Raw genomic sequence first — 112291 nt, 5'->3', positions numbered from 1 at the left:
GGTGAAGAAGGGATTGCCCGTGCCACCGGCAAAGATGACGACCTTGCCCTGATTCATGTAGGCGGTCGCCTGCCGCTGCGAAAAGCTCTCGCAAAGCTCAGGCATCGCGATCGCCGAGAGTACCACGGCGTCGACGCCGATCTTGTTCAACGAGGTGCGCAACGCCAGCGAATTGATGACAGTGGCGAGCATGCCCATGTGGTCGCCGGTCACCCGGTCACCCCCCTTGGAGGCAACCGCCACGCCGCGAAAAATGTTGCCGCCGCCGATGACGACGCCGACCTCGATGCCCAGGGCACGGGCCTCGGCGATATCGGACGCGATGCGATCGACAACCGACACGTCGATCCCGAAATGCTGCTCACCCATCAACGCTTCGCCCGACGCTTTCAGCAAGACACGTCGGTAGAGGGGCTTCACCGTCATCTGGTCCTCATCGTTTTGCGTGACGCATCCGGGCCGGCATTTGCGCGAGCGCCACCCAAAACACAGGGTTCCGATACACGAAGGGCGCCGCGATGTCACGCGGCGCCCACGCGGGAAATTCTCTCGCCTTTTGTTAACTCACGCCGGCAAAAGCGCCTGCCATGAGCAAGTCCGGGAAGTAGCCCGCAGGCTTGTCGCCGACAGCCTGGCCTCCGGTGAGGCCGCCCTGGATCTCTGGGCCGAAGAACGAATAGGGGAACGGCGTGACCGGCCGGCTGACCGCATCGAGCCTTGCCAGAAGCTCCTGCGGTATCTCGAAATCCAGCGCGCCGAGATTGTCCTTGAGCTGGTCCAGCCTGGTCGCACCGATGATCACCGACGCGACACCGGGCCTTGTCGCCGCCCAGTTCAAGGCGACCTGCGCCATGCCGTGACCGAGCTCGCCGGCAACTTTCTCCAGTTCGGCTACGATTGCCCAGTTGCGGTCGGTGAATTTCTGGAAGCCCGGATTGGCAGAGCCGCGCATCGTCTCCAGCCGACCGCCGGCCTTGTTGATCGTATCGGAGCGGTATTTCCCGCTGAGCAGCCCGCTGGCCAGAGGACTCCAGACCATGATGCCGGCGCCGTAGCGCGTGCCGAACGGCACGAATTCATGCTCGATGTTGCGCTCCGCCAGCGAATACTCGAGCTGCAGCGCCGAAACCGGTTCATAGCCGCGCTGTTCAGCCGTGGATTGCGCCCTGCTCGCATACCAGGCCGGGACGTCGGAGAGGCCGACATGCCGGATCTTTCCCGCGCGCACCAGATCATCCAGCGTACGCATCACCTCTTCCGGCGAAGTCAGCCTGTCCCAGCAGTGCAGGATATAGAGATCGATATAGTCGGTGCCGAGACGCTTCAGCGAGCTCTCGACGGCGCGGATGATGTTCTTGCGGCCGTTGCCACCGGCATTTGGATTGCCCTGCTCCAGATTCATGCTGAACTTGGTGCTGATCACAGCCTTGTCGCGCAGACCGCGTTCGGCGATGAACTCGCCAAGCCAGGTCTCGGAGGTTCCGCCGGTGTAGGCGTCGGCTGTATCGAAGAAATTGCCGCCTGCCTCGACATAAGTGTCGACCATGGCGCGCGCCGTCTCCTTGTCTGCGCCCCAGCCCCATTCGGTGCCGAAGGTCATGGTGCCGAGCGCCAGACGGGTGACGCGCAGCCCGCTGTTGCCGAGGGTGTAATGGGACATGGTCATGGATCGCTTCCTTGCTGCTTCGCCGAATGGCTCTGGTGCAGCGTCTAGATGCTCCCGCTCACTTTGCTTGATAAGATTGCATTATTTGAATGAGCTATGCGATATCATGCATGAATGGACCGCGACCTGCTTGGCCATCTCCCTGTTATCGTCGCCGTGGCACGGCGCGGCGGCTTTGCGATGGCCGCGGCGGAACTTGGCATGAGCCCTTCGGCCGTCTCCCATGCCGTGCGCCTTGTGGAAGAGCGGATCGGCCAACCGCTGTTTGCCCGCACCACGCGCAGCGTCGCGCTTACTGAAGCCGGCGAAGCGCTGGTGGCCGCGGCGGAACCGGCACTGGAAGACATCACTGACAGGATCGAGCGTATTCGCTCCGTGAAAGGCAGAGCGAGCGGGCTGCTCAAGCTCAACGTGCCGCGCCTTGCACTGCCTCTGGCGCTCATGCCCATCCTGGCGGCGATGGCGCAGCGCTATCCCGATGTGACCGTCGAGATCGCGACCGACGAGCGCTTGAGCGATATCGTCGGCGAAGGCTTCGACGCCGGCATAAGGCTGGGCGAGATGATCGCCGAGGACATGGTGACGGTGCGGCTCACCCAATCATTCCGGACGATCATTGTCGCCTCCCCGGCCTATATCGACCGCCACGGCAAGCCGCGAACCTTGGCTGAGCTGTCCAGCCACAACTGCATAGGTTATCGGCTGCTGCGATCGCGCGCGCTCTACCGCTGGGACCTTTCCGATCAGGGCAAGGAGGTCAGCGTCGAGGCGCGTGGCAGCGTCGTCGTCACCGATCCGCTCTCGGCGCATGAGATGGCGCTGGCCGGCATCGGGCTAGCCTATCTGTTCGAGCCGCTGGTGCGGGCTGATATCGAAGCCGGGCGGCTGGTCGAAGTGCTGCGTGACGCTTCGATCGATGAACCGGGATTGTTTCTCTACTTTCCGCGCCGGGCGGCCATGGCCCCCAAGCTCAGGGCTTTCATCGACACCGCAAACGAAATCGGCCAGGCATCCTTGCGGACGCCCGGCCGTGTTGCCTGAACTGGCTAACCCCTTTGCAGGGCTATTTCTTGACCGCAGCCGCGACTTCCGCCGCGAAATCGGTCTCTTCCTTCTCGATGCCCTCGCCCAGCGCGAAGCGTAGATAGGCGGTGATCTTGGCCGGAGCGCCGATTTCCTTCTCGGCATCCTTCAGCGCCTGCTCGACAGTGATGTCGGGATTGAGCACGAAGGCCTGCTTCAAGAGCACGACTTCCTCGTAGAACTTGCGCAAGCGGCCCTCGACCATCTTCTCGATGATCGCTTCCGGCTTGCCGGTCTGACGTGCCTGATCGGCGAAGATCGCCTTCTCGCGCTCGACCGCTGCCGGATCGATCTGCTCCGCGGTCAGCGCCAGCGGGTTGGTGGCGGCGACATGCATGGCGACCTGGCGAGCGAAGGCGTTTGCAGCCTGCGCATTGCCGGTAGTTTCGATGGCCACCAGCACACCGAGCTTGCCGAGACCATCAGCAACCGCGTTGTGGACATAGGTAGCGACCGCGCCGTGAGGAACGGTCAGCTTGGCCGAGCGGCGGAAGCCCATGTTCTCACCAATGGTCCCGACAGCGTCCTTGATGGTGTCGGTAACCGACTTGTCCGAACCCGGGTACTTTGCGGCAGCGACAGCCTCGGTCGTGCCATAGGCGAGCGCGACCTTGGCAACGTTGGCGACGATTTCCTGGAAAGCCGCGTTGCGGGCAACGAAGTCGGTCTCAGAGTTGACCTCGACCACAGCGGCCTCACGCACGCCATTGTCGACGCCGATCAGGCCTTCGGCAGCCGTGCGGCCGGCCTTCTTGTCGGCTTTGGAAATGCCTTTCTTGCGCAGCCAGTCGACGGCCTCTTCCATGTTGCCGTTGGTCTCGGTCAACGCCGCCTTGCAGTCCATCATGCCCGCGCCGGTCAAGTCGCGGAGTTCTTTGACCTGTGCAGCCGAAATGCTCATTGTCGCCTCTTTGTTTTAAATGCACCGACGCACCATCGAATCTCGATGATGCGTCCGTTTAGCGTGCCAAAATATTAGAAAGATGAAGGCCGGGACCGGCCCTCGCCGTTTAAGCCTGCGGGGTCTCGGTCGACGGAGCCGGATCAAGCGCCGGTTCCACCGGAGCTTCGACCGAAGCGCCGATATCGACGCCGAGCGCACCCTGCTGACGGGCGATGCCGTCAATCGCAGCCTTGGCGATCAGATCGCAGTACAGCTGAATGGCGCGAGCCGCGTCGTCATTGCCGGGGATCGGGAAGTCGATCTTGTCGGGATCGCAGTTCGAATCGATGATGGCGACGACCGGAATGCCGAGACGCTTGGCCTCGAGGATCGCGATCGCTTCCTTGTTGGTGTCGATGACAAACATCAGGTCCGGCGTCGAGCCCATGTCCTTGATGCCGCCCAGCGCCTTGTCGAGCTTCTCGCGCTCGCGGTCGAGGTTCAGGCGTTCCTTCTTGGTCAACCCTTGCGCCTCACCGGCCAGCATCTCGTCGAGCTTGCGCAGACGCTGGATCGAATTCGAGATCGTCTTCCAGTTGGTCAGCATGCCGCCGAGCCAACGCGAGTTGACATAATACTGGGCCGAGCGCTGAGCAGCGTCGGCAACGATGTCCGAAGCCTGGCGCTTGGTGCCGACGAACAGCACGCGGCCGCCCTTGGCGACGGTATCGGAAACCTGCTTCAGCGCCTGGTGCAGCAAAGGCACCGTCTGCGAGAGGTCGATAATGTGGATGTTGTTGCGAGCGCCGTAGATGTAAGGCGCCATCTTCGGGTTCCAGCGGTGAGTCTGGTGGCCGAAGTGAATGCCAGCTTCCAAAAGCTGGCGCATACTGAAATCAGGCAGAGCCATTCTTAGTTCCTTTCCGGTTAGCCTCCACGGACACAGGCATTTTTGGACGAAGTCCTCGAACGCCACCGGAGGTCTCAGCCGGATTTCTCCCGGGCAGACACCAAAGTCCGTGTGTGGAATGAGCGCGCATATAGAGGGGAAGTCCGACAAACGCAAGCGGGGCGGCGCTTTAACGCCTAGCGTGCGGCAATCAGCGCTCCGGTGCCGATCATGGCGCTGCCGGCGAACCTGTTCATCAGCCGCATGCGCCTCGGCGTCTTGAACCAGTTGGAAGCCCGACCCGCAAGCGCGGCGTAAAGGCTCATGGTCAAGATATTGACGCTGATCACCACGGCGACCACCAGCAGCCCGTCGGCGAAGGTCAGGGTGTTGAGGTTCAGGATCAGCGGCATGATCGAGGCGTGAAACAGGATCGCCTTCGGGTTGCCCAGCGCAATGGATGCGCCGAGGAAAAACGATCGCGACAATTTCGCCTGCGGTGTCTGCGATTCGGCCGATTGACTGGCGGCGGCGCGCCACATCCTGACGCCGAGAAAAACCAGATAGGCCGCGCCCGCATATTTCAACAGGTGAAAAACCCACTCGAAAGTCTGGGCCAGCGCCACCAGTCCAAGCAGCGCCAGGGTGACCAGCACCGCATCGCCGGCGGCGACGCCAATTCCGGCCATGAACGCCCTGACGAACCCGCGCGAAACGCCATTGGTAATGACCGCGAACATTGCCGGGCCAGGTGTGGCCGCGGCAACGGTGATCGCTGCGCAGTAGGCCAGAAATGCGGTCAGCGTCATGGCCGGTTCCCCTTCCCGTTGGGCACCCTCACCCGCCTGAAGATCTCGACGATCTCCTCGCGGCTGCATTCGATCGCGCCAAGCCTCACAGCGCGATCACGTTCGAAGCCGGTTATGTCATAGTGTGGCGCCGATGTCTTCGGCGGCCCTTGATATGACGAGCGCTTGACGCCGAGCTCTCCGGCAAAGCGGTGCAACTCGTCGGTCTCGTCGGCCATCAGGTGACACCAGCGATGACCGGCCCATTTCCAGATCGCCGCGTCGACATAGACAGCCATGAAGCTTGCCGCACTCCCCGTCTCGCCAGATGAAACCGTGGCCAGTCGTATGAACTAACGATGATAGAAGGGATTCGGATAGGAAATGAAGCCTCCGGCAGCCTCAAGCTCGGTCACGATGCCTGTTACGGCTTCCTGCATCCGTCGGCGCAACTCAACAAGAGCATCATCGATCGAGCCATCATAAGCATGCAATCCCAAGGGCTCGGGGACCCGGATATGGGCACAGCGCGGCCCAGCCGGCTGCGGCGCGAAATGGTTGAGCGTGTCGCGAAGCGTGCCCTTGCAATAGTCGTTGCGGATACGTTTCAGATGCTCCGCCACCTCCTCTTGCGTGGTCAGCGGCTTGGCCCATGCCCACGGCCCGACGCGCTGGAGCCGCTGGATCGTTTCCATCAGCTTGCGAACCCGCTTCTGACCGTCATCAGCGTTTTCCTTCAGCCAGCGCCGCGACCGACGCAGCAATTCAGAGAAGTCGACGGAGTTGGCATCGACGGATATCTCCTGCCCAAGGCGGCGGCCCAATTCGAGCACGAGGTCGTGCTGGCGTTCCGCATAGGAGGCATGCTGATCAGACGGGACGCCGTACGCGGACGCGTCGCGCGAAAGCAGGGTTGTATAGATATGATGGATACGCTCCGGCAGCGTATCGGCGGCAATGCGTTCGATTTTCAGGCTTCGCTCGACATGGCTGCATTCTCGCGCCAACGCAGACCCAACGTCTTTTGTGAAGGTCAGCTTCCAGACGACGGGAGCAATCCAGGCCTTGAAATGCTGATCGCTTTCACGGCCGCGCTTCAGGGCGTCCAGCCCCATCTCTACCGCTCCCGGCAGCAATGGCGCGACAAAATTGCCATGCCAGCCGACGCCGCCTTCGGGGTGCAGCAGCACGCCATGGCCTTTCATCGCCCAGTCGACGGAGTACTCCTTGGCCGCCCCGCTGTTACCGGGTATCTGCGCGATCAGATTGTTGGCCAACCAGAATTTCTGCATCATCCGGCCAAGGCCGTTGACGACGCCATTCGTTGCCCAGGACGCGGTGAGCGGGCTGACCCGCGACACAACCTCCTTGTCGATCATCCAGTCCGTGAAGAACTCGGGATGATTGGGCGTGATGAACGTCGCCTTACCTTCTCCGCAGGCGGCCTTCAGTCGCCGCTGTTCCCCAATGGGAAAATCGAAATGACGGACATTGGCAATGCCACGCAAGCCGGCCAGGCGATTGAATGGCAACAGGTCGCGAAACCCGGGAACGCCGCGCAGCATGACGATCCGGTTGACCACTGTCATGATCTTGATCAGCGCCGAATTGGGTCGCGGCGCCACGAACACATCGATCCTGCCCAACCTGCTCCCCCCTCTGAGATCGCGCACAACGTGCGATACGGAGGGAAAGGTGAGAGCCAATTGCGGCGTGTTCAAGTCACGGAGCACGGCAAGCCCGCGCCGTGGTTAATCAGACGATGATTGGATATGGAGAAGCTATTTCACCGGGCAAGGCTTCGTCTGATCGAACAGCGATAGATTCACCAGCTTGCCGGTCATCGAGAAATCGCCGTAGTCCATGACGAGATCGCGCGTGATGCCGTTTTCATGCAGCTTGAAGCTGATCCGGTATTCCGGCACCTCTTCGCCAGTCTTGGCGGTATCATCGAAATAGGCGATGTCCACCGGCCAGTATTTGTCGGTGGAAAGCTTCGCCAAAGCCGGCGCCTCCGGGTCGGTCTTGTCGGCTTCGGTCTTCTTGCCGACGATGACCGTGGTGGTCATCACCTTGTTGGCATCCTCCGAACCGTCGAACAAATTGGTTTCGTAAAAATTCTCGCCCTTCTCGGCCTTGCCGATCAGTTCGACCAGATGCTGGGTCGGAAACTGGGTGGCGGCCAGTTCCATGCTGCTCTTTTCGGGCTTGTCGATGTCGACTTTCAGCCCTTTCGCATCCTTCGTCGCGGTGCCTCTGACCTCCTTGTCGAGGTTCTGGTCGACAAAGGACTTTGTCACGAATGAGAAGGTCTTGCCTTCGGCATCCTCGAAAGTGGTCGTCTGCTGATCGGTCAACCTTGTGTTTTCGTTGGTGACGATCTGGGTCACGAAGCGAAATTTCACCGTATAGCCTTCACAGGCCGAACCATTGAACTCATAGACCATGCGCCCGGTGATGCCAGTGATGCCGGAGCGGTCGGACGCCTTGTTCAGTGAAAGGTCATAGACGGCACGATGCGCTTGCAGCGCCGGTGCGGCGAAAGCGGGCCCCATCGACAAAGCCGCCGACAGCAGGATGGCGGGGAATACGAGGCGGCGCGTTGCGCGCATGAGGTGCTCCGATCATCGTGGCTGATGGCAGCCCGCGGGGAAAGATGGTCCAGCTTAAAAAAAGTCGTGGCGGAAGCGAGGCAAAAATAGCAATTTCGGCCCCGGCCAAAGCCGCGAGATCAAGCAATAGGGAAATACCATGAGCGAAACAATCGAAAAGCGGCTAAGCGATCTGGGCGTGACGCTTCCCGTCGCGGCGGCACCTGCCGCTAACTACGTGCCCTATTGCCAGACCGGCAATCTGCTGTTCACCGCCGGGCAGTTGCCGCTCAAGGACGGCAAGCTCCAGGCCACCGGCCTGCTCGGCCGCGACGTCGACACAGCAACCGGCAAGGAAGCGGCAAAATACTGCGCGATCAACATATTGGCACAGGCCAAGGCCGCGCTTGGCGACCTCGAGAAGATTCGTCGGCTGGTCAAGATCACCGTTTTCGTCGCTTCGACCGCTGATTTTGTCGAGCAGCATCTGGTTGCGAACGGTGCCTCCGATTTTCTCGTGGCCGCACTCGGTGAGTGTGGCAAACATGCACGCTCCGCAGTCGGCACGGCCTCCCTGCCGCTTAATGCCGCAGTGGAAATCGAAGCGATCTTCGAAATCGAATGAGCCTGGGAACGACCATGACAGATCTATCCTGGCTGATTGCCCGGCCCGTCGCTCATCGCGGTTTTCACGATATGAACAAGACGCGCTGGGAGAACACGCTTTCAGCCTTCGCCGCGGCAGCCGAGCGTGGCTATGCCATCGAATGCGACGTGCATCTCTCGTCGGATGGCGTTCCCGTCATCATTCACGACGACGACTTGCGAAGGCTGACCGGCGTTGATGGCTTTGTCTGGCAACGGACCGCGGCGGAGCTTACCGCGCTCAAGGTCGGCGGCACATCGGATCACGTGCCGACGCTGCAGGAAGCTCTAGATCTGGTCGATGGCCGCGTACCGATGGTCATCGAGTTGAAGGGAATTCCTGGCCGCGACGACGGCCTCGTGGCGCGCGTCGGCAAGATGCTGAAGCGCTACAAGGGCAAGGCGGCGATCATGTCGTTTGATCACTGGCTGCTTCGCGATTTCCCCAAACACGCGCCTGGCATTCCCGCGGGGTTGACCGCCTACGGCAAAGACAACCATTTGATCGAGGGGCATTTCGCCATGCTGGCGCACGACATTGCCTTTACGTCCTACGCGGCCGGCGACCTGCCGAACGCCTTCGTCAGTTTCGTTCGCGAAAAGCTCAAGATGCCGGTGATCACCTGGACGGTGCATGATCAGCCGGCGATCGACCTGACGTTCAAATATGCCGACCAGATGACGTTCGAAGGATTCGAGCCCGACGTTGCCAAAGTGGTATGACGTGAGCTTGCCTGAAACGTGACTTGTAGCGGCTCGGATGGAGCTTAAATAAGCCTCATGGATCAAGGCGACGACGGCGACAGGCAAACGGCGAACGCGGAGTATGCGATCCGCGTCGCCGCGGGTATCGGCGCATTCACCCTTGACGAATGGAACAGTTTCGGCGGCACCACGCGCGATGATGCGGACAATTCCTATAACCCGCTCGTTTCATTTGCTTTCTTGAGTGCGCTCGAGGACTCTGGTTGTGCCGTCCGGCGCACTGGCTGGCAGGGCCATCACCTGAGGCTCGAAACCGCCGAGGGCAAGCTGCTGGGGGCCATTCCCAGCTACCTGAAATCGCACAGCCAGGGCGAATATGTGTTCGATCATGGCTGGTCGGATGCGTTTGAGCGGGCCGGCGGCCGTTACTATCCAAAACTGCAATGCGCGGTGCCGTTTACGCCGGTGACCGGCCCTCGCCTGCTGGTGAGCAAGGGCGAGGACAGCAACACCGTCAAGGCCGGCCTGGCCGCTGGGCTGAAGGCGGTGACGGAAAAGCTCGGCGTGTCCTCGGCACACGTCACTTTCGCGCAGGAAGCCGACGTCGCCACGCTGGAGGCCGCGGGGTTCCTGCACCGCACCGACCAGCAGTTTCATTTCTTCAACGAAGGGTTTTCGACCTACGACGACTTCCTCGCCACGCTAGCATCACGCAAGCGCAAGGCCATGAAGAAGGAGCGGCGCGAGGCACTCGCCCCCGGCATCTCGATCGACTGGCTGACTGGCAAGGATCTCACCGAAAAGGCCTGGGACGACTTCTTCGCCTTCTACACGGACACCGGCAGCCGCAAATGGGGGCGCCCTTACCTCAATCGCGAGTTCTTCTCGCTGATCGGCGAGCGCATGGCCGACGACATCCTGCTGGTGATGGCCAGGCGCAACGGCCGGTATATTGCAGGCGCCATCAATTTCATCGGTTCCGACGCACTCTATGGGCGGAATTGGGGCTGCATCGAAGATCACCCCTTCCTGCATTTCGAGGTCTGCTACCATCAGGCCATCGATTTCGCCATCGACCGCAAACTGAAGGTGGTCGAAGCGGGCGCGCAAGGTGAACACAAGCTCGCCCGCGGCTACCGGCCGGTGACCATGCACTCGGCGCACTACATCGCCCATCCCGGCTTACGCAACGCCGTGGCCGATTATCTGAGGCGTGAGCGGCGTGAAGTGGAACGCATGGGCGAATATCTTGAAGAGCACACCCCGTTCCGCAAATCGGACCCGACAGGCGAGGAGTGAACTCCTCTAAGGGGTTGTTTCAATGGACGGAGTGCCGTCCCAACTCTCCACTTCGCGCCTCACACCTCTCGGGCTGGCCAGCTAGCCTCGTGTTGCCCTCGTCGAAGCAGGCGCGGTTGATCTCGCCTGATCGTCTTGCCGCCCATAAGAGGCTTCGCTACATCGGATACTGAGCCACAATCCGGAGCACGTCATGGCCGAGACCCCTTACGACCCACAGAACATCTTCGCCAAGATCCTGCGCGGTGAAATCCCGTCGCACCGCGTCTACGAGGATGAGTCCGTGGTGGCGTTCATGGACGTCATGCCACAGGGACCAGGCCACACACTGGTCGTCCCCAAGGCGCCGTCACGCAACCTTCTGGATGCCGACCCGGCAACGCTGGGGCCCCTCTTCACGGTTGTTCAGAAAGTGGCGCTGGCGGTCAAGAAGGCATTTGGCGCCGATGGCGCCACCGTCTTGCAGTTCAACGAGCCGGCCTCGGGGCAGACCGTCTATCATCTCCATGTCCACGTCATCCCGCGCTTTGAAGGCATCGCGCTGAGGCCGCATACCGGCAATATGGAAAAGCCTGAGGTGCTCGCCGAGAACGCGGACAAGATACGCAGGGCGCTGGTTGGTTGATGGCTAATCAACGCAATCAAGGGTGTCTCAGGCGACGGTTGCTTCCGGACATGCATTCACAGCCTTGCCTGACGCAAGCTTGAGCGTGACGCGTTCCTGCGCCTCGAAGACCAGAACCCCCAGCCTCCAAGAGGCGATAGTAATCAAGATTCCGCCAAGGACGTCCATCAGATTGTGCCCGCCATGGATGAGTATCGCCGGCAGCAGCGCGACATTGATGAGAACCAGTGCCAGGCGCATGGGCCAATATGGCCAAACTGCGATCAGCGAGATCAATGCCATAGCCGTATGGAACGAAGGAAATCCCACAAGTCCCGCCGTTTTCAGGCCGGAGATATCCTTTACACCTTCAACGAGCAGACGATTCAATTCAGCGCCATAAGCGGAATTGACTATCGGTCGAACGACGCGATCAACCTCCGGCGCCAGGGTCCAGTAAGCGGAGGCTCCGCTGGATGGAAACAGCGCCCAGCAAAAAATGGTGGCCAGCGACGCAAACACTGTCCCAAGTGCTGCCGCATGCAGTCGCCGTCGATCATTTGCTATGCCAAGAAAGAAAAAAGCAAACAGGATTTGGGCCAGCGTCAAGGTGTAGATCTGCCTAAGGATATCCGAGAGGTGCGGGTATTGTGCAATCCACGCACAGGCGCTCGGCCAGGAATAGCCAAGCCAGGAATCCATCCAAACCAGAGTGGCGTCGATAGGCGCCGAGGGCCGTGGCAACAGCAATAGATTGAGAAGTGAAGCAGGTATCGAATAGGCAACGAACAACGCCAGAATATGGGTGGTGATCGCAATCCGTTCGGCCTTGCGGACATGCCGATAGAATTGGCCAATAGCGATCATGACAACGGCGAAGCCGACGGAGAAACTGTACCCGCCAAGCGCCACAACGACGCCTTTCTCCCAAACCAGGAACAGGCAAACGCCAGTCAGCGCCAAAGCGACCGTCAAAATCGTTCGTTCTGCAGGTAAGAAGACCATCGCCGAAAAATGCCCAAGGGAGGTTAATTCGGCGTGAAAGCAGGGCATCGACAAAGAGAAGGCCGTCCTGGCCAAAACAACCCCACCTATTCGAAAAGTGGATTGGAGCGTTGCTCGAATACGGTCGGGCGCGATATCCGACTGAAGCCGCTGGCGGATTGCGTTTGCGCGCGCTTTAGAAGCGACGTGCCGACCTCCAGGTCATGGAGGCCGGGCTGATGTGCTGCCTCCCCATTGTCGCAATGAAAAAAGCCCCGTCTCCGGGGCTTTTTTTGCCTGTTGGTACAATCAGTTCTTTCTGGGCAGTTGCGGCACGAGGCTGCGCTTGCCGCCATCCTTGCCCTTGGGCTCCGGCTTCTGCGCTACCACCTTTTTGGCGGCGGGCTTTTTCGCCACGGCCTTCTTCGGCTTCGGTCCGTCCTCCGGTTCTTCCTTCTTCGGCTTCACCGGAGCCTCGTCAGCCAGCGACTCGAGCTTCAGACCGGTCTCGCCGGTTTCCTTCTTCTCGACGGTGACACGCACCGTGCCGCCCTTCTTGAGCTTGCCGAACAGAACCTCGTCGGCCAGCGGCTTCTTGATGTGCTCCTGGATGACGCGACCGAGCGGCCGCGCACCCATGCGCTCGTCATAGCCCTTGTCGGCCAGCCAAGCGATTGCATCCGGCGACAGGTCGAAGGTGACGCCACGTTCCGAGAGCTGAGCCTCGAGCTGCATGACGAACTTCTGCACCACCTGGTGGATGACCGGCACCGGCAACGAGCCGAACGGAATGATCGCATCGAGACGGTTGCGGAACTCCGGCGTGAACAGCCGGTTGATCGCCTCGACATCGTCGCCTTCGCGCTTCGTCGAGCCGAAACCGATCGCCGCGCGCTGCGCATCGGAAGCGCCCGCATTGGTGGTCATGATCAGGATGACATTGCGGAAGTCGATCTGCTTGCCGTTATGGTCGGTCAGCTTGCCGTGGTCCATCACCTGCAACAGGATGTTGAACAGATCCGGATGCGCTTTCTCGACTTCGTCCAGCAGCAGCACGCAGTGCGGATGCTGGTCGACGCCGTCCGTCAAAAGACCGCCCTGGTCGAAGCCGACATAGCCGGGAGGCGCGCCGATCAGCCGCGAGACGGTGTGACGCTCCATGTATTCGGACATGTCGAAGCGGATCAGCTCGACGCCAAGCGACGCCGCGAGCTGCTTTGCCACTTCCGTCTTGCCGACGCCGGTTGGCCCGGAGAACAGGTAGGAGCCGATCGGCTTCTCCGGTTCGCGCAGGCCGGCACGCGCCAGCTTGATGGCCGAGGTCAGCGCGGTGATCGCGGTATCCTGGCCATAGACGACACGCTTCAGCTCGACTTCGAGACCTTGCAGAACCTGCTCGTCATCGGCGGAAACCGTCTTCGGCGGGATACGCGCCATGGTGGCGATCGTCGCTTCGATCTCCCTGATGCCGATAACCTTCTTGCGCTTGCCCTCCGGCACCAGCATCTGCGAGGCACCGGTCTCGTCGATGACGTCGATCGCCTTGTCCGGCAGCTTGCGGTCGTTGATGTAGCGCGCCGACAGTTCCACCGAGGCCTTGATCGCCTCATTGGTGAACTTCACCTTGTGGAATTCCTCATAATAGGGCTTCAGACCCTTCATGATCTCGATGGCGTCCTCGATGGTCGGCTCGTTGACGTCGATTTTCTGGAAGCGCCGCACCAGAGCGCGGTCCTTCTCGAAGAACTGGCGGAATTCCTTGTAGGTGGTCGAGCCGATGCAGCGGATCGCACCGGAAGACAGAGCCGGCTTCAGCAGGTTCGATGCATCCATGGCGCCGCCTGAGGTAGCCCCTGCCCCGATCACCGTGTGGATCTCGTCGATGAACAGCACGGCACCCGGATAATCCTCGAGTTCTTTCACGACCTGCTTCAGCCGTTCCTCGAAATCGCCGCGATAACGCGTGCCGGCCAGCAGCGTGCCCATGTCGAGCGCGAAGATGGTGGCGTTGTGCAGCACTTCGGGAACATCGCCCTCGACGATGCGCTTGGCGAGGCCCTCGGCGATCGCCGTCTTGCCCACGCCGGGATCACCGACATAGAGCGGGTTGTTCTTGGAGCGGCGGCACAGCACCTGGATGGTGCGGTTGATCTCGGACTCGCGGCCGATCAGCGGGTCGATCTTGCCGGCCTTGGCCTTGTTGTTGAGGTTGACGCAATAAGCCGTCAGCGCGTCCTGCTGCTGCTTCTTCTTGCCGCCTTCCTCTTGCGGCTCGGCGCCGTTCTGGCCGCCCTGCTCGTCATCGGCACCACGCGGCGAGCGTGTCTCCGACGCGCCGGGGCGCTTGGCGATGCCATGCGAGATGTAGTTGACCGCGTCGTAGCGGGTCATCTGCTGTTCCTGCAGGAAATAGGCGGCATGGCTCTCGCGCTCGGCGAAGATCGCTACGAGCACGTTGGCGCCGGACACTTCCTCGCGGCCGGATGACTGCACGTGGATCACCGCGCGCTGGATGACGCGCTGGAAACCGGCGGTCGGCTTGGAATCCTCGTCGTAACCGGTGACCAGGTTGTCCAGTTCGGTATCGATATAGGTCAGAACAGTGTGCTTGAGTTCATCGAGATCGACGTTGCAGGCACGCATGACGGCGGCCGCCTCGGTGTCGTCGATGAGCGCGAGCAGCAGATGCTCCAGGGTTGCGTATTCATGGTGCCGCTCATTGGCGAGCGTCAGCGCTTGGTGAAGCGCCTTTTCCAGGCCTTGGGAGAAAGCCGGCATGTTACCTCACTTCTTCTCCATCACGCATTGCAGCGGATGCTGATTCTGTCGGGCGAAATCCATGACCTGGGACACTTTGGTCTCGGCCACCTCGAATGTATAGACCCCGCACTCGCCCACTCCATGATTGTGGACATGAAGCATGATGCGTGTGGCGGCTTCGCGGTCCTTCTGGAAAAAACGCTCCAGCACGTGAACCACGAATTCCATGGGCGTGTAGTCGTCGTTGAGGATGAGGACCCGATAAAGGCTAGGCTTCTTGGTCTTGGTTTTGGTGCGCGTGATGACGGCGGTGCCACGCCCGGCTTCATTGCCGTCGCCGCTGCCGTTCTGCATACGCGCCACATGTCTCGTGGCAGTCAAACCAATCGTCACGTATTCCTGCCTCTTTCGAATCCCCATGCGAGATCGACATGTAGGTGTTCGATGAACGATTTTAAGCCCTTCTGTTTAGCTGACAATATGGCTAGGTGGCCAAACTTGGCCGATTTTCGCAATCGTGAAGGGGAGATGAGCCCCCGGCGTGAAATTGACATGAAAAAACCCGGCCGCGCGATGGCGACCGGGTTCGTATTCAGGCCGGAATAGGCCGATGTCACATTGCTGAAGGAATTTACTTCGCCTTGGCGACGATCGATTCGAAGGGCTTGTAGGCTTCCTTGGCGAGTTCGGCGTAGAGGTCGCCGATCTTGGTGGCCTCGGCGACGAACGCCTCGTAGGACTGCTTGGCGTAGTCGGACTGGATTTCGATCGCCTTGTCCAGCGACTTGGCGGAAAGAATCTTCTCGACAACTGCGCTGCCGGCTTCGAAGCTCTTCTTGGTGTATTCGCCGGCCTCGGTGGCGATGGCCTGCGCACCCTTGGAAAGCGAAGCGAAGCTCTTCAGTCCGGTGTCGGCGAACTCTTTGCCGTATTTGCTGAAATCTTCGTAGGTCTGGGTCATTTCCTGATTCCCTTGACGGTTGCCTGAGATGCGCCCTGATCGGGCTGCTTTGTGCAATGCACTTAATATATTGTGCATCGCACAAAAAGTCAACATTCCAACGGAGCAGAGCCTCTGGTCCGCCCGGCAATGCCTAAGATTCGAATAAAGAGAGGTTCAAGCCCGAAGAAAATGGTGAACGCGGCGGTTACCATAAACGGATTGGTAACGCTGCCCGCGTAGTTTGACCTGAAGCGAGGCAGGACCCTTTGCCGCCTCCAATGCAACGAAAAATTCAAGGGAACTACCAGTGCGTCAGGCGTTGTCGGGCATCTTCTCCAAATCCGCGTCCTCCTTCAAAACGATCATGGTCGTCGCCCTGGCGATATCATTCGTTGTTGCGGATGCCACGTCGTCCCTGGCGGCTAGGTCAGCGGCCATCGTTGTCGACGCCAAGACCGGCAAGGTGCTGTATTCGGCGGACGCCGACGGGCGGCGTTATCCCGCCTCGCTCACCAAGATGATGACGCTTTACCTGACGTTTGAAGCCCTGGCGAAGGGCAAGGTCGGCAAGAACTCGCCAGTCGTTTTTTCGGCCAAGGCGTCCGGCGAAGCGCCGACGAAACTCGGTGTGAAGCCCGGCGGTTCGGTCACGGTCGAAACCGCGATCCTCTCGATGGTCACCAAGTCGGCCAACGACTCGGCGACCGCGCTGGGCGAAATGCTCGGCGGCAACGAAACCACTTTCGCCCGCATGATGACCGCCAAGGCCCGGCAGCTTGGCATGAACGGCACGGTCTTCCGCAATGCCAACGGCTTGCCCGATCCGGGTCAGTTCACCACCGCGCGCGACATGGCCACGCTCGGCATCGCGCTCAGGGAGCATTTCCCCCAATATTACAGCTATTTCTCGCAGCGATCCTTTCTCTACGGACGCCAGCGCATCAACGGCCATAACCGCCTGCTGGGACGCATCAAGGGCGTCGACGGCATCAAGACCGGCTATACACGGGCATCCGGCTTCAATCTTGTCTCCTCTGTTGCCGATGGCGATCGCCGCATCGTGGCCGTGGTCATGGGGGGAACATCGGGCGGTAGCCGCGACAACGAGATGGCGCATCTGATCACCACCTACCTGCCGAGAGCATCGACGCGCGGCGACGGCATGCTGGTCGCCAAGGCCACCGGCGACAATCCGATCAAGGCCTTGGCAAAGGTGCTCCTGCCCAAGCACGATGCGCCAACGCCCGACGACAAGCCTATGGCAGTGGCTAGCGCCGATGCGGCCGACGCCGTAGCCGACGACGCGACAGTTGCTCAGAATGATGACAACGCCGACGATAATGCCGCGGTCGAAGAAACCAAACAGGTTGTTCCCACCAAGAAAGTGAAGACAGTCATCGTCTCGGCGCCAAAGGTCGCGACGGCGCAGGTTGTGGCTGCCTATGCTTCTGAACCCACTCCCGCTGTCGATCCGGTCAACACCGCGTCGGTGCCGTCGGGCTGGGCCATCCAGGTCGCTTCCTCGCCGAAGCAGTCCGAGGCACAGGCCTTCCTCGACAAGACAACCAAGCAGGCGCCTTCGGTGCTCGCCAACGCTTCGGGTTTCACCGCTGCCTTCGAGAAGGACGGCACGACCTATTACCGCGCACGGTTCGGCGGCTTCGGGTCGAAGGATGCCGCGTGGAAAGCCTGCACCGCTTTGAAGAAGAAGAAAATCGAGTGCTACGCCGTCCAGCAATAGGGCGGCGTGGAAGTCATCTCCCGGAAAAAGTTCTGCGTTGAAGGAGACTAGTTGTGATTGGAGAGCAAGACGTCCTTGGCTTCGTTAATCCGCGCCGCCAGGAAAGACGTGCCGCCGATATCGGGGTGCAGGCGCTGCATCAGGCGGCGGTGCGCCTTGCGGACATCCGCCGCGGCGGCCCCCGCTTCAAGACCAAGGACCTTGTAGGCCTCCTCCTTAGTCATGGCGCCAGAACTTGGCGCAACACCCAGCCCTTCGCGACCGTTCGTGTCAGCGTTTTTGCGCCAGACGGGAAATCTGCCGTCAAGATACGTCTCTAGCAATTGCCGGCTCTCCGGATCGCCGGAGAGTTCAAGATAGAGCTGCTGCAATTCCGCAAGGGCCATCGCGCCAAGCATCTTGCCTTCATGGTGGCCGGCCAGCACGAGGCCCTCCAGGCCGCCAGTGTCGTGATCGAGTTCCATTTCAAGCGCGGCGGTACGCACCGTCGAACGCTTGCCCGGCGCCAATCTCGCCGCGGGCCTGCCCATGCGCATGGAGCCGTACCAAGCGGCTGCCGCCAGCAGCATCGCGCCGCCAATGCCTTCGCGCCCCACCAGAAGCACCGCGCCGCCGAAGACAGCCAGCAGTGCCGGCCCTAGCGTTTTCAACCCACCCGCGAGTGCGGCCGGGTCAGCGCGCAGGAAAACTGTGGCGAAGCCGAAAAGCACCAGCAGCAATGCAACGATTGCAATGATTGCGCCCATTATGTCCCGCCGCCCCGCAGATGCTCGATCATCAGCCGGTCTTCCGGCCTGTCCCTGGCCTCCAGCGCCTCCAATCCGCCAGTCGCAAACACGGCAACCGCTGAAAGCAGCCCGGCCAGGGTCGCGGCGGACCGTCGATCGAATCGAAACCATGCCCCTTTGGACAACCGCGCAATGTCCTTGAATACCTTCTCTGCGCCAGAATCATGGCCTTCCTGAAAGACGAACACAGGAACGCCGAGCAGACCGAGCTTGCCAGCCTTCTCGGCAATGTCGCCGGCATCCTCCTCCATTGCATCGCCGATATAAACCAGCGCATTGACCTTGGCCGATGCCGCCTGTTTCAGCGTATGGGTGAGAATCTTGCCGATCTGGGTGTGGCCGCTGCGGCAATCGATCCGCGTCATCAACTGCTTGAGCGTATCCGTGTTGGAGACGAAGGCGGACGAGCGGCATTCGCCAAGGCCACGGAAATAGACCAGCTGGACGCTGAGCGCTCCAGCCTTGCCGGCGGCATCGAACATCTCGCCCTGCAATGCGCAGGCGAGATCCCATGTTGGCTGCCGGCTCATCGTCGCGTCGAGTGAGAGAATCAGCCTGCCGGTACCATTGCCGGCCGTGGCCAAGGCTCTCGCCTGACGCACGAACGCTTCGATCTCGCCCGCGTCGGAACGCGGTTTGGTCGGCGCGGCGTTAACCCTCTTGGATATCGGCTGGCTCTTGTCACTCATGAAATTCAAGATGTGGCGTTGTCGCGTCGCTTGCAAGTCCAGCATGACGCAACATGAGGGCCAGACCGGTTGCGGGCAAACTCCTGCTGGCCGCATTGCGAGCTAGAGCAGGCCGAGATCGGCAAGCTCGCGGCGCAGTTTCGGCGGCATCTCGGCCAGCCCGGCGTTGCCCTGGCCGAGATCGAGCGGCGCATCGGACGGCTTCAGGTAGCGCCATCCCTGGAAAGCGCGGCGCGGCTGCCAGTCAGTGCGCACAACCTGCGGATCGAAAATGAGGTGGCAGCGGCCTATGCCCTCGTCATCGGTAAAGGGGCGGATATCGGTGATCAGCTGGCGGCACTGGACGTTGCCCTTGATCACCCAGTAGAGCGATCCGCCATCGATGATTTCCGCAGCGCGCGTCGGCACCATGCGCGTGGTGTGGTACTGCTCCACCGGCTCGCCGGCACGCCGCCGTTCATCGAGGCGGAAGGCGATCCACTCCTCAAGATCCTCGACACTGTCGCAACCGACGCAGAGTTTTATGAGGTTGAGAGACATCGCCCAAGCTTTAGTCTCGCGAGCGAAGCCGTCAACGGCCTGACGGGGTTCTCCACAGTGCCAGTCACAGGACTTGCATTGGCGCTCAGCACTCCACGACGTTGACGGCGAGCCCGCCAAGGCTGGTTTCCTTGTATTTCTCGTTCATGTCGAGGCCGGTCTGGCGCATCGTCTCGATCGCCGCGTCGAGCGGCACGAAATGAATGCCGTCGCCCTTGATGGCGAGCGAAGCGGCGGTCACCGCCTTGACCGCGCCGAGCGCATTGCGCTCGATGCAGGGCACCTGCACCAGCCCGCCGACCGGATCGCAGGTCATGCCGAGATGATGTTCCAAGGCGATCTCGGCGGCATTCTCGACCTGCTCCGGCGTGCCGCCCATGACGGCACACAAACCGGCCGCCGCCATCGCCGATGCGGAACCCACCTCGCCCTGGCAGCCGACTTCGGCACCGGAGATCGAGGCATTGGTCTTGATGATGCCGCCAACGGCGGCAGCTGTCAGCAGGAAATCGCGGATGCTGGGCTGGTCGGCCTCGGGATGGAAATGCAGCCAGTAGCGCAGCACAGACGGCAGCGTACCTGCTGCACCATTCGTCGGCGCGGTGACGACACGTCCTCCGGCGGCGTTCTCCTCATTGACCGCCATAGCGTAGATCGACAGCCAGTCATTGGCGAGCAACGGGTTGGGTTTGTTCTGCTGCCACTGCTCCTGCAGCTTGTCATGCAGCATGCGCGCCCGGCGGCGCACCTTCAGGCCACCCGGCATGATACCGTCCTGCGACAGGCCGCGGTCAATGCAGCCCTTCATGGCGCTCCAGATTCCGTCGAGGCCGGCGTCGAGTTCCTCGCGCGACATCTGCGTTTCCTCGTTGACGCGCTTCATGTCGGCGATGGAAAGCCCGCTCTTGCCCGCCATCGCCAGCATCTCGACCGCGTTCTTGAACGGGTACGGAACCTTCTTGCCTTCGGTCGTCACCGACCCCTTGGCCTTCATCCGCTGCAATTCTTCCTCGGAAACCACGAAGCCGCCGCCGATCGAATAATAGATGCGCTTGAGCAGCAACCGGTCGCCAGCATCATAGGCATAAAACGCCATGCCATTGGCGTGGCCGGTGAGCGGCGTCTTGCGGTCAAGGACAAGATCCGTGGCCGGATCAAAGCGATAGGACGGATGGCCGGGCGGCGAAATCCGCTTGTCGGCGGCAATGCGTGCCGCAATGCCGTCGGCCTGGTCGGGATCGACCGTCTGCGGTGTTAGGCCGGCGAGGCCAAGCGCAACGGCGCGGTCGCTACCGTGGCCAATGCCTGTATAGGCGAGCGAGCCATGCAGGCTGGCGCCGACGCGATCCACCTTGACGCCAGCGGGGCGCGGCCAGTCACCATTGAGGATTTCGTCCAGGAAACGGGCGGCAGCCGTCATCGGCCCCATAGTGTGGGAACTCGACGGGCCGATGCCGATCTTGAACAGGTCGAAAACCGAAAGGAACACGCGCGGCTGTCTCCGGGAGTCATATCAAGGACTACATATAGGAATTCCCGCAATGTTTCCGCTGTTTTGAAAATCGCGGCGCAGCGCCCGCCGACCTTGTTTGGTCCTGCAGCGACATTGTTCGCAGGACCACAAGCGGCCATTGACGATGCCGACACGCCGCTTCACAAAAGCCGTGAGAGAACAGGTATTACCCATTGGCGCGTATTGCCGATGTCGCGGAGGAGGAAGCCATGCTGACGATAACTGCCAGGCCGGAATCGCTCAGTCTCACGCCCGCCCGGACAGCCATCGTGGTTGTGGATATGCAAAATGCCTTTGCCTCGAAGGGCGGCATGTTCGATCTGGCCGGAATAGACATATCCGGAGCGGCTACCGCTATCGACGCCAACAAGCGCCTCCTCACGGCGGCCCGTCGCGCCGGCGTCGCCGTGGTCTACCTGCAAATGTCCTACAAGCCCGACCTCAGCGACGGCGGAGACCCTTCATCTCCGAACTATCACAAGGAACTGGGGAGGGTCATGATGCGCGAGCGGCCGGAGCTTCACGGCCGGCTTCTGATAGACAACAGCTGGGACTGGCAGATCGTCGATGAGTTGAAGCCTGAACCGGACGACCTGGTCATTCGAAAATCCCGCTACAGCGGATTTTGCAACACCGATCTCGAAGCGTCCCTGCGGGCTCGCGACATCAGTCACCTGCTCTTCACAGGGGTCGCGACGAACATCTGCGTCGACGCGACCGCGCGCGATGCTTACTCGCGGGAATTCTGGCCGATCCTGATCGAGGACGCGATGAACCATTCCGGGCCGGACTTCAATCGCCAGTCAACGCTGTGGAATTTCGAACACGCTTTGGGGTGGGTTACCAAGACTGAGTTTGTCCTCGACGCCCTGCGCGCGGAAGCAGTCGTGCCGCTGCCCACCTGATCGCAGCCGCCGCACCGACGGGGCTTGTCAACCAATGTCACCTGGGCCCGGAAAGGGCTCGTCGATACGACCCGACAGCCAATAGGCGAAAAGGCCGATCCATTCGCGGATCGCCATGGTCGTGGCCTGCAGCGAATCGGCGGCATTGTCCCGGAACAAGCCGACGCCTTCCCGACCGGAGGTGCGGTAGTCGACCGGCCACGGAACCGTCGCAAAGCCGGCTTTGTCGAACAAGGCTTTGGCACGAGGCATATGGAAGGCGGAGGTCACCAGCAGCCAGGTCTCTCCTGGTTTCGGTGCCACCATCTGACGGGTGAAGACGGCATTCTCGTAGGTGTTGCGGGATCTGCTCTCGAGGATCAGCCGATCGGCTGATACCCCCAGGGCGCCGAGCAGGCGGGGCGCCGTGGTCGCATCGCCCTCGCCGTCCAGGATCAGTTCGCCACTGCCGCCGGACACGACAATCTTCGCCTCGGGGAAGCGCCGCGCCAGCACAGCCGTCTCGACCATGCGGTCGCCGCCGGCGTTCAACTCGTAGCCGCCCCGCACCAGGTTGATGGCGCCCTCGAAGCCGCCGCCGAGCACGACGATTCCATCGACCTTTTCGGGCAATGATGCGCGCGGAAAGCGCTGCTCCAGCGGGTTCAGCATCAGCGCGCCAAGCGACGTCCAGGCCGACAGCGCTAGGACCAGAAAGGCCAGCACACTGCCGGTGACTGCCAATCGCCGTCGGCCAAACGTGACCGCGACCATCCCCGCCAGGAGCAGAAAGATCGACAGGTTCAGTGGCTGGATGAAGAACCAGAAGATCTTGGAAAGGTGGAAGAACATCCCCTCGCCTCGTCAGCTTCGGGAGCCTACCACCACTTCTCCGGCTGGAACGTCCCCGCCGCCTGCTCGATGACCTGAGCGGTTTGGAACAGCGTTTCCTCATCGAAAGGCCGGCCGATGATCTGAAGCCCAAGCGGCAAGCCCTTGGGATCGAGCCCGGCGGGCACGGAGATGCCGGGCAGGCCTGCCATGTTCACGGTCACCGTGAAAATATCGTTGAGATACATTTTCACCGGATCCGATGCCATGTCCTCGTCAGCGACGCCAAATGCCGCCGACGGCGTCGCCGGGGTCAGGATGACATCGACACCGGCGGCGAACACATTCTCGAAATCACGCTTGATCAGGTTCCGCACCTTCTGTGCCTGCAGATAGTAGGCGTCGTAATAGCCGGCCGACAGCACATAGGTGCCGATCATGATACGGCGCTTGACCTCGCGGCCGAAACCGGCGGCGCGGGTCTTCTCGTACATGTCGACGATGTCCTTGCCGGGCACGCGCAATCCATAGCGGACGCCGTCGTAGCGGGCGAGGTTTGACGAGGCTTCCGCAGGCGCCACGATGTAGTAGGCCGGCAGTGCGTATTTCGTATGTGGAAGCGAAATATCGACGATCTCGGCGCCGGCGTCCTTCAGCCAGGCAATGCCCTTCTGCCACAGCGCCTCGATCTCTTCGGGCATGCCGTCGACACGGTATTCCTTGGGAATGCCGACCTTCATGCCCCTGATCGGCTTGCCGATCGCAGCCTCATAGTCCGGCACCGGCCGGTCGACCGAAGTGGTGTCCTTCGAATCGACTGAAGCCATCGACTTGAGCATGATCGCCGCGTCGCGCACGTCGCGTGCGATCGGCCCGGCCTGGTCGAGCGACGAGGCGAAGGCGACGATGCCCCAGCGCGAGCAGCGGCCATAGGTCGGCTTGATGCCAACCGTGCCGGTAAAGGCGGCGGGCTGGCGGATCGAACCGCCGGTGTCGGTGGCGGTGGCGCCGGCGCACAGGAAGGCGGAGACCGCCGAAGCCGAGCCGCCGGACGAACCACCGGGAACCAGTTGCGCATTGTCCAGCGTGCGCGTGGTCTTTGTGCCGCCCGCCGAGACGAAGCCGCCATCGCCCTGATGCGTGACCGGCATCACCACCGTGTCCGTGCGCGAACGCCGCCACGGATTGATGACAGGGCCATAGTAGGATGTCTCGTTGGACGAGCCCATGGCGAACTCGTCCATGTTGAGCTTGCCCAGCATGACCGCACCGTCGGCCCAGAGATTGGCGGTGACGGTCGATTCATAACGCGGCTTGAAACCGTCGAGAACGTGGCTACAGGCCTGGGTGTGGACACCTTCGGTGCCGAACAGATCCTTGATCCCGAGCGGAATGCCCTCCAGGGCGCCGCCCTCGCCCTTGGCGAGCTTCGCGTCGGATGCCCTGGCCATGTCGCGGGCCTTGTCACCGGTCACCGCGACATAGGCATTGAGCGCAGGGTTGGCGCGATCGATCGCCGCCAGATACGCCTCGGTGATCTCGGTCGCGGTGATTTCCTTGGCACGCAGCTTGGCGCGGGCCTGCGAAATCGTCAGATGGGTCAGGTCGCTCATCAGGCAAGACTCTTTTCGTAAAACACCGACCACTCGGAATCGGGATAATCCAGCACCGGTCCGCAGCGCGAAAAGCCGGCGCGTTCGTAGACGGTCCACGCAGCAGGGTGGCGATCGCCGGTTTCCAGCACCAGGCGCTTCAGACCTTCGTCACGCGCCAGCGCCTCGACGCGCTCCACGATCCGCGCGCCTATCTTCTGGCCGCGATGCGAAGGCCGCGTGTACATGCGCTTCACCTCGCCCACGACGTCATCATGCCGCTTCAACGCGCCACAGCCAATGGCAAGTCCATTGTCGCGAGCGATGAAAACGGTCGTGTCTTTGTCAGCCATCTGCTCGACGGTCATGTGACAGCAGTGCTCCGGCGGCGTCAGTTCGAGCAGCGTGGCGTTGAGTTCGTTCACCAACCCGCGCACATCATCCTGCAGCGGCGTTTCGATGGCGATCTCGATTGCCACCGCGGCCTACTCCACCACCTTGGGAACCAGGAAGAAATTCTCTTCCGTCGCCGGCGCGTTGGCAACGATGTCGGCAGCCTTGCCGCCGTCGGTGACAACGTCCTGGCGCTTCTTCATCTCCATCGGCGTGACCGATGTCATCGGTTCGACACCGGAGACGTCGACCTCGTTCAATTGCTCGACGAAGCCCAGAATGGCGTTCAATTCGCCGGTCATGCGCTCCGCGTCCTCCTCGCTCACCGCGATGCGGGCGAGACGCGCGACGCGCTTCACTGTCTGAAGATCAACGGACATGTTTCTGCCTCTGGAAAACCAAGTGGCGCTATAGCGGCGCGGCGCGTGCCGCGCAACTGCATCGTGCGACAGCCTACGCCGAAGTGCTAGCCCGGCTTTTAGGCTGGCGCAGCGGAACGGGCAATTCGAACAGCCGCTCGCTGCCCGGACACATGCCGCATGCCGCCTCGTCCTCCAGCGCGGCAAAGGTTCGCAATTCGGCGTCGGAGCAGCCGGGCTCCAGCGGCCGATAACCCAGATAGGCGTTCCATTTTTCGGAGAGGCGGTATCTGGCCTTCTGCATCGGCAGATAGGCCAGCGGAGCGCATTTCCAGATGCGCCCGTCATACAGCTGCTTGCAGTGGCGGGCTGGGCAGATCTCCCAACTGGCCCGTGGGTCACCATCCTCGAATGGCAGCATGCCGTCGCCAAAACCGGTGTAGCGCCGCGTCCATTGCTTGTGCGACGGTCGAATCCTGGCGACAAAACCGTGGTCTCGCCGCCATCTCTCCAGCAAGTCGAAGACCGGTTTCAGCCGTTCGCGATATTCATCGGAATCGTGATGGATGGAAACGAACAGGCAGGCATCGGGATCCGCGGCCAGGACAGCGGGCAGTGTCGGATGGCGGTGCAGGAAGAAGCCGTTGCTGACGATCTCGATTTGGGTTTTCGGCCAATGCCGCCGCACCAGCCCGACGAATTCAGGCAATTGCGGATGGATGGTGGGTTCACCGCCCAGCAGGGAGAAGCACGTGACGGAGACGCGCTGGCTCCACAGTGCCATCCAGCGGTCGGCGTCTTCGAGAGAAACGATACCGGCGTGCGCGTGGTTGGAGTAATGCGAGCAGCTTTCGCACGACAGGTTGCAGCCATGCGCAACATGCAGTTCGAGCCGTTGGAATACGGGCCGCTGTCTACGGAAGAACGACGCTACTCGTTTGATAGTCCCCATGAAAACGAAGCTAGCACGCCGATTTGATCAGCGCATCGTCTTCGCCATGGCAATTTCAAACCCATGGCGACACACACGGAGTGTCCCTCGAATCCATGGTTTTCTTCTACTTTGTCCGTCTCAGATGATGATCGTCTCGCCGATCTTCGGCAAAGCCACCTTGGCGCCCGATCCGTCCATGCCGGCCACGAACTTTTCGGCGGTGGGATCGATCATCGGAAACGTGCCGAAATGGCAGGGAATGACCGTGTCGAACTTCAAGAAGCGCCGGCAGGCGAGCGCTGCCACCGCGCCGCCCATGGTAAACCGGTCCCCGATCGGCACGATGCCGATCTTGGGTTCGTGCAGTTCGTTGATGAGCGCCATGTCGGAAAAGATGTCCGTGTCGCCCATGTGGTAGAGCGTCTCGTCCTCCGGAAAATGCAGGACAAGCCCACCCGGGTTGCCGAGATAGACATTCTTGCCACCCTCTTCGCCAAACGAGGATGAGTGCAGCGCCTGGACGAAAGTCGTGGTGAAAGCGCCGCAGTCAACTGTGCCGCCAATATTGCCGGGATTGATCTTCTGGCCGTTGACGCCCTTGCCGACCAGGTACATGCAGATCTCGAAATTGGCGACGAGCTGGGCGCCACTCTTGTTGAGCACTTCCACCGCGCCGCTGATGTGATCGCTGTGGCCGTGGGTCAGCAGGACATGCGTGATCCCTTCCGCCGGTTCTTCCCAGCCGCCCGTCCACGATGGATTGCCGATCAGATAGGGATCGATGAGGATTTTCGCCCCAGCGGTTTCGATGCGGAATGCGGAATGGCCATACCAGGTGAGCTTCATGAAGACGTCCTCGATTTTTGCTGGGCTAGAGGATAGAACGCCAGCGACGCAAATCAATGACATCCATTATCTTTGCCCGTTCGAATGCGGGCGCGGCGTCGCAGTCGAGGGAAAGCCGTTGAGCATCATCACGATCGAGGAATTGCCGGCACGGCTCGGCGGTGGCAAGACCTTGGCCGGTCTTGATCTGGGCGACAAGACGATCGGCGTTGCGATTTCAGACCGGGGCTTCTCCTTTGCCCATCCACGCCCGGTGATCATGCGCAAGAAGTTCTCCTTGGATGCCGCGGTGTTGCTCGATGTGCTTCACAAGGAGAATGCCGGCGCCATCGTGCTTGGCCTGCCCATCAACATGGACGGATCGGAAGGCCCCCGCGCCCAGAAATCCCGCGCCTTTGTGCGCAACATGGCTGGCATGACCGACCTGCCATTCGTTCTGTGGGATGAGCGGCTGTCGACGGTCGCGGCCGAAAGGACGCTGATCGAGATGGATTTTTCACGCAGGAAACGCGCCGGCAAGATCGATTCGGCGGCGGCTGCCTTTATCCTGCAGGGTGTTCTCGACCGCCTTCAGTCGCTTGATGCAGCCGCTCGGACGGAACTGGGCCCGCCCACTGCCTCTTGACCCAACCGGCAATGTTGCGCCGGCGGCGGAACGCCCACAGCGCCATCAGCAACAACCCGTCGAAAATGCACGCCCTGGCGACCATGCCGGGGATGATTGCGGGGTCGATACCCAGCATCTGCCCATAGAGCTGGAACACCAGATCATGCAGTTGCCGGCTCAACATGACATAGCCGAAATTGATGTCGTTGAGCGACAGGAAGAACCACCCCCAGAACAAAATGAGGGGGGCCGCCCACAGCGCGAACAAATAGCGCATCAGCGACCATCCTTCCGGTTCGTGTCCGGTCGACCGGAAATTCGGGAGAGCAAGGAGGCATGCGCCGCGCCCTTCGCCATCACATGCGCCGCGCGGGTTTCGCCCTTGCCTGGAACAGTGGCCGGAGATGCCGCACGCCGCTCGGCGAGCATGGCGACATAGGACGCCAGAAGCGCCGCCATCTGGATGGCGATGACCATGAACAGCCCATTGATGCCTTGCGCGGCGCCGCCCACCAGAATCACCGACAGCAAGCCGAAGGCCGAGATGAATGCGATCCTCATGACGCTGTCAGCGGCATCGAGACTTATCGTGCTGATCAATGTTTCGAGAAATGCCCAGCAAAACAACACGGCAACCACCATCAGAGCGGTCGCGAGCGGCGCCACGACGACCGCGTTCTCGAGATCGGCCAGGCCGGGGCTCAGTGTGGTGACACCCAGCATGCCGAGCGCGGCCGAGACGCCACGGCTCCCATCGATGCAGATGAACGCCAGCAAGGCGAAAACAAGCGCCCAGTGCAAAGCCAAAAGAGAGGTCAATACGTGACGCATGCCGTTCCTGCCTCGGTATCCTGAGACAGTGGGCTTTGCGGCTCGCCACTGCAATCTAAACCATTTGTTAAGGTTAACGGCAATTCACAGGGAGGGCTGCAGCACCAATCGTGGGGCTTTCGCGGCCAGTATCGCTACGCTTCTGATTGGGCTTAGTTCGTTGGCGGATAGAGCGTGTCGATGATCATGCGCGCATCGTGACGCGAATCGAGCATGCCATAGGTGTTGCGCCACTGCCCGGCCAACCGCGTCTCGACGAAAGCGTCGGCGATCCGCCCTGCCCCCAGCCTGCGCAGTTCCGCCGCCGCCGCCGACAGCGCCAGCTGCTCGGTGAGCAACCGGGCCGAGCCCTCATCGGTTCCAGCGACCTGCATCGCGGCCTTGAGCACGCCGATGGTGCCACGGCCGCCGGCGCCGAGGTCACGATCAATGCCTGCCAGCACGTCCTCGAACAGTCCCGGCGCACGGTTGAGCACGCGCAGCACGTCGAGCGCCATGACGTTGCCGGATCCTTCCCAGATCGCGTTGACCGGAGCCTCGCGATAATAGCGGGCAAGCGGCGCCTCTTCGACATAGCCGTTGCCCCCCAGGCACTCCATCGCCTCATAAAGCAGCGGCGGCGCGATCTTGCAGACCCAGTATTTGACGACCGGCGTCATGGCGCGGGCAAACGCCGCCTCGCCGCGATCGCTGGCCGCCTCGTCGAATGAGCGCGCCAGCCGGAACGACAAGGCGGTTGCCGCGGCGACGTCGAGTGCCATGTCGGCAAGCACCCGCTGCATCAGCGGCTGCTCGATCAGATTGGTGCCAAACACCTGCCTGTGACGGGTGTGATGCACAGCCTCGGCCAGCCCGGCGCGCATGAGCGCCGATGACGCCACGGCGCAGTCGAGACGGGTCAGCGTCACCATGTCCATGATCGTCTTCACGCCTGCGCCCGGTTCGCCGACCATCTCGCCTATGGTGTTGACGAATTCGACTTCCGAAGAGGCGTTGGAGCGGTTGCCAAGCTTGTCCTTCAGCCGCTGGAAGCGGAAGCCGTTGCCCGATCCGTCGCCAAGAACACGGGGAACAAGGAAGCACGAGAGTCCTTCCGGCGCTTGTCCGAGCACCAGGAACGCATCCGACATCGGTGCCGACATGAACCATTTGTGGCCGGTCAGGCGATAGAAGCCACCGCCGGCGCGCTCGGCCTTGGTGACGTTGGCGCGCACATCGGTGCCGCCCTGCTTTTCCGTCATGCCCATGCCCAGCGTCAGGCCGGTCTTTTCGACCGGCGGCTTCTGGCTCTGGTCGTATTTGCGCGTCGTGACACGGGGCGCCCATTCGCGAAACAGTTTCGGGCTGGCCATCAGCGCCGCCAGCGACGCGCTGGTCATGGTGATCGGGCACAGATGCCCGGTCTCCAACTCGGCGGTGAGGTAGAAGCGGGCCGCGCGCACCTGATGGCGGCGGCCGATCTCGGCATCGCCATTTTCCCAGATCGATGAATGCAGCCCGTTCGCGACGGAACGGCGCATCAGCGCATGGTAGGCGGGATGGAACTCGACCAGGTCGATGCGCCGGCCCTGCCTGTCATGGGTTCGGAGTTTTGGCGTCTCGGCATTGGCGAGCCGGGCCAATTCCTGCGCCTCCTGGGTCAGCACGAAGCGGCCGAGGCCATCGAGGTCCTTGCGCACCGAATCGGAAAAGCGCTCGGCAAGCTGGATCAGCAACGGATCGCCCCGCCAGGCATTCCCGCCCGTCAACGGCGGCGGCTGGTTCGTCACGTCGTCGGTCACGCCTTATCCCTATCGTCACAGGCCACGAATCCGAAGCCATCGGCGGTTTATAGCCCAAGCCACGTTGCGCGCGCGATGAAAATACCGGGGAGAAAGGCCGCAATCCAAAGCTGGTGCTTGCAGCCGCCGAAACCTCACCCTATAGCAGCGCCTTGAGATGACTGACGCTTCGTCCCTGCCGCTTTATCCCCACCGCCATCTTCTGGGCATCCGCGATCTTTCCCCCGCCGATATAGAGCTTTTGCTCGATCGCGCGGACCGGGCGGTCGCCATCTCCCGACAGTCGGAAAAGAAGACCTCGACGCTGCGCGGCCGGACGCAGATCAACCTCTTCTACGAAGCCTCCACCCGCACCCAGTCGTCCTTCGAGCTTGCCGGCAAGCGGCTTGGCGCCGACGTCATGAACATGTCGGTGGCCAGCTCTTCGGTGAAGAAGGGCGAAACGCTGATCGACACGGCGATGACGCTGAACGCCATGCGACCGGACATATTGATCATCCGCCACCAATCGGCGGGTGCGGCGGCACTGCTGGCGCAAAAGGTCGGCTGTTCGGTGGTCAATGCCGGCGACGGCGCCCATGAGCACCCGACACAGGCACTGCTTGACGCTCTGACCATCCGCCGCGCCAAAGGCCCGCTTTCGAAACTGATCGTGGCGATCTGCGGCGACATCCTGAATTCGCGCGTGGCACGCTCGAACATCATGCTGCTCAACGCGCTCGGCGCGCAGGTGCGTGTCGTCGCCCCTTCGACGCTTCTGCCCACCGGCATCGAAAAGATGGGCGTCATCGTCACCCGCTCGATGGCGGAAGGCCTCAAGGGCGCCGACGTCGTGATGATGCTGCGCCTGCAGCGCGAACGCATGGAAGGCGCCCTCGTGCCTTCGGTGCGCGAATATTACCGCTATTTCGGGCTCGACGCTGAAAAGCTGAAGGCGGCAAAGGACGACGCGATGGTGATGCATCCCGGCCCGATGAACCGCGGCGTCGAGATCGCCTCTGAAATCGCTGATGGTCCGCAAAGCGTCATCCAGGAACAGGTTGAGATGGGCGTCGCCGTGCGCATGGCGGTGATGGAGGCACTGCTCGACCCTCGCCGCAACCAAGAGGGCAGCGGCGCATGAGCACGACAGTCTTTGAGCGCGCTCGTATCGTCGACCCTTCGCGCGGTCTCGACGAAGTTGGCACCGTCATCGTCGATGGGCGCAAGATCGCCGCTGCAGGCAAGGCAGCGTTGAACCAGGGCGCTCCGGAAGGTGCGACCATCATCGATTGCTCCGGCAAGGCGATCATCCCTGGTCTTGTCGACGGGCGCGTTTTCATCGGCGAACCGGGTGGGGAGCATCGCGAAACCATCGCTTCCGCCAGCGTTGCCGCGGCCGCCGGCGGCGTAACGTCTATCGTCATGATGCCCGACACCGATCCGGTGATCGACAATGTCGCGCTGGTCGAATTCGTGCTGCGCACCGCCAAGGACACCGCAAGCGTCAACATCTTCCCCGCCGCGGCGATCACCAAGGGTCTCGACGGGCGCGATATGACCGAGTTCGGCCTGCTGCGGGAGGCCGGCGCCGTCGCCTTCACCGACGGGCGACACACCATCGCCAGTGCATTGGTGATGCGCCGGGCGCTCACCTATGCGCGCGATTTCGGCGCCATGATCGTGCATGAAACGCAGGATGCCGCCCTCGCCTCGGCCGGCGTGATGAATGAAGGCCTTTATGCGAGCTGGCTCGGCCTTGCCGGCATTCCGCGTGAAGCCGAATCCATCCCGCTGGAGCGCGACCTTGCGCTCGCTCGGTTGACGCGCGGCTCATATCACGCGGCCAAGATCTCTACGGCGATGGCCGCTGCCTCGATGGCGCGCGCGAAAGCCGACGGCGCCAGTGTCACATCGGGCGTGTCGATCCACAATCTGTCGCTCAACGAGAACGATGTCGGTGAATACCGCACTTTCTTCCGCCTGACGCCGCCGCTGCGCGCCGAAGAGGATAGGCTGGCGATGATCGAGGCAGTCAGGGACGGCACGATTGACATCATTGTCTCCTCGCATGACCCGCAGGATGTCGACACCAAGCGCCTGCCTTTCGCCGACGCCGCGGCCGGCGCCATCGGGCTCGAAACGCTGCTGGGCGCGGCACTGCGACTCTACCACAATGATGACGTCACCTTGCTCAGGCTGGTCGAGACGCTGTCCACCGCGCCAGCAAAGCTGTTTGGCCTACCCGGCGGGACGCTCAAGCCGGGAGCATCGGCTGATCTTGCTGTTGTCGACCTGAACGAGCCGTGGATTGTTAGCGAACGCGGCATTCGCTCGCGCTCGAAAAACACCTGCTTCGAGGGCGCGCGGCTGCAAGGCAGGGTCTTGCAAACGATGGTTGCGGGCCGCACAATATTTTCGGCCTAGACCGAAGAACACGGAGCACCTCGCACTCCAATCCGGTCGGCCAGGGGAGATCCAGGGGGAACAATGACCTACGGTCCCGTCGTGGCACTTGTGTTCGGCTATCTGCTTGGCTCGATCCCGTTCGGACTTTTGATTACCCGGGCAGCTGGCCTTGGCGATGTGCGCGAGATTGGCTCGGGCAATATAGGCGCAACCAATGTATTGCGCACCGGCAACAAGGGCCTTGCCGCCGCCACACTGGTGCTCGACGCCCTGAAGGGCACCGTCGCGGTCCTGATCGCCAGTCATTATGCACCGGAGCTAGGCCTGTGGGCTGGCCTCGGCGCATTCCTTGGCCATCTCTTTCCGGTCTGGCTGGGCTTCAAGGGCGGCAAGGGCGTGGCCACATATCTTGGCGTGCTGATCGGCCTCGCCTGGCAGGTGGCACTGATCTTCGCCGTCGTCTGGTTGGCTGTCGCCTTCCTCTTTCGCTTCTCCTCACTGGCGGCGCTCATGGCGGCGGTTGTCGTGCCGATCGCGCTCTATTTTCTCAGCACGCCGCAGATTGCCGGACTGTTCGTGGTCATGAGCATCATCGTCTTCATCAAGCACCGTGCCAACATTTCGCGGCTGCTCGCCGGCACGGAAGGCAAGATCGGAGCCAAGGGGTGAGCAACCGGCTTGTCGGGCCGCGCCTCAGCGACCGGCAGCGGCTGGCCTGGCTACGCCTGATCCGCACCCAGAATGTCGGTCCCGCCTCCTTTCGTGACCTGATCAACCGATTCGGCTCCGCCGAGGCCGCGCTGGAAATACTGCCCGAGCTGATGATTTCCGGCGGTGCCAACCGTATTGCCCGCATTCCATCAGTGGCTGAAGCCGAAGCCGAGCTGGAAGCCGCACGACGCGCCGGCGCCCGCTTCGTCGGCATTGGCGAACCCGACTATCCGCCGCTGCTGAAGAACATGGACCACCCGCCGCCGCTGCTCGCGGTGAAGGGCGAAGGCGCGGTGTTCCGCTTGCCGGCCATTGCCATCGTTGGCGCCCGCAACGCCTCGCTGGCCGGCATCAAGATGGCGCGCACGCTTGCAACGGATCTTGGCCGACACGGCTACAGCATCGTCTCAGGCCTGGCGCGCGGCATCGACACGGCGGCCCATCAGGGCAGTATTTCCACAGGTACGATCGGTGTGCTGGCGGGCGGCCTCGACATGCCCTATCCGCCGGAAAACGTCGGCCTCTGCGACGAGATCGCCGGGCACGGCGGCGCCATCGTTTCCGAGATGCCGTTCGGCTGGCAACCGCGCGCCCAGGATTTTCCACGACGCAACAGGCTCGTCGCCGGCATGTCGCTGGGACTGGTCGTGGTCGAGGCGGCGCAACGCTCCGGTTCGCTGATCAGCGCCAGGCTAGCCACCGAGATGGGCCGGCTTGTCTTCGCCGTTCCAGGTTCGCCGCTCGACCCGCGCGCCGCCGGCACCAACGGCCTGCTCAAGGACGGCGCCACCCTTGTCACCGAGGCCGCGGACATTTCCGACGCGATCGCGCCACTAACCGGCCTTCATGCGCCCAAAACCACGCCGCTTGAAGATCCCATCGATTTCTCGGCCCCGCCGCCCGGCGAGAACGAGCGCGCCAGCGTTGTCGAGGCCCTCGGTCCGACCCCGGTATCGGTCGACGAAATCATCCGCCACACCGGTCTTCATCCCGCGCAGGTTTTCATGGTGCTGCTGGAACTGGACCTCGCCGGGCGACTTGAGCGCCATGCCGGCGGAAATGTCTCGCTGGTCTTCGGGGATGTTTGAAATTCTGGTGAGCGCGATGGGATTCGAACCCATGACCTACTGATTAAAAGTCAGTTGCTCTACCGGCTGAGCTACGCGCTCCCGTGGGCGCGAAAGGCTGCCCTCGAAATTGCGCGGAACATAGGGAGAGTGGTTCGGCCGGTCAACCGGAAAAGATCGCTTGCACGCCGAGAATTTCCACGGCCTCATTGCGCCTTGCGAAGCGGTTCATCCAAGATGCAATGGCCTCGCCAATAATTCGGGGAAATAGCTTCCAAATAGAGATTCGAGCACGAGAAACATTACAGATCAGCAACTTGGTCATTTTTCTGGAACAATAGCACCCTCTATCCGTTTTCCAGCCGCAAGGGACGTAAACCACCCTTTCAAGGAGAAGATGATGAATAAGGTCATGTCGGGCTTGCTGGCCGCAACTCTGTCAATTTCATTCGCGGCCACTGCCGCCATACCTGCCGAAGCCGCACCGATATTCGGGCCGCAGGCTCCTATCGTCGCTCCATCCGACGTCCAGGCTGTCGATTTTAATCCGCAGTTGAAGAACCGCCATTTCCGCAATAACCGCAACTTCGGTCAGAGGAACCACGGCGACAACCGACATTTCGGCGGAAATCGCGCCTACGACCGCCAGAACGGTGGAGGCTACTGGAACGGACACCGTGGCTATAGCTACTACCGCCCTGGTTACCGCCGCCACGGCGACTTCTGGTTCCCGCTTGCCGCCTTCGCCGCGGGCGCGGTCATCAGCGGCGCGATCGTCAACAATGAGCAGAATCGCGTCTATCAAGGCAATTCACATGTGCAGTGGTGCTACAATCGCTACAGATCGTATCGCGCCTCGGACAATACCTTCCAGCCGAACAATGGTCCACGTCAGCAGTGCCGCTCGCCCTATTGATCGAACTTGGCTGATCTGACCGACTTGGAACCCCGCGCCGGAAACGGCGCGGGTCTTCATTGTGTGCTCAAGGTCCTGCGTATCGCATCTCGCCAACCGGCAAGTTTGGCTGCACGGACTGACGTGTCCATCTCCGGCTTGAACCGCCGCTCAAGCACCCATTTTTTCGCGAACGTTCCGGCCGCCGGCCACACACCGGCTTGCGAACCAGCCAGCCACGCTGCGCCCAACGCGGTTGTTTCCAGGATGGTAGGGCGGTCGACCGGCGCATCAAGAATGTCGGCCAGGCGTTGCATCGTCCAGTCCGACGCGACCATGCCGCCATCGACACGAAGCACGGTCTTTGCCGAAGCCTCCTTCCAGTCCTTGCGCATCGCGTCGAGCAGATCACACGTCTGAAAAGCGACGGACTCCAGCGCCGCGCGGGCAAATTCCGCCGGGCCGGAATTGCGGGTCAGCCCAAAGATAGCGCCCCGCGCATCGGCGTCCCAATGCGGCGCGCCAAGCCCGACAAAGGCAGGCACAAGGTAGACGTTCTGGGTCGGATCGGCGGTCGCAGCCAATTTGCCGCTCTGCTCGGCCTTGCCGATGACCTTCAGCCCGTCACGCAGCCATTGCACGGCCGCACCGGCGATAAAGATAGAGCCTTCAAGCGCATAGGTGGTCTTGCCGTTCAGCCTGTAGGCGATCGTCGTCAACAGCCGGTTTTTTGAGCGCACCAGATCGCCGCCCGTGTTGAGCAGCGCGAAACACCCCGTCCCGTAGGTCGATTTCATCATCCCCGGTTCGAAACAGGCCTGGCCGATCGTCGCGGCGTGCTGGTCGCCGGCCACGCCGAGAATTCTTATCTCGGCCCCGAACAGGCTTTTCTCAGTGCTTCCAAAATCATCAGCGCAATCCTTCACCTGCGGCAGCATTCTCGCCGGTATCCTGAGGATGGCCAGAAGTTCGTCGTCCCAGGCATTTTCCCGGATGTTGTAGACCAATGTGCGCGACGCATTGGTGGCATCGGTAGCGTGAACCTTGCCGCCGGTCAGCCGCCAGATCAAAAAGCTATCGATGGTGCCGGCCAGCAGCTCACCCATTTCGGCGCGCTTCCTGGCTCCCTTCACCTTGTCCAGGATCCAGGCGATCTTGGTGCCGGAAAAATACGGGTCAAGCAGCAGCCCGGTCTTCCTGGTGAATGTCTTCTCCAGCCCCTGCTTCTTGAGTTTCTGACACAGCGGCGCGGTGCGCCGGTCCTGCCAGACGATGGCATTGTGGATGGGCTTGCCGGTTGCCCTGTCCCAGACGACGATCGTCTCGCGTTGATTGGTGATGCCGAGCGCGGCAACTTCAGAAGCCTTGCGTCCGGCCTTCCTCAGGGCTGCCTTCACCGTCGTCACGACGCTCGCCCAGATCTCCTCGGGATCATGCTCGACCCAGCCCGAAGCTGGATAGTGCTGGGCGAATTCCTTCTGCCCACTACCTGCAATCGTCATCTCGCCGTCGAACAGGATCGCCCGCGTCGATGTCGTCCCCTGGTCGATTGCCAGGACAAAGCCACTCATCCCCACTCCCCCGGTGCATGATCCAAAGCAGAATCGATTCTTGCGGCGGTTCCGACATCCATGCAACCGGCAGAGAGAAAGATCATGCCTTCCCGGGGTTTGCCGATTCGGTGTCGGTATCCGCTATTCGGCGGCCGCGATGTGCTGGCGGCTCATACCCCGCATGAACTCGTCGAGTGCCGCCGCTTGCTCGCGGCTGAGATGCAGACCACGCTTGGTCCTGCGCCACAACACATCGTCGGCGGTGACGGCCCATTCATTTTCGGCGAGATAGCGCACCTCGGCCTCGTAGAGGTCCTCGCCAAAGCTGCGGCCAAGGTCGGCATTCGATCTGGCGGACCCAAGCAGCAACCGCGCCCGCGTTCCGTAAAGCCGGGTCAACCGGCGGGCAAGGCGCGCATCGAGGAACGGATAGGCGGCCTTCAGTTTCGTGACCTCGGCATCGAACCCGGTGGCCGGGAAATCGCCTCCTGGCAGCGGTGCATTTGCCGTCCACGGTTTGCCGCGCTTGCCAAGAAGGCCCTCGATCTTTTCGAGCACCGATTCCGATAACCGCCGGTAGGTGGTGATCTTGCCGCCAAAGGCGTTGACGATCGGCGCAACGCCCTCACCGCCGTCGGCTTTCAGAACATAATCCCGCGTCGCCTCCTGCGCCTTCGAGGCGCCGTCATCATAGAGCGGGCGCACCGCCGAATAGGTCCAGACGATATCAGAACGCCTGACCGGCTCGGCGAAGTATTCGCTTGCCGCCGCGCACAGATAGTCGATTTCGGCATCGCTGATCTTCGCGTCATGCGGATCGCCTGGATAATCCCGGTCGGTGGTGCCGATCAGCGTGAATTCTTCCTCATAGGGGATGGCGAAGATGATGCGCCCATCCTTGTTCTGGAAGAAATAGGCGCGCGGATCATCGAACTTCTTGCCGATGACGATGTGGCTGCCCTGCACCAGGCGGACATTGTGCACATCCTTCATGCCAACCGTGTCCGACAGCACGTGATCGACCCAGGGACCAGCCGCATTGACCAGCAGGCGTGCCTGAACCTCCTCGGTCTCGCCGGTCGTGACGTTCTCAAGGCTTACCGTCCAGAGATCGCCCTTGCGGCGGGCACTGACCACCTTGGTGCGGGTCCGGATGGTCGCGCCACGGTCGGCGGCGTCGCGCGCATTCAACGCCACCAGCCTTGCGTCGTTGACCCAGCCGTCGGAATACTCAAATGCCTTGCTGAACAGCGGCTTCAGCGGCCGGCCGGCAGGGTCGTTGGCCATGTCCAGCGTCCGCGTCGCCGGCAGCAGCTTGCGTCCACCAATGTGATCATAAAGGAAGAGCCCAAGCCTGATCAGCCACGCAGGCCTCAGCCCTTTGGCATAGGGCAGGACAAAGCGCATCGGCCAGATGATGTGTGGCGCGTTCCGCCAAAGAACCTCGCGCTCCATCAGCGCTTCGCGCACGAGGCGGAATTCGTAGAATTCAAGGTATCGCAGGCCGCCATGGATCAGCTTGGTCGAGCCGGAGGACGTTCCGCTGGCCAGATCGTTCATCTCCGCGAGAAAGACCGAAAAGCCTCGACCAACAGCATCACGGGCTATGCCGCAGCCATTGATGCCGCCGCCGATGACGAAGATGTCATGGATGGTGTCCACACGATTCTCCAGCGATTTCGCATTGCAACATTCTTGCCTTATAACGAAACCGTGGCGGAATTATTTCGAAATGATAACGAATGTCAAACGAATACGAATGCCCAGCACCCGCAGCCGAGAGCTTTCAACCGACCGATGTTTCGACCAGCTGAACCTCGGCCTCCTGGCAAATCCTGCGCACCGACGGGATGTCGCAGCGATCGGTGATGAATGTATTGACCTGCGACAGATGGCCAATGCGCACCGGCGCCGTGCGTTCGAACTTCGTCTGGTCGGCAACGAGGATGACATGCCGGGCATTGGCGATGATCGCCTGCGCCACCTTGACCTCACGAAAATCGAAGTCGAGCAGCGCTCCGTCATGATCGATCGCCGATGCACCGATCACAGCATAGTCGACCTTGAACTGCCTGATGAAGTCGACCGCGGCCTCGCCCACGATGCCGCCATCGGCGCCGCGTACGACACCGCCGGCGATTACCACCTCCATCGAAGGATATATACGCATCCTGTTGGCAACATTGATATTATTGGTAATGACCATCAACCCGGAGTGATCGAGCAGCGCCGTGCTGACCGCCTCGGTCGTGGTGCCTATGTTGATGAACAGTGAGGCGTTGTCCGGGATCAGCCTCGCCGCCGCGCGACCGATCGCATCTTTCTCCTCGGCGGCAATCTTGCGCCGCGCCTCGTACTCCATGTTCTCGATGCCGGACGGAAAGAGCGCACCGCCATGGATGCGCGACAGCAGCCGTTGGTCGCACAGATCGTTGAGATCCTTGCGGATCGTCTGTGGCGTCACGTTGAAATGCGTTGCCAGTTCGTCGACCAGCACCCTGCCATTGTCCTTGGCCATCTGGATGATCTCGGCGTGGCGCGGCGACAAGTACATTGGGTAGGCTCCCGTTTTCGTTTTCCTTGTCCATAAACGAAAACGAAAGTTATGAAAAGACAAGAGCCAGTGAATAGAAACGCATGATTGCAAAAGCAAACCGCGTCGCAGGTTCGGAACAATCGATTCAGGCCAAGGCGCGCGCGACTTCGGCAATAGTATCGAAAGCCGTATCGACATCGCCGGCGGTCGCCTCGAACTGGCCGACCTGAAAACGAATCGCGACCCGACCATCCACACGCGTCTGCGTCAGGTAGATGCGGCCGTCATCGTTGATGGCATTGACCAGCCGCAGATTATGCTCATCCGGATCGGAGCCTGATGGGGCTTGATGCCTGAACGAAAACAGCGACAGCATCGGCTCGGTAACGAGTTCGAAGTCCGGCTCCCTTGCCAGCCGCGTGGCAAGACCTTCACTCCAGGCGATATGGTTGCGGATCATCGTGCGCAGGTTGTCCAGCCCGTGTGCCCGCAGGAGGAACCAGAGTTTCAGCGCGCGAAAGCGACGCCCGAGCGGCACCGACCATTCGGAATAATTGACGATGCCGTCATGGCCGTGCGTCTTCAGATAATCCGGCTTGATGGCAAGCGTCCTCACATGGCTTTCCGGATCTCGCAGGAACTGGATCGAGCAGTCGAACTGCGCGCCCAGCCATTTGTGCGGATTGAAGACGATGGAATCCGCTCGCTCGATACCGGCCCAGAAGTGCCGATATTCCTCGCAGATCATCGCCGATCCCGCCCACGCCGCATCGACATGCAGATACAATCCATGCCGTTTTGCCACCGCCGCGACATCAGCGATATCATCGGTTCCGCCAGTGCTGGTGCCGCCGACGCAAGCGATGATGCCGGCTGGCAGCAGTCCGGCTTGTTTGTCGGCGACGATTGCAGCCTCAAGGGCCACGGTGTCCATGGCGCGAAAACGGCCGGCGGCTGGGATGCGGACCAGATTATCCTCGCCAATGCCCGCAACCCAGATCGCGCGGTCGATGGAGGTATGGACCTGGTCGGAGGAATAGATGCGCACCCTCGCCTGCCCGCTCAGGCCTTTCTTGTTTCCTTGCCAGTCGAGCGCGCGTTCACGCATCGTCAGCACGGCGGCAAGCGTGGCCGAGGACGCCGAATCCTGGATGACCCCGGAAAACCCTTCTGGCAGGCCGAGCGCCTGCCGCATCCAGTCGACGACCCGCGTCTCCAGCTCGGTCGCCGCCGGCGAGGTTTGCCAGAGCATGCATTGCGCGGCCATCGCCGAAACCAGGTACTCGGCCACGACCGAAACGGGTGCTGCATTGGCCGGGAAATAGGCGAAGAAACGCGGATGCTGCCAATGCGTCATGCCCGGCAGTATCTTGTCCTCGAAATCGGCGAAGATCGCGTCCATCGGCTCCGCCGTTTCCGGCGGCGCTGCCTCGATGCTCTTGAAGATGTCGCCCGGCTTCACAAGCGGCCGTACAGGCCTGTCGCGAAGGCTGTTTCGATAGTCCGCGCCCCATTCGGCCGCGCGCGCCGACCATTGCCGGAAATCGTCGTTGTTCATTCGCACCCTCCAGCATTGTCCAGGCGTCGCTGATTGCAGCCGTCACATTCAATCAGCAGTCTAGTTAACATGTGAAATATCGGCTCGCAATGGCCTGCGAAGGGGCGGCGGCTATCCTGGAAAATCAGGCAGGCTCGCAAAGGCGGTTTTTAACGCGTTAGACCAACCATCGGAGATCGTGCGGTAATACTGATCATCCTGGCCGATCCGCTTCTTCAGTCCGACCTTGAAAGTGTCCTTCTCATAGAACAACAGGTCCAGCGGCAGGCCGACCGAAAGGTTTGACTTAAGCGTCGAGTCGAACGACACCAGCAGCAGTTTCACCGTCTCGGCGAGGCTCATCGTTTTTTCATAGGCGCGGATGATGATCGGCTTGCCGTATTTGGTCTCGCCGATCTGGAAGAACGGCGTGTCGTCAGTCGACTCAATGAAATTGCCTTCGGGGTAGATCATGAACAGGCGCGGCTCGCTGCCGTTGATCTGCCCCCCGAGGATGAAAGAGGCGTTGAAATAGGAATCCGCCTTTTCGCCGGCCGGCGACGAATGGGCAATTACTTCCTTGACGGTGTCGCCCACGAGCCGCACCGTCTGATACATGGAAGGCGTTTCCAACAGCGTGGCATGACGGTCGGCAACCGCCTTTGTGCGCTCTTCCAGCAGGCTGACCACCGCCTGCGTCGTCGCCAGGTTGCCGGCCGACATCAGCACGATGACGCGCTCGCCCGGCTGTTCCCAGACATGCATCTTCTTGAAGGTCGAGATCGAATCCATGCCGGCATTGGTGCGCGTGTCCGACATGAACACGAGCCCGCGATCGATCTTCAGGCCGACGCAATAGGTCATGGAATCTCTTCTGGCAGCAATCTTGCTGGGATTACTGCTCTACCGTGACGGTGACCGCAAGTTGTTCTTCCGCCTGTCCCAGCCGAATTCCCGACACCGGCGTGGCGTCGCGGTAGTCGCGGCCGGTTGCAACCCTCACATAGCGCTCGTCCGGCGAAATGCCGTTGGCGGCGTCGAAGGCAACCCAGCCAAGGCCTTGAACATGCGCCTCGACCCAGGCATGGCTTGCCGCCTGCTCGACCGCCGTGTCCATCATCAGATAGCCGCTGACGTAGCGAGCCGGGAAACCCAGCGCGCGGGCAGTGGCTGCAAATATATGGCTGTGATCCTGGCAGACGCCGGTTTTCAACGCCAACGCCTCCTCGGCGGGCGTCGCCGCATTGGTGGTGCCCGGCGTATAGGCCACCCGCTCGCCGATGACCGCCATCAGCCGGTGCAACCTTTCGATATCGGTGCCCTTGCCGATCGACGCCGCGAGTTCGCGAATACCGCTGCCGATCGTTGTCAGCGGCGTTTCATGGCCAAACAGCCAGAGCGGCGCAAAACCCTGGTGCGGCCCGGACACGCCGGCTGTGTCCCTTGTCACCACTTCGCCGGCCGCCTCGACCGTGATGAAATCGCGTTCGCCCTCGACGCTCAAAAGTCGCGTGTCGTTGCCGAAATGGTCGACAAAACGAACTTCCTCGCGGGCGCCTTCGATGTTCAGCGCCCAGGACAACACCGTCTGCGTCGACCCACTGGCAGGAAGCAGCCGCAACCGCTGCAACAGATATTGCACGGGCGCATCGTAGCGGTATTCGGTCCGGTGGGTGATCTTCAGCCGCATATCAGTTGAACCGATAATCTTGCGCGATCTCGTCGCCGAGCTTGGTGTTGTCGAGAATGAAATTGGCCAGGAATTCATGCAGGCCGGTGTCGAATATGTCCTTGATCGAACCGGTTCTCAACATGGCCTGCGTCTTCTCTGCCGTCGCGTGGCAGGCATGCCGCTCGCCGTAATCGTCGCCCAGGAATTTCAGATGCTCGGTCAGGAAGCGGTAGCAGAAGGTCAGGGAACGCGGCATGCGGACATTGAGGATCAGATAATCCGCGATGTTGGTCGGTTTGTAGTCGGCGTCATAGACCCAACGATAGGAGCGATGCGCCGACACCGAGCGCAGGATCGATTCCCACTGGTAATTGTCGAGTGTCGAACCGACCCAGGAGATGGATGGCAGCAGCACGTAGTATTTCACATCGAGAATGCGCGCCGTGTTGTCGGCCCGCTCGACATAGGTGCCGAGCTGCGAGAAGTCGAATATCTCGTTGCGCAACATGGTGCCGTAGAATGAGCCGCGGATCAGCGCCGTCTCGCGCTTGATCGCGTCGAGCACGCTGGGCAGGTCTCGTTCGTCGATCGGCTTGGCCAGCATTCGTTTCAGCGACATCCAGGCTTCATTGATGCTTTCCCAGGTTTCGCGTGTCAGCGCGGTGCGCACCATGCGGGCATTGTTGCGGGCCGTCTCGATCGAGGCCATCGTGCTCGAAGGGTTCGACGTGTCGCGCAGCAGGAAGTCGGCGACGTTGGCGGCTGTGTAATCCGAATATCTCTGCGTGAAGGCCACGTCTGACCCGGCACTGAGCAACACCGAATTCCATTCCTCCGAGGCGCTCTGGGTGCGGGTCAGAGCCATGCGCAACCCGGCATCGACCAGCCGCGCCATGTTTTCCGCCCGCTCGATGTAGCGGTTCATCCAGTAGAGCCCGTTGGCGGTGCGGCCGAGAAGCATGAAATGGCCCTTCGGGCTAGTGAGTGGGGAATAGTGAATAGGGAGCAGTAAGCGACTGAATCTCAATAGAATATGGCATTTCCTGTCCCCTCTACTGCCTACTGCCTACGGCCTATTTCTCTACTCACTCATCTCAGTCATCCAGCACCCACGTATCCTTGGTGCCGCCGCCCTGTGAGGAGTTGACGACCAGCGAACCTTCCTTCAGCGCGACGCGCGTCAACCCGCCGGGCACGATCTGGATGCGGTCGGAAACCAGCACGTAGGGGCGGAGATCGACGTGACGGGGCGCAAGGCCCTTGTCCGTCAGGATCGGGCACGTCGACAGCGCCAGCGTCGGCTGGGCAATGTAGTTGGATGGCTTCGCCGCGAGCTTCTTGGAGAAATCCTCGCACTCCTTCTTGGTCGCCGCCGGCCCAACCAGCATGCCGTAGCCGCCGGAACCATGCACCTCCTTGATCACAAGCTCGTCTATGTGTTCGAGCACGTATTTCAGGCTGTCCGGTTCCGAGCAGCGCCATGTCGGTATGTTGCCGAGGATCGCCTTGCGGCCGGTGTAGAATTCGACGATCTCGGGCATGTAGGAATAGATCGCCTTGTCGTCGGCGATGCCGGTTCCCGGCGCATTGGCGATGGTGATGTTGCCGGCGCGATAGACATCCATGATGCCTGGTATGCCAAGCGCCGAATCCGGACGGAAGGTCAGCGGATCGAGGAAGGAATCATCGACGCGGCGATAGAGCACATCGATCTGCTTGTAGCCTTCGGTGGTGCGCATGGCGACGTGGCCGTCGACGACCCGTAGATCCTGGCCTTCGACAAGCTGCACGCCCATCTGGTCGGCCAGGAAGGCATGCTCGAAATAGGCGGAGTTGTAGCTGCCTGGCGTCAGCACGGCGATGGTCGGCGCACCCTTCGTGCTCTGCGGTCGCACCGCCGCCAGCGACTGGCGCAGGAGCTGCGGATAGTTTTCGACCGGTCGCACCTTGATCTGCTGGAACAGCTCAGGAAAGAGCTGCATCATCGTCTCGCGGTTCTCCAGCATGTAGGAGACGCCGGACGGCGTGCGCGCATTGTCCTCCAGCACGTAGAATTCATTCTCGCTGATGCGGACGATGTCGACGCCGATGATGTGGGTGTAGACGCCAGCCGGCGGCCGCACGCCGATCATCTCTGGCAAGAATGCTTCGTTCTTGGCGATCAGTTCCTTTGGAACGCGCCCGGCGCGCAGGATTTCCTGGCGGTGGTAGATGTCGTCGAGAAAGGCGTTCAGCGCCTGCACCCGCTGCTCGATGCCTTGCGTCAGCCGCCGCCATTCATGGCCGGAAATGATGCGGGGAACGATGTCGAACGGGATCAGTCGTTCGGAGGCGTCCTGTTCGCCATAGACGGCGAAGGTGATGCCGGTCTTGCGGAAGACGCGCTCGGCATCCTGCATCTTCTCCGTAAGCCTGGCCGGATCCTGCTCCTTCAGCCAGCGATCGTAAGCCGAATACGGTTTTCTCAATCCGGAGACTTCCGGAAGCATTTCATCGAACGCTGCCAATCGCGTACTCCCCTGTGACGCCATTTCACTGGCGTCTCTGGAGAAAATCAAGCGCAATCGGTGATTTGAGAGGCCCGGACGATCAGTATATTGCAACTGCCTAAAATTAAGGCAGGGCCAATATGGCTGGGATCAGGCTTTGCCTCGCGGTCAAGCAGATCATGGACGCGATCAGAACGCTCGGAAGGTAACGACTGTGAACGTGTCCTTGATGCCGGGAAGAATCTGCACTTTCTCATTGACGAAGTGGCCAATGTCCTCCTCGTCGTCGACATAGAATTTGGCGAGCAGATCGTAGTTTCCCGCGGTCGAGTAGATCTCCGAGGCGATCTCGGCATCCGCGAGCGCGCTGGCCACTTGATAGGCCTTGCCCAGGTCGCATTTGATCTGCACGAAAAACGCTCTCATTGCTCCGTCCCGCCCAAGCTCGTACCGACAGCGCCGCGCGTCTCTGGGGCGCGCGAAGGATGTCGCAGCACGTTGATTTGCGCATGATCCTTGCCGAAAATCGAATCCGATTTTCGGCAAGGATCATGCGCTGGAAGCGGCCCTTGTCGCAGACTGCCGCCCGGCTTTCAAGCTTCAGGACTGTCTCAGGCTGCCCTTGCTCAGGCTGCCCGTGCCTTGGCAACAGCGACCTTGAGGTCCGCCACGGACAAGCCGTGCCGGTACAAGGTCCCGCCGATCACCAGCGCCGGCGTGCCGCGCAGCCCGAAGGCATTTGCCTGGGCCCCGTTGCGAGAAAGAACGGCATCGATCTTCGGCTGACGGGCAGCGAGACCGGCACGCACCTTGGTCACATCGACGCCGGCAGAAGCGAGAATCTCGTTCGTACGATGTTCGGAAAGTCCTTGCCCGCTGGCCATCAGGGCATTCACCGCCCTGGCATAGTGTGGGCCGGCGGAGAGCGCCATGCGGGCCGCATCGCGCGAAGCATCACCGAAGATCGGCCAGTCCTTCATCACCAACCGGATGCCATGATCCTCGGCGAGAAGCTTTTTCAATTGCACGTAGGTGAGCTTGCAGATGGGGCACTGATAATCGACGAATTCAGCGATTGTCACATTACCTCGGGGATTGCCGAGTGCGGGAATCGCCGGGTCGAAAGGCACTTGGGCAGCACCTGCCCATGCGGGCAGAGGAGCCAGAACCGCAAAGCTTGCGGCAACTTTCAGAAAGGCACGTCGATGAATCTGTTCAGACATTGTTCGTCCCGTGGGTTCTGATTTGAAATCCCCCTCGCCCCGAGGATGAGCGCAGCCCCTTAAAGTATGCTTAAACCCGCGGGTTTGGCCATTGTTTGGCCATTCTGAGGCGAATGTTTGCTGCTGCTGAAACCCTGAAGCGCCAAGATACGTAAGGTATTGCGTATGTTATGATGTACCCTCGGACAGCAATTTTTTGGGGATAACTTTTCGAGGGACAACGGAGGCAGATCATGCGTCGCGCATTTCTCGCACTCGCACTCGTTCCACTCCTCTTTGAGTCGTCGGCGCTGGCCGGGGATGCTGAAGTCAAGGCAGCCCAGACGGTCATCGACGGTCAGCTGAAAGCCTTTATCGCCAATGATGGCGCACGCGCCTACAGCTTTGCCGCACCGAACGTGAAGCAGACCTTCCCGACCGTCGACTTGTTCATGAACATGGTCACCAACGGTTATCCGCCAGTGCGCAAGCCGCAGACCTACTCCTTCGGCAAGGTGCAGGAGACGGGTCCGACATCGATTGTCCAGCAGGTGCTGATCGTGGGACCCGACGGCAAGGACTATGAAGCAGTGTACACGCTCCAGCAGCAGCCCGACGGCACATTCCAGATCACCGGCTGCAGTCTGCGCGCGGCGAACTCATTGAGCACCTGAGGGTCAAATGGCTGGGATATCGCCCCGCGCCCAGCCTTCGGAAATCTCCGCGCCCCGCGGCTCGAAAGCACCGCCCTCTATCGCGGCACGAATGTCCTGCATCAGTTTCTGATAATAGGAAAGATTGTTCCAGGTCAGAAGCATCGCGCCCAACGCCTCCTGCGAACGCACGAGATGGTGCAGATAGGCGCGCGAATAGTCGCGCGCCGCCGGGCAATCGCTTTCCTCGTCGAGAGGGCGGGGATCGTCGGCATGGCGGGCGTTGCGCAGATTGACCTTGCCACGCCGCGTGTACGCAAGGCCGTGGCGGCCGGCCCGCGTCGGCATCACGCAGTCGAACATGTCGATACCGCGCGCCACCGATTTCAAAATGTCGTCCGGCGTGCCGACGCCCATCAGATAGCGTGGTTTGTCCGCCGGCAGTTCCGGGCAGGTGATGTCGAGCATCTCGAGCATCACGGCTTGCGGCTCGCCCACGGCCAGGCCGCCTACGGCATAGCCCTTCAACTCCATCGCGCTCAGCGCCTGTGCCGAGCGCACACGCAAGTCGGCATTGTCGCCGCCTTGCACGATGCCGAACATCGCCTTGCCAGGCTGGTCGCCAAACGCAGTCTTGCAGCGCTCGGCCCAACGCAGCGACAGCTCCATGGCGCGCTCGATTTCCTTCGTCTCGGCCGGCAGCGCAGTGCATTCGTCGAGCTGCATCTGGATGTCGGAATCGAGCAGCCCCTGGATCTCGATCGAGCGTTCCGGCGACATCTCGTAAGCGGCGCCGTCGATATGCGAGCGGAAGGTGACGCCCTTTTCGGTCAGTTTCCGCAGCTTCGACAGCGACATCACCTGGAAGCCGCCACTGTCGGTCAGGATCGGATGTGGCCAGCGGGCGAACTCATGCAGGCCGCCGAGCCGCGCCACGCGCTCGGCGCCGGGCCTGAGCATCAGATGGTAGGTGTTGCCCAGGATGATGTCGGCGCCGACGCCGCGCACCTGGTCCATATACATGGTTTTGACGGTGCCGCCGGTGCCGACCGGCATGAAGGCGGGTGTGCGGATTTCCCCGCGCGGCATGGTGATCGCGCCGCGCCGCGCCTTGCCGTCAGTCGCCAGAACCTTGAAGGTGAACGCCTCAGTCATTGAATTCCCTATCGTGCACCGGCGCATCCGCGGTCATCCCGAACGCTGAGATCATTGCCCATCGTTCACCTCCCTGAAGAGAAGACTGGCATCTCCGTAAGAGTAGAACCTGTAGCGGTTGTCGATGGCATGCGAATAGGCCGCGCGCATCGTGTCGAGGCCGCTGAAGGCCGAAACCAGCATGAACAGGGTCGAGCGCGGCAGGTGAAAATTGGTCATCAGCATGTCGGCGGTGCGAAAGCGGTAGCCCGGCGTGATGAAGATGTCCGTGGGGCCTGACCATGCTGGCAGTGTGCCGTCCGGGCGTGCGGCGCTCTCCAGCAAGCGTAGCGACGTCGTGCCGACTGCAATGATGCGCCCACCCCTCGCCTTTGCCGCGTTTAGCGCATCGGCGGTGTCCTGGCTGACCGAACCGGTCTCGGCATGCATCTTGTGGTCGGCTGTATCATCGGCCTTCACGGGAAGGAACGTACCGGCGCCGACATGCAGCGTCACGAAACGGCGCTCCACGCCCTTTGCATCGAGCGCCGCGAAAAGCTCCGGCGTGAAATGCAGGCCTGCCGTGGGTGCAGCCACGGCACCCTCCTCCCGGGCATAGATGGTCTGGTAGTCGCTGCGGTCGCGCTCGTCGTCGTCGCGCTTCGAGGCGATGTAAGGCGGCAGTGGAATGTGGCCGACGGCATGCAGCGCCTCGTCCAGGAACACACCGGAAAGGTCAAAGCCGAGCAGCACCTCGCCGCCGTCGCCCTTTTCGATCACCGTGGCATCCAACTGGCCGAGAAAGCATGAATTGCCGTCATGGCCGAAATGGATGCGATCGCCGGCGGCGATGCGCTTGCCCGGCCGCATGAAGGCCAGCCAGCGATCGCCAGCCATGCGCATATGCAGCGTGGCCTCCACCTGTGCGACAGCCTCTCCGCGACGTCGGATACCCTTCAACTGGGCAGGAATGACCTTGGTGTCGTTGAAGACCAGCACATCGCCGGCCCTCAGCAATGATGGCAGGTCGCGAACGATCCGGTCCTCCAGCCCGTCGCCCGGCCTGACGACAAGCATCCTGGCACTGTCACGCGGTTCTGCCGGTCGCAGCGCGATGCGCTCCTCCGGCAGTTCAAAGTCAAAGAGATCGACGCGCATAAATCAAAAGAGCCGAACGAGCAGCGCTCCGGCCAGCAGCAGCACCGCGCCCGCGATGCGGCCGAGCGAAATCTCGCGCACGGCGACGCCGAGGAAACCAACGCGGTCAATGAGCATGCCTGCCAGCAGCTGGCCGGCCACCAGGAACGCCATCAGCGCGGCCGCACCGATGCGCGGCGTGAGAATCGTCGACAGCGTGACATAGAAGCCGCCGAGCATGCCGCCGGCCACGAACAGCCAGGGCGCCGACGCTTTCCAGTCGAGCGATATGCCCTGCAGTTTCACCGCCGCGACGGAGATGATGCCGAGCACGACCGCACCCGACAGGAACGAAAACGCAGCGGCGGCGACCGGGAGCCCCAGGCCGCGCGCCAATTGCGAATTGATCGGTGCCTGAATGGCAATGAAGGCGCCGGACAGGATGCCGAGAAGCGACCAGACGACGCCCATCATTGTAATTCGCCTTACTTGACGTCGGCCGCGACCTTCAGCGACACGATCTTGTCGGGATCGACAACCGGCTCGCCGCGCTTGATCTTGTCGACATTGTCCATGCCTTCGATGACCTGGCCCCAGACCGTGTACTGGCGGTTGAGGAAGGCGGCATCGTCGAAGCAGATGAAGAACTGCGAGTTGGCCGAGTTCGGGTTCTGCGAACGCGCCATCGAGCAGGTGCCGCGGCCATGGTTGGCGTTGGAGAATTCAGCCTTCAAGTCAGGCTTCTCCGAGCCACCCATGCCAGCCCGGGACGGGGCAAATGTGGATTTGCTCGAATTGCCGAACTTCACATCGCCGGTCTGCGCCATGAACCCCTCGATGACGCGATGGAACACCACGCCGTCATAGGCGCCTTCACGCGCCAGCTCCTTGATGCGGGCGACATGGCCAGGTGCCAGGTCGGGAAAAAGTTCGATGACGACGTTGCCCTTGGTCGTCTCCATGATGAGCGCGTTCTCGCGGTCCTTGATCTCAGCCATGTCAGATATCCTTTTGAAAATGAACAGATTTACTTGCCGTCGGCGGCGATACGCACCTTGATCATGCGATCGGGATCCGAGACGCTCCCGTTGTTGGCCTCGTCGCCTTTCTTGATCTTGTCAACCAGGTCCATGCCGCTGACGACATTGCCGACGATGGTGTACTGGCCATCGAGGTTGGGCGCCGGCGCGAACATGATGAAGAACTGCGAATTGGCGGAGTTCGGATTCTGCGAGCGGGCCATGCCGACCGCGCCGCGCGTGAAGTGCTCCGTCTTGGAGAATTCTGCCGGCAGGTCGGGAAGGTCGGAACCACCGGTTCCGACTGCATCGGCACTGAAGCCCTTCTTCATGTTGCCGAACTTGACGTCGCCGGTCTGCGCCATGAAGCCGTCGATGACACGGTGGAAGGCGACGTTGTCGTAAGCGCCCTGGCGCACCAGCTTCTTGATCTGCGCGACATGTTTCGGCGCAAGATCGGGCCTGAGCGCAATGGTCACGTCGCCGTCCTTCAGCGTGATGATCATGGTGTTTTCCGGCTCAGCGGCGAAGGCCGAAACGGACGCGGTCACAAGACCGGCGAGCACGACAAGGAATGAGGCGAGCCTTTTGAGCTGCATTTGTATCTCCGGGATCTTATTTCGCGAATTTTGCGGTGAGCGCGCCGGCAACCGCCGCCGGCACGAAGGGGCGTATGTCGCCGCCCATCGAGGCTATCTGGCGGACAAGTGTGGCGGTAATGGTTCGCACCGAGGGACTGGCGGGCAGAAAGACCGTCTGCAATTCCGGTGCCATGGTCTCGTTCATGCCAGCCATCTGCATCTCGTAGTCGAGGTCGGTGCCGTCACGCAGGCCGCGGATCATGATCGAAGCGCCCTCTTTCCTGGCGGCATCGATGACCAGCCCGTCGAAGGCAACAACCTTGATGCGCGCGCCGTCGGCACCGAATTCCGCTTTTGTAGCCGTCTCGATCAGTTTCACCCGTTCCTCGAAGGAAAACAGCGGCTTCTTGCCGGGGTGGATGCCGATCGCCGCATAGACGATATCAGCGACGGCCAGCGACGCTTTCAAGACGTCGAGATGGCCGTTGGTCAGCGGGTCGAAAGAGCCAGCGTAAAGAGCAATGCGTTCAATCATGGCTGGTGCTTCTAGCGAGCCTCTCTTGCAAAGGCAAATCCGATCGGCGAACCGCGCGTGAACCTTTCCAGCCGCATGAACGACAGATGAACGGGCCGATCACGAATGCTTCACGCAGCGTTCACTAGATTGCAGCTTCATAGGATGAAACCAAAGCCCCATCTAAGCGTTACAGGCTGCAGGAGAACACGCAAATGCTGATCTACATGCTCGCCACCGCAATGACCGTCGCCATGCTGATTGCCACTGCATTCGGGCTTCATCAGGAAGCACAACGCGTCCGCGCCAGGGCAAATACCAAGCGGTTCGAAGGTTTCGGCGTCCGCAAGCCGTATCGCCACTTCTGAACCAATAGAGTTTTGTTGCCGCAGTGCCGCGCCGGCCCAAGGGCCGGCGTTGCTGTGTCGAAACCTATTCCGCGCTCTCTGGACCGGCATCTGCCGCGGCACCTTCGGGATTGCCGGTATCTTCGGCTTCTTCCTCGGACTGCGGCTCTGAAATCCGCTCCACCGACACGACCTTTTCACCTTCGGCCGTATTGAAGATGGTCACGCCCTTGGTGGCGCGGCTGGCGAAACGGATGCCGTTGACCGGCACGCGGATGACGGTTCCACCGTCAGAAACCAGCATGATCTGGTCATCATTGCCGACCGGGAAGGTCGCCACCAGCCTCCCGATCTCAGCGGTTTTCGACACGTCGGTGGCACGGATACCCTTGCCGCCGCGTCCCGTCAGCCGGAAATCGTAGGACGATGACCGCTTGCCATAACCATATTCCGTCACAGTCAGCACGAACTGTTCGTGCAGCTTCAGGAACTCGTAACGCTCGTCGGAAAGCTCCGCCTCTTCGCCGACCTCTTCATTGGTCAGCGCGATCTCTTCTTCCTCGCCTGCCGCGATGCCGGCGGCAAGCCGCCGTTCGGCAACAACCCGCTTGAGGTAGGCGGCGCGCTCGGCCGGGGGCGCATCGACATGCTCGATCACCGCCATGGAGATGACTCTGTCGGTGTCGGCCATGGCGATGCCACGCACACCGACGGAATTGCGGCTCTGGAAGACACGCACGTCGCCGACTGGGAACCGGATGCACTGGCCGGAGCTTGCGGTCAGCAGCACATCGTCATTGTCGGTGCAGGTCTCGACGCCGAGGATCTCGTCGCCTTCTTCTTCCAGCTTCATGGCGATCTTGCCATTGCGATTGACCTGGACGAAGTCGGAAAGCTTGTTGCGACGCACCGTGCCGCGCGTCGTGGCGAACATGACATCGAGCTCGCCCCAGCTCGTCTCGTCCTCCGGCAGCGGCATGATCGTGGTGATGCGCTCGCCCTGCTCCAGCGGCAGCATGTTGATCAACGCCTTGCCGCGCGATTGCGGGTTGCCGATCGGCAGCCGCCAGACTTTTTCCTTGTAGACGATGCCGCGTGAGGAGAAGAACAGCACCGGCGTGTGCGTGTTGGCCACGAACAGCCGGGTAACGAAATCCTCGTCCTTGGTCGACATGCCGGAGCGGCCTTTGCCGCCACGGCGCTGGGCCCGGTAGAGCGACAGCGGCACGCGCTTGATGTAGCCGGAATGGCTCACCGTCACGACCATGTCCTCGCGCTGGATCAGGTCCTCGTCTTCCATGTCCGACCCACCGTCGGTGAGTTCGGTGCGGCGCGGCGTACCGAACTCGTCGCGCACGGCGGCGAGTTCGTCCTTGACGATCTGCTGTACGCGGGCGCGGGACGACAGGATGTCGAGATAGTCGATGATCTCGGCGCCGATCGTGTTCAACTCGTCGGCGATCTCGTCGCGGCCAAGCGCGGTCAGGCGCTGCAGGCGCAGTTCGAGGATGGCACGGGCCTGCTCCTCGGAGAGATTGTAGGTTCCGTCCTCATTGATGCGATGACGCGGATCGTCGATCAGCAGGATCAGCGATTCGACGTCGCCGGACGGCCAGCGCCGTTCCATCAACTGCTCGCGCGCCGTTTGCGGGTCCGGCGCGGTGCGGATCAGTTTTATGACCTCGTCGATATTGGCAACCGCAATCGCAAGGCCGACCAGAACATGGGCGCGGTCGCGGGCCTTGCGCAGCAGGAATTTGGTGCGCCGGGTGATGACCTCTTCGCGGAAGGACACAAACGCCTTCAGCATGTCGGTCAGCGTCATCAGTTCCGGCTTGCCACCGTTCAGCGCCACCATATTGGCGCCAAAGGAGGTCTGCAGCGGTGTGAACCGGTAGAGCTGGTTCAAGATGACGTCGGCGACGGCGTCGCGCTTCAACTCGATGACGACGCGATAACCCTGACGATCGCTCTCGTCGCGAATGTCGGAAATGCCCTCGATGCGCTTGTCACGCACCAGTTCGGCCATCTTCTCGATCATCGACGACTTGTTCACCTGGTAGGGAACTTCGGTGATGATGATCGACTCGCGGTCATTGCCGCGCTGTTCGATATTGACCTTGCCGCGCATGACGACGGACCCACGGCCGGTCGAATAGGCGCTGTAGATGCCGGAGCGGCCAAGCACGATGCCGCCGGTCGGGAAATCCGGTCCCGGAATGATCTCCATCAGCGCCGGCAGATCGATCGCCGGATTGTCGATGAGGGCAATCGCGCCGTTGCAGATCTCGCTGAGATTGTGCGGCGGGATGTTGGTGGCCATGCCGACGGCAATGCCGCCCGAGCCGTTGACCAGAAGGTTGGGGAACCGCGCCGGCAACACCTTCGGTTCGGTGTCGGAAGCATCATAGGTGTCCTGGAAATCGACGGTATCCTTGTCGATATCCTCGAGCAGTTCATGCGCGACCTTGGTCAGCCGCGATTCCGTATAGCGCATCGCCGCCGGCGGATCGCCGTCGATGGAGCCGAAATTGCCCTGCCCGTCGATCAGCGGCACGCGCAGCGACCAGTCCTGCGCCATACGCACCAAGGCGTCATAGATCGAGGCGTCGCCATGCGGATGGTACTTACCCATCACGTCGGCGACGGGGCGCGCCGACTTCACATATTTGCGATTCCAGTGGTAGCCGCTCTCATGGGCGGCGTAGAGAATGCGGCGATGCACCGGCTTCAGGCCATCGCGCACGTCCGGCAGCGCGCGGCTGACGATCACGCTCATCGCGTAATCGAGGTACGAACGCTGCATCTCCTCGATGATGGATATCGGCTCGATGCCTGTGGGGCCGCCGTCTGCGCCGCGCGGTGTCTTCTGGTCGGTCAAATCGGATCACAATCTAATCAGGAATCACTTTCCGCTTATATAGGAAGCGGCGCCGAAACTCCAATATTCCCAGCACTTTTCCAGTGTCCATTTTGGTGGTAAATTCAAAAGGATACAGCTCATTGCGACGATATGGCCAAGGCGTTTTTCATGGCCATCGAAGCAAAGCATGGAATGAGTGTGCTTCTCGAGTGAAAGCCACAAGCGCGATGAATCTGTCCCCGTGGCTGCCGTTCCGATCGTTGAGCGGCTGGACCCCGAAGGATATCAATGGCGACCTCGTCGCGGGGATCACACTGGCCGCCATCGCCATTCCCGAACAGATGGCGACAGCCCGTCTTGGCGGCTTTGCGCCAGAGATCGGCTTCTTCGCCTTCGTCGCCGGTTCGGTCGCCTTTGCCGTGTTCGGAGCCAACCGCCACCTCTCGACGGGGGCTGACTCAACCATCACGCCGCTCTTTGCCGGCAGCTTGGCCCTGCTCGCCACGACCGGCTCCCCGCATTATCTGGCACTGGCGGGCGTGCTGGCCCTGATGGTCGGACTGATCGTGGCACTCAGCGGCGTCCTTCGTCTCGGCTGGATTTCCGACCTCCTGTCGGTGCCCGTCACCACCGGCTTCCTGGCCGGCATCGCCATCCACATCATCGTTTCGCAGCTGCCGGGCCTCCTCGGCCTGCCGGCCGAAAGCGGCGAGACCTTGCGGCGCGTGGTCGAAATCGCTTCCAGTCTCCATCTGACCAATCCCTACAGCCTCGCGCTTGGATTTGGGGTGTTCGCGATCGTGTTCGTCGCCGAGCGCATAAGCGCCCGCATTCCCGGTGCATTGATCGGAGTGGTGCTGGCGACAGGGGCCGTCATCGCCTTCGGTCTTGCCGATCGCGGCGTCGCGGTGCTTGGCGCCTTGCCAAACAGCCTGCCGCGGGCCGGCTTGCCGCTTGTCAGCCTTGACGATGCCCAGGCATTGGTCCCGCTGGCATTGCTGATCGCCATCGTCGTCATGGTGCAGACAGCGGCCACGTCACGCTCCTTCGTCCAGCAACAGGGCGATGCCCCTGACGTCAACCGGGATTTCGTTGGCGTCGGCGCCGGCAGTGCCGCCGCAGGCCTGCTTGGCGCCTTTCCGGTCAATGCCAGCCCGCCGCGCACTGCCATCGTCGCCCAGACAGGCGGCCATTCACAATTGGCGAGCATTGTCGCCGCCGCCATCGTGCTCGTGCTCGGCGCCTTTGGCGGCAGCCTGCTTGCCAATGTTCCGCAGGCGGCACTTGCTGGAGTGCTGCTTTTCGTGGCCCAGCGGATCCTGCGCTGGCAGGTGTTTGCCAATGTCTATCGCCAGGCGCCGATCGAGTTCATCCTGATCCTGGCCACCATGGTTGCCATCGTCGCACTGCCCATCCAGACCGGCGTGGCGATCGGCATCGGCCTTTCGCTGCTGCATGGAATCTGGAGCGCGACGCGCACGCTACCCATTGAGTTGGAGAAGGTGCCGGGAACGTCGATCTGGTGGCCGCCGGCCACGCCAAATGTTGGCGACCAACTGCCTGGCGTGCTGGTCGCCGCATTTCAGGCGCCATTGTCCTTCGTCAATGCCGATCGCTTCAAGCAGGGTGTGCGCGGCATGATCGACGCAAGGCGCGGAAGCACCAAACTGGTCGTCCTGGAAGCCAGCAACGTCGTCGAAATCGACTATACTGCCGCGCAGGCATTGATCGAAACGATCACTTATTGCCGCAACCAGGGCGCGACCTTTGCCATCGCCCGGATGGAATCGCTGCGTGCCCAGGCGGCGCTGGCGCGGTTCGGCATTATCGACCTGATCGGTCCGCAACGTGTCTTCCACAGCGTCGATGACGCCGTCCGGACATTGCATTCCGGCCAATCGCCGGAAAAACAGGAGAGCCCGACATGACGACCCCCTCCAGCATGGCAGTCCAAAGAGAACCTTTGCTGAATCCCGTTCCGGTGAAAGAACTGCGACCGACGCAGATCACCGTGGGCATGCGGGAGGTGGCCTTGAAGCGGCAGATGATCCGGGCGCAGAGCGTCAAGAAGACCGGCACGTTCCTTGGCACGCATATGGTGCCGGCGGTGCTCGGGCCGAAGGGACGCCATTATGTCACCGACCACCACCATCTGGCCCGGGCACTCATCGAGGAAGGTGTCAAGGATGTGCTTGTGACGGTGATCAGCGACCTGTCGGCGCTCGACAAGGACTCCTTTCTTTTCGTGCTCGACAATCGCGGTTGGATGCACCCATTCGACGAAAACGGACAGCGCCGCGACTACGCCGCCATCCCCAAAACCATCGCCGAGCTTGTCGATGATCCCTATCGAAGCATGGCCGGCGAACTGCGCCGGCTTGGCGGCTACGCCAAGGACACGACGCCGTTCGCCGAGTTCATCTGGGCGGATTTCCTGCGCCGGCGCATCGACAAGGATGACGTGGCCAAGAACTTCGACAAGGCCATGAAGGAAGCTTTGACCCTGGCCAAGGGCAAGGACGCGGACTATCTGCCCGGCTGGTGCGGCCCTACATCGGATTGACCGACACATCGGATTGAGATTCGTCCGAAACGACGACGGCACCGTGTTCAACGCCCTGCCCGGCGGCGGCCGCGATAATCCCCTGGCGTCTCCCCCATGACCTTCCGGAACCGGCGATTGAAGGTCGACAGGTCGTTGAAGCCGGCCTCCAGGGCGATCGACAAGATCGCGTCATCCGAGGTGTGCAATCGAACAGCTGCCTTGTTCAGCCTTGTCCGCAGCAGGAATTGATAGGGCGTCATTCCGGCGACCTGCCGGAATGTGCGCAGGAAATGGTAGGGGCTGGTTGCGGTCTCACCAGCGAGTTCGGCAAGCGAAATCGGTCTGTCGCTATCGAGTTCGATCCGCCGCACCGCCTCGGCCACCCGTTTCTGGTCGCGTCTGCTCGGCGCGCGCCTGACAAGCGCCGCACCGGAGGCGGCAGCAACTGCACAACCGGCAATGCGTAGGGAAAATTCCTCAAGCGCGCCGATGTCGCCCGTTTCGCGAGCAGCTTCGGCTCCGGCCAGCAGCGGCGCCAACGCCGGCAATGGCGGCAGGCACGGCGTCCCGAAGGTCAGTCGCCTCGCACCGGGAACAGCAGCAACGATCTGTTCGAGACAGGCGGGGGCGAAATGCAAGGAGAGGCAGCGGTCGCCGCTGCCATGATCGTGCCCGCATTCATAGCATGTGCCAGCATTGCCGAGCAGGATGGCGCCCGGCGCCAGCATCGCCGTGCCTTGTTGCGCACGATAGAGGAACGTGCCGCTAGTGACCGCCGCGACGCAGAAATCCTGATGTGCTTCCTCGAACGGCCGGTCGGCAGCGCCGGCAGTGCAGATTACATCCGCCACCTGCCAGCCTGGACCAGATGTGAGTGTGCGCGCAGTCGCTGCCATCGCCGAAATATAGCAATTTTCCCCAAGCCCAGAACCCCGCCCTGGCCTATTGCCTGATCTCTCCTGACAAGAAGAGGCCGAAGCCATGCCTGAAGCCCAACCTGACCAATCCTCCTTCACTGAGGCCTTGCACAGCGCTGGACCGGCGGAAAACCTTGCCGACAAACTGCGGCTCTACGGCCGCTTCGTCGGTGCCTGGAGCTTTGACGCCTCACGCCATCTCGAGGACGGCACGGTGCTGACCGGGCGTGGGGAGGTGCATTTTGGCTGGGTGCTCGAAGGACGAGCGATCCAGGACGTCTGGATCCTGCCTGCACGGAACAAGGGCTCCCAGCCGTCGCCTGGTGCCTGGACCTTCTACGGCACGACACTGCGCATTTACGATCCCGGTCTCGATGCCTGGCATATCTTCTGGAGCGACCCGCGCAACCAATACTACAGCCGTCAGCTCGGTCGCGCCGACGGCGACAGCATTGTCCAGCAGGGCGCTGACGGGACCGGCGCCTCGGTGCGCTGGAGCTTTTCGCGGATCACCCCAAACAGCTTCCGTTGGCTGGGCGAACGCTCGCACGACAATGGCGCGACCTGGCGGACCGAGGTCGAGTTTCTGGCGCACAAATCATCGAGAGCCTGACACCCCAACACTTTGAAACAATGGAGAAAAGCATGTTTGATCACGTCTCGATCGGAGTCCGCGATACAGAGACCTCGAAGCGGTTCTACGACCAGGCCCTGAAGCCGCTCGGCTACACCTGCCTCAGCCAGTCGCCCGGCTCACTCGGCTATGGCGCGAAAACGGTGGCCCTATGGGTGAACGAAGCAGCGAGCCCAGTGCCGGCCGACGAAAGGTCAGGCCTGCATTTCTGCTTCACCGCACCGACACGGGGCAGCGTCGATGCGTTCCATGCCGGCGCTTTGCGGGCTGGCGGCAGTGACAATGGCGCGCCGGGCCGGCGCGCCGACTACGGTGAAAACTATTATGCCGCCTTTGTTGTCGACCCGGACGGCTATCGCCTCGAGGCTTACTGCGGCGCCAATAGCTAAGCCGGCCAGCCCCCCTTCGACGCCTCTGAATTCCTGCAACTCTCATAGTTTCCCCTGAGCCAGCTTTGCTCTACCAATAGGCTGGTTCGGGGAATGCCGAGGTTCGGGCGCGGCCCGGTGGGGAGATCAGATGCCGAGCTTCGACAGCCTGTTCAATGCCTTCGTCACCATTCTCGTGACCATCGACCCACCCGGCCTCGCACCGCTGTTCCTTGCCGTGACACGCGGCATGAACCGCGAGGAACGCCAGCAGGTTTCGGTCCGGGCCTCGATCATCGGCTTCCTGGTGATGGCGCTGTTTGCGGTCGCAGGCGCCTCGATCCTGTCGGTATTCGGCATCACGCTGCCGGCCTTCCGCGTCGCTGGCGGCTTCCTGTTGTTCTTCATCGCCTTCGAAATGGTGTTCGAGCGCAGGCAGGACCGCAAGGAGAAGATCGGCGACGTCGCCATCACCAAGGACATGATCCACAACATCGCCGCCTTCCCGCTGGCGATCCCGTTGATCGCCGGCCCCGGCGCGATTTCTGCGACCGTGCTGCTCTCCGGCTCATTCCAGGGCTTTGCCGCCCAGGCGGCGCTCGTCGGCATCATCCTGGTCTGCCTGGTGATCACCTATCTGGTGTTCGTGCTGTCGGAACGCATCGACCGCATCCTCGGCCAGACCGGCCGCTCGATCCTGACACGCCTGCTCGGCGTCATCCTGGCAGCGCTCGCCGTGCAATTCGTCGCCGACGGCATCAAGGCGCTTATGGCGGGGTAGTCCGCCGTCTTTGTGAACAAACCGGGCTGCGTCGAGCTACTTGGCCGTCGTGTCGACGACTTCGAAATCGTGGGTGATGGTGGCGGTCTTGGCCATCATCGCGGAGGCCGAGCAGTATTTTTCGATCGACAGATCGATTGCCCGCTTCACCTTGTCGTGCGAAAGCGCCCTGCCCTTGACGACGAAATGCATGTGGATGCGGGTGAACACCCGAGGCTCGGTTTCGGCCCGGTCGGCGTCGAGTTCGACGACACAGTCCTCGATCGCTTCGCGGCCCTTTTCGAGGATATGGACGACGTCATAGGCTGAACAGCCGCCGGTACCGATCAGCAGCAGTTCCATCGGGCTGGGCCCCGGGGTCTTGCCGTCTGGTCCGAGCGCCGTGCCAAGCACCAGTTTGTGGCCGCTGCCGGACTCGCCGACAAAGGTGCGCTCCTCCACCCATTTTACCCGTGCCTTCACCGAACTCGTCCTTCCTCAATTTCCTTGATCGCTCAGTCGGCGGTCATCCGACAATGCAAAACCCCGAGAGTCCATAGGACTCTCGGGGCATCATGCCTACCAAAGTTGCGTTCGCCGCGATCGTATTGCGATCAAAATGGAATTTCGTCGTCCAACTCGCGCGAAGAACCGCCACCGCCGCCGCCCCTGGGAGCGCCGCCGCCACGGTTGAAGCTTTCGTTGGGGCTGGACTGGCCAAAATCGGAACCACGGCTGCTGCCGCCGCCGCCGGAATAGCCGCCGACCTGGCCGCCCTCGCCCTGTCCGCGCGCGTCGAGCATCTGCAACTCGCCGCGGAATTTCTGCAGCACGACTTCCGTCGTGTACTTGTCGGCACCGGTCTGGTCCTGCCATTTGCGCGTCTGCAACTGGCCCTCGACATAGACCTTCATCCCCTTCTTCAAATACTGCTCCGCCACCTTGGCGAGCTGGTCATTGAAGATGACGACGTTGTGCCACTCGGTCTTTTCCTTGCGTTCGCCGGAATTCTTGTCGCGCCAGCTTTCGGACGTGGCAATGCGGATGTTGACCACCGGCTCGCCCGAGTTCAGGCGCCGGATTTCAGGGTCCGCGCCGAGATTGCCCACCAGAATGACCTTGTTGACGCTACCCGCCATGATACTTCTCCGCGCTCATCCGAAACAAATTTTTGTTGGCGCACCTTACAGGCTACGGACAATCCTCGCCTGCTGTGGCTGCCTTTTCCCACAAGGTTTTTGTTCTCTTTTCGTTCCTATATGCATAGCCGCTTATTGTCAAGGAATGGCAGCAATGCTCGGAAACTTCATATGGGTTTGAAAAGACCGCTTGCCAAATCAATAAGTATGCACTTATGCTTTTGCCATGATCGAAGCTGAGATTTTCCGAGCCCTGGCCGATCCGACGCGCCGTGCCGTCTTTGAGCGTCTCGCCACAAGCGAGATGAGCGTGTCGGAACTGCGCAACGGGCTGACGGTATCGCAGCCGGCCGTGTCGCAACATCTGGCGGTGCTGCGTAGCGCCGGCTTGGTCGTCGAGCGGCGAGCTGGCCGCAATGCCTATTACCGCGCCGACCCGCAGGGGCTGGCCCCCCTGCTCTCCTGGATCGAACGCTACCGCACCTTCTGGCCGGAGCGCATCGAAAGGCTGAAGACGGTTTTGAAGGACATGGATCAATGAAGGATGCGAGATCAATGATCGCAGAAGGCCAAGACAAGGTCGCCTCTGATGCGATCGAATTCGAGTACGACCTTCCCGAGCCGCCGGAAAAGGTGTGGCGAGCTCTGACTGTGCCCGAGTTGCTCGCCGCCTGGATGATGCCGAACGACATCAGGCCGGAGGCCGGCAGCCATTTTGCCTTCGCCGGACCGGAGGCACCCATCGAATGCGAAATCCTCGACGCCGAACCCGAACGGCTGTTGCGTTATTCCTGGCGGGAGCAGCCACGGCCCAGCGATGCGGCGCGACAAGCCCCGCTCGACAGCACCGTCACGTTCACGCTTGCCCGCACGGTTTCCGGCGGCACGCATCTGCGCATTGTCCATGACGGCTTTGCCCGCAAGGCGATGCCGGCTGTTGCCATGGCTGGCATTGGCTGCCGGCTTTCGCTGGGGTCGCGCGGCTCCAGACAACCTGCCGCCGCAAACACCCACCTGCCCATGCTGTGCGCGGCCTGAACAAGGACAATGTAGATGAGAACCATGAGCGGTGTTGCCAGTCTGGTGCCGATGGTGATCGAGCAGTCGAGTCGCGGCGAACGCGCTTTCGACATTTTCTCGCGGCTGCTGCGCGAGCGCATCATCTTCATCAACGGAGAGGTCAACGACGACATGTCGGCGCTTGTCTGCGCTCAACTGCTGTCGCTGGAATCAGACAATCCCGACAAGGAGATCTCGCTTTATATCAACTCGCCGGGCGGCGTGGTGACCAGCGGCTTCGCCATCTACGACACGATGCAATACATCAGTTGCCCGGTGTCGACAGTGTGCATGGGTTTTGCCGCGTCGATGGGTTCATTCCTGCTCATGGCCGGCACACCAGGGCGCCGCATCTCACTGCCCAACGCGACCATCCTGCTGCACCAGCCGTTGGGCGGCTTTCAGGGCCAGGCATCCGATATCCAGCGTCATGCGCAGCGTATCGGCCAGACCAAACGCCATATGACCGAACTCTACGCCCAGCATTGCGGCCGCACCTATGAAGAGGTCGAACGCACGCTGGATCGAGACCATTTCATGACCGCACGGGAAGCCAGGGAATGGGGTATCGTCGACCATGTCTTCGATACGCGCAAACAGGCGGCATGAGGGACCAAAAGTGCGCAGCCGTTTTGGGATAACGACATGTGCAAAAACAAGACTTAAAGCGTGTCGCATTGATCCGTTCAAACGCGACGCGCTTTAAACGGCCCGCGGCGAGGGTCGGCTTGAAACGTCGCCGGTCTGGCCTCGGCATGATCGCGGCGATATAGTTCGTCCATGATCGACAGCAATTCATCCACACTTTTGCGCAGGTTCTTTGGCGCCATCGCCGGCTTGACCGTGCTGACCGGCGCGGCATCCGCCGGCGACACGTCCTCCGACAAGGGCGCCCTGCCCGGCGTGACCAGCGACTACCGCATCGCCAAGCCTGCTCCACAGCCGGAGCCAGACGACGCTGCACCCAGCAATGGGATCAAGCAGTTCAAGATCGGCGATACCGATGTGCGGATTTCCGGCAGTATTACAATCGACGCCGGCGCTGGCGCGATCGGATCCTCGCGCCACTGACGCCGCTGATATCGTCGAGCTTTTGGCCGAGCAATTCGGATCGGAGTCAGAGCACCCAAGCGGCGCTCAATGAGTGCTGCAGCGAAAAGGCAGAAAGCATTGGGCCGACAAGAAAACAGCCCCGCCGTTGCTTCCGCAAACGGTCGGGGCTTCTTGGATGTCAAATCCAACCTACCGGTAGGAATCCTACCAGCTTTGATTTCGGACGCTTCGCGGCGTTCAGCCGACGATCCGACTAATAGTCTCTGATTTTTGTGGGGATAGGCAGGTCACGGTTTGTCGGGCGGCGCAAACGCTCAAGCCCTGGCACTTATGCCTGCCGCGGTTCCAGTGATACCTGGAACCCTTGGGCACTATCCGGTGGCGTCATGGCTCCGCTCCTGTGTCCGTTTCTTTGGTGTCGTCCGAAGCGCAAATCGCAGATGCCCGCGGCGTCTCGCAGGCCGCCCCCTGGGCGGCGAGGCCATCGAAAGACGGTCGGCTCGGTTGACCCTTGGAGTCTGCTCCCGTGACGCCGGGACGTCAACCTTTCAATAGCCGGTTATGAAAAATGTGATCGCCGAGACGCTTCGTGAGGTCGAATCCACCGCCATTGCCATCAACAGCTTTTGTCAGGAGCCTGTTCGGCCTTTGTTCTTTTCGCTTGCCGGGTCGCGCGAAAGGCGGTTAAACGATTTGACGCAGAGTTCTCTCGACGTTGCGGCGAAATTACCTACATAGGGGATGGCCGGAAAACCGCGCCAATCCCACGAATTCCAAATCTGAGGCGGCGACCGGCGATGGCCGACCATAAATATCTCTCCATTCGCGGGGCGCGCGAACACAATCTCAAAAATATCGATCTCGACCTGCCGCGTGACAGCCTGATCGTCATGACCGGCCTGTCGGGATCCGGCAAATCATCGCTGGCCTTCGACACCATCTATGCCGAAGGCCAGCGTCGCTATGTCGAAAGCCTTTCGGCCTATGCGCGGCAATTCCTCGAAATGATGCAGAAGCCGGACGTCGACCAGATCGACGGCCTGTCGCCCGCCATCTCGATCGAGCAGAAGACCACCTCAAAGAACCCGCGTTCAACGGTCGGCACCGTCACCGAGATCTACGACTATATGCGGCTTCTGTTCGCGCGTGTCGGCGTGCCCTATTCGCCGGCAACCGGCTTGCCGATCGAAAGCCAGACAGTCAGCCAGATGGTCGACCGCGTGATGGCCGTGGAGGAAGGCACACGCCTGTTCATCCTGGCGCCGATGGTGCGCGGCCGCAAAGGCGAATATCGCAAGGAGTTGCTGGAACTTCAGAAGAAGGGGTTTCAGCGCGTCAAGGTCGACGGCGTCTTCTACGAGATCGCCGACGTGCCGGCGCTGGACAAGAAATACAAGCATGACCTCGACGTCGTCGTCGATCGCATCGTCGTGCGCGGCGATCTCGCCACGCGACTTGCCGACTCCATCGAAACCGCCCTGAAGCTGGCCGAAGGGCTAGCGGTGGCGGAATTCGCCGACAAGCCGCTCGACGCAAGCCAGACCGGCGAGGACTCGGTCAACAAGTCCAAGAACGAGACGCATGAGCGCATCCTGTTCTCGGAAAAATTCGCGTGCCCGGTGTCCGGCTTCACCATTCCGGAGATCGAGCCGCGGCTGTTCTCCTTCAACAATCCGTTCGGCGCCTGCCCGACCTGCGACGGCCTCGGCAGCCAGCGTGCCATCGACGCCAGCCTGATCGTTCCGGACGAAAATGTCTCGCTGCGCGATGGCGCCGTCAGCCCGTGGGCGAAGTCGACTTCGCCCTATTATTCGCAAACGCTGGAAGCGCTGGGCAAGGCCTATGGTTTCAAGCTCGGTGACAAGTTCAAGGACCTGACCGCGGAAGCCCAGGAAGCCATCCTGCGTGGCACCGGCGAGCGCGAAGTCACCTTCCAGTACGATGACGGCCTGCGCTCCTACAAGACGACCAAGACCTTCGAAGGTGTCATCCCCAATCTGGAACGGCGCTGGAAAGAGACCGAATCCGCCTGGATGCGCGAGGAGATCGAGCGCTTCATGTCGGCCACGCCTTGCCCTGTCTGCAAAGGCTACCGTTTGAAGCCCGAGTCGCTCGCCGTGAAGATCGCCGGCAAGCACATCGGCGAGGTCACCGAACTTTCGATCCGCAAGGCCGACCAGTGGTTCACCGACCTGCCGGCGTCGCTCAACGACAAGCAGAACGAGATCGCGGTGCGCGTGCTCAAGGAAATCCGCGAGCGGCTGCGCTTCCTCAACGATGTCGGGCTCGACTATCTGACCCTGTCGCGCAATTCCGGCACACTCTCAGGCGGCGAGAGCCAGCGCATTCGCCTGGCGTCGCAGATCGGCTCGGGCCTCACCGGCGTGCTCTATGTGCTCGACGAGCCGTCGATCGGCTTGCACCAGCGCGACAATGCACGACTGCTCGACACGCTGAAGCACCTGCGCGATATCGGCAATACGGTCATCGTCGTCGAGCATGACGAGGATGCCATCCTGCATGCCGACTACGTCGTCGATATGGGGCCGGCCGCCGGCATCCACGGCGGCGAGATCATTGCGCAGGGCACGCCGCAACAGGTCATGGCCAATCCGAATTCGATCACCGGCAAGTATCTGTCGGGCGCGCTCGAAGTGGCGACGCCTGGCGTGCGGCGCGAGGCCAAGAAGAACCGGCGCCTGAAGATCGTCGGCGCGCGTGGCAACAATCTGAAGAACGTCACTGCCGAAATACCCCTGGGCACGTTTACCGCGGTCACCGGCGTGTCCGGCGGCGGCAAGTCGACCTTCCTGATCGAGACCTTGTTCAAGGCGGCCTCACGCCGCATCATGGGCTCGCGCGAGCACCCGGCCGAACACGACCGTATCGAGGGTCTGGAATTCCTCGACAAGGTCATCGATATCGACCAATCGCCAATCGGCCGCACGCCGCGTTCGAACCCTGCCACCTATACCGGCGCTTTCACGCCGATCCGCGACTGGTTCGCCGGTCTGCCGGAAGCCAAGGCGCGCGGCTATCAGCCTGGCCGCTTCTCCTTCAACGTCAAGGGCGGTCGCTGCGAAGCTTGCCAGGGCGATGGCGTCATCAAGATCGAGATGCACTTCCTGCCAGACGTCTACGTCACCTGCGATGTCTGCCATGGCAAGCGCTACAACCGCGAGACACTCGACGTCCTGTTCAAGGGCAAGTCGATCGCCGACGTGCTCGACATGACCGTCGAGGAAGGCGTCGATTTCTTCGCCGCCGTTCCCGCCGTGCGCGACAAGCTGGAAACACTGAAGCAGGTCGGCCTCGGCTACATCCATGTCGGCCAGCAGGCGACGACGCTTTCCGGCGGCGAGGCACAGCGCATCAAGCTGGCCAAGGAACTGTCGCGCAAAGCTACCGGCAAGACGCTCTACATCCTAGACGAGCCGACCACCGGCCTGCATTTCCACGATGTCGCCAAGCTGCTCGAAGTGCTGCACGAACTGGTCAACCAGGGCAACACGGTGGTGGTCATCGAGCACAATCTCGAAGTCATCAAGACCGCCGACTGGGTGCTCGATCTCGGCCCCGAGGGCGGCGATGGCGGCGGCGAGTTGGTCGCCTCAGGCACACCGGAAGCCATCGTGCGCGAGAAGCGCAGCTACACCGGCCAGTTCCTCAAAGAACTGCTGGAGCGGCGTCCTGGGAGCAAACGCGAAGCGGCGGAATGATGGCTGACAATGGTCTCATCACGATCCAGAGTCGTTTCGGGGTGACCGAAACCATCGATCGCCTGGTCGAGACCGTTCAACGAGCCGGCTTGCTCGTCTTCGCACGTATCGATCACGCCGCCGGCGCGCGCGATGTCGGCGCGTCGCTACGCCCTACGGAGCTGCTGATTTTCGGCAATCCCAAGGGCGGTACGCCGCTGATGCAGGACAGGCAACTCGCCGGCATCGACCTGCCGTTGAAGGCGCTTGGCTGGGAGGACGAGCAGGGCAAGGTCTGGCTTTCCTGCAATGATCCGCATTGGATAGCCGAGCGACACGGCCTGGGCGATGCAAGTCGCGATGCCGTCAATGCGATGGCCGGCGGGATGGGCAAGGTCATTGCTTCTGCTGCCGGCACGAGCCAGCCATGAACATCAGACCTGCCTCGCAGGGAACTGCTCGATCGGCGGGAATCGCGCGGAATAAAGATTCTTTAGCACATATGATCAGAAGACTCTCCCCGTAATAGAGATTGAGTTTACGTGTGCGATCGGATGTGGCATTGGAGTCTTGGATGAAGTTTGTCGGTCTTTTTGCTTTATACCCTGCCTTAAAATTTCAATCAGATTTTCATATTGCGACCTATACCAAAAGTTTGGAATATTTCCGCAAGCCACGAGAGATTCGCTTGCGCGGGATTGATATCCATTCAGGAGAGCGAATAATAGTTCGCGTAAAAAAAGCCTCAAAATCCATAAAGAAAAAGTATTTTAACGAACTTATTTTTTACAAAGAAGGTAATTGGCTTTTAGAGTTTGAATTCGAATCAGAATTTCCCGGCAGAGAGAAATTTAAGATCACTCGATCCGACGGACATGATGAGAGTTACACAGACAAAGAACTTGTTGAGTTTTGGGCGTCAGTAATTCCATCCTTCCTAGATCTTGATATCCAAACTTATTTTTTTGCCTTGAACTTTTCATTTCCAGGTGCTCTTCATCCGGTAAAAAGTGTGTGGCTCGTCGATGAAAAATTGCACCATCATTCGTCCTCATTTCATTCCATGCTTGAGGAAAGCATCGATTACCTAGTTAAGAACGGATTCATCCCAGATCTTAATTTAGAACCGGAATCAATGATAAGTTGGGTCTTCGCCCAAAATGGCATGCTTTCAGGCTATAGCGATACACCTGCCTCTAAGGCTTTAAATTATTGCACAAGGTTGTTCGTTCGCAGCATTCGCAACGACGAAATCTCAGATTTGGTTTGGGCCTTGGCAGGAATCGAGGCATTGCTTGTTGACGGAGGGCGCTCATCGATCGGTCAGTTGAAGAACAAGCTTGAGGCACTTTTTAGGGCTCATTCGAACGTTAAATGGCTCCTAGAATCCATCGATAGAATGTACGCATTCCGGTCGAAAATGGTGCACGGAAACAGGCAGATCAGATCCGTTTTTCGCGACGATGAAGAAGACAGCTCGGCACGTTCAGACGAGGAATATGACGCCAAGCGCCTAGCGGTCGGACTTCTAATAATCCTGATCCAGCGTCTCGTCAGGTCTGGCCAAACCAAGTTTGATTTTGAATTGTCATGTTTAAATGCATAGTGCGGCGCTCCCACATTCGAAGAAGCCTGCATTGGCATGAGTGGTTGGATTTTTTGCGCCGTGAGAAAATTCACTCTATTTGGACAATTTCCTACGACGGAGCAACCGCATCGCGCCGGCCGCAGAGTGCCAACCTTCGCCAAATGGGGATGCAAGGCGATCATTACGCCCGCTGCCGGCACGAGCCAGCCATGAATATCAGATCCGCTCTTGCCGATGATCTCGCCACTGTCGTCTGGCTGACCGAGGCTGCCTATGGGCACTACATTGCCTTGCTTGGCGGTCCGCCAATCCCGATTACCGAGAATTACGCGCCGCGCATTGCGCGCGGCGAGGTCACGCTCGTCGAAGAAGACGGATTGGTGGCGGGCCTGCTGGTTCTTGAGCGGCATTCGGATCACAGCCTGATCTTCAGCGTTGCGGTTGCGCCCGGCTTTCAGGGCAGAGGCTTTGGCATCTCGCTGCTCAAGCTAGCGGACGAGCAGACCCGTCTGTGGGGACTGCCGGAGGTGCGGCTCTACACCAATGCCAGGATGGAACGGAACATCGCGCTCTATCTGGCCTATGGCTATCGCGAGACCGATCGCGGTCCCAACCCGTACCGGGCAGGATGGACTCTCGTCCACATGGCAAAGCCCGTCGATCAAATCACGACGGCCTGATCTTTCGGAATTTGGGAGGACGACAATGAGCAAATCTGGAACAATCCGCTCCGGCATGGGTGGCTGGACCTTCGAGCCGTGGGATACGTCCTTCTATCCCGAAAAGCTCTCCAAGGCGAAACAGCTGCAATACGCCACTCGGCAGGTGCCAAGCATCGAGGTCAATGGCACCTATTACTCCAGCTTCAAGGAACCGACCTTCGTCAAATGGGCAAGCGAGGCGCCGGACGGTTTTGTCTATTCGCTGAAGGGCAACCGCTTCGTCACCAACCGGCGGGTGCTCGGCGAAGCCGGCGAATCGATGATGCGCTTCCTTGGCTCTGGCGTCGCCGCGCTCGGCGAAAAGCTAGGGCCGATTCTCTGGCAGTTCGCACCAACCAAGAAGTTCGATCCCGATGATTTCGAAGCCTTCCTGAAGTTGCTGCCGGAAAAGCAGGACGGCGTTGCCCTGCGCCATGCGCTCGAAGTGCGCAACGACAGCTTCATCGTGCCGGAATTCGCTGCCCTGGCACGCAAATACAAGACTGCAATCGTCTATGCGGACCACGCCAAATATCCTGATATCGCTGATGTCACCGGTGATTTCGTCTACGCTCGCCTGCAGACCGGCAGTGACGACAATCCTGATTGCTACACGCCAAAGGGCCTCGACGAATGGGCGGCACGGGCAAGGATTTGGGCGGAAGGCAAAGTGCCGGCCGATCTGCGACGCGCCGATCCTTCGACCGAGGCGTCGATCCACCCACGCGACGTGTTCGTTTACTTCATCACCGAGGGCAAGGTGCGCGCGCCATTCGGCGCGATGGCGCTGATGAAGCGAGTGGCCGACTGACGGGTATCGCTATCAGACTTTCCCACACGCGATTACAGCGTCTTCTATGCATTTTGAGCGTAGCAAGGCGGCTATTCGCGGCATCTTCCGCGTCATCGTAACCTTATCGACACTTCCTTGCTGCATGAATTCAGCCACGCCAAGTTGCAGAGCTGGAGCCGCCGCCGGCGGGGAACGAGAGGCATGTCGCTCGACTACACTTCACTTCTGCTGGCTGTTGGTTTTTCCGCCGCCTGCCTGGGGCTGACATTGTTTGGCATGTGGCTGACCGCGCGTTCGGAGCGGTTCCTGCTGACATGGGCGATCAGCCTGTTGTTGGTGGTCGGCGACATCTTCGTCTATGACGCCTATATCGACATGCCCGGGCGCCTGCTTGGCATCGCGACCATCGCCCTTCTCCTGCTTGGCTTTTCGACCATGCTGGGCGCGGCCTATCAGTTCAGGACCGGGGGCTCGCCGGTGCGGCGAACGGTGCTTGGCAGCCTTTCGCTGGTCGTGGCGCTGCCTCCGATGGCTCTGGGCTATGACGGGCTCGGCTTCATGTTCGAAAACACTTTTGCAGCCTTGCTTCTGTTCGCCACGGCGCGCGAATACTGGAAAGGCCGCGACGAAGCCCCTGCCCTGACGATTGGCATCACCGCGCTGTATTCGGCCACGGCCACATCCTTCGCACTCTGCGCCATGGTTCTTGCCTGGGATGGAAAGCTGATCCTCGGACATGCGCCAAGCAATTGGGCCGAGGAGCTAAGCCTCATCATCGTCATCGCCAGCATGACCGGGATCGGCGCGCTGTCGCTGGCGCTCAACCAGGGACGCCTTGCCAGGCATCATCGCCGCAATGCGCTGACCGACCCATTGACCGGCCTGCTCAACCGCCGCGCGCTGTTCGACCTGCATGGGAATGGCCCCATCGGCGCCTTCACGGCGGTGGTTGTGTTCGATCTCGACAGCTTCAAGGCGATCAACGATGAATTCGGCCATGCCACCGGCGATGACGTGCTGAGGGTGTTCGCCAGGGAGCTCACCAGCAATCTGCGCCCGGCCGACTCCGCCGCGCGCATGGGGGGAGAAGAATTCGCGCTGGTGCTGAAGCGGACCTTGCCGGAGACGGTTGAAGCCACTGCGGAGCGCATACGCACCGCTTTCGCGGCCTGCAGGATCGAAACCGAGGATGGTCCCCTGACATGCACGGTCAGCGCCGGGTTTGCCTTCGGCACAAATGACGGCATGAGCTTCGACAAGGTGCTCAGCGCGGCCGACAAGGCTCTCTACGCCGCCAAGCGCGACGGCCGCAACCGCGTTGCCGCCTCGGCGTTTCGCCGCGCCAGCTGACGCCTTTCGCGCGAAGGGCTAACCTTATGTGGAGACGACCTCATTGTAGGCGTCGAGGTCGACGTAGAAGACCTTGGTCATCTCTCCTATCAACTCATCCTGCTCGTATCCCTGGGATCTCAGGATGTTGATGGCGGTCATGATGTCGACACGCTCTGTGAGCCGTCGTTTCTGATGGTCTTCGACGAAATGTTCCATCGGCTGTCCCTAGCCTGAGTGCCTAACGCGCTGAACAACAATCAGATCACAGGAGGGAAGCTAGGCAGACTGGCTTGCGTGGAACTTGCCGGCTCAGCCCGCGCCTTCTCCTCGATCCGTCACGCTGAGACTGGTACGGAAAGCGGCCGACTCACCAAGGCCAAGCAAAGATTAGCACGCAGCTTGCGGTGCGCCAGAGTTGCACGACAATAGACGGCGAAAGATCTAGACGGTCAGGAATTTCCGCACATCCGCCCGATCGAGATCTTCGGCGGGGCCAGTATGGACGATCAAGCCGCGGTCCATGATATTGACCTCGTCGGCCAGCTCCCGGCAGAAATCAAGATATTGCTCGACCAGCAGCACGGCGATGCCCGCCTGATCGCGCAGATAGCGAATGGCACGGCCGATATCCTTGATGATCGACGGCTGGATGCCTTCGGTCGGCTCATCCAGAACGAGCAATTTCGGTCGCATCACCAGAGCCCTGCCGATGGCAAGCTGCTGCTGCTGCCCGCCGGAAAGGTCGCCACCGCGCCGGCCAAGCATCTGCCTCAGCACCGGGAACAGCTCGAAGACATGCGCCGGCACGTTGCGGTCAGCGCGCCGCAAGGGCGCGAAGCCCGATTCGAGATTTTCCCGCACCGTGAGCAGTGGGAAGATCTCCCTGCCCTGCGGCACGAATGCGATGCCCGACCGGGCGCGGTCATACGCCGCGCTCCGGTCGAGCGCCTTCCCCTCGAAGGCAACGCTTCCGCTCGTCAGCCGGTGATGGCCAACGATCGATCTCATCAAACTTGTCTTGCCGACACCGTTGCGGCCGAGCACGCAGGTGATCTTGCCGGCGTCCGCTTTCAACGACACACCACGCAGCGCCTGGGCGGCGCCGTAATGGAGCGTGGCGTTCGAAACTTCGAGCATGTCAGCGCTTCTTCCAGAACCTGAGAAACGCCAGATCGAAGCGATGGAATTGAACCCGCCACATCATGCTCATCTCCCCAGATAGACTTCGACGACACGTTCGTCGGCTGAAACGAAATCGAGTGAGCCTTCCGAGAGCACCGAGCCCTCATGCAGGCAGGTGACCTTGACGCCCAGCTCACGCACGAAATGCATGTCGTGCTCGACGACGATAACAGAGTGGTCGCGTGCGATGTCCTTGAGCAGTCGCGCGGTCTCCTCGGTCTCGGCATCGGTCATGCCGGCGACAGGCTCGTCGACCAGCAGCAGCTTCGGGTCTTGCGCCAGCAGCATGCCGATCTCCAGCCATTGCTTCTGGCCGTGGCTCAGATTGGTCGCCAGTTGGTCGCGCTTGTCGCCAAGCCGGATGATGCCGAGTATGTCGTCGATCTGCCGCGCCTCGGCGGCTGAACGGCGATGGAACAGCGCCGGAAAAATCGAGCGCGGCCCCTTCAGCGCCAGCATCAGGTTCTCCTCGATCGTGTGGTTTTCGAAGACCGTCGGCTTCTGGAACTTTCGCCCGATGCCCATCATGGCGATCTCGGCTTCATCGTGCTTGGTCAGATCAACCTGGCCATCGAAGAAGACCTCGCCCTCATCGGGCCGCGTCTTGCCGGTGACGATGTCCATCATCGTCGTCTTGCCGGCGCCGTTAGGGCCGATGATGGCGCGCATCTCGCCCTTGTCGAGCACCAGCGACAGGCTGTTGATGGCGCGGAAACCGTCGAAGGAAACAGAAACGCCGTCGAGATAGAGGATGGTGTTCGATTTGCTCATGTCGCTACTCCGCCGCCTGCGGTTCAGGGTCGGACCAGGACCATTCGCCGGGATTTCTCGCCGGCGAGCGAGCGGGCTTCGAGGTCGCGAACGCCACCCCAACCTCGGTGCCGGCTTCTTCAGCGACGGGGGCCGCACGCGATGCCTTCGCTTTGCCGCGCCAGGAATCCCACATGCCGACAATGCCCTTGGGCAAAAGCAGCGTGACAGCGACGAACAGGCCGCCCAGCGCAAACAGCCAGAATTCCGGCATCACGCCGGTGAACCAGGATTTTCCCGCATTGACCAGAAGCGCGCCGATGATCGGTCCGACGATCGTGCCGCGCCCGCCGACAGCGGCCCAGATGACGATCTCGATCGAGTTGGACGGCGCGAACTCGCCGGGATTGATGATGCCGACCTGCGGCACGTAGAGCGCGCCGGCAATCCCGGCCATCACCGCCGACACGGTGAAGGCGAACAGCTTGACGTTCTCCGCGCGCCAGCCAAGGAACCGCGTGCGGCTTTCGGCATCGCGCACCGCCATCAGCAGCTTGCCGTATTTGGAACTGACGATTGCCCAGGTGGCAAAAACGGCGAACGCAAGCGCCACCGCGCTTGCCGCGAACAGCGCCGAGCGGGTCGCATCCGCCTGCACGTTGAAGCCGAGGATATCCTTGAAATCGGTCAGGCCGTTGTTGCCGCCGAAACCCATGTCATTGCGGAAGAAGGCTAGCAGCAGCGCATAGGTCATCGCCTGGGTGATGATCGACAGGTAGACGCCGGTGACCCGGCTGCGAAAAGCGAACCAGCCGAAGACGAAGGCGAGCAGGCCGGGCACGGCGAGCACCATGATAGCCGCGAACCAGAAATGATCGAAACCGGTCCAGAACCATGGCAACTGCTTATAGTTCAGGAACACCATGAAGTCCGGCAGCACGGGATTGCCGTAGACGCCGCGCGAGCCGATCTGGCGCATCAGATACATGCCCATCGCATAGCCGCCGAGCGCGAAGAAGGCGCCGTGGCCGAGCGAGAGGATGCCGCAATAGCCCCAGACAAGGTCGAGCGCCAAGGCAAGCAATGCATAGCAGAGATACTTGCCGGTCAGCGCCACGATGTAGGACGGCACGTAGAAGGCACTCGTCGGCGACACGGCCAGATTGAGCAGCGGCACGATGATGGCGGCCGCCAGCAGCAGAAAGATGGTGATGGCAATGCGGCGGTCAGCGCCGAAGAAACGGCTGGTGATCATGCTTCCACCGCCCTGCCCTTGAGCGCGAACATGCCGCGCGGGCGCTTCTGGATGAACAGGATGATCAGCACGAGCACGACGATCTTGCCGAGCACCGCTCCGGCATAGGGTTCGAGGAACTTGTTGAGGATGCCAAGCGAGAAGGCGCCGACGAATGTGCCCCAAAGATTGCCGACGCCACCGAAGACCACGACCATGAAGCTGTCGATGATGTAGCTCTGGCCGAGATTGGGCGAGACGTTGTCGATCTGGCTGAGCGCGACACCCGCGATGCCGGCGATGCCGGAGCCCAGCGCAAAGGTCAGCGCATCGACCCAGGGCGTCCTGATGCCCATCGACGCCGCCATGCGCCGGTTGGCGGTGACGGCCCGCATCTGCAGGCCCCAAGGGGTGCGTTTCATCACGTAGAGCAGCACGCCGAACACAGCGAGCGCGAACACCAGGATCCACAGCCGGTTCCAGGTGATGGCAAGCTGCCCGACATCGAAGGAGCCTGACATCCACGACGGATTGCCGACCTCGCGATTGCTGGGGCCAAAGAGCGTGCGCACCGCCTGCTGCAGGATCAGCGACACACCCCATGTCGCCAGCAGCGTTTCCAGCGGCCGCCCGTAGAGGAAGCGGATGACCCCGCGCTCGATGGCAAGGCCAACCAGTGCCGCCACCAGGAAGGCCAGCGGCAGCGCGATGACCAGAGACCAGTCGAACAGCCCGGGAAACGAAGTGCGGATCACGTTCTGCACGACGAAGGTGGTGTAGGCGCCCAGCATGACCATCTCGCCATGCGCCATGTTGATCACGCCCATGACGCCGAAGGTGATGGCCAAGCCGATCGCCGCCAGCAGCAGCACTGACCCCAGCGAGACACCGTACCAGATGTTCTGGACCGCATCCCAAAGCGCCAGCGTCGAGCCTATCCTGGCCATCGCAGCCGTCGCCGCATCCTTCACCGCACCCGTGGATTTGGCTTCTACAGACGTAAGCAGCGACAACGCATCGCGATCGCCGCGCGCGCCGATCAGGGCAACGGCCGCCAGCTTGTCGGCTTCCGGTTTGTCCGACACCAGGACGGAAGCTGCGTGTGCCTGCTCGAGCAGGGCCTTCACGCTTGCCACGGCTTCACTGGCGATCGCTGTATCGAGCGCGGCGATGTTGCCTGCGTCTGGTGTCTTGAACATCGTATCGGCCGCGGAGAGCCGTACTGCCGGATCCTTGGCGCCGAGCGTCAGCGTGCCCATCGCGTCGCGGATCACGCGGCGCAGCGTGTTGTTGACCTTGATCTTGGTGACATCAGCCTTGTCGACTTCACCGATGGCCTCGCCCGTCAGCGAATCAAGCAGCGCCACATTGGCCCCGTCATCCTTGCCGACGAACACCAGTGAGTCGGCCCTGCGGACATAGAGGTTTCCGTCCGCCAGCGCGGAGAGCGGGCGCTCAACGGCAGGATCGCCAGTGGCTGAAAGTTCGCGCACCAAGGCTTCGGTGGCGGAGAAATTCGAGGCTGTTGCGAATTTGGCGATAATGGCGCGCAGTTCGGCTTCGCCGGCGTTGGACGGCAACAGCGTCGCCAACAGCAGCAGCAATGTCAGGCCGAATGTGCGCAACAGGATCATCAGGTCAAATGCCATCAGTTTGAAGTGCCCGGGCGAACCGGAGGACAAGTCCGCCCGGACACTTGCGGTCTCGGGTCATGGATCTACCAATCCACGACCCGCTCAGACCCCCGGGAGGGATCAGTTGGTTCCCTTGCCGCCGCACTTGCCGGTGACAACGTTGAAGTTGCCGCAGGACAGTGGCGCGCGCCAATCGGAGATCAGGTTCTTGGAATCGGGCAGGTAGTCCGACCATTCCTTGCCAACCAGCAGGCCGGCCGTCTGCCAAACGGTCTGGAACTGGCCGTCTGCCTGGATTTCGCCGATGAACACCGGCTTGGTGATGTGATGGTTCGGCATCATGGTGGCGTAGCCGCCGGTCAGGTTCGGCACGGAGACGCCGACCATCGCGTCGATGACCTTGTCGGGATCAGTGGTGCCGGCCTTTTCGACCGCCTTCACCCACATGTTGAAGCCGATATAGTGGGCTTCCATCGGGTCGTTGGTGGTGCGCTTGTCGTTCTTGATGAACTTGTGCCAGTTCTCGATGAACTTCTTGTTCTCGGGCGTATCGATGCTCTCGAAATAGTTCCAGGCGGCGAGATGGCCGACCAGCGGCGCGGTGTCGAGACCGGCAAGCTCTTCCTCACCGACCGAAAAGGCCATGACCGGAATGTCCTCGGCCTTGATGCCCTGGTTGCCGAGTTCCTTGTAGAACGGCACGTTGGCGTCACCATTGACGGTCGAGACGACCGCCGTCTTCTTGCCGGCCGAACCGAACTTCTTGATCGCCGAAACCTCGGTCTGCCAGTCGGAGAAACCGAAGGGCGTATAGTTGACCATGATGTCCTCGGCGGGAACGCCCTTCGCCTTCAGATAGGCCTCGAGGATCTTGTTGGTCGTGCGCGGATAGACGTAGTCGGTGCCTTCGAGCACCCAGCGCTTCACGGAGCCGCCATCGGCGCTCATCAGGTAATCGACCGCGGGAATGGCCTGCTGGTTGGGCGCGGCACCGGTGTAGAACACGTTGCGCTCGCTCTCCTCGCCCTCATACTGGACGGGATAGAACAGGATGTTGTCGAGCTCGCTGAATACCGGCAGCACCGATTTGCGCGACACCGAGGTCCAGCAGCCGAACACGGCCGCGACCTTGTCCTTGGAGATGAGCTCGCGCGCCTTTTCGGCGAACAGCGGCCAGTTGGACGCCGGATCGACGACGACCGCTTCGAGCTTCTTGCCGAGCAGACCACCCTTTGCATTCTGCTCGTCGATGAGCATCAGCATGGCGTCTTTCAGCGTCGTCTCTGAAATCGCCATGGTTCCCGACAGGGAGTGGAGGATACCGACCTTGATCGTGTCGTCAGCCGCCTTCGCCGGCACGGACATCAAAAGCCCCGCCGCGACCACGCTTGCCGAGAAGATTCTTGTTATTGCCGAAAAGTTGCCCCTCATATTCGTACACTCCAAGCTGGTTGTTTGCACCGCAACAAACCATGCAACCCCCGTGCCAACCCGCTTTTAGACCTCCGAGTGTCAAGAATAACCAAACTCTATCAATATGTTAAATATATTAGACATTTCTAATGAAATTAGCTGGGTTAAAATTTGATTGAGAAGATTTTACGCAACGCACAATGCGGCTGCCTATTTTTCGCCCAAATTATGAGAATGCCCAAACTTTGATCTTGAGAGGCGGGCATTGCCGGATCGCCGACATCAATCGTTGCGGCGCCGCCAGGAAATGGGCAAGCTCAGGGCTCAAGCGAGCGAAGTCATGGCATCCAGCATTTCACGCATTTTCGGCATACTGCTTCTGATCGCAACGACCACCAGCGCACGAGCCGACTTCGCGGAAGGCAAACTGCCGGACGGTGTCTATCACTGCGAGGTCTACCTTCTGGGACTATTCCTGAGCCTCGGTGACATCACCATCAAGGGCAGCGTCTACAGCGGCCCGGTGACGTTCGGTCCTCCCCAGCAGGGCTACAACTATCAGATGGACGCAAACGGCGTGATCAACTGGCTGGGGCCGCTGGGCGGCTACACGAGCGGCGGCAATTCGATCTCGCTCACGCAGGCAACGTTGGACGGCACGACAGCCCCATCCTTCGACATCATCATGAAGCAGCCCGACGGCGCCTTTACCGCGTCGACCTGCACCAAGCGCTGAGCCAAAAAGAAAGCGCGGAACCCGTGGGGTTCCGCGCCTCAGTCACTCGGGAGGTCTGCTTCAGATGGTCTTGGCCGACATCTGACCGGCGATGTAGTCGGCCTGGCGTATCGCAAGCGATACGATCGTCAGGGTCGGGTTCTCGGCGGCACCCGTGGTGAACTGGCTGCCGTCCGACACGAACAGGTTCTTGATGTCGTGCGCCTGGCCGTGCTTGTTGACGACGCCGTCTTCCGCTTTCTCGCTCATCCGGTTGGTGCCGAGATTGTGGGTCGACGGATAGGGCGGCGTCGGGAAGGTGCGCGTTGCGCCGACCGCCGCGTAGAGTGCCGAACCCTGCTTGTAGGCATGGTTTCGCATCGCCGTGTCGTTGGGATGGTCATCGAAATGCACGTCGGCAATCGGCATGCCATGCTCGTCCTTCATGTCGGAATGCAGCGTGACGCGGTTTTCCGCGCGCGGCATGTCCTCGCCGACGATCCACAGGCCGGCCATGTGATCGTAGTGATCAAGCGCCGTGGTAAAGGATCGGCCCCAGGCGCCCGGATCGAGGAAGGCGGCCATGAACGGCAGGCCGAGCGACAGCGTCTCGAACTCGTAGCCGCCGACGAAGCCACGTGAGGGATCGTGGCGCGCCTCGTCGCGGATAATGCCGGCCATGGTGGTGCCGCGATACATGTGCACCGGCTTGTCGAAGATGGCGTAGACCGAACCGGTGGTGTGGCGCATGTAGTTCTTGCCCACCTGCCCCGACGAGTTGGCAAGGCCATCGGGGAACTTGCCAGACGCCGAGTTGAGCAGAAGCCGTGGGCTTTCGATCGAGTTGCCGGCAACGGCGACGATACGCGCCTTCTGTTCCTGCAGCTTGCCATCCTTGTCGGCGTAGACGACGCCAGTCACCTTGCCTGACGCGTCATGATTGATCTTGATTGCCATAGCGTTCGGCCGGACCTCGAGATGGCCGGTGGCCTCGCCCTTGGGGATCTCGGTGTAGAGCGTCGACCATTTGGCGCCCCATTTGCAGCCCTGGAAGCAAAAGCCGGTCTGCTGGCAGGAATTGCGGTCGTCGCGCGGCTCGGAATTGATCGCCATCCGGCCGGTGTGGCATTCCTTGTAGCCGAGTTTGTCGGCACCGGCCTTCATCACCTTGAAATTGTTGTTGCCGGGCAGACCAGGAATGTTGTTGGTGCGGGTCACGCCCATCTTGTCCTCGGCCTTGGCGTAGTAAGGCTCAAGATCCGCAAGCGTGATCGGCCAGTCGAGGAGACTGGCTCCCTCCACCTTGCCGTAGGTCGAGAGCGTCTTGAACTCATGCTCCTGGATGCGCAGGGATGCGCCCGCCCAATGCGTGGTCGAGCCGCCCACCGACTTGACGATCCAGGCCGGAAGATTGGGAAAATCCTTCGCCACCCGCCAGTCGCCGGAGGTGGTGCGTTTGTCTTTCCACGCGAGTTGGGCAAACGAGTCCCATTCGTCGTTGATGAAATCCTCGAACTCGTGGCGGGCGCCCGCCTCCAGGATGACGACGTCGATGCCCTTCTGGGCGAGTTCGTTGCCGAGCGTGCCGCCGCCGGCGCCCGAGCCGATGATGACGACCACGCCATCGTTCTTGAGATCAAATGGTGCTGCCATGGTTTCCTCCCATGATGTCCTGTTTTTGCGCTGCTGGAACGACGAGGCTCAGAGCCATTCGATGTCGTTGAAGCCGCGCGAGATGTAGCCGCCCTTGGAGTAGGATTCGCCCTCGTAGCCGAAGATCGGCCAAACCTCCTTCTGGTTGTACAGGCTGACGACGAGGCCGCCGCGAATGGCCTGGAAGAACGGCGTCGCCTCGACCTGCTTGAGCACGGCGATGCGCTGGTCCTCCCAGCCGAGGTTGCGATAGCCACCGGCTCCGGCCTTCGCATCGAGGTCCGCAATGCCGTTTTCGATCATGGTCTTGTAGGCGGCATCCTTGCCGGCCTGCTCGTCATGGCTCTTGACTGCGATGGCGTAATATTTGTCGGGGACCTGATCGTGCGGATAGATATCGCGCGCCATCTGGATCAGCGTCGCCATCGTTTCGGGCTTGAGCGCCGAGGTTTCGAGGCCCCAGGCATGTTCCGGGCTGATGACCGCATTGCCGGAAATGACGAGCAGCGCGCCGATGCCGCCGCGCTTCAGAAGTTCACGACGGGAAAGCCCAGGCTTCCTGTCATAGATCGTGACCATATTTTCCTCCCTGCTTGCTATACACACCCCAAAAGGTGCCGTTGCTGGCGCCGCGCCCGCCGGCGCGGCTTCCCTCCTATTTGAACCTGCCGCGACGCTCCAAGACCTCGATCTTGTAGCCGTCAGGATCCTCGATGAAGAAAAAGCGGGCGATGAATGCGCCGTCGCGGTTGAACTCGACAATCTTCTTGGGATTGAGGCCGAGCGCGCCAAGCCGGTCGTTTTCGCTGTCGAGGTCGGCGACCGAGACGGCGAGGTGGCCGTAGCCGTCGCCAAGCACATAAGGCTCTGTCCGGCCCTTGTTGACCGTCAGTTCGATCTCGAAATCGGATGCCGCATTGCTGAGATAGACAAGAGTAAAGGTCTCAAAATCCAGCCTTTCGGCCACATCGAGCCCGAATGCTTTCTGGTAGAAGCCGACGGAGCGGGCCTCATCGAGAACCCGGATCATGCTGTGGATCGCCTTCGCCAAATCAGTCTCCGTTGCTGTATGCTTCGGAGCGATTATGGGCGGCGCGGCCAAAAGGTGGTGGCAGCCGGTTACCACGCCCAAAAACCGTGATCGGCTCTGTGGGCCGATAGCGGACGAAAGTCCGATTGCCCTAAGGGCGTTTTTACCCGAAGATGGCGGCGGGGACAGGATGTGCGACGCCAATAGCGCGCGGCCTGTCCACCCAAGACCAACAATCAACGATGGGAGGTTTTCGGATGTGCAGGGTTTTTGCGGGCCAGGACCCCGAAGGCTATCGCCAGATCAACCGGTCGATCCGCATCGACGGGCATTCGACAAGCATTCAGCTGGAGGCGACATTCTGGGCGCTCCTCGATGAAATCGCCGAGAACCAGAACCTGACGACGCCGAAATTCATCTCGAAACTCTATGACGAGGCCATCGAAATCAACGGCGCCATCCCCAATTTCGCATCCATGCTGCGCACGACTTGTGCGCTCTACCTGCGTGGCCACCGGCCGGATATGGACGAGATGGCGCCGAAGCGGGAAGCCGCCTGATCGGCGGCTCTATGATTCGAGAACGTCCTTGACGATCGTTGCCAGTTGCTTGAGCGAGAACGGCTTCGGCAGGAAGCCGAAATGCGCGTCGGCCGGCAGGTTCCTGGCGAAAGCGTCCTCCGCGTAACCGGACACGAAGACGAACTTGATATCCGGCTGCCGCTTGCGCAATTCGCCGAGCAGGGTTGGTCCGTCCATTTCCGGCATCACCACGTCGGACACCACGATGTCGACCTTGCCGCCGAGCGCTTCGAAGACTTCCAGCGCTTCCACGCCCGACGACGCCTCGTGCACCGTGTAACCGCGCGATGTCAGCGCCCGCATGCCGCCCATACGCACGGCGTCCTCGTCTTCCACCAGCAGCACCGTGGCCGAGCCTGACAGATCCTTGGCCGCATCGGAGATCTTGGTCGGTGCCGCCGGCACTTCACCCGGCTCGCCGGCCTTCTTCACATCCGCGATGTGGCGCGGCAGGAAGATGCGGAACGTCGATCCCTTGCCGACCTCGGAGTCGCAGAAAATGAAGCCGCCGGTCTGCTTGATGATGCCATAGACCATGGAAAGACCGAGGCCCGTGCCCTTGCCGACTTCCTTGGTAGTGAAGAAGGGCTCGAAAATCTTCTTGAGCACGTCGGGTGCAATGCCGCTGCCGGTATCCTCGACTTCGACCACGACATAGTCGGCTGGAGTGAGTTCGCGGTAGGAGAAGGCCTTGCACTCCTCGGCGGTCACATTGCGCGTGCGCACGGTGAGATCGCCGCCGGCCGGCATTGCGTCGCGCGCATTGACGGCCAGATTGACCACCACCTGCTCGAACTGCCCGATATCGACCTTTACCGGCCACAGGTCGCGGCCATGGTCGACCTTCAGCTTGATGTCGTTGCCGACCAGCCGGGCCAGCAGCATCCGGAGATCAGCCAGCACGTCGGTCAGGTTGAGCACCTCCGGACGCAGCGTCTGCTTGCGCGAGAACGCCAGCAACTGCCGCACCAGCGAGGCCGCGCGGTTGGCGTTCTGCTTGATGTTCATGATGTCCGGGAAGGACGGGTCGGATGGCCGGTGGTTGGTCAGCAGAAGATCCGACGCCATGATGATGGCCGTCAGCACGTTGTTGAAGTCGTGCGCGATACCGCCCGCAAGCTGGCCAACCGCCTGCATCTTCTGGCTTTGCGCCATCTGCCCTTCGAGCGCCTTCTGCTCGGTGGTTTCGACCGCGTAGACGATCGCCGATTCCTCGGCGCCCTCGCCGCCCGTGCCGTCGGCGACCGCGTTGACGTAGAAACGGATATGCCGCTCGTCATTGCCGGGCAGCAGTGTGTCGATCGGCTCGATATCGGCCTGCCGTTGCCGTGCCTTTTCGAAAGCCGCGGCAAAAGCCGGCCGGTCGCGCTCATGGATCACGGTGTCGAGCCGCACGCGGCGATCGACCGCATCCCGATCGACCACGGAGGAAAACAGCGACAAGAACGGCGCATTGGTGCGCAGGATACGGCCATTGTGATCGACGCCCGCGATTGCCATCGGCGTCGAATTGAAGAAGCGCGTGAAGCGCACTTCCGAGGCACGAAGGTCAGCCGACGCGTCCTCGCCTTGCGTGCGGTTGAGCACGATCGTCCGTGTCGGGCCGTTCAGCCCCTCGCGGCTCGCCGAAACGCGATGCATGAAGCGCACCGGCAGCGCCTCGCCCGTCATCGTCGTCAGATCGAGATCGATGACCGCATTGCGTGTCGTGCCGGGGTCGGCCTTGACGGAACGGACCAGCGCCATGCCGTCACCGGCAACGATCTCCGAAAGCGACACCGCGCCTGGCGTGAAGCTGGCGAGGTCAATGCCCAGCCATTCCGCCAGCGTGGCGTTGATGTAGGTGACCCGACCATCCTGGTCGGCGGAAAAGAAGCCGGCGGGCGCATGGTCGAGATGATCGATGGCCTGTTGCAGGTCGAGAAAAAACCGCTCCTGCTCGGCCCGCTCCTGCGAGATATCGGCAAGTTGCCAAGCCAGCATCGGCAACCGTTGCCCCGGAACGCTGAAAGCGCGGGCTTGAGCCCGATACCAGCGCGCGCCTGGCTCGGCGCCCGGCCGAATGGATTGCGCCAGCCGAAACTCGCCATCGCCCGGTTGGCCATCGCGTAGCCCGGAGGCCAGCCTGTATATGGTGGCCGAGGCTTCCGGAACATCCGAGAGCAGCCCTTCGACCGTCTTCAGATCCGTTGCGGATGACGCTCCCGTCATGTCGGCATAAGCACGATTGGCGTAGATGACGCGGCCTTTGGTGTCGGTGACGAGAAGGCCTTGCGACATCGAATCCACAAACGCTTTCGACAGCTCGTCACTCGTCGAGCGCGGCGTGATCTGTACGAAGCCGATCGCGGTGGCGAACAGGAAACCCACGCCGATCATCGCCAGGACGCCAAGCATGCCAAGCAGGAAGGGATCGCCCAGGCGATCGCGGAAAATGCCGAAAACAATCGCGGCGCCGGTGAGGACGACGATGAAGACGATGAGCCGGGTGACCGCTCCCGGTCGCGTATTCTGGTCGACGATAGGTACCGGATAGAAATCGCCGCGCGCTTCCTTGGCCATATGCCCCCTGCTCTTGAATTCCGGTGTTCCGACACCTGCCCCTGACGGGTTGAATCATATTCTCCTAATCCGGAAAAGGCCTCGGTCGCAAATGTCCGATAAAAATGATGATGTTCAGCCATCAATGTTTCAAGCTGTTCACGACACGTGAAAGGCAACTTGCGGTGGCCTGCCGCAACGGTCTAGTGTCGCGTCACTTCAAAGACCGCTCAGGGGGAACCAATGCTGCAATGGCTCGATAGCGTGGCGGGTCCCGGCTATGCCGCGGCACTCCTGTGGACGTTTGCCGCGCTTGTCCTCCTGGTCATCGTTCTCGTCATCATCAAGCTGGTCCGCAACCTGACTTTCGGAACCTTTGTCGCCGGTGGCAGGAACCGCAAGACGCGGCTGGCCGTCATGGATGCCACCGCGGTCGACAGCCATCGCCGGCTGGTGCTGGTGCGCCGTGACGATATCGAGCACCTGTTGCTGATTGGCGGTCCGACCGATGTCGTCGTCGAACGCGACATCCGGCTGTCGGCGCCGCGCCGCCCGGCGCTGACCGGAGATGGTGGCCATCAGCCGGCTCCTCCGGCGCCCAGGCCGCGCGCGCCGCAACCTGCCCCGGCACCCGCTCCTGCGCCGATCAGGCAGGCGCCGGCTCCACAGCCGGTGAATGTGGCCCCTTCTGCTCCCCCAGCACCAGCGCGCCCTCGCCCGGCGATGCCGGCGCCGGTTCCAGCGCCAGCTCCGGCACCAACGCCGAAACCAGCCGCACAGAACTACCAGCCGGCCAATGTGAAACCGCTGCCCGTCTATGGGGCGGGGAATGCCAATGCCAGCCGGCAAGCGCCGCCGGCGAGACAGGACTCCATCGACGATACGCTGATGAAGGAACTCGAAGTTTCGCTTGAACAACCCCGGTCCGGCGCGCCGTTGGGTAAAACCGCGCCAAAGGCGCCGCCGTCTCTCGATGACGAGATGACGAAGCTGCTGGGCGAGCTCTCCAGTCAGAAGAGATAGCCAGGCAACGCGCATAAAAATGGCCGCGAACCGCGACCACTGAAAAACGTCTCTGCAAATGTCCGCTTGCCGATTCGTTACGCTCAGTCGTCGCGATAGACTTTTTCGCGGCGCTCGTGGCGTTCCTGCGCTTCGATCGACAAGGTTGCGATCGGGCGTGCATCAAGGCGCTTCAGCGCGATCGGCTCGCCGGTTTCCTCGCAATAACCATAAGTGCCTTCATCGATGCGTTGCAGGGCGGAATCGATCTTTGAAATGAGTTTTCGCTGGCGATCACGAGCGCGAAGCTCGATGGCACGGTCGGTTTCCGAGGAAGCACGGTCGGCGAGATCGGGATGGTTGGCGTTTTCCTGCTGCAGGATTTCGAGAGTTTCGCGCGCTTCGCGCAATATGTCGTTCTTCCAGGTAACGAGTTTCAGGCGAAAGTAGGATTTCTGCCGTTCGTTCATGAACGGCTCGTCTTCGGAGGGTACGTAATCGGCGGTAACGATGTCGTTCATTCGACTCACCCAAACAGCCCCAAATTTTGCGCTTATATATTCGCCGTCCGACGCCTGCACAAGCGCAATCGGCCACGCTCTCACGCAATTGTTAGCGCCCGCAAACGAGGCATTGGCGTGCCCTTTTACAGTGTCGACAACAGCAAATTCGCTGGTGATTCCCTAGGCGTGAAGGACAGCGGCCATTGTGCGCCAAGCCTTTCTGGTGGCTAATCCTGTATCGTCTTAGGCGGGCTTCGCCGCTCAACACCAACGGGGGTTCGGTGAGCAGACTTTATCTGTTGAGACATGCCAAGGCCGGATGGGCGCTTCCCGGCGTCCGCGATTTCGACCGTCCGCTGGACGCATCGGGCCTTGCCGACGCCGAAAAGATGGGCACCGCGATGCGCACCCGCTCCTACGTTCCGGATCTCACCCTATGCTCCAATGCAAGACGTGCACGTGAAACGCTGGAGGGCCTGGCCGGACAGACGGACACCGGCCGGGTCCTGTTCCTGGACACACTCTACAGCGACGACGCCGCCGGCTATCTGGCGATCATCCGCGGCAATGGCGGGCCAGGCTCCCTGCTCGTCATCGGCCACAACCCGATGATGGAGGATCTCGCCATGGCGGTCGCGGGCGGCGGGGACGAAGCAGCCCTGGCGACGCTGAACCAGGGTTTCCCAACTTCCGGTCTCGCGGTCATCAGCTTCCCCGGCAATCTTGCCGATGCGGCCCGCGGCTCGGGCCATCTCGACGCCTTCCTGACGCCCGCCGATCCCTGACGCCATTTCAAAGCCGGACTCCATTGCCTATATCGGAGCCTACCAAGGGGTCACGACCCAAGCCCGAGAGAGCAGATTTTGGCATCATCGCTGACCACCTTCACCGACGAGGCGAGAATTGCGCTCGACACACTGTCGGGCCGCGCGACAGGGATGTTCTCACCGTCGTTGCGGCTTGGCGTGACCGGGCTGTCACGCGCCGGCAAGACAGTGTTCATTTCGGCGCTGGTGCACAATCTGATCCATGGCGGGCGCCTGCCGCTGTTCGAGGCGCAAAAGTCGGGACGCATCGCACGTGCTTTCCTCGAAGAGCAACCCGACGATGCCGTGCCTCGCTTTCAGTACGAGGATCACATCGCCGCACTGGTGAATGACCGCGTCTGGCCGGATTCGACGCGCGCCATTTCGGAACTGAGACTCACCATCGAGTATGAATCGGCGTCCGGCTGGAGCCGCATGTTCTCGGCCGGCAAGCTGTCGCTCGACATCGTCGACTATCCCGGCGAGTGGCTGCTCGATCTTCCGCTGTTGGGCAAATCCTACGCCGATTTCTCGCGTGAGGCCTTCGAGATGGCCGGGCTGCCGGTGCGCGCCGACCTGTCGCGGGAGTGGCGGGCCCTGTCGGGCGAGGTTAGCGCGAATACGGATTCCGACGAGATGACGGCCCGGCGCCTCGCCGAAAGTTTCGCGGCCTATCTCAAAGCATGCAAGCTCGACGAGCGGGCTCTCTCGACCTTGCCACCCGGTCGCTTCCTCATGCCGGGCGATCTTGAAGGTTCGCCGGCGCTGACTTTCGCACCACTGCGGGATATCGGTGAAAAACGGGCCCGTCCCGGATCGCTGCATGCCATGATGGAACGGCGCTACGAGGCCTACAAGACCCATGTCGTAAAGCCGTTCTTCCGCGAGCATATCACGCGACTCGACCGTCAGATCGTGCTGATCGACGCCATGCAGGCGCTAAATGCCGGCCCGGGCGCCATGGCCGACCTGGAACGGGCCGTTACCGAAATCCTGTCCTGTTTCCGTCCCGGCCGCGGCAGCTTCCTGACGGACCTGTTTTCGCGGCGCATCGACCGCATACTGGTCGCCGCGACGAAAGCCGACCATTTGCATCATGAAAGCCACGACCGTCTGCAGGCGATCGTGCGGCGGCTTGCCGACCGCGCTGTCGCGCGGGCGAATTTCACTGGCGCGGATGTCGACGTGGTGGCCATGGCAGCGGTGCGCGCGACCCGGGAAGGCACGGTGAAACAGGGCAGCGAAACACTGCCGGTCATCATCGGCACGCCGCTGAAGGGCGAAAAGATCAACGGCGAGACCTTTGATGGCAACACCGAAACAGCCATATTTCCCGGTGACTTGCCGGAGAAGATTGATGCTGTCTTTGAAGCCTCCGAACCGGATTATCGTCAGAATAATGACGATCCGGCCATCCGCTTCGTCCGTTTCCGCCCGCCCAAACTCGAACGCACGGCCGAGGGCGTGACATTGTCATTGCCGCATATCAGGCTCGACCGCGCGCTGCAGTTCCTGATCGGAGATCACCTGGCATGAGCTCGCCCCGCAAGCCGGCGGCATTCCGCATCGAGCCGGAAGCCGCGCCCAAGCAAGAAGCGCGGGAAGCCCCCCGCACCCATGCCGAGCAGCCGATGCGAAGGCCACGAGCCGTCAGGGCCGAAGTCGCCGTTGTCGTGCCGGCGGAGATCGATGTCTTCGACGAGCCTGACATGATCGCCGCCGAGCCACCGCCATCGGTTGCGCCCAAGAAACACTCGTTGCTCGGCAGCATCTTCTTCGGCGCGTTCGGCGTGCTGGTTTCGCTAGCTGTAGGCCTGTGGACCGACCAGCTGATTCGCGACCTGTTCGAGCGCGCCGCATGGCTGGGTTGGTTGGCCGCCGGCATGGCCGCCATCGCCGTGCTGGCGCTTGTGGTGATCCTGATCCGCGAATTCCTGGCGATCGCCCGCCTCGCCGAAGTCGAAAAACTGCAGAAACGGGCGCTCGACGCTATCGCCCGCGACGATCCGAAGGCCGCGCGAGCCGTCGTGGACGAGTTGTCAGCCTTTGTCGCGGGCAAGCCCGAGACCGCGGCCGGCAGGCGTTCGCTGGCGGAGCTGCGCGGCGAAATCATTGATGGCGGCAACCTGGTGCGGCTGGCCGAAGCGGAAATCCTTGGCCCTCTCGATGCCCGCGCCAAGGTGATGATCCTCGAGGCCGCGAAGCGTGTTTCGCTGGTGACGGCGGTCAGCCCGCGCGCGCTGGTCGACGTCGCCTATGTCGTGTTCGAGGCGGGCCGGCTGATCCGGCGCCTGTCGGAACTTTATGGCGGGCGGCCGGGCACGCTGGGCTTTTTCCGCCTCGCGCGAAGCGTCCTTGCCCATCTGGCGGTCACCGGATCGATTGCCGTCGGCGACAGTTTCGTTCAGCAGATCGTCGGCCATGGCCTGGCCGCGCGGCTCTCCGCAAAGCTCGGCGAAGGCGTCGTCAACGGCATGATGACGGCGCGCATCGGCATCGCGGCGATGGAAACGGCAAGACCCCTGCCCTTCAGCGCCTCCCGACGGCCGGGCATGGGCGATTTCCTCTCAGCACTGACATCTTTTGCAACGAAGAAAGACAGCGAAACGGCCACCTCCGGCAGGTGAACGGCATCGCTGTTCGATGCCTCAAGGATGCAAGATGATCGTCCGGCAGTGACGAAGCATTAACCAATCTTGTTCATGGTCGGTTGAGTTCCAAACAGTCTCTTTGTTGCCGGGTGTCGTCGATGAAAAGCGTAATATTGTCCAGCGTTCTGCCCATGGCGATCGCTGCAGCCACGACGGTCAGCCTGGTCGAAAAGGCTTTCTCCGCGGAGCCTGACAAGCAGTTCTTCCAGACAGCCGAAGGCAAGTGGGTCGGCCCGGGAGAAATCATCGCCGGCAAGTACAAGGGCACGAAATTCACCTGCACCTTCACCGGCACGACACCGGGCACCAAGCTCGGCATGACGCTCGACGGCGGTTGCCGCGTCGGCGTGTTCACTCAGGCCATGTCGGCAACGATCGAACACAAGGGCCGCGAAGGCTACAAGGGCAGTTTCATGGGCGGAGCCGCTGGCTCCGGCCTCGACATTATCGGCGGCAACGTTGTCGACGCCCACAAGGTCGTCTTCACCATCAACCGCAATCAGTTGCGCGGCGTCATGCAGGCTCGCATCCCCGACGACAATTCGATGACCGTGACCATTGCAGTGCGCGTCGACGAACAGTTGGTGCCGGTCATCGGCATGAGCTTGAAGCGTGTCGATGCGGTCGAGGTCGGCTCCATCACACCGAACTGAAGCATCATCGACCGAGTTCATAAAAAAGCGGCGGCCATTGGCCGCCGCTTTCGCATTGTCAATGATTCCAGCTCAGCCTTTGACCGCCGCGATCATGTCGTCATAGGCCTTGCAGGCCTCGGCCGCCGTCGTGGCGCCCTGGTACTTGGTGGTCACCGCCTGAACCTTGGCCGTGAGATCGGCCGCTTTGGACGGATCCTTGGTAATCGCGGCCTGCAGCGCCGCGGTCAGATCCTGGCCCTTCTTGGTCAGCATTTCGGTGGTGCACTCCGGCGCCTTGGAACAGGCGGAACCGGCGAGTGCCGCAACACCAACGGCAACAAGCAAAAACTTCTTCATGTCAGTCATCTCCTCAAAAAGGGCCGCGACTTGATCGTCGTCCGCCCTTCAATGGCCGAAGCCGAGCGTCCATAACCCTCGATTGCGGCAACAAGCAACGCAACCCCGACGTAAACTTGTGTAACGCGCCTGCAATATTGCTGGGTTCGGATTTCGCACTGTTCGATTTCCACCGAAGCCCCTATCTTCGCCACCTTGTACGGCTGCGTGCGCGGCTATCCTCGAACGAATGGAACGATCGGCATGGCGGCAGAGGCAGCGGGCAGCGATCTCGTCCAGGTGGTGGCGCTGCTGGCCGCTGGCGTTGTCTCGGTGCCCATTTTCAAGCGGCTGGGGCTTGGCTCCATCCTTGGCTATCTGGCCGCCGGCGTGATCATCGGCCCATTCGGCATCGGCATCTTTTCCGAATCGCAGGCCATCCTTCATGTCGCCGAGCTCGGCGTCGTCATGTTCCTGTTCATTATCGGGCTGGAAATGCAGCCATCGAGGCTCTGGGGCCTGCGCCGGGAGATTTTTGGCCTCGGCGCGCTGCAGGTCGGCATGTGCGCGCTGTTGCTGACCGGCGTCGGCCTGGCGGGCGGTTTCTCGATCTCCCAGTCCTTCGTCGCGGGCGCCGGTTTCGTTCTGACGTCGACGGCTATCGTCATGCAGATTCTGGAAGAGCGCGGCGAAATGGCTTCACCCAAAGGCCAGCGGGTCGTGTCCATTCTGCTGCTGGAGGATCTGGCAATCGTGCCGCTCCTGGCCCTGATCGCCTTCCTGGCGCCGGGCGGCGCCGATACCAGCCTGACCGAGCGGTTGACGGAAGTCGGCATCGGCCTGGGCGCGATCGTCGGGCTGGTGCTGGCCGGGCGCTACCTGCTCAACCCGTTCTTCCGCATCCTGGCGGACGCCCGCGCCCGCGAGGTGATGACGGCCGCGGCACTTCTGGTCGTGCTGGGCTCCGCGCTCGTCATGCAGCTCAGCGGCCTGTCGATGGCGATGGGCGCGTTCCTCGCCGGCGTACTCTTGTCCGAATCGACATTCCGTCATCAGCTGGAGGCTGACATCGAGCCTTTCCGTGGCATCCTGCTCGGACTGTTCTTCCTTGCCGTCGGCATGTCCCTCGACCTGCATGTCGTGGTCGACAACTGGCGGCTGATAGCCATCTATGTCGTCGCCTACATGGTGATGAAGGCAATCGCCATCTATGCCGTCGCCCGCGTGCTGAAAACCGGCCACAAGGAAGCGCTCGAGCGTGCGGTCTTCATGGCGCAAGGCGGTGAATTCGCTTTCGTTCTCTATTCGGCCGCGGCCGCTGTTGGCATCATCGACAGCCAGGCCAATGCGACGCTCACGGCAATCGTCATCATCTCCATGGTGCTGACGCCGCTGGCGATTGTCGCATTGCGCTACCTGACACCACGCGATGAACAGTCTCTCGAAGGGGTCGACGTAGCCGAAGGCCTTACCGGCAGCGTCCTGGTCATCGGCTTCGGCCGCTTCGGCCAGATCGCCAGCCAACCGCTGCTTCTGCGCGGCATCGATGTCTCGATCATCGACAATGACGTCGAAATGATCCAGGCGGCCGCCGATTTCGGCTTCAAGGTCTATTATGGCGACGGCACGCGGCTGGACATCCTCCACGCGGCCGGCGCCGGGCGCGCGCGCGCCGTGCTCATCTGCGTCGACAAGGCCGATGTCGCGGTGCGCATCGCCGAACTCATCAAGGCAGAGTTCCCGCTGCTGACCGTTCTTGCCCGCGCTTTCGACCGTGGAACTGCATTGCAGCTGATTCGTGCCGGGGTCGACTTCCAGCTGCGAGAAACATTCGAGTCGGCGCTTGTGTTTGGCGGGTCGACTCTGGAGGCGTTGGGCGTCGATCCGGAAGAAGTGGCCGATGTGATCGAAGACGTCCGGCGGCGCGATGCCGCCCGTTTCGAGCTGCAGCTCGCCGAGGGCATCCGGGCCGGACAGCGCTTCCTGAAAGGCAATATCGGCACGCCCATCCCGACACCGCTTGCCCAGCCACGGCGCCCCGGTCAGGCGCTCAATGAAGAGACCGCGAGCGTGCTGCACAAATCCACGCCCGCGGATGGACAAAGGACTTGATTTTGAAATTGGACGCCAATGCCCTGTCGGTCACCAAATTCTGGCGCGACGCCGGACCCGATGCATGGTTCGAGAAAAACGACGCCTTCGATGCGGACTTTCGGGACCAGTTCCTCGAGCTTCACTACGCCGCCGCGCGGCGCGAATGTGACGGCTGGGCAGATCATGCGGAAGGCTCTCTGGCGCTGATGGTCCTGCTCGACCAGTTTCCGAGGAACTGCTTTCGCGGCACGGGCCATATGTTCGCCACCGATCCTCTGGCGCGGTATTTTGCCGGAAAGGCAATCGCCGCCGGCCACGACATGGCGCTCGACGCGGAAATCCGCGTCTTTCTCTATTTGCCTTACGAGCATTCGGAGCTTCTCGCGGATCAGATCGAATCGATGAGGCTAACGACCGCCGGGGCCGAGGCCTATCTCAAATATGCGATAGAGCATCGCGACATCATCCAGCGCTTCGGCCGCTTCCCGCATAGAAACCGCGTGCTCGGCAGAGAAACAACGCCGGAGGAACAGGCCTTTCTCGATGAGGGCGGCTTTTCAGGCTGAGCGCTCAACGCGCCTGGGCAAGTACCGCTCAGGCCTGCCACCAGTCGCGGCCGGTAGGCAGCCGCTCTATGCCTGCGGCGTCAACGGCATTGAGCCGTTCAGCCACGCTTCTGCCGCCAACCGCGAGGCCGGGTGCGATCTCTGCCAGGGGCGCCAGGACGAAGGCGCGCTCCAGCATGCGTGGATGCGGCACTTCCAGCCCGGTCTCGTGGATGATGCGCTTGCCATACACCAGAATGTCGATGTCGATCAGCCGCGGACCCCAGCGCTCCTCGCGCACTCTCTTCAGCTTGCGCTCGGCATCCAGACACAGCGCAAGCAGTGCGCGCGGCGCCAGTGTCGTGGAAATTTCGGCCGCCACATTGAGAAAATCAGGCTGGTCGAGCTTGCCCCAGGGGGGTGTTCGATAGAGCGAGGAAACCGCGACAACGCGCGTGCTGTCGTCGGCATCCAGGATGCGCAACGCTGCCCCCATCGATTGCGCTGGATCGCCAAGATTGCCGCCCAGGCTCAGATAGACGGTGTTATTCTGGCCAGGCAACGGTCACCTCGACATGATCGAGCACACCGGGCACCGGCGCGTTCGGCTTGCGCACCGTGATTTCGGCTTTCTTGATCTGGGGAAAGCGGTCCGTCAAAGCCTTTGCCACTTCAAGTGCCAGGGCCTCGATGAGGAAGCGCCGGTGTCCGGTGACGATCTTTTCGATCACCGTGAAGGCAATGCCGTAATTGACGGTCTCTTCGATTGAATCATCGACGAGCGCCCGGCCCGGCTCGACCGTAAGAGCGGCATCGACATAGAAGCGCTGGCCAAGCGTCTCCTCCTCGTCCAGCACGCCATGGCGGGCAAAGAAGGCGCAGTTCTTCATGCGGATGACGTACATTGCTCAGCGTCCTGCCCGATTGGTCTCGCGTGCCAGCATAGCATCCGCTACGGCCAACGCGTCCACGTTGATTGCGACATCGTGGACGCGAAACAGATGCGCGCCCTTGAGCCTCAGGATGACGCTTGTCGCGACTGTTCCGGCTCCCCTGTCCATCGGGTCGCGGCCGGTAACAGTGCCTATGAAGCGTTTTCGCGATGTGCCGGCCATCAGCGGAAAGCCCAGCGCATGCAATTCGGAAAACCGCGCCATCAGGTCGAGATTTTCGTCCGCGGTCTCCTTGGCGAAACCAAAGCCCGCGTCGAGCATGATCTGGTCGTCGGCGACGCCGCTGCCGGCGGCGATTTCCAGTGACCTTCTCAGGAACAGCAACTGGTCGTCGATAACATCGGGCAGCTTCTGGCGCCCCCGGCCCGTGTGCATGATGATCAGCCCGGCGCCGGTTTCCGCCGCGACGTTGGCGATGCCCGGCTCGCGTTGGAGGCCCCACACGTCATTGACGATATGCGCGCCGGCCGCGATGGCGCGCCGGGCGGTCTCCTCTCGGTAGGTATCGACAGAAATCAGCACTTCGCCGGAGCGCGCCAATGCCTCGATGACCGGCAGGATGCGGTCCTGCTCCTGGCTGGCGGATACCGGCTGGGCGTCTGGCCGGGTTGATTCGCCGCCGATGTCGACGATCAAGGCCCCTTCCGCCGCCATGCGGCGCGCCTGGACCATCGCCTGCTCCGGGACATCGAACAGGCCGCCATCGGAAAAACTGTCGGGCGTGACATTGAGGATGCCGACAACCACGGCCTTGTCACCAAGGTCGAGATGGCGTCCGTGCGCCAACCGCCATCGCCTCGTCATCATTGCCAATCAACCATGTTTGATCCACCGGGGATCAATTCCGTTGCGCCGGCAACGGCCGTAAAGCAAGGTGACCGAAGAGGCAACATGATGAAACGATCCCTGCTTTGCGCGCTTATGCTCGGTCTCGCCACCACCCCGGCGGGCGCAGCGACGCTTGTAAAGACCTACAGCTACTTTGCCATCCGTGGCAGCACGCTGGACGAGATCCAGAAACAGCTTTTGGAACATGGGCCCGAGGTGAAGACCAGCGGCGGGTCACGGCATCCAGGCGCCACACAGATGTCATTCACCACCCGCACCAGCTACGCGGAGAAATCGGACTCTTGCCGGATTGTGGACGCCAAGGTGACCGTCAAGGTCAAGGTGATCCTTCCGCATTGGCGTCAGCCACGCAAGGTCGATCCGGATGTGAAACTGTTCTGGGACACATTGTCCGCCGACATCAAGCGCCATGAGGAACGCCATGTCGAGATCGCCAAGAACCACGCCCGCGAGCTCGAGGATGCGCTGAAGGGCACCTACCCGCAGAAGACTTGCCAGGCGGCCAGGGACAAGGCCGCGGAAATCACCGCCGCGATACTGGCCAAGCATGACCAGGCCCAGGTGCAATTCGACCGCGTCGAAAGTGCCAATTTCGAAAGCCGCATCGTGCGGCTGATGCGTTATCGCCTCGAACGCATGCAGAATGGCCAGCTGCCAGGTTAGCTTGGGCCAGTTGGTAACGATTTAGGCACTGGCGGCGCCCTTGCCTCGACACCTCACGGGCCGTCTGCTATTTCCGCGCCGCTGTTGAACGAAACGCGTGCCGGTCGGTAGTCCGGCGATCCCGCAGGGCGGGATCCGAAGCCCCGTCGTCCCAACGAGGTCCACAGCCGAATTCCAAGGCCCCGACATGCGTCGCCGTCATTGGCACGGCGGCAGCGTGAATTGGTCTTGGAGAAGATGCCCGGCAGTGGGCAGCTGGAGTGAATTGATGGATCAGGTCGTGAGCAAGGAAGCACCTCCGCTAACGGAGAGTGAGAAGAACGCCATCATTGGCGGCGTGCTCCTGTCGATGCTGTTGGCGGCGCTCGACCAGACCATTGTTGCGCCGGCCATGCCGACCATCGGGCGCTCGCTCGGCCATGCCGAATACCTGCCTTGGATCGTCACCGGCTACCTCTTGACCGCGACCGCGGTGGCGCCGCTCTACGGCAAGATTTCCGACGTCTATGGGCGCCGGCCGACCGTCTATGCGGCGATCCTCATCTTCCTTGCCGGATCGCTGGTCAGCGCCATGGCCCCCAACATGTTCGTGCTCGTCCTGGGACGCGCGATCCAGGGAGCCGGTGGCGGTGGCCTGTTCGCCTTGACGCAGACCGTGGTCGGCGACCTCGTGCCGCCGCGCGAGCGGGCACGCTATGCTGCGTGGTTTTCCGGCACCTGGGCCGTCGCCAGCGTTGCCGGGCCGCTGCTGGGCGGCACCTTTGCCGAGCATCTGCACTGGTCGCTCATCTTCTGGATCAACATTCCGCTCGGCTTCGTTGCGATGGCAATCATCAACAAGCCGCTCAAAAAGCTGCCGATCGCCGCCAAGAACCACAGCATCGACGGCCTCGGCGCGCTACTTCTGATCGTCGCCACGGCACTGCTGCTGCTCGCATTGAACTGGGGCGGCAGCGCCTATCCCTGGGTATCGCCGGAGGTCATTGGCGTGCTGGCCTTATCGGCGCTTTTCTGGGGCGCCTTTGCCCTGCGACTGATGCGGGCGGCCGAGCCGCTCATCTCGCTCGAAGTGCTGGGCAACCCGATCGTCCTGGCCGGCACGCTGTCGATGTTCCTGCTCCAGGCCTCCAGCGTCGGGCTCGCCGTCTATCTGCCCGTCTATCTGCAATCGATACTTGGCCTGACGGCCAGCGAGTCGGGCATTGCGATGCTCGGACTTCTGCTTGGAACCGTTGGCGGCGCGGCTTCCAGCGGCCGCCTGATACCGCGCTTCACCCATTACAAGCGTATTGCAATGGTCGGCGTCATCTTCGCCATCCTGTGCCTCGGCCTGCTGGCCTTTGTCGCCGGGCATGCGTCGCTGCTTGTCGTCGAAATCCTGACCGTGTGTATCGGATTGGGAACCGGGACGACATTTCCGGTGACGACCGTATCAGTACAGAACGCCGTGGACCGCATGCACCTTGGCGTCGCCACCGGCGTGCTGACCTTCCTGCGTTCGCTGGGGAGTGCGCTCGGCGTCGCGATGCTGGGCGCCGTCGCCCTGGGCTTTGGGCTGCCGCTTGCCGGCGAAGGCGTGCAAGTGGCCGGCCACGTCGCATCGGTCCTGCCGTTCGAGATGATCTTTCTTGTCGCCGCCGCCACTTTGGTGCTGGGGCTTATCACGCTGACGCTGATGCCCGAAAAGGAGCTTCGCGGCCATATGGACAATCCGGCGCCGATCCTGGCGGAGTAAGAGCAATTCCGGGAAAACGCACAGCGTTTTCCCTCGGCAATTGCGTCAGCAAAAAGCTCTAACCTGAAACGCCGAGCTTCTTCTGCAGGCTGGTGGATGAGGTCGTGTATTGGAACACGATGCGCTCACCCGGGCTGACGATGCGCTTGGCCGCCTGAGCCATCAGCGCCACCTCGTGGAATCCCGACAGAATCAGCTTCAGCTTGCCGGGATACCAGTTGATGTCGCCGACCGCGAAGATGCCGAGAACCGACGTCTGGAATTTCTCGGTGTCGACCGGGATCAGGTTCTCGTGAAGATTGAGCCCCCATGCCGCGATCGGGCCGAGCTTCATTGTCAGGCCGAAGAACGGCAGCATGCGCGTGCAGGGAACCTCGATGTCGCCATCAGGCCCCTTGATGGTCGCGGCTGAAAGCTGGCCGTCCGCACCGCTCAGTCCGGTCACCTGACCAACCTGGAACTCCAGCTGCTTCATCTCCTGCATGGCATACATCTTGTTGACGCTGTCGGGCGCTGCGCGGAATTCGGGCCGCCGATGCACAAGCGTCACGCTGCGGGCCACCGGCTGCAGGTTGAGCGTCCAGTCCAGCGCCGAGTCGCCGCCACCGACAATGACGAGGTCGTGGCCGCGAAAATCCTCCATCCTCCGAACCGAGTAGAAAACGCTTTTGCCCTCATAGGGCTCGATGCCTGGGATCGGCGGGCGCTTCGGCTGGAAGGAGCCACCGCCGGCGGCAATGACAATCACCTTGGCTTCGAACACCTCGTTCTCGTCGGTGGTCAGGCGAAAACTACCGTCCTCGAGTTTCTCAAGACCGGAAACCATGCGGTTGTAGGTAAAGTCCGGCTTGAACGGCGCGATCTGCTCAAGCAGCTTGTCGACAAGGCCCTGCGCCGAGATCGATGGCCAGCCGGGAATGTCGTAGATCGGCTTTTCCGGATAGAGCTCCGCGCATTGTCCACCGGACCGGTCGAGAATGTCGATCAGGTGGCACTTCATGTCGAGGAGGCCGAGCTCGAACACGGCAAACAGGCCGACCGGCCCTGCCCCGACAATGAGCACATCTGTCTTTGTGATACCGGTCATGCGGTGCGCCTCGATATGGAAACGGAACGAGACTGCATGACCTGGAGCCCGCTGCCAAGCAGCGACGGCAAAAAAGCTGGAACGTCAGCCCTGGCGTTCGGGCACGCGAACGACCAGACCGTCCAGCGCGTCACGCACCTTGATCTGGCAGGAAAGCCGCGAATTCGGCTGAACGTCATATGCGAAGTCCAGCATGTCTTCTTCCATGGCTTCCGGTTCGCCGACAATGGCCGTCCATGCGTCGTCGACATAGACATGGCAGGTGGCACAGGCACACGCGCCGCCGCATTCGGCTTCGATCCCCGGCACCGCGTTGCGGATCGCGTTCTCCATGACCGACGAGCCGTTCTCGGCATCCATGTCGAAATGTGTGCCGTCATGGGCGATGAAAGTCAGCTTGGTCATTTGTCACCTGAAGGGAGTTTCAGCCGAGATAATCACTCCGGCAGACAAGTCAACTGCCGCGCGAAAACGCCACCCGATGACGTTTTTCGGAAACCGGACTTAACGGCTGATGGCGGCGATGAAATCGCGCACTTCGTCGATCAGCGTACCAAGACGTTTGATGATGCTGTTGTCCTCGGGACGGTGCTCTATTTCAGTCACACAATCTGCAATGGCAAAGGCGCCGATGCCTCGCGCCGAGCCTTTCAGTCCATGCGCCAGCAGAAGTCTTTCGTGGATATCGGCGTTGGCGATCTTGTCGCGTACCGACAGGGCGTGCTGTACAAACAGCGCCAGCACCTCTTGCTCCAAGCTGCGGTCACCCATTGTCTGGCGTGAGAGATGCGCCATATCCACAGGCCGTGACCGCCCCGTTCCTGGTGCATCGCCGCCTGGCATTGAAAAGGCAATGCCGCTTTCGCCGCGCATGATCTGCAACTCCGTCCTCTGAACGCCCGAAAATCTAGGCGAATCCCATGGATAACGGGTTAACGATTGGACCGGAAAAATGTTGCGAAAGGGGCCTCCAAATCACGGTTCCGTTAACCTTATATTTAAAGTTTTACGTATCTCGCGGAATGCATGTTTTCTTTACCCCCCTGTGTCATTACGATACGAGGGTCCATTTTCAGCCTCCTGCGTGGGATAAGACAACCAAAATCATAAGTCCCTCGGCAGCTAGTACAGGGTAGCGAAGGCATGGCGAAGAAAACCACTACGACAAGAACTCTCGACAGCGACGTAGCCAGGGAACTCGAAAAGGCGCTCGATATCGATCTGAGCGGCGATGGAAGCGGCGACCTCGATATCGCCGCTTCGATGGAAGACCTGGAAGCGCAGATATCACAGGCAGCGGACGAGTTGGCGCGCGAAGGCCGCAACCAGAAAGCAGCACCTGCCGCCAGTTCGCCTGTCACCAGTCAGAGCCAGCCCGCGAGACCCGAGGCCAAGGCCAAGGCCAAGCCGGCCGAATTGCGACCCGTGGAAACCCGCAATACGTCGCAGCCGGCCGGCTTCGCGCCAGCCAACGACGACCGCCAGAAAGATTACAAGACACTCCTGCACACGCTGAACCGGCGCGCCTCGAACACGATCTATTGGGTCGTGGCGTTCGTTTCGCTCGCCTGGATCGCCGGCGCAGGCGGGTTGGCCAATCTGCTGTTTGGACCGGATATCTGGAGAATCCGTACCGTCGATCAGTTCTTCGCGCGCCCCGAACTGATTGGCCTCGCAATCGCCGCCATCGTGCCCGTCATCCTGTTCTGGGCATTCGCGGCCATGATCCGCCGTGCACAGGAAATGCGGATTGCCGCGCAGTCGATGACCGAAGTGGCTTTCCGCCTCGCCGAGCCGGAAAACCTTGCCCAGGACCGCGTGATGATGATCGGCCAGGCCGTGCGCCGCGAAGTCGCGGCCATGGGTGAAGGCATCGAGCGGACACTTGCCCGCGCCGTCGAGCTCGAAACGCTCGTCCACAGCGAAGTGAACCAGATCGAGCGCTCCTATTCGGAAAACGAATCCCGCATCCGCTCGCTCGTCGACGGACTGGGCAGCGAGCGCGAGGCCGTGGTCACCCATGCGGAGCGCGTGCGTGCCTCGATCACCGGCGCGCACGAGACGCTGAAGGAGGAAATCGGCGCCGCCAGCGATATCATTCGCGACAGCATCCTCAACGCTTCGACCAAATTGTCGATGACGATCAACAATTCCGGCGACACGCTGATCGACCGCATTAACGAAAGCTCGATGTCGATCTTCGATTCTGTCGAAGGCCGCCTCGATTCGATCACCGACCGGCTGTCGACCTCGGGCGAAGCCTTCGCCAGCCTGCTCGATACGCGCATCGCCAAGCTCACGGACACCACCGATGGCCTGACCCGTTCGCTTACCGATCTGCTCGACGACCGGACCACCGGCATGGTGTCATTGCTCGGCGGCGCCGCGCGCACGCTCAATTCCGAATTCGAGGCGAGCCTCAACGGCATCGAACGCACGCTGGCCGAACGCGGCCAAGCGTTGATCAGCGAATTCCAGACCCGCGCCGAGGCGTTGGACACGGGTACCCAGAAGCTCAATGCGGCGCTCGAAGCCCGTGCACGCCAGATCAATGAGACGCTGGTCGACCGCGCGCGCGAAATCGCCCACACATTCGCGGAGAGCAAGGACACGCTGTCGGCAATGATCGATCAGGGCAAGGCCCAGATCGGCGCCGACATGGCTGACATCGTGACGTCGACCTCGTCCATGCTTGAAGCCCGCGCCAGCGACTTCGCCGGGCGCATGGAGGCGGCGCGCCATGTCGTGTCGCGGTCCTTCGACACCGACATCCAGCGACTTGCCGACGCGCGTGTCGGCATCGAGGAGGCGGTCGAGAACCACAGCCGCAAGCTTTCCGAAAGCCGCGAACGCATGGCCGAGGCAATGCAGGCGGATCTCGCGAAGTTCGCCGAAGGCCGCGCCGGCATCGATGCCGCCGTGACCAACCAGGTGCAGAAGCTGGCCGAAGGCCGCAACCTGATCTCGCGCGCGCTCGAAGAGGATCTGCGCAAGGTCAACGAGTCCCGCGCGGCCATCGACGCTTCCCTCGGCAGTCACCTCGAAAGGCTCGAGGAAGGCCGCAATCGGCTTGCCCTGGCATTGAACGAAGACTCCGGGAAGCTCGTGCAAGCTCGTACAATCATTGATGAAATGGTTGCCGGTCACGTCGGGAAACTCGCTGAGGGCCGCAACATTCTTTCGCGCGCCCTGGAAGCGGATCTCGGCAAGCTGTCCGACAGCCGCGCCAGCATCGACGGTCTGGTCGCCGGTCAGGTCGAGAAGATCGCCGAAGGCCGCGCCGTGCTTGCCAGAGCCCTGGAAGCCGACATTGCCGGTATTAAGGGCCTCATCGAAACCCACTCTTCGAAACTGGCGGAGGATCGCGGCCAGCTCAGCAATTCGCTCGAAAACGATCTGTCGGGCATCAGGGGCCTGCTGGAGAACCATTCGGACCGGCTCACTGAAGACCGCAGCCTGCTTTCGCAGACGCTTGAGGCCGACCTCGCCAAGCTGGCGGATAGCCGCTCCAGCATCGACGGGCTGGTCGCCGGTCAGGTCGAGAAGCTCGCCGAGGGACGCGACATTCTCAAACGCGCGCTGGAATCCGATCTCAATACGATCAAGAACGTCATCGCCAGCCAGTCGGACAAGCTGGCGGAAGACCGTGGCCAGCTTTCGCAAGCCCTGGAAACCGACCTGCTCAAGGTAAAGGACGTTGTCTCCGATCATATGAACAGGCTTGCCCAGGATCGCTTGACCCTGTCCAAGGCACTGGAAGACGATCTGGCCAAGCTCGCCGACAGCCGCACCAGCATCGACGGAATGGTCACCGGCCAAGTGGAAAAGCTGGCCGAGGGTCGCGACATCCTCAAGCGGGCGCTCGAATCCGATCTCAACACGGTCCGGGGCACCATTGCCGATCAGTCGCAGAAGCTCACCGACGATCGCGCGCAGTTCGCCCGGGCGCTGGAAGCCGACCTCGAGAACGTCAATGGCCTTGTAAACAGCCACTCGGAACGGCTGATGCAGGACCGTTCGACGCTGTCCAAGGCGCTCGAAGACGACATCGCCAGGCTGGCCGACAGCCGTTCGAGCATCGACGGCCTCGTCGCCGGCCAGGTGGAGAAGCTGGCCGAGGGCCGCGATATCCTCAAGCGCGCGCTCGAATCCGACCTGAACACCATCAAGAGTGTCATCGCCGACAATTCCCAGAAGCTGGTCGAAGACCGCTCGAACCTGACAAGGGCGCTTGAAGACGATCTCGCCAAGCTGGCGGAAAGCCGTTCGAGCATCGACGGGCTGGTTACCGGCCAGGTCGAGAAACTGTCCGAAGGCCGCGATATCCTCAGGCGGGCGCTGGAATCCGATCTCAACACGATCAGGGGCACCATTGCCGACCAATCTCAGAAGCTGGTTGAGGACCGCTCGAACCTGACCAAGGCGCTTGAAGACGATCTCGCCAAGCTGGCGGAAAGCCGCTCCAGCATCGACGGTCTCGTTGCCGGCCAGGTCGAAAAGCTGGCCGAGGGCCGCGATATCCTCAAGCGTGCGCTGGAATCCGATCTCAACACGATCAGGGGCACCATTGCCGACCAGTCTCAGAAGCTGGTTGAGGACCGCTCGAACCTGACCAAGGCGCTTGAAGACGATCTCGCCAAACTGGCGGAAAGCCGTTCGAGCATCGACGGTCTCGTTGCCGGCCAGGTGGAAAAGCTGGCCGAGGGCCGCGATATCCTCAAGCGCGCGCTCGAATCCGATCTGAACACGATCAGGGGCACCATTGCCGACCAGTCGCGGAAGCTCACCGACGATCGCGTGCAGTTCGCAAGCGCGCTGGAAGCTGACCTCGAAACCGTCAATGGCCTTGTAAACAGCCACTCGGAACGGCTGGTGCAGGACCGCTCGACGCTGTCCAGGGCACTTGAAGACGATCTCGCCAAACTGGCGGAAAGCCGTTCGAGCATCGACGGGCTGGTTGCCGGCCAGGTCGAGAAGCTGGCCGAGGGCCGCGACATCCTCAAGCGCGCGCTCGAGGCCGACCTGCAGAAAATTTCTGCAAGCCGCACCGATGTCGACGAGATCATCGCCGGACATGTCGGCAAGCTGGCCGAAGGCCGCAACATGCTGACCCGTGCGCTGGAAGAAGACCTCTCCAAGCTCGCCGATACCCGCAAGGATGTCGATAGCTCGCTGTCCGGCCATATCGACCAGATCGCCGCCAGAAGCACCGACATTTCAGACGCGATCGCCGCCGACGTCCAGAAGATCGAGCAGGCTTTCAGCCGTCAGACCGGGATCATCGAGGAACGTGCCGGAACCATGGAACGTGCGCTTTCGACTGGCGTCGACAACGTTCGCAGCGTGCTCGAGAAAAGCGCGGTGTTCGTCGCCGGCGCCTTGCGCGAAAAGGTCATGGAGGTCACCAGCGCTCTGCACGAGCAGGCTGGCGTGGCCTTCAGTGATGCCGACCGCAAGATCGCGGAGCGCGCAGAGCAGACTTCGGCCGCCCTTCTCGCGAGAGCGGAAGACATCGCTCGCACCTTCGAGGATGCCGACCGGCGTCTGGCGGCGCGTGCGGACGACACGTCGAGCGCCCTGCTCGCACGGGCCGACGACATCGCCCGGACTTTCGAGGATGCCGACCGCCGCCTCCACGCCCGCGCGGAAGACACATCGAACGCTCTTATCGCTCGCGCGGACGATACTTCCAGCACGCTGCTGGCCCGCGTCCAGGAGACGGCCGACCACCTCGCCGCTCGTGCAGGCGAGATCGCCGGCACGTTCGACGTGGCCGACCAGAAGCTCGTTGCCCGTGCGGTCGAGACGGCACAGTCACTGGCCGCCCGCGCCGGCGACATCCTGCGCAACTTCGAAGGCGCCGACCAGCGCTTGGGCGTCCGCATCGGTGAATCGGCTGAAGCGCTCGCCGCGCGTGCATCGGATCTCGGCCGCATCTTCGACGCTGCCGACCAACAGCTGATCTCGCGCATCGCCGAAGGCTCGGAAGCCCTGTCGGCGCGCGCGTCGGAAATCGGCCGCATCTTCGACGAAGCGGACAACCGTCTGGTGTCGCGTATCGCCGACAGCACGTCGACGATCGGCGGTCATGCCGAGACCATCGTCGGTGCCTTCGCCGATACCGAGCAGAGGGTCGCCGACCGCGCCCGGAAAACCGGACAGGAACTCGCCGTCCACACCCGCGAAATCGAGCAAGCACTTGCCGGCGTCGATGAGAGACTGGCGTCGAGCGCTGCGGTAACGGCCTCCCGTGTCGAAGAGCAGGTTGCCCGCGTCGAGAGCCGCCTTGTCGGTGTCGACGAGCGGCTGGCCTCGAGCGCCGCGGCAACAGCTTCCCGTGTCGAAGAGCATGTCGCCCACGTCGAGAACCGTCTTGTCGGCGTCGACGAGCGGCTGGCATCGAGTGCGGCAGCCACTGCTGCCCGTGTCGAGGAGCAGGTCGCCAGCGTCGAGAACCGCCTTGCCTACACGGCCGAGGCGATGAGCCAGCGGCTCAACGAGCAGGTGTCGAATGCCGAGGCGCAGCTGGTTTCGCGCGCCAACGTCATTGCGGAAACCTTCACGGCGGTCGGCCAGCATATCGGCCAGAGCACCAACGACGCGGCCAAGACCATTGGAGCCAACACCCGCGAGCTCAACACCATGCTCGCGGCACGTTCGGCCGAAATGTCGAAAATCCTGGACGAAACCGCACGGCCACTGGTCGAGCGCTTTGCCCAGGGTGGCTCCGAACTACAGAAGAGCATGGAAGAGGTCACCGAACGCGCCACCGAGAAGCTGCGCAGCGAAAACGCCGCCCTCGTCAACGCGCTTGCCAACCGCACGGCCGAAACGCTGTCGGCCGTCGAAGGCGCCCGCTCCTCGCTCTCGGACAGCGTCGCCGACCTCATCGGTCGCATGACGAAATCCAGCTCGCAGCTCGGTCAGCTGATCGAGCAGGCCGCGATGAATCTCGGCCAGGTCGACGAACGCCTGACCGGCAGCACGCAGAGCTTCGCGGCGACGACGGAAAAGGCCGCGCAGACCTTCGCCAGCTCGGCACGTCTGGTCGACTCCAACACGACCCGGTTGACCGAACTGTCGTCGTCGACCTTGCGTGAGGTCGCCTCCATCGCCACCAAGTTCGACGAGCACAGCCGCCTGCTGTCCAGCGCCTCGGACCTCTTGAGCTCGGCCCAGAGCAACCTGGAGCATACGCTGGAGAGGCAGTCGTCGCTCGAGGACCTCGCCGTCGGCCTGGTCAAGAAGTCGGAAGATCTCGAAAGGGTCATGCGCTCGTTCGAGAACCTTGTCGGCCAGACTCTGCAGAATGCCGAAGGCAAGACGCTGGAGTCGGCGGACAAGATCCGCACCGCCATCTCCGAAGTCGTCGATTCGGCGACAAGGCGCTTCGCCGATGCGACCGAAGAGATGCGGCGTACCGCGGGCTCCATCAAGAGCGAGCTCGACCTTACCCGCGCCGAACTCAAGAAGGGTGTGATCGAGATGCCGGAAGAGGCAAAGGAATCGACCACGGCCATCCGCCGTGCCGTTTCCGAACAGATCAATGCCCTGAAGGAACTCTCGGATATCGTTGCGAAATCGGGCCGCGGCAATGCGGACAATTCGGAGCAGCGCAACCTGCGTCCGGCGCCGCAAGCACCCGTCGCACGTGCGCCCGAGCCGCAGCGTCGTCCACCGGCGCCACAGCCGGAGCGTCTTGCTCCTCAGGCGCCGCTGGGCGGTGCCGCGCTGCGCGGCACGCTCGACCTTGAGCGTCCGTCCGAGACCGCGCCACGCCAGCGTGACCCCAACGGCCGCACGCCGCAGGGTGGCTGGGTGCGCGATCTCCTGACCGGCGCATCGCGTGAAGAGGAAGCCAGGCCCGCGGCCCCGGTGGAGGCGCCACGCCCGGCCCCGGCCCAGCGCTCGCCGCTTCACGTGGTCGAATCGCTGAACTCGCTTTCGGTCGATATCGCCCGCGCCATCGACCACGATGCCTCGATCGAGCTGTGGAACCGCTACCGGCGTGGCGAGCGTGACGTCTTCACGCGCCGCCTCTACACGCTGAAGGGCCAGCAGACGTTCGATGAAATCCGCCGCAAGTATCAGAGCGAGGCGGAGTTCCGCAGCGCAGTCGACCGTTACTGCGATGACTTCGAAAAGCTGCTCAAGGATGTTTCGCGCAACGACCGCGACAACATCATGGCGCAGACCTACCTGACGTCCGACACCGGCAAGGTCTACACCATGCTGGCCCACGCCAGCGGTCGCTTGCACTAGCCGAGCGGGCCTACGGCGGAATCGAAAAGGCGGGGCCAATGCTCCGCCTTTGACGGTTCGAGAATCCGCCAACGCAAAGTCCGATTTCCCGACAACGTGAAGACCACAGGCGAAACCCGCTGCCCTGACCATCGACACAAGGGGGCTGACCATGAAAACGGCAATCATATTCGACTGCGAGTTTCTTTGTCTTGAGGGCTCGCAGCGCAGATTTTGGTGCGCGGCCCACGATCCCGATCCAGTCATCGCTCAGATCGGCGCGGTCAGGCTTGGTCTCGAAGACGGCTTTCCCCTGCTGGGTACGCACAAGGCTTATGTTCAACCTGTCGACCGATTCGGCAACAGATACACGCTCGACCCGTTCTTCACCAAACTCACTGGCATCACTGAAGAAACCATGGACACCGAAGGGGTCGCAATCGGAGAGGCCCTTGCGGACGTCGACCGCTTCTCCGGCGGAGCTCGTTTCTGGTCATGGGGCAAAGATGAACTGAACATGGTCGCCATCAGCTGCTATGTCGCAGGCATTCAGCCTTCCATCCCTGCCGGCCGGTTCGACAATGCCGTCAAGCTGCTGATTGCGGCCGGGATGCCGGTTGAGGATTTGGCGAAGACGCCAAGCAACAGGCTTGCGGAGTACTACGGCGTCGAACACCCCCCGTTGCGAGGGCATGACGCACTCGACGACGCGCTCTCGGTCGCCTACACCCTGCAGCATCTTTTGAAGGCCGGAACGCTGCGACCAGACGTCTTCGACCACCTGTAGCTTCGAAGGCCACCTGAAGCCTCGAAGGCCCGTGCGCGCACGCACCTGCGCTCAGATCACCGAATCGGTCCAGCGTACGATCTGCTTGGCAGCGTCGCCAAAGGCGGCGTCGAGCGCGCCGATATAGGCCTGGTTGCCGCTGCCAGAGACAGGCGCGCTAGCGGTGAAACTCTTGGAGGCGCGCACCTCGCCATTGCGGTCATTCAATACCCGCACGAACAGATCGACCTCGGCATGCTCGCCGCGGTCAACGCGGACTTCGAAGGAGCGGATTTCGACGATCACCTGATAGTCGATCGCAAGCCCCTCGCCCGGCTTGCCAACGCCGGCGAAGCTGCCGGAACGCTGAAAAGTCTCGGCCAGCCGCGCTTGCACGATGAGCGGCAGCCGGTCGGCCCATTGGGCGCCCTTGAGGTACTGGATCGACCGCGCGGACGGCTTGATGACGATGTTCTGGCTGTCCAGCGCCTTCAGGGCCGCCGGCTGCGCGATCAGGATCTGACGGCGGCTGTGGCCATGCGCCTCGACCGATGGCGCTGAAAGTTCGAATGTGTCGAGGGGCGCGGGCCCACCACCCGGCAATGCCGCACAACTGGCGAGGGTGAAGGCAAGCAATGCCACACCCGATTTGAGCGCGATCGACTTCACATGCGATCCCTGTTGTCCCCGGATCGTAAAACCGATCCGCCGCAGTGTATCTGCCTTGCGTTCTTGGGGCGAGCGGAGGCCGAAGTCAACGCCGCGCCCTGCCATCAAACTGTCGAACCTCGCCATCGCCGCCGGAAAGGATCCGCTGTGGATTGCGGCTGAGGTCGGTCACCGCCTCTTCGATACGGCCGATGGAACGGCGGCTGTCCTGCACCAGCGCCTCCACATTCGACAGGCCCTGGCCGGAGAACCGTGACACATTGTCCAGGATGGCGCCAAGGCGGCCGTTCAGCGTGTCGGCAACCTGCTTGAACGACTTCAGCGTGTCCCTGGCATCGGCCATCACACCGTCAGCCTGGCCGGACCCCAGCAATGTATCGACCTTGGCCAGGATGCCGTCGACACGCACCGAAGCATCATTGAGGCGTTGCGCCAGCTGGCGCGCGTCCTTGACCGTCTGGTCGATATCATCGGCCCTGTTGGCGATCTTGCTGGTCACCTGGGCGATGTCGGCGGCGGCCTTGTTGGCATTCGCGCTTGCTTGCTGGATGTTGGCCAGGGCAGAGCGAAGCTGGGCCGGGTCGACACCATCGAGAACGCCATTTACCTTGGTCAGCGTGCCCTGTGTCTTCTGGGCAAAATCGTTGATCGATCCAACAGCCGTATCGACATTCTTGATGACCGTGTCGAACTGCTTCGAGGTTTCCTTCAGATTCGCCGTCACCGTATCGACATTGGCGACGATGCTCTTGATCTGGTCCTTGTCGACCGCATTGAGCAGCCCTTCCGCTGCCTTCAGCGTACCATCGAGCTTGCCCGAAACGCCCTTCAGCTCATCGGAAAGCGAACTGACGCTGGACAGGAACTTGTCGATTCCGTCCGAATTCTTGGCCAGCGCATCGGAGAATGTCTGCACGTTCTGGACGGTCTGCGTCAGCGGTCCGCGAACGTCCCTGGTAAACCCTTCCAGATCCGAAAGCACCTTGTCGGCACGGCTGAAGATGGTCTGTGCGGTCTGTAGAAGGTTGGTGACGGCCGACGGGTTCGCAATGATCTCGGCGACCTTGCCCTCCTTTTCGGCCTGATCGAGGAGCTTCACCTCCTTGGGGTCGGCGCCCTTCAATTCGATATTGGCCTGCCCGGTCAGACCAGCAAGACCGATGTCGGCCTGCGTCGACTTGGTGATCGGCGTCATGCGGTCGATTTCAGTATCCGCGATGGCCACCGTCGGGTTGTCAACGTCGATATAGACGCGCTTCACGTCACCGACCTTGACGCCGTTGAAGAGCACGAAACTGCCGCGACCGAGGCCCGAAGCCGAGCCAGGAATGCGCACGCGCAGCAAGGTGGTCTCTCCCTTGTCGCCGATCGCCGCCGTCCAATAGACGAAAGCAAAGGCGGCTAGGATCGCAACCAGTGTGAAAATGCCGACAATGACGTAGTTGGCTCTGGTTTCCATTGCTTCACTTATGGCTATGCGCGTGCCGCAAGATCAAGTTGTCGGGCGCGTTTTCCGCGGAAATACGATTTTACCCACGGCTCTTCGCTCTTCAGCATGTCATCGATAGTGCCTTCGACCAGCACTTTCTTGTTGCCGAGCACCGCAACGCGGTCGCAAGCGGTAAACAACGTGTCGAGATCGTGCGTGACCATGTAGACGGTCAGGTCCATCGTATCGCGCAGCTTGACGACCAGTTCGTCGAACTCCGCCGCGCTGATTGGATCGAGACCTGATGTCGGTTCGTCCAGGAAGACGATGTCGGGGTCGAGAGCTAGTGCCCGGGCGAGTGCAGCGCGCTTGATCATGCCGCCGGACAGTTCGGACGGGAATTTCCGCGCCGCGTCCGGGGGCAAGCCGACCAGTTCGACCTTGAGCATCGCCAGCTCGTCCATCAGCTTTCGCGGCAAATCGAGATACTCGCGCATCGGCACCTGCACGTTCTCCAGAACCGTAAGCGCCGAGAACAGAGCGCCGTGCTGAAAGAGGACCCCCAGACGCATGTCAATGCGCAGGCGGTCCTTGTCGCTGGCCTTTTCGACGTCGACATCGAACAGCTTGATCGTTCCCGACTGCTTCCGCGTCAAGCCAAGGATGGTGCGCAACAGAACGGACTTGCCTGCGCCCGAGGCGCCGACAAAGCCGAGAATCTCGCCGCGCCTGATATCAAGCGACAATTTGTCGAGAATGACCTTGTCGGCGAAGGACACGGTGATGTCGCGCGCGGAGAGCACGATTTCGCTCTCGTCGTTCTCCTCGAAAATCCCGGTATTTCTCTTGCTTCGCATCGCCATCTCAGAACGCGATCGCCGCATAGAAGATGGCAAACAGGCCATCGAGGATGATGACCACGAAAATCGACTTCACCACCGAAGCGGTGACATGCTTGCCCAGCGATTCGGCGCTGCCGCCAACCTTCATGCCTTCGACGGAAGCGATCGTGCCGATGATCATGGCCATGAAAGGCGCCTTGATCAGGCCGGCGAAAATGGTGCTGAGGTCGATAGCCACGCGCAGCCGGTCGAGGAAGGCAGCTGGTGAAATACCGGAGTAGAGCCAGGCGGCCGCGATGCCGCCGCCGAGCGCGGCAAAATTGGCGATGATCGTCAGGCACGGCAGTGCGATCACCAGCGCCACCAGCCGCGGGAACACCAGCACGCCGATCGGATTGAGCCCGATGACCTTGAGCGCATCGACTTCCTCGCGCATCTTCATCGAGCCGATCTCGGCGGTGATGGCGCTGCCGGAGCGGCCGGCGATCATGATCGCCGTCATCAGCACACCAAGTTCGCGCAGGATCAGCACGCCGACCAGGTCGACGACAAAGATGTCGGCGCCGAAATAGCTGAGCTGGTAGGCGCCTTGCTGGGCGACGATCGCGCCGACGATGGCCGACATCAGCACGACAACCGGGATGGCCCCGACCCCCATGCGATCGATCTGGTTGAAGATCGCCGCCATATTGACGCCGTGACCACGGCCAAGCTTCATCTGCGCGCCACGGATGGTGGCGCCAAGGATGTTCATCGACGAGAGGAAATCGTCGCGCATTTCGTAGACACGCCGGCCGATCGCCTCAAGCGCGCGGATGATGATGTTGGGCGGCCGGACGGGACCGGAATCAGGGGCGCGTCGAACCGCGTCGCTGACAGCTTCAAGCAGGATCGACGCGACCTCGCTCTGTCCCTGCATCCGGATTTCAGCGCCGTGCTTTTCGAAGGCGCTGACGAGGCGGTCGATGAGCCAGGCACCGGCGGTATCAATTTTCTCGATCTTTGAAAGATCGAGCGCCAGCGTCTTGAATCCACTCCGCTTTTCGATCTTGCGCATCTCGGCGTCGACCAACGCGACGGTGCGTGTCGTCCAAGTTCCGGAAAAGGCGCAGCCGAGAACGCCACCCTCATCACCGACGGCGACGCGAGGCTGGTGGTCAGCCTCATTGGCGGTCGTGCCACTTGCGTCGCGTTTGCCGATGGTCAACATGGCGTCCTGTTTAGCCTGACGAAACCAACCTGTCGATTTGCCGACAAGCTCGTTGTCACATAGCCGGAGCAAAAAAATATGGCGCGTGTCATTTCGGTTGAGGCCGAGCGCTTTCCCATCGCCGGGATATTCACCATTTCGCGCGGCTCGAAGACCGAGGCCGAGGTCATCACCTGCACCATCGGCGAAGGCGCCCATACCGGTCGCGGCGAATGCGTCCCCTACAAGCGTTATGGTGAGACCATGGATGGCGTCCGTGACGCGATCCAGGCGATGAGTGGCAGGATCGCAGATGGTATCAGCCGGGCGGCCCTCCTCGACGCCATGCCGGCAGGAGCCGCCCGCAACGCCATCGACTGCGCGCTGTGGGACCTGGAGGCAAAGAGGAGCGGAACATCGGTTGCCTCTGCGATTGGCGCGGCTCCCACAAGGGCACTTGAGACCGCCTACACGCTCTCGCTCAGCGAGCCGGAGGCAATGGCGGCGCAAGCCCGTGCCAATGCGGCGCGGCCACTGCTGAAGGTCAAGATCGGCGGCGACAATGACATCGCCCGCATTCGTGCCGTCAGGCAGGCCGCACCCGACAGCCGCATCATCCTCGACGCCAATGAAGGCTGGACCGACGAGAACATCGTCGCGAACCTCGCCTTCGCCGCCGAGCAGGGAATCGCGCTGATCGAGCAGCCACTGCCGGCAGGCCATGACGAGATCCTGCGCCACATCGCGCATCCCATGCCGATCTGTGCCGATGAAAGCGTGCATGAGGCGAAGAACCTGTCGGCACTTGTCGGCCGCTACGATGCCGTCAACATCAAGCTCGACAAATCAGGCGGCCTGACGGCGGCCCTTGTCCTGCGCGATCGCGCCCGTGAATTGGGTTTTGGCGTGATGGTCGGCTGCATGGTCGGCACGTCGCTGGCGATGGCGCCGGCCGTCCTGCTGGCCCAAGGCGCCGAATTCGTCGACCTCGATGGTCCGCTGCTGCTTACCCGCGACCGCGTGCCCGGCCTTGTCTACCAGGGATCGTTGGTCTCACCGCCCGAGCCGGCGCTGTGGGGCTGAGCGCGCCGCAAGGCCGATAAGCGCCAATCCGATCAAGGCGACCGGGATCATTGCAAAGAAGCCGTCCACGCCGAAACGATCATAGAGCGGACCAGACGCCAGCGTCACCACCGCCATGAAGAAGCCGTTGGAGAAATAGGCGATGCCTTGCGCGGCACCCGTCCGCTCCTCGGAGATCGTTTCACCGATCATCTTCTGCAAGCCGATCAGCACCAGCGCCACTGAAACCGAATGCAGCGACTGCACGGCAAAGAAACCGGTGACGCCGAGGCCGAGCGGCCACACCAGCGGAAAGGCGATCCACCGCACAATGGCGCCAATTCCCGCCATCACCATGATCGACACGACGGAGAACGAATTGAAAAAGCGGGTGAACATCATGAACATGCAGACTTCGGACACCACGCCCCAGGCCCACAGCAGGCC

At 61.7% G+C, this 112291-nt stretch carries 112 protein-coding genes and 1 tRNA gene (2 of these 113 only partly in view); 44 read left to right on the top strand and 69 right to left on the bottom strand.

Annotated elements, in window-relative coordinates:
* Positions 1–426, bottom strand: the 5' portion of a protein-coding gene (gene pyrH / locus ABVQ20_RS06785; protein ID WP_354458770.1) for a UMP kinase. It extends 297 nt beyond the left edge of the window; only the first 426 of its 723 coding nucleotides appear in the window; its start codon is at positions 424–426; its stop codon lies off the left edge, out of view.
* Between the two features lie 133 nt (positions 427–559).
* A complete protein-coding gene (locus ABVQ20_RS06780) occupies positions 560–1666 on the bottom strand; it encodes an aldo/keto reductase (protein WP_354458769.1) in 1107 nt (368 codons plus the stop codon).
* A 114-nt stretch (positions 1667–1780) separates the two neighbouring features.
* Between ABVQ20_RS06780 and ABVQ20_RS06775 the strand changes: the two genes are divergently transcribed.
* Positions 1781–2707, top strand: a complete 927-nt coding sequence (locus ABVQ20_RS06775) for a LysR family transcriptional regulator (protein WP_354458768.1) — start codon at positions 1781–1783, stop codon at positions 2705–2707.
* 22 nt (positions 2708–2729) lie between these two features.
* Here the strand turns inward: ABVQ20_RS06775 and tsf are convergent, their stop codons facing one another.
* The 6 genes from tsf to ABVQ20_RS06745 all read right to left on the bottom strand — a co-directional run bounded on the left by tsf (position 2730) and on the right by ABVQ20_RS06745 (position 7921).
* The gene (gene tsf / locus ABVQ20_RS06770; protein ID WP_354458767.1) at positions 2730–3650 is read right to left on the bottom strand and encodes a translation elongation factor Ts; all 921 of its coding nucleotides are present in this window, start codon (positions 3648–3650) and stop codon (positions 2730–2732) included.
* Positions 3651–3759: 109 nt separating this feature from the next.
* Positions 3760–4542, bottom strand: a complete 783-nt coding sequence (gene rpsB / locus ABVQ20_RS06765) for a 30S ribosomal protein S2 (protein ID WP_019858207.1) — start codon at positions 4540–4542, stop codon at positions 3760–3762.
* Between the two features lie 176 nt (positions 4543–4718).
* Positions 4719–5330: a LysE family translocator gene (locus tag ABVQ20_RS06760; RefSeq protein WP_354458766.1), complete on the bottom strand. Its 612-nt coding sequence runs from the start codon at positions 5328–5330 to the stop codon at positions 4719–4721.
* On the bottom strand, positions 5327–5608 hold the full coding sequence (locus ABVQ20_RS06755) for a DUF4031 domain-containing protein (RefSeq protein ID WP_354458765.1): 282 nt from the start codon (positions 5606–5608) through the stop codon (positions 5327–5329). Before ABVQ20_RS06755 ends, ABVQ20_RS06760 begins: the two co-directional genes overlap by 4 nt.
* 54 nt (positions 5609–5662) lie before the next feature.
* Positions 5663–6955 (bottom strand): hypothetical protein, encoded by a 1293-nt coding sequence (locus ABVQ20_RS06750; protein ID WP_354458764.1) that lies wholly within the window; start codon positions 6953–6955, stop codon positions 5663–5665.
* Between the two features lie 135 nt (positions 6956–7090).
* Positions 7091–7921: a cell envelope integrity EipB family protein gene (locus ABVQ20_RS06745; RefSeq protein WP_354458763.1), complete on the bottom strand. Its 831-nt coding sequence runs from the start codon at positions 7919–7921 to the stop codon at positions 7091–7093.
* Between the two features lie 139 nt (positions 7922–8060).
* Between ABVQ20_RS06745 and ABVQ20_RS06740 the strand changes: the two genes are divergently transcribed.
* The 4 genes from ABVQ20_RS06740 to ABVQ20_RS06725 all read left to right on the top strand — a co-directional run bounded on the left by ABVQ20_RS06740 (position 8061) and on the right by ABVQ20_RS06725 (position 11174).
* Complete coding sequence (locus tag ABVQ20_RS06740) at positions 8061–8525, top strand: RidA family protein (RefSeq protein ID WP_354458762.1); 465 nt, start codon at positions 8061–8063, stop codon at positions 8523–8525.
* 14 nt (positions 8526–8539) lie between these two features.
* Positions 8540–9268 carry a glycerophosphodiester phosphodiesterase gene (locus ABVQ20_RS06735; protein WP_354458761.1) on the top strand — a complete coding sequence of 243 codons (729 nt, stop codon included), beginning with the start codon at positions 8540–8542 and terminating at the stop codon, positions 9266–9268.
* 57 nt (positions 9269–9325) lie between these two features.
* On the top strand, positions 9326–10549 hold the full coding sequence (locus ABVQ20_RS06730) for a GNAT family N-acetyltransferase (protein ID WP_354458760.1): 1224 nt from the start codon (positions 9326–9328) through the stop codon (positions 10547–10549).
* Between the two features lie 193 nt (positions 10550–10742).
* Positions 10743–11174, top strand: coding sequence for an HIT family protein (locus ABVQ20_RS06725; protein ID WP_354458759.1), 432 nt, complete (start codon positions 10743–10745; stop codon positions 11172–11174).
* Positions 11175–11201: 27 nt separating this feature from the next.
* Here the strand turns inward: ABVQ20_RS06725 and ABVQ20_RS06720 are convergent, their stop codons facing one another.
* From ABVQ20_RS06720 to ABVQ20_RS06705, 4 genes are all read right to left on the bottom strand, one after another.
* The gene (locus ABVQ20_RS06720) at positions 11202–12233 is read right to left on the bottom strand and encodes a phosphatase PAP2 family protein (protein ID WP_354458758.1); all 1032 of its coding nucleotides are present in this window, start codon (positions 12231–12233) and stop codon (positions 11202–11204) included.
* Between the two features lie 213 nt (positions 12234–12446).
* The gene (clpA, locus tag ABVQ20_RS06715) at positions 12447–14915 is read right to left on the bottom strand and encodes an ATP-dependent Clp protease ATP-binding subunit ClpA (RefSeq protein WP_354458757.1); all 2469 of its coding nucleotides are present in this window, start codon (positions 14913–14915) and stop codon (positions 12447–12449) included.
* A 6-nt stretch (positions 14916–14921) separates the two neighbouring features.
* Positions 14922–15251: an ATP-dependent Clp protease adapter ClpS gene (gene clpS, locus ABVQ20_RS06710; RefSeq protein WP_027051901.1), complete on the bottom strand. Its 330-nt coding sequence runs from the start codon at positions 15249–15251 to the stop codon at positions 14922–14924.
* Between the two features lie 277 nt (positions 15252–15528).
* Positions 15529–15858 carry a phasin family protein gene (locus ABVQ20_RS06705; RefSeq protein WP_227347185.1) on the bottom strand — a complete coding sequence of 110 codons (330 nt, stop codon included), beginning with the start codon at positions 15856–15858 and terminating at the stop codon, positions 15529–15531.
* Between the two features lie 289 nt (positions 15859–16147).
* Between ABVQ20_RS06705 and ABVQ20_RS06700 the strand changes: the two genes are divergently transcribed.
* Positions 16148–17581 carry a D-alanyl-D-alanine carboxypeptidase gene (locus ABVQ20_RS06700; protein ID WP_354458756.1) on the top strand — a complete coding sequence of 478 codons (1434 nt, stop codon included), beginning with the start codon at positions 16148–16150 and terminating at the stop codon, positions 17579–17581.
* A 47-nt stretch (positions 17582–17628) separates the two neighbouring features.
* On the opposite strand, the gene ABVQ20_RS06695 is transcribed toward ABVQ20_RS06700, so the two are convergent.
* The 4 genes from ABVQ20_RS06695 to ABVQ20_RS06680 all read right to left on the bottom strand — a co-directional run bounded on the left by ABVQ20_RS06695 (position 17629) and on the right by ABVQ20_RS06680 (position 21087).
* Positions 17629–18327, bottom strand: coding sequence for a DnaJ domain-containing protein (locus tag ABVQ20_RS06695; RefSeq protein WP_354458755.1), 699 nt, complete (start codon positions 18325–18327; stop codon positions 17629–17631).
* Complete coding sequence (locus ABVQ20_RS06690) at positions 18327–19058, bottom strand: VWA domain-containing protein (RefSeq protein ID WP_354458754.1); 732 nt, start codon at positions 19056–19058, stop codon at positions 18327–18329. Before ABVQ20_RS06690 ends, ABVQ20_RS06695 begins: the two co-directional genes overlap by 1 nt.
* Before the next feature lie 102 nt (positions 19059–19160).
* Positions 19161–19598, bottom strand: coding sequence for a DUF1489 family protein (locus tag ABVQ20_RS06685; RefSeq protein ID WP_354458753.1), 438 nt, complete (start codon positions 19596–19598; stop codon positions 19161–19163).
* Positions 19599–19683: 85 nt separating this feature from the next.
* Positions 19684–21087: an L-serine ammonia-lyase gene (locus ABVQ20_RS06680; protein ID WP_354458752.1), complete on the bottom strand. Its 1404-nt coding sequence runs from the start codon at positions 21085–21087 to the stop codon at positions 19684–19686.
* Positions 21088–21320: 233 nt separating this feature from the next.
* Between ABVQ20_RS06680 and ABVQ20_RS06675 the strand changes: the two genes are divergently transcribed.
* Complete coding sequence (locus tag ABVQ20_RS06675) at positions 21321–22016, top strand: cysteine hydrolase family protein (RefSeq protein WP_435528411.1); 696 nt, start codon at positions 21321–21323, stop codon at positions 22014–22016.
* 27 nt (positions 22017–22043) lie between these two features.
* Here ABVQ20_RS06675 and ABVQ20_RS06670 read toward each other — a convergent pair whose 3' ends face one another.
* The 6 genes from ABVQ20_RS06670 to ABVQ20_RS06645 form a co-directional block, all read right to left on the bottom strand.
* The gene (locus ABVQ20_RS06670; RefSeq protein WP_354458750.1) at positions 22044–22847 is read right to left on the bottom strand and encodes a YdcF family protein; all 804 of its coding nucleotides are present in this window, start codon (positions 22845–22847) and stop codon (positions 22044–22046) included.
* A gap of 26 nt (positions 22848–22873) precedes the next feature.
* On the bottom strand, positions 22874–24439 hold the full coding sequence (locus tag ABVQ20_RS06665; RefSeq protein WP_354458749.1) for an amidase: 1566 nt from the start codon (positions 24437–24439) through the stop codon (positions 22874–22876).
* A complete protein-coding gene (locus ABVQ20_RS06660) occupies positions 24439–24897 on the bottom strand; it encodes a GNAT family N-acetyltransferase (protein WP_354458748.1) in 459 nt (152 codons plus the stop codon). The genes ABVQ20_RS06665 and ABVQ20_RS06660 overlap by 1 nt, the downstream gene beginning before the upstream one ends.
* 6 nt (positions 24898–24903) lie before the next feature.
* Positions 24904–25191: an Asp-tRNA(Asn)/Glu-tRNA(Gln) amidotransferase subunit GatC gene (gatC, locus tag ABVQ20_RS06655; RefSeq protein ID WP_354458747.1), complete on the bottom strand. Its 288-nt coding sequence runs from the start codon at positions 25189–25191 to the stop codon at positions 24904–24906.
* Positions 25192–25264: 73 nt separating this feature from the next.
* Entirely contained in the window at positions 25265–26122 is an 858-nt protein-coding gene (locus tag ABVQ20_RS06650) for a radical SAM protein (protein ID WP_354458746.1), read from the bottom strand.
* Between the two features lie 120 nt (positions 26123–26242).
* Complete coding sequence (locus ABVQ20_RS06645) at positions 26243–26950, bottom strand: metal-dependent hydrolase (RefSeq protein WP_354458745.1); 708 nt, start codon at positions 26948–26950, stop codon at positions 26243–26245.
* A gap of 118 nt (positions 26951–27068) precedes the next feature.
* Here ABVQ20_RS06645 and ruvX point away from each other — a divergent pair, with 118 nt between their 5' ends.
* A complete protein-coding gene (ruvX, locus tag ABVQ20_RS06640; protein ID WP_354458744.1) occupies positions 27069–27575 on the top strand; it encodes a Holliday junction resolvase RuvX in 507 nt (168 codons plus the stop codon).
* On the opposite strand, the gene ABVQ20_RS06635 is transcribed toward ruvX, so the two are convergent.
* The 3 genes from ABVQ20_RS06635 to ABVQ20_RS06625 all read right to left on the bottom strand — a co-directional run bounded on the left by ABVQ20_RS06635 (position 27493) and on the right by ABVQ20_RS06625 (position 30169).
* Positions 27493–27834, bottom strand: coding sequence for a DUF6105 family protein (locus tag ABVQ20_RS06635; protein WP_354458743.1), 342 nt, complete (start codon positions 27832–27834; stop codon positions 27493–27495). The genes ruvX and ABVQ20_RS06635 overlap by 83 nt on opposite strands.
* On the bottom strand, positions 27834–28388 hold the full coding sequence (locus ABVQ20_RS06630; RefSeq protein ID WP_354458742.1) for a hypothetical protein: 555 nt from the start codon (positions 28386–28388) through the stop codon (positions 27834–27836). Before ABVQ20_RS06630 ends, ABVQ20_RS06635 begins: the two co-directional genes overlap by 1 nt.
* Before the next feature lie 152 nt (positions 28389–28540).
* Positions 28541–30169, bottom strand: coding sequence for a DNA alkylation response protein (locus tag ABVQ20_RS06625; protein WP_354458741.1), 1629 nt, complete (start codon positions 30167–30169; stop codon positions 28541–28543).
* Between the two features lie 157 nt (positions 30170–30326).
* On the opposite strand from ABVQ20_RS06625, the gene ABVQ20_RS06620 reads away from it, so the two are divergent.
* The 4 genes from ABVQ20_RS06620 to dprA all read left to right on the top strand — a co-directional run bounded on the left by ABVQ20_RS06620 (position 30327) and on the right by dprA (position 34356).
* Positions 30327–31292 carry an aspartate carbamoyltransferase catalytic subunit gene (locus tag ABVQ20_RS06620; RefSeq protein ID WP_354458740.1) on the top strand — a complete coding sequence of 322 codons (966 nt, stop codon included), beginning with the start codon at positions 30327–30329 and terminating at the stop codon, positions 31290–31292.
* Positions 31289–32575: a dihydroorotase gene (locus tag ABVQ20_RS06615; RefSeq protein ID WP_354458739.1), complete on the top strand. Its 1287-nt coding sequence runs from the start codon at positions 31289–31291 to the stop codon at positions 32573–32575. The genes ABVQ20_RS06620 and ABVQ20_RS06615 overlap by 4 nt, the downstream gene beginning before the upstream one ends.
* 63 nt (positions 32576–32638) lie before the next feature.
* The gene (gene plsY, locus ABVQ20_RS06610) at positions 32639–33226 is read left to right on the top strand and encodes a glycerol-3-phosphate 1-O-acyltransferase PlsY (protein WP_354458738.1); all 588 of its coding nucleotides are present in this window, start codon (positions 32639–32641) and stop codon (positions 33224–33226) included.
* The gene (gene dprA, locus ABVQ20_RS06605) at positions 33223–34356 is read left to right on the top strand and encodes a DNA-processing protein DprA (RefSeq protein WP_354458737.1); all 1134 of its coding nucleotides are present in this window, start codon (positions 33223–33225) and stop codon (positions 34354–34356) included. Before plsY ends, dprA begins: the two co-directional genes overlap by 4 nt.
* Positions 34357–34361: 5 nt before the next feature.
* Here the strand turns inward: dprA and ABVQ20_RS06600 are convergent.
* Positions 34362–34437 (bottom strand) — tRNA-Lys (locus tag ABVQ20_RS06600).
* Between the two features lie 298 nt (positions 34438–34735).
* On the opposite strand from ABVQ20_RS06600, the gene ABVQ20_RS06595 reads away from it, so the two are divergent.
* Positions 34736–35251, top strand: coding sequence for a BA14K family protein (locus ABVQ20_RS06595; protein ID WP_354458736.1), 516 nt, complete (start codon positions 34736–34738; stop codon positions 35249–35251).
* 56 nt (positions 35252–35307) lie between these two features.
* On the opposite strand, the gene glpK is transcribed toward ABVQ20_RS06595, so the two are convergent.
* The 10 genes from glpK to ABVQ20_RS06545 form a co-directional block, all read right to left on the bottom strand.
* The gene (gene glpK / locus ABVQ20_RS06590) at positions 35308–36801 is read right to left on the bottom strand and encodes a glycerol kinase GlpK (RefSeq protein ID WP_354458735.1); all 1494 of its coding nucleotides are present in this window, start codon (positions 36799–36801) and stop codon (positions 35308–35310) included.
* 123 nt (positions 36802–36924) lie between these two features.
* Entirely contained in the window at positions 36925–38445 is a 1521-nt protein-coding gene (glpD, locus tag ABVQ20_RS06585) for a glycerol-3-phosphate dehydrogenase (RefSeq protein ID WP_354458734.1), read from the bottom strand.
* A gap of 124 nt (positions 38446–38569) precedes the next feature.
* Positions 38570–39337: a DeoR/GlpR family DNA-binding transcription regulator gene (locus ABVQ20_RS06580; RefSeq protein ID WP_354458733.1), complete on the bottom strand. Its 768-nt coding sequence runs from the start codon at positions 39335–39337 to the stop codon at positions 38570–38572.
* Positions 39338–39464: 127 nt separating this feature from the next.
* Positions 39465–40877, bottom strand: a complete 1413-nt coding sequence (locus ABVQ20_RS06575) for a pyridoxal phosphate-dependent decarboxylase family protein (protein ID WP_354458732.1) — start codon at positions 40875–40877, stop codon at positions 39465–39467.
* A gap of 111 nt (positions 40878–40988) precedes the next feature.
* Positions 40989–41720 carry a proteasome-type protease gene (locus ABVQ20_RS06570; RefSeq protein ID WP_354458731.1) on the bottom strand — a complete coding sequence of 244 codons (732 nt, stop codon included), beginning with the start codon at positions 41718–41720 and terminating at the stop codon, positions 40989–40991.
* Positions 41721–41751: 31 nt separating this feature from the next.
* On the bottom strand, positions 41752–42546 hold the full coding sequence (locus ABVQ20_RS06565) for a transglutaminase family protein (RefSeq protein WP_354458730.1): 795 nt from the start codon (positions 42544–42546) through the stop codon (positions 41752–41754).
* Position 42547: 1 nt separating this feature from the next.
* Positions 42548–43489, bottom strand: coding sequence for an alpha-E domain-containing protein (locus ABVQ20_RS06560; protein WP_354458729.1), 942 nt, complete (start codon positions 43487–43489; stop codon positions 42548–42550).
* A gap of 133 nt (positions 43490–43622) precedes the next feature.
* Positions 43623–45035 carry a circularly permuted type 2 ATP-grasp protein gene (locus ABVQ20_RS06555; RefSeq protein ID WP_354458728.1) on the bottom strand — a complete coding sequence of 471 codons (1413 nt, stop codon included), beginning with the start codon at positions 45033–45035 and terminating at the stop codon, positions 43623–43625.
* Between the two features lie 171 nt (positions 45036–45206).
* The gene (locus ABVQ20_RS06550; RefSeq protein ID WP_227347143.1) at positions 45207–45443 is read right to left on the bottom strand and encodes an Lrp/AsnC ligand binding domain-containing protein; all 237 of its coding nucleotides are present in this window, start codon (positions 45441–45443) and stop codon (positions 45207–45209) included.
* Positions 45444–45643: 200 nt separating this feature from the next.
* Positions 45644–46240: a DsbA family protein gene (locus tag ABVQ20_RS06545; protein ID WP_354458727.1), complete on the bottom strand. Its 597-nt coding sequence runs from the start codon at positions 46238–46240 to the stop codon at positions 45644–45646.
* Between the two features lie 233 nt (positions 46241–46473).
* On the opposite strand from ABVQ20_RS06545, the gene ABVQ20_RS06540 reads away from it, so the two are divergent.
* Entirely contained in the window at positions 46474–46893 is a 420-nt protein-coding gene (locus ABVQ20_RS06540; RefSeq protein ID WP_354458726.1) for a DUF4864 domain-containing protein, read from the top strand.
* A 3-nt stretch (positions 46894–46896) separates the two neighbouring features.
* Here the strand turns inward: ABVQ20_RS06540 and tgt are convergent, their stop codons facing one another.
* The 6 genes from tgt to coaD all read right to left on the bottom strand — a co-directional run bounded on the left by tgt (position 46897) and on the right by coaD (position 51278).
* A complete protein-coding gene (tgt, locus tag ABVQ20_RS06535; RefSeq protein ID WP_354458725.1) occupies positions 46897–48027 on the bottom strand; it encodes a tRNA guanosine(34) transglycosylase Tgt in 1131 nt (376 codons plus the stop codon).
* Positions 48028–48078: 51 nt separating this feature from the next.
* Entirely contained in the window at positions 48079–49164 is a 1086-nt protein-coding gene (gene queA / locus ABVQ20_RS06530) for a tRNA preQ1(34) S-adenosylmethionine ribosyltransferase-isomerase QueA (protein ID WP_354458724.1), read from the bottom strand.
* A gap of 3 nt (positions 49165–49167) precedes the next feature.
* Complete coding sequence (locus tag ABVQ20_RS06525; RefSeq protein WP_354458723.1) at positions 49168–49617, bottom strand: DMT family transporter; 450 nt, start codon at positions 49615–49617, stop codon at positions 49168–49170.
* A gap of 11 nt (positions 49618–49628) precedes the next feature.
* Positions 49629–50141, bottom strand: a complete 513-nt coding sequence (locus ABVQ20_RS06520; protein ID WP_354458722.1) for a peptidylprolyl isomerase — start codon at positions 50139–50141, stop codon at positions 49629–49631.
* A gap of 29 nt (positions 50142–50170) precedes the next feature.
* Positions 50171–50668: a peptidylprolyl isomerase gene (locus ABVQ20_RS06515; protein ID WP_435528410.1), complete on the bottom strand. Its 498-nt coding sequence runs from the start codon at positions 50666–50668 to the stop codon at positions 50171–50173.
* A 109-nt stretch (positions 50669–50777) separates the two neighbouring features.
* Positions 50778–51278 carry a pantetheine-phosphate adenylyltransferase gene (gene coaD / locus ABVQ20_RS06510; protein WP_354458720.1) on the bottom strand — a complete coding sequence of 167 codons (501 nt, stop codon included), beginning with the start codon at positions 51276–51278 and terminating at the stop codon, positions 50778–50780.
* Positions 51279–51472: 194 nt separating this feature from the next.
* On the opposite strand from coaD, the gene ABVQ20_RS06505 reads away from it, so the two are divergent.
* Positions 51473–51625 (top strand): hypothetical protein, encoded by a 153-nt coding sequence (locus tag ABVQ20_RS06505; protein WP_354458719.1) that lies wholly within the window; start codon positions 51473–51475, stop codon positions 51623–51625.
* Between the two features lie 64 nt (positions 51626–51689).
* Here the strand turns inward: ABVQ20_RS06505 and gyrA are convergent, their stop codons facing one another.
* The gene (gyrA, locus tag ABVQ20_RS06500) at positions 51690–54485 is read right to left on the bottom strand and encodes a DNA gyrase subunit A (RefSeq protein ID WP_354458718.1); all 2796 of its coding nucleotides are present in this window, start codon (positions 54483–54485) and stop codon (positions 51690–51692) included.
* A 209-nt stretch (positions 54486–54694) separates the two neighbouring features.
* Between gyrA and ABVQ20_RS06495 the strand changes: the two genes are divergently transcribed.
* Entirely contained in the window at positions 54695–56395 is a 1701-nt protein-coding gene (locus ABVQ20_RS06495) for a SulP family inorganic anion transporter (protein ID WP_354458717.1), read from the top strand.
* A gap of 14 nt (positions 56396–56409) precedes the next feature.
* Positions 56410–57030, top strand: a complete 621-nt coding sequence (locus ABVQ20_RS06490) for a ParB-like protein (protein WP_354462140.1) — start codon at positions 56410–56412, stop codon at positions 57028–57030.
* 47 nt (positions 57031–57077) lie between these two features.
* On the opposite strand, the gene ABVQ20_RS06485 is transcribed toward ABVQ20_RS06490, so the two are convergent.
* Positions 57078–57908 (bottom strand): helix-turn-helix transcriptional regulator, encoded by an 831-nt coding sequence (locus tag ABVQ20_RS06485; RefSeq protein ID WP_354458716.1) that lies wholly within the window; start codon positions 57906–57908, stop codon positions 57078–57080.
* Positions 57909–57993: 85 nt separating this feature from the next.
* Between ABVQ20_RS06485 and ABVQ20_RS06480 the strand changes: the two genes are divergently transcribed.
* From ABVQ20_RS06480 to ABVQ20_RS06470, 3 genes are all read left to right on the top strand, one after another.
* Positions 57994–58542, top strand: a complete 549-nt coding sequence (locus ABVQ20_RS06480) for a hypothetical protein (RefSeq protein ID WP_354458715.1) — start codon at positions 57994–57996, stop codon at positions 58540–58542.
* A 32-nt stretch (positions 58543–58574) separates the two neighbouring features.
* Complete coding sequence (locus tag ABVQ20_RS06475) at positions 58575–58952, top strand: VOC family protein (protein WP_354458714.1); 378 nt, start codon at positions 58575–58577, stop codon at positions 58950–58952.
* 130 nt (positions 58953–59082) lie between these two features.
* The gene (locus tag ABVQ20_RS06470) at positions 59083–59712 is read left to right on the top strand and encodes a MarC family protein (RefSeq protein ID WP_227347132.1); all 630 of its coding nucleotides are present in this window, start codon (positions 59083–59085) and stop codon (positions 59710–59712) included.
* Between the two features lie 36 nt (positions 59713–59748).
* Here ABVQ20_RS06470 and ABVQ20_RS06465 read toward each other — a convergent pair whose 3' ends face one another.
* Together ABVQ20_RS06465 and ABVQ20_RS06460 are read right to left on the bottom strand one after the other, a co-directional pair.
* Positions 59749–60174 carry an OsmC family protein gene (locus ABVQ20_RS06465; RefSeq protein WP_354458713.1) on the bottom strand — a complete coding sequence of 142 codons (426 nt, stop codon included), beginning with the start codon at positions 60172–60174 and terminating at the stop codon, positions 59749–59751.
* 131 nt (positions 60175–60305) lie between these two features.
* On the bottom strand, positions 60306–60830 hold the full coding sequence (locus ABVQ20_RS06460) for a single-stranded DNA-binding protein (protein WP_354458712.1): 525 nt from the start codon (positions 60828–60830) through the stop codon (positions 60306–60308).
* Between the two features lie 226 nt (positions 60831–61056).
* Between ABVQ20_RS06460 and ABVQ20_RS06455 the strand changes: the two genes are divergently transcribed.
* From ABVQ20_RS06455 to ABVQ20_RS06410, 10 genes are all read left to right on the top strand, one after another.
* Complete coding sequence (locus ABVQ20_RS06455; RefSeq protein WP_354458711.1) at positions 61057–61371, top strand: ArsR/SmtB family transcription factor; 315 nt, start codon at positions 61057–61059, stop codon at positions 61369–61371.
* A gap of 14 nt (positions 61372–61385) precedes the next feature.
* Positions 61386–61868: an SRPBCC family protein gene (locus tag ABVQ20_RS06450; RefSeq protein ID WP_354458710.1), complete on the top strand. Its 483-nt coding sequence runs from the start codon at positions 61386–61388 to the stop codon at positions 61866–61868.
* Between the two features lie 24 nt (positions 61869–61892).
* Positions 61893–62498, top strand: coding sequence for an ATP-dependent Clp protease proteolytic subunit (locus ABVQ20_RS06445; protein ID WP_354462139.1), 606 nt, complete (start codon positions 61893–61895; stop codon positions 62496–62498).
* 171 nt (positions 62499–62669) lie between these two features.
* On the top strand, positions 62670–62960 hold the full coding sequence (locus ABVQ20_RS06440) for a hypothetical protein (RefSeq protein WP_354458709.1): 291 nt from the start codon (positions 62670–62672) through the stop codon (positions 62958–62960).
* A gap of 779 nt (positions 62961–63739) precedes the next feature.
* Positions 63740–66661, top strand: a complete 2922-nt coding sequence (gene uvrA / locus ABVQ20_RS06435; RefSeq protein ID WP_354458708.1) for an excinuclease ABC subunit UvrA — start codon at positions 63740–63742, stop codon at positions 66659–66661.
* On the top strand, positions 66658–67071 hold the full coding sequence (locus ABVQ20_RS06430) for a DUF302 domain-containing protein (RefSeq protein WP_354458707.1): 414 nt from the start codon (positions 66658–66660) through the stop codon (positions 67069–67071). The genes uvrA and ABVQ20_RS06430 overlap by 4 nt, the downstream gene beginning before the upstream one ends.
* Before the next feature lie 143 nt (positions 67072–67214).
* The gene (locus ABVQ20_RS06425) at positions 67215–68246 is read left to right on the top strand and encodes a hypothetical protein (protein WP_354458706.1); all 1032 of its coding nucleotides are present in this window, start codon (positions 67215–67217) and stop codon (positions 68244–68246) included.
* Positions 68247–68437: 191 nt separating this feature from the next.
* Positions 68438–68908, top strand: a complete 471-nt coding sequence (locus tag ABVQ20_RS06420; RefSeq protein WP_354458705.1) for a GNAT family N-acetyltransferase — start codon at positions 68438–68440, stop codon at positions 68906–68908.
* 25 nt (positions 68909–68933) lie between these two features.
* Positions 68934–69740, top strand: a complete 807-nt coding sequence (locus ABVQ20_RS06415) for a DUF72 domain-containing protein (protein WP_354458704.1) — start codon at positions 68934–68936, stop codon at positions 69738–69740.
* A gap of 183 nt (positions 69741–69923) precedes the next feature.
* Positions 69924–71072, top strand: a complete 1149-nt coding sequence (locus ABVQ20_RS06410; RefSeq protein ID WP_354458703.1) for a GGDEF domain-containing protein — start codon at positions 69924–69926, stop codon at positions 71070–71072.
* Positions 71073–71096: 24 nt separating this feature from the next.
* On the opposite strand, the gene ABVQ20_RS06405 is transcribed toward ABVQ20_RS06410, so the two are convergent.
* From ABVQ20_RS06405 to urtA, 6 genes are all read right to left on the bottom strand, one after another.
* The gene (locus ABVQ20_RS06405) at positions 71097–71270 is read right to left on the bottom strand and encodes a hypothetical protein (RefSeq protein ID WP_354458702.1); all 174 of its coding nucleotides are present in this window, start codon (positions 71268–71270) and stop codon (positions 71097–71099) included.
* A gap of 225 nt (positions 71271–71495) precedes the next feature.
* Positions 71496–72191, bottom strand: a complete 696-nt coding sequence (gene urtE / locus ABVQ20_RS06400; RefSeq protein ID WP_354458701.1) for an urea ABC transporter ATP-binding subunit UrtE — start codon at positions 72189–72191, stop codon at positions 71496–71498.
* Between the two features lie 69 nt (positions 72192–72260).
* The gene (gene urtD, locus ABVQ20_RS06395; RefSeq protein ID WP_354458700.1) at positions 72261–73007 is read right to left on the bottom strand and encodes an urea ABC transporter ATP-binding protein UrtD; all 747 of its coding nucleotides are present in this window, start codon (positions 73005–73007) and stop codon (positions 72261–72263) included.
* Between the two features lie 4 nt (positions 73008–73011).
* A complete protein-coding gene (urtC, locus tag ABVQ20_RS06390) occupies positions 73012–74241 on the bottom strand; it encodes an urea ABC transporter permease subunit UrtC (protein WP_354458699.1) in 1230 nt (409 codons plus the stop codon).
* Positions 74238–75854 carry an urea ABC transporter permease subunit UrtB gene (urtB, locus tag ABVQ20_RS06385; RefSeq protein WP_354462138.1) on the bottom strand — a complete coding sequence of 539 codons (1617 nt, stop codon included), beginning with the start codon at positions 75852–75854 and terminating at the stop codon, positions 74238–74240. The genes urtC and urtB overlap by 4 nt, the downstream gene beginning before the upstream one ends.
* A gap of 120 nt (positions 75855–75974) precedes the next feature.
* Positions 75975–77285, bottom strand: coding sequence for an urea ABC transporter substrate-binding protein (urtA, locus tag ABVQ20_RS06380; RefSeq protein WP_354458698.1), 1311 nt, complete (start codon positions 77283–77285; stop codon positions 75975–75977).
* Between the two features lie 322 nt (positions 77286–77607).
* On the opposite strand from urtA, the gene ABVQ20_RS06375 reads away from it, so the two are divergent.
* Positions 77608–78003: a hypothetical protein gene (locus ABVQ20_RS06375; protein WP_354458697.1), complete on the top strand. Its 396-nt coding sequence runs from the start codon at positions 77608–77610 to the stop codon at positions 78001–78003.
* A 60-nt stretch (positions 78004–78063) separates the two neighbouring features.
* Here ABVQ20_RS06375 and ABVQ20_RS06370 read toward each other — a convergent pair whose 3' ends face one another.
* From ABVQ20_RS06370 to ABVQ20_RS06360, 3 genes are all read right to left on the bottom strand, one after another.
* On the bottom strand, positions 78064–79635 hold the full coding sequence (locus ABVQ20_RS06370; RefSeq protein WP_354458696.1) for a GMC family oxidoreductase: 1572 nt from the start codon (positions 79633–79635) through the stop codon (positions 78064–78066).
* A 48-nt stretch (positions 79636–79683) separates the two neighbouring features.
* Positions 79684–80214 carry a gluconate 2-dehydrogenase subunit 3 family protein gene (locus tag ABVQ20_RS06365; protein WP_354458695.1) on the bottom strand — a complete coding sequence of 177 codons (531 nt, stop codon included), beginning with the start codon at positions 80212–80214 and terminating at the stop codon, positions 79684–79686.
* 76 nt (positions 80215–80290) lie between these two features.
* The gene (locus tag ABVQ20_RS06360; RefSeq protein ID WP_354458694.1) at positions 80291–80686 is read right to left on the bottom strand and encodes a VOC family protein; all 396 of its coding nucleotides are present in this window, start codon (positions 80684–80686) and stop codon (positions 80291–80293) included.
* A gap of 236 nt (positions 80687–80922) precedes the next feature.
* Here ABVQ20_RS06360 and ABVQ20_RS06355 point away from each other — a divergent pair, with 236 nt between their 5' ends.
* On the top strand, positions 80923–81225 hold the full coding sequence (locus ABVQ20_RS06355) for a ribbon-helix-helix domain-containing protein (protein ID WP_354458693.1): 303 nt from the start codon (positions 80923–80925) through the stop codon (positions 81223–81225).
* A gap of 9 nt (positions 81226–81234) precedes the next feature.
* On the opposite strand, the gene cckA is transcribed toward ABVQ20_RS06355, so the two are convergent.
* Entirely contained in the window at positions 81235–83808 is a 2574-nt protein-coding gene (gene cckA / locus ABVQ20_RS06350) for a cell cycle histidine kinase CckA (protein WP_354458692.1), read from the bottom strand.
* Between the two features lie 222 nt (positions 83809–84030).
* On the opposite strand from cckA, the gene ABVQ20_RS06345 reads away from it, so the two are divergent.
* Entirely contained in the window at positions 84031–84810 is a 780-nt protein-coding gene (locus ABVQ20_RS06345) for a hypothetical protein (protein ID WP_354458691.1), read from the top strand.
* Positions 84811–84893: 83 nt separating this feature from the next.
* Here the strand turns inward: ABVQ20_RS06345 and dksA are convergent, their stop codons facing one another.
* Positions 84894–85310 carry an RNA polymerase-binding protein DksA gene (gene dksA / locus ABVQ20_RS06340; RefSeq protein WP_006202025.1) on the bottom strand — a complete coding sequence of 139 codons (417 nt, stop codon included), beginning with the start codon at positions 85308–85310 and terminating at the stop codon, positions 84894–84896.
* A 263-nt stretch (positions 85311–85573) separates the two neighbouring features.
* Here dksA and ABVQ20_RS06335 point away from each other — a divergent pair, with 263 nt between their 5' ends.
* The 4 genes from ABVQ20_RS06335 to ABVQ20_RS06320 all read left to right on the top strand — a co-directional run bounded on the left by ABVQ20_RS06335 (position 85574) and on the right by ABVQ20_RS06320 (position 89402).
* The gene (locus ABVQ20_RS06335; protein ID WP_354458690.1) at positions 85574–86077 is read left to right on the top strand and encodes a SixA phosphatase family protein; all 504 of its coding nucleotides are present in this window, start codon (positions 85574–85576) and stop codon (positions 86075–86077) included.
* 78 nt (positions 86078–86155) lie between these two features.
* Positions 86156–87634, top strand: coding sequence for a YcjX family GTP-binding protein (locus ABVQ20_RS06330; protein WP_354458689.1), 1479 nt, complete (start codon positions 86156–86158; stop codon positions 87632–87634).
* The gene (locus tag ABVQ20_RS06325) at positions 87631–88725 is read left to right on the top strand and encodes a YcjF family protein (RefSeq protein ID WP_354458688.1); all 1095 of its coding nucleotides are present in this window, start codon (positions 87631–87633) and stop codon (positions 88723–88725) included. The genes ABVQ20_RS06330 and ABVQ20_RS06325 overlap by 4 nt, the downstream gene beginning before the upstream one ends.
* Before the next feature lie 155 nt (positions 88726–88880).
* Complete coding sequence (locus tag ABVQ20_RS06320) at positions 88881–89402, top strand: hypothetical protein (protein WP_354462137.1); 522 nt, start codon at positions 88881–88883, stop codon at positions 89400–89402.
* Positions 89403–89474: 72 nt separating this feature from the next.
* On the opposite strand, the gene ABVQ20_RS06315 is transcribed toward ABVQ20_RS06320, so the two are convergent.
* On the bottom strand, positions 89475–89741 hold the full coding sequence (locus ABVQ20_RS06315; protein ID WP_354458687.1) for a hypothetical protein: 267 nt from the start codon (positions 89739–89741) through the stop codon (positions 89475–89477).
* 243 nt (positions 89742–89984) lie between these two features.
* Here ABVQ20_RS06315 and ABVQ20_RS06310 point away from each other — a divergent pair, with 243 nt between their 5' ends.
* Entirely contained in the window at positions 89985–91832 is a 1848-nt protein-coding gene (locus ABVQ20_RS06310) for a monovalent cation:proton antiporter-2 (CPA2) family protein (protein WP_354458686.1), read from the top strand.
* A gap of 2 nt (positions 91833–91834) precedes the next feature.
* Positions 91835–92380 (top strand): DUF924 family protein, encoded by a 546-nt coding sequence (locus ABVQ20_RS06305; protein WP_354462136.1) that lies wholly within the window; start codon positions 91835–91837, stop codon positions 92378–92380.
* A 28-nt stretch (positions 92381–92408) separates the two neighbouring features.
* Here the strand turns inward: ABVQ20_RS06305 and folK are convergent, their stop codons facing one another.
* Genes folK through folP form a run of 3 tightly spaced genes read right to left on the bottom strand, consistent with a single transcriptional unit; the run spans position 92409 to position 94119 of the window.
* Entirely contained in the window at positions 92409–92921 is a 513-nt protein-coding gene (folK, locus tag ABVQ20_RS06300; RefSeq protein ID WP_354458685.1) for a 2-amino-4-hydroxy-6-hydroxymethyldihydropteridine diphosphokinase, read from the bottom strand.
* The gene (gene folB / locus ABVQ20_RS06295) at positions 92905–93264 is read right to left on the bottom strand and encodes a dihydroneopterin aldolase (protein WP_354458684.1); all 360 of its coding nucleotides are present in this window, start codon (positions 93262–93264) and stop codon (positions 92905–92907) included. The genes folK and folB overlap by 17 nt, the downstream gene beginning before the upstream one ends.
* A gap of 3 nt (positions 93265–93267) precedes the next feature.
* The gene (gene folP / locus ABVQ20_RS06290) at positions 93268–94119 is read right to left on the bottom strand and encodes a dihydropteroate synthase (RefSeq protein WP_354458683.1); all 852 of its coding nucleotides are present in this window, start codon (positions 94117–94119) and stop codon (positions 93268–93270) included.
* An 84-nt stretch (positions 94120–94203) separates the two neighbouring features.
* On the opposite strand from folP, the gene ABVQ20_RS06285 reads away from it, so the two are divergent.
* The gene (locus ABVQ20_RS06285; RefSeq protein WP_354458682.1) at positions 94204–94824 is read left to right on the top strand and encodes a DUF922 domain-containing Zn-dependent protease; all 621 of its coding nucleotides are present in this window, start codon (positions 94204–94206) and stop codon (positions 94822–94824) included.
* A 268-nt stretch (positions 94825–95092) separates the two neighbouring features.
* On the top strand, positions 95093–96559 hold the full coding sequence (locus ABVQ20_RS06280) for an MDR family MFS transporter (protein ID WP_354458681.1): 1467 nt from the start codon (positions 95093–95095) through the stop codon (positions 96557–96559).
* Between the two features lie 58 nt (positions 96560–96617).
* Here ABVQ20_RS06280 and ABVQ20_RS06275 read toward each other — a convergent pair whose 3' ends face one another.
* The 3 genes from ABVQ20_RS06275 to ABVQ20_RS06265 form a co-directional block, all read right to left on the bottom strand.
* On the bottom strand, positions 96618–97646 hold the full coding sequence (locus tag ABVQ20_RS06275; RefSeq protein WP_354458680.1) for an NAD(P)/FAD-dependent oxidoreductase: 1029 nt from the start codon (positions 97644–97646) through the stop codon (positions 96618–96620).
* Between the two features lie 84 nt (positions 97647–97730).
* Positions 97731–98051, bottom strand: coding sequence for a 2Fe-2S iron-sulfur cluster-binding protein (locus ABVQ20_RS06270; protein WP_354458679.1), 321 nt, complete (start codon positions 98049–98051; stop codon positions 97731–97733).
* 99 nt (positions 98052–98150) lie between these two features.
* The gene (locus ABVQ20_RS06265) at positions 98151–98519 is read right to left on the bottom strand and encodes an Hpt domain-containing protein (RefSeq protein ID WP_354462135.1); all 369 of its coding nucleotides are present in this window, start codon (positions 98517–98519) and stop codon (positions 98151–98153) included.
* Positions 98520–98789: 270 nt separating this feature from the next.
* Here ABVQ20_RS06265 and ABVQ20_RS06260 point away from each other — a divergent pair, with 270 nt between their 5' ends.
* On the top strand, positions 98790–105908 hold the full coding sequence (locus tag ABVQ20_RS06260; protein ID WP_354458678.1) for an apolipoprotein A-IV repeat region-like domain-containing protein: 7119 nt from the start codon (positions 98790–98792) through the stop codon (positions 105906–105908).
* A gap of 151 nt (positions 105909–106059) precedes the next feature.
* Complete coding sequence (locus tag ABVQ20_RS06255) at positions 106060–106674, top strand: 3'-5' exonuclease (protein WP_354458677.1); 615 nt, start codon at positions 106060–106062, stop codon at positions 106672–106674.
* Between the two features lie 51 nt (positions 106675–106725).
* On the opposite strand, the gene ABVQ20_RS06250 is transcribed toward ABVQ20_RS06255, so the two are convergent.
* The 4 genes from ABVQ20_RS06250 to ABVQ20_RS06235 all read right to left on the bottom strand — a co-directional run bounded on the left by ABVQ20_RS06250 (position 106726) and on the right by ABVQ20_RS06235 (position 110803).
* Positions 106726–107322: an ABC-type transport auxiliary lipoprotein family protein gene (locus ABVQ20_RS06250; RefSeq protein WP_435528326.1), complete on the bottom strand. Its 597-nt coding sequence runs from the start codon at positions 107320–107322 to the stop codon at positions 106726–106728.
* Between the two features lie 85 nt (positions 107323–107407).
* On the bottom strand, positions 107408–108781 hold the full coding sequence (locus tag ABVQ20_RS06245) for an MlaD family protein (protein ID WP_354458675.1): 1374 nt from the start codon (positions 108779–108781) through the stop codon (positions 107408–107410).
* A gap of 14 nt (positions 108782–108795) precedes the next feature.
* Positions 108796–109608: an ABC transporter ATP-binding protein gene (locus tag ABVQ20_RS06240; protein WP_435528325.1), complete on the bottom strand. Its 813-nt coding sequence runs from the start codon at positions 109606–109608 to the stop codon at positions 108796–108798.
* A gap of 7 nt (positions 109609–109615) precedes the next feature.
* Complete coding sequence (locus ABVQ20_RS06235) at positions 109616–110803, bottom strand: ABC transporter permease (RefSeq protein WP_354458673.1); 1188 nt, start codon at positions 110801–110803, stop codon at positions 109616–109618.
* A gap of 78 nt (positions 110804–110881) precedes the next feature.
* Between ABVQ20_RS06235 and dgcA the strand changes: the two genes are divergently transcribed.
* A complete protein-coding gene (dgcA, locus tag ABVQ20_RS06230) occupies positions 110882–111865 on the top strand; it encodes an N-acetyl-D-Glu racemase DgcA (RefSeq protein ID WP_354458672.1) in 984 nt (327 codons plus the stop codon).
* Here dgcA and ABVQ20_RS06225 read toward each other — a convergent pair.
* Positions 111836–112291, bottom strand: the 3' end of a protein-coding gene (locus ABVQ20_RS06225; RefSeq protein ID WP_354458671.1) for an MFS transporter. It continues 759 nt past the right edge of the window; the window shows 456 of its 1215 coding nt (coding positions 760–1215); its start codon lies off the right edge, out of view — the gene reads right to left on this strand; the stop codon is at positions 111836–111838. The genes dgcA and ABVQ20_RS06225 overlap by 30 nt on opposite strands.

Origin of the sequence: Mesorhizobium shangrilense (assembly GCF_040537815.1) — a bacterium.
GTDB classification, from domain to species: domain Bacteria; phylum Pseudomonadota; class Alphaproteobacteria; order Rhizobiales; family Rhizobiaceae; genus Mesorhizobium; species Mesorhizobium shangrilense.
This window is presented reverse-complemented; position numbering and strand designations above follow the sequence as displayed.

Excerpts from the sequence above, each read along its gene's own strand:
- ABVQ20_RS06705 (WP_227347185.1), bottom strand. The coding sequence starts at position 15,858 with ATGACCCAGACCTACGAAGATTTCAGCAAATACGGCAAAGAGTTCGCC.
- ABVQ20_RS06575 (WP_354458732.1), bottom strand. The coding sequence starts at position 40,877 with ATGAACAACGACGATTTCCGGCAATGGTCGGCGCGCGCGGCCGAATGG.
- ABVQ20_RS06450 (WP_354458710.1), top strand. The coding sequence starts at position 61,386 with ATGATCGCAGAAGGCCAAGACAAGGTCGCCTCTGATGCGATCGAATTC.
- ABVQ20_RS06560 (WP_354458729.1), bottom strand. The coding sequence starts at position 43,489 with ATGCTTCTCGGCCGCACCGCCAACGGGCTCTACTGGATGAACCGCTAC.
- ABVQ20_RS06285 (WP_354458682.1), top strand. The coding sequence starts at position 94,204 with ATGATGAAACGATCCCTGCTTTGCGCGCTTATGCTCGGTCTCGCCACC.
- uvrA (WP_354458708.1), top strand. The coding sequence starts at position 63,740 with ATGGCCGACCATAAATATCTCTCCATTCGCGGGGCGCGCGAACACAAT.
- urtD (WP_354458700.1), bottom strand. The coding sequence starts at position 73,007 with ATGAGCAAATCGAACACCATCCTCTATCTCGACGGCGTTTCTGTTTCC.
- ABVQ20_RS06755 (WP_354458765.1), bottom strand. The coding sequence starts at position 5,608 with ATGGCTGTCTATGTCGACGCGGCGATCTGGAAATGGGCCGGTCATCGC.
- cckA (WP_354458692.1), bottom strand. The coding sequence starts at position 83,808 with ATGGCCAAGGAAGCGCGCGGCGATTTCTATCCGGTACCTATCGTCGAC.
- ABVQ20_RS06460 (WP_354458712.1), bottom strand. The coding sequence starts at position 60,830 with ATGGCGGGTAGCGTCAACAAGGTCATTCTGGTGGGCAATCTCGGCGCG.
- queA (WP_354458724.1), bottom strand. The coding sequence starts at position 49,164 with ATGCGCGTCGATCTCTTTGACTTTGAACTGCCGGAGGAGCGCATCGCG.
- ABVQ20_RS06685 (WP_354458753.1), bottom strand. The coding sequence starts at position 19,598 with ATGTCTCTCAACCTCATAAAACTCTGCGTCGGTTGCGACAGTGTCGAG.
- ABVQ20_RS06475 (WP_354458714.1), top strand. The coding sequence starts at position 58,575 with ATGTTTGATCACGTCTCGATCGGAGTCCGCGATACAGAGACCTCGAAG.
- ABVQ20_RS06615 (WP_354458739.1), top strand. The coding sequence starts at position 31,289 with ATGAGCACGACAGTCTTTGAGCGCGCTCGTATCGTCGACCCTTCGCGC.
- ABVQ20_RS06545 (WP_354458727.1), bottom strand. The coding sequence starts at position 46,240 with ATGTCTGAACAGATTCATCGACGTGCCTTTCTGAAAGTTGCCGCAAGC.
- tgt (WP_354458725.1), bottom strand. The coding sequence starts at position 48,027 with ATGACTGAGGCGTTCACCTTCAAGGTTCTGGCGACTGACGGCAAGGCG.
- ABVQ20_RS06485 (WP_354458716.1), bottom strand. The coding sequence starts at position 57,908 with ATGGCAGCGACTGCGCGCACACTCACATCTGGTCCAGGCTGGCAGGTG.
- folB (WP_354458684.1), bottom strand. The coding sequence starts at position 93,264 with ATGTACGTCATCCGCATGAAGAACTGCGCCTTCTTTGCCCGCCATGGC.
- urtC (WP_354458699.1), bottom strand. The coding sequence starts at position 74,241 with ATGATCACCAGCCGTTTCTTCGGCGCTGACCGCCGCATTGCCATCACC.
- plsY (WP_354458738.1), top strand. The coding sequence starts at position 32,639 with ATGACCTACGGTCCCGTCGTGGCACTTGTGTTCGGCTATCTGCTTGGC.
- ABVQ20_RS06270 (WP_354458679.1), bottom strand. The coding sequence starts at position 98,051 with ATGACCAAGCTGACTTTCATCGCCCATGACGGCACACATTTCGACATG.
- ABVQ20_RS06695 (WP_354458755.1), bottom strand. The coding sequence starts at position 18,327 with ATGGGCGCAATCATTGCAATCGTTGCATTGCTGCTGGTGCTTTTCGGC.
- ABVQ20_RS06425 (WP_354458706.1), top strand. The coding sequence starts at position 67,215 with ATGAAGTTTGTCGGTCTTTTTGCTTTATACCCTGCCTTAAAATTTCAA.
- ABVQ20_RS06550 (WP_227347143.1), bottom strand. The coding sequence starts at position 45,443 with ATGAGAGCGTTTTTCGTGCAGATCAAATGCGACCTGGGCAAGGCCTAT.
- ABVQ20_RS06480 (WP_354458715.1), top strand. The coding sequence starts at position 57,994 with ATGCCTGAAGCCCAACCTGACCAATCCTCCTTCACTGAGGCCTTGCAC.
- gatC (WP_354458747.1), bottom strand. The coding sequence starts at position 25,191 with ATGTCCGTTGATCTTCAGACAGTGAAGCGCGTCGCGCGTCTCGCCCGC.
- ABVQ20_RS06240 (WP_435528325.1), bottom strand. The coding sequence starts at position 109,608 with ATGCGAAGCAAGAGAAATACCGGGATTTTCGAGGAGAACGACGAGAGC.
- dksA (WP_006202025.1), bottom strand. The coding sequence starts at position 85,310 with ATGAACGACATCGTTACCGCCGATTACGTACCCTCCGAAGACGAGCCG.
- ABVQ20_RS06415 (WP_354458704.1), top strand. The coding sequence starts at position 68,934 with ATGAGCAAATCTGGAACAATCCGCTCCGGCATGGGTGGCTGGACCTTC.
- ABVQ20_RS06515 (WP_435528410.1), bottom strand. The coding sequence starts at position 50,668 with ATGATCATCACGCTGAAGGACGGCGACGTGACCATTGCGCTCAGGCCC.
- ABVQ20_RS06595 (WP_354458736.1), top strand. The coding sequence starts at position 34,736 with ATGAATAAGGTCATGTCGGGCTTGCTGGCCGCAACTCTGTCAATTTCA.
- ABVQ20_RS06260 (WP_354458678.1), top strand. The coding sequence starts at position 98,790 with ATGGCGAAGAAAACCACTACGACAAGAACTCTCGACAGCGACGTAGCC.
- ABVQ20_RS06310 (WP_354458686.1), top strand. The coding sequence starts at position 89,985 with ATGGCGGCAGAGGCAGCGGGCAGCGATCTCGTCCAGGTGGTGGCGCTG.
- ABVQ20_RS06470 (WP_227347132.1), top strand. The coding sequence starts at position 59,083 with ATGCCGAGCTTCGACAGCCTGTTCAATGCCTTCGTCACCATTCTCGTG.
- ABVQ20_RS06520 (WP_354458722.1), bottom strand. The coding sequence starts at position 50,141 with ATGGCTGAGATCAAGGACCGCGAGAACGCGCTCATCATGGAGACGACC.
- ABVQ20_RS06370 (WP_354458696.1), bottom strand. The coding sequence starts at position 79,635 with ATGGCAGCACCATTTGATCTCAAGAACGATGGCGTGGTCGTCATCATC.
- urtA (WP_354458698.1), bottom strand. The coding sequence starts at position 77,285 with ATGAGGGGCAACTTTTCGGCAATAACAAGAATCTTCTCGGCAAGCGTG.
- ABVQ20_RS06760 (WP_354458766.1), bottom strand. The coding sequence starts at position 5,330 with ATGACGCTGACCGCATTTCTGGCCTACTGCGCAGCGATCACCGTTGCC.
- ABVQ20_RS06315 (WP_354458687.1), bottom strand. The coding sequence starts at position 89,741 with ATGAAGAAGTTTTTGCTTGTTGCCGTTGGTGTTGCGGCACTCGCCGGT.
- ABVQ20_RS06280 (WP_354458681.1), top strand. The coding sequence starts at position 95,093 with ATGGATCAGGTCGTGAGCAAGGAAGCACCTCCGCTAACGGAGAGTGAG.
- ABVQ20_RS06275 (WP_354458680.1), bottom strand. The coding sequence starts at position 97,646 with ATGACCGGTATCACAAAGACAGATGTGCTCATTGTCGGGGCAGGGCCG.
- ABVQ20_RS06345 (WP_354458691.1), top strand. The coding sequence starts at position 84,031 with ATGCTGCAATGGCTCGATAGCGTGGCGGGTCCCGGCTATGCCGCGGCA.
- clpA (WP_354458757.1), bottom strand. The coding sequence starts at position 14,915 with ATGCCGGCTTTCTCCCAAGGCCTGGAAAAGGCGCTTCACCAAGCGCTG.
- ABVQ20_RS06580 (WP_354458733.1), bottom strand. The coding sequence starts at position 39,337 with ATGTACTTGTCGCCGCGCCACGCCGAGATCATCCAGATGGCCAAGGAC.
- ABVQ20_RS06245 (WP_354458675.1), bottom strand. The coding sequence starts at position 108,781 with ATGGAAACCAGAGCCAACTACGTCATTGTCGGCATTTTCACACTGGTT.
- ABVQ20_RS06455 (WP_354458711.1), top strand. The coding sequence starts at position 61,057 with ATGATCGAAGCTGAGATTTTCCGAGCCCTGGCCGATCCGACGCGCCGT.
- ABVQ20_RS06320 (WP_354462137.1), top strand. The coding sequence starts at position 88,881 with ATGGCGATCGCTGCAGCCACGACGGTCAGCCTGGTCGAAAAGGCTTTC.
- ABVQ20_RS06490 (WP_354462140.1), top strand. The coding sequence starts at position 56,410 with ATGGCAGTCCAAAGAGAACCTTTGCTGAATCCCGTTCCGGTGAAAGAA.
- ABVQ20_RS06780 (WP_354458769.1), bottom strand. The coding sequence starts at position 1,666 with ATGACCATGTCCCATTACACCCTCGGCAACAGCGGGCTGCGCGTCACC.
- clpS (WP_027051901.1), bottom strand. The coding sequence starts at position 15,251 with ATGCAGAACGGCAGCGGCGACGGCAATGAAGCCGGGCGTGGCACCGCC.
- ABVQ20_RS06730 (WP_354458760.1), top strand. The coding sequence starts at position 9,326 with ATGGATCAAGGCGACGACGGCGACAGGCAAACGGCGAACGCGGAGTAT.
- ABVQ20_RS06325 (WP_354458688.1), top strand. The coding sequence starts at position 87,631 with ATGAGCTCGCCCCGCAAGCCGGCGGCATTCCGCATCGAGCCGGAAGCC.
- coaD (WP_354458720.1), bottom strand. The coding sequence starts at position 51,278 with ATGATTGAACGCATTGCTCTTTACGCTGGCTCTTTCGACCCGCTGACC.
- ABVQ20_RS06440 (WP_354458709.1), top strand. The coding sequence starts at position 62,670 with ATGATCGACAGCAATTCATCCACACTTTTGCGCAGGTTCTTTGGCGCC.
- ABVQ20_RS06355 (WP_354458693.1), top strand. The coding sequence starts at position 80,923 with ATGTGCAGGGTTTTTGCGGGCCAGGACCCCGAAGGCTATCGCCAGATC.
- ABVQ20_RS06410 (WP_354458703.1), top strand. The coding sequence starts at position 69,924 with ATGTCGCTCGACTACACTTCACTTCTGCTGGCTGTTGGTTTTTCCGCC.
- ABVQ20_RS06650 (WP_354458746.1), bottom strand. The coding sequence starts at position 26,122 with ATGGGGACTATCAAACGAGTAGCGTCGTTCTTCCGTAGACAGCGGCCC.
- urtE (WP_354458701.1), bottom strand. The coding sequence starts at position 72,191 with ATGCTCGAAGTTTCGAACGCCACGCTCCATTACGGCGCCGCCCAGGCG.
- glpK (WP_354458735.1), bottom strand. The coding sequence starts at position 36,801 with ATGAGTGGCTTTGTCCTGGCAATCGACCAGGGGACGACATCGACGCGG.
- tsf (WP_354458767.1), bottom strand. The coding sequence starts at position 3,650 with ATGAGCATTTCGGCTGCACAGGTCAAAGAACTCCGCGACTTGACCGGC.
- ABVQ20_RS06630 (WP_354458742.1), bottom strand. The coding sequence starts at position 28,388 with ATGCGTCACGTATTGACCTCTCTTTTGGCTTTGCACTGGGCGCTTGTT.
- ABVQ20_RS06725 (WP_354458759.1), top strand. The coding sequence starts at position 10,743 with ATGGCCGAGACCCCTTACGACCCACAGAACATCTTCGCCAAGATCCTG.
- ABVQ20_RS06670 (WP_354458750.1), bottom strand. The coding sequence starts at position 22,847 with ATGTTCTTCCACCTTTCCAAGATCTTCTGGTTCTTCATCCAGCCACTG.
- rpsB (WP_019858207.1), bottom strand. The coding sequence starts at position 4,542 with ATGGCTCTGCCTGATTTCAGTATGCGCCAGCTTTTGGAAGCTGGCATT.
- ABVQ20_RS06445 (WP_354462139.1), top strand. The coding sequence starts at position 61,893 with ATGAGCGGTGTTGCCAGTCTGGTGCCGATGGTGATCGAGCAGTCGAGT.
- ABVQ20_RS06665 (WP_354458749.1), bottom strand. The coding sequence starts at position 24,439 with ATGAGCGACCTGACCCATCTGACGATTTCGCAGGCCCGCGCCAAGCTG.
- ABVQ20_RS06675 (WP_435528411.1), top strand. The coding sequence starts at position 21,321 with ATGCTGACGATAACTGCCAGGCCGGAATCGCTCAGTCTCACGCCCGCC.
- ABVQ20_RS06570 (WP_354458731.1), bottom strand. The coding sequence starts at position 41,720 with ATGACCTATTGCGTCGGCCTGAAGATCGATCGCGGGCTCGTGTTCATG.
- ABVQ20_RS06525 (WP_354458723.1), bottom strand. The coding sequence starts at position 49,617 with ATGATGGGCGTCGTCTGGTCGCTTCTCGGCATCCTGTCCGGCGCCTTC.
- ABVQ20_RS06635 (WP_354458743.1), bottom strand. The coding sequence starts at position 27,834 with ATGCGCTATTTGTTCGCGCTGTGGGCGGCCCCCCTCATTTTGTTCTGG.
- ABVQ20_RS06745 (WP_354458763.1), bottom strand. The coding sequence starts at position 7,921 with ATGCGCGCAACGCGCCGCCTCGTATTCCCCGCCATCCTGCTGTCGGCG.
- ABVQ20_RS06405 (WP_354458702.1), bottom strand. The coding sequence starts at position 71,270 with ATGGAACATTTCGTCGAAGACCATCAGAAACGACGGCTCACAGAGCGT.
- ABVQ20_RS06255 (WP_354458677.1), top strand. The coding sequence starts at position 106,060 with ATGAAAACGGCAATCATATTCGACTGCGAGTTTCTTTGTCTTGAGGGC.
- ABVQ20_RS06735 (WP_354458761.1), top strand. The coding sequence starts at position 8,540 with ATGACAGATCTATCCTGGCTGATTGCCCGGCCCGTCGCTCATCGCGGT.
- ABVQ20_RS06265 (WP_354462135.1), bottom strand. The coding sequence starts at position 98,519 with ATGCGCGGCGAAAGCGGCATTGCCTTTTCAATGCCAGGCGGCGATGCA.
- ABVQ20_RS06420 (WP_354458705.1), top strand. The coding sequence starts at position 68,438 with ATGAATATCAGATCCGCTCTTGCCGATGATCTCGCCACTGTCGTCTGG.
- ABVQ20_RS06565 (WP_354458730.1), bottom strand. The coding sequence starts at position 42,546 with ATGCGGCTGAAGATCACCCACCGGACCGAATACCGCTACGATGCGCCC.
- dgcA (WP_354458672.1), top strand. The coding sequence starts at position 110,882 with ATGGCGCGTGTCATTTCGGTTGAGGCCGAGCGCTTTCCCATCGCCGGG.
- ABVQ20_RS06540 (WP_354458726.1), top strand. The coding sequence starts at position 46,474 with ATGCGTCGCGCATTTCTCGCACTCGCACTCGTTCCACTCCTCTTTGAG.
- ABVQ20_RS06505 (WP_354458719.1), top strand. The coding sequence starts at position 51,473 with ATGCTGATCTACATGCTCGCCACCGCAATGACCGTCGCCATGCTGATT.
- ABVQ20_RS06365 (WP_354458695.1), bottom strand. The coding sequence starts at position 80,214 with ATGGTCACGATCTATGACAGGAAGCCTGGGCTTTCCCGTCGTGAACTT.
- folP (WP_354458683.1), bottom strand. The coding sequence starts at position 94,119 with ATGATGACGAGGCGATGGCGGTTGGCGCACGGACGCCATCTCGACCTT.
- ABVQ20_RS06235 (WP_354458673.1), bottom strand. The coding sequence starts at position 110,803 with ATGTTGACCATCGGCAAACGCGACGCAAGTGGCACGACCGCCAATGAG.
- ABVQ20_RS06690 (WP_354458754.1), bottom strand. The coding sequence starts at position 19,058 with ATGAGTGACAAGAGCCAGCCGATATCCAAGAGGGTTAACGCCGCGCCG.
- ABVQ20_RS06775 (WP_354458768.1), top strand. The coding sequence starts at position 1,781 with ATGGACCGCGACCTGCTTGGCCATCTCCCTGTTATCGTCGCCGTGGCA.
- ABVQ20_RS06620 (WP_354458740.1), top strand. The coding sequence starts at position 30,327 with ATGACTGACGCTTCGTCCCTGCCGCTTTATCCCCACCGCCATCTTCTG.
- ABVQ20_RS06375 (WP_354458697.1), top strand. The coding sequence starts at position 77,608 with ATGGCATCCAGCATTTCACGCATTTTCGGCATACTGCTTCTGATCGCA.
- urtB (WP_354462138.1), bottom strand. The coding sequence starts at position 75,854 with ATGATCCTGTTGCGCACATTCGGCCTGACATTGCTGCTGCTGTTGGCG.
- ABVQ20_RS06645 (WP_354458745.1), bottom strand. The coding sequence starts at position 26,950 with ATGAAGCTCACCTGGTATGGCCATTCCGCATTCCGCATCGAAACCGCT.
- ABVQ20_RS06495 (WP_354458717.1), top strand. The coding sequence starts at position 54,695 with ATGAATCTGTCCCCGTGGCTGCCGTTCCGATCGTTGAGCGGCTGGACC.
- ABVQ20_RS06430 (WP_354458707.1), top strand. The coding sequence starts at position 66,658 with ATGATGGCTGACAATGGTCTCATCACGATCCAGAGTCGTTTCGGGGTG.
- ABVQ20_RS06740 (WP_354458762.1), top strand. The coding sequence starts at position 8,061 with ATGAGCGAAACAATCGAAAAGCGGCTAAGCGATCTGGGCGTGACGCTT.